Source organism: Aeromonas sp. CD (assembly GCF_033349375.1).
Taxonomy (GTDB): domain Bacteria; phylum Pseudomonadota; class Gammaproteobacteria; order Enterobacterales; family Aeromonadaceae; genus Aeromonas; species Aeromonas hydrophila.
On the sequence record NZ_CP137631.1, the window covers coordinates 2,417,279 to 2,532,621 of the forward strand.

General features: G+C 61.6%; 96 protein-coding genes and 1 other annotated feature (1 of these 97 cut by a window edge). Of the genes, 35 read left to right on the forward strand and 61 right to left on the reverse strand.

The genetic code is table 11. From position 1 onward, the window contains the following. The first annotated feature begins 85 nt into the window (after positions 1-85). Genes R2E40_RS11320 through R2E40_RS11330 form a run of 3 tightly spaced genes read left to right on the forward strand, consistent with a single transcriptional unit; the run spans position 86 to position 2,765 of the window. On the forward strand, positions 86-1,270 hold the full coding sequence (locus tag R2E40_RS11320) for a patatin-like phospholipase family protein (RefSeq protein WP_024945220.1): 1,185 nt from the start codon (positions 86-88) through the stop codon (positions 1,268-1,270). A gap of 1 nt (position 1,271) precedes the next feature. Next, the gene (locus R2E40_RS11325; RefSeq protein ID WP_318165509.1) at positions 1,272-1,922 is read left to right on the forward strand and encodes a TetR/AcrR family transcriptional regulator; all 651 of its coding nucleotides are present in this window, start codon (positions 1,272-1,274) and stop codon (positions 1,920-1,922) included. 42 nt (positions 1,923-1,964) lie between these two features. Continuing rightward, a complete protein-coding gene (locus tag R2E40_RS11330; RefSeq protein WP_318165510.1) occupies positions 1,965-2,765 on the forward strand; it encodes a hypothetical protein in 801 nt (266 codons plus the stop codon). 100 nt (positions 2,766-2,865) lie between these two features. On the opposite strand, the gene R2E40_RS11335 is transcribed toward R2E40_RS11330, so the two are convergent. Then, positions 2,866-4,290 carry a wax ester/triacylglycerol synthase family O-acyltransferase gene (locus R2E40_RS11335; protein ID WP_318165511.1) on the reverse strand — a complete coding sequence of 475 codons (1,425 nt, stop codon included), beginning with the start codon at positions 4,288-4,290 and terminating at the stop codon, positions 2,866-2,868. Between the two features lie 280 nt (positions 4,291-4,570). Next, a complete protein-coding gene (locus R2E40_RS11340; protein WP_011706122.1) occupies positions 4,571-4,948 on the reverse strand; it encodes a polyhydroxyalkanoic acid system family protein in 378 nt (125 codons plus the stop codon). Between the two features lie 199 nt (positions 4,949-5,147). Between R2E40_RS11340 and R2E40_RS11345 the strand changes: the two genes are divergently transcribed. Then, the gene (locus R2E40_RS11345; protein WP_318165512.1) at positions 5,148-5,891 is read left to right on the forward strand and encodes an FFLEELY motif protein; all 744 of its coding nucleotides are present in this window, start codon (positions 5,148-5,150) and stop codon (positions 5,889-5,891) included. Between the two features lie 84 nt (positions 5,892-5,975). Here R2E40_RS11345 and R2E40_RS11350 read toward each other — a convergent pair whose 3' ends face one another. The 3 genes from R2E40_RS11350 to prpB form a co-directional block, all read right to left on the reverse strand. Continuing rightward, positions 5,976-7,421, reverse strand: a complete 1,446-nt coding sequence (locus tag R2E40_RS11350) for a bifunctional 2-methylcitrate dehydratase/aconitate hydratase (protein ID WP_318165513.1) — start codon at positions 7,419-7,421, stop codon at positions 5,976-5,978. 129 nt (positions 7,422-7,550) lie between these two features. Continuing rightward, the gene (prpC, locus tag R2E40_RS11355) at positions 7,551-8,678 is read right to left on the reverse strand and encodes a 2-methylcitrate synthase (RefSeq protein WP_318165514.1); all 1,128 of its coding nucleotides are present in this window, start codon (positions 8,676-8,678) and stop codon (positions 7,551-7,553) included. 11 nt (positions 8,679-8,689) lie between these two features. Then, positions 8,690-9,577 (reverse strand): methylisocitrate lyase, encoded by an 888-nt coding sequence (gene prpB, locus R2E40_RS11360; protein WP_024945212.1) that lies wholly within the window; start codon positions 9,575-9,577, stop codon positions 8,690-8,692. Between the two features lie 148 nt (positions 9,578-9,725). Here prpB and R2E40_RS11365 point away from each other — a divergent pair, with 148 nt between their 5' ends. The 4 genes from R2E40_RS11365 to rsmF all read left to right on the forward strand — a co-directional run bounded on the left by R2E40_RS11365 (position 9,726) and on the right by rsmF (position 15,131). Then, complete coding sequence (locus R2E40_RS11365) at positions 9,726-10,358, forward strand: paraquat-inducible protein A (RefSeq protein ID WP_016350706.1); 633 nt, start codon at positions 9,726-9,728, stop codon at positions 10,356-10,358. Beyond that, a complete protein-coding gene (locus R2E40_RS11370) occupies positions 10,336-10,944 on the forward strand; it encodes a paraquat-inducible protein A (RefSeq protein ID WP_016350707.1) in 609 nt (202 codons plus the stop codon). The genes R2E40_RS11365 and R2E40_RS11370 overlap by 23 nt, the downstream gene beginning before the upstream one ends. 76 nt (positions 10,945-11,020) lie before the next feature. Next, complete coding sequence (locus tag R2E40_RS11375) at positions 11,021-13,573, forward strand: MlaD family protein (RefSeq protein WP_318165515.1); 2,553 nt, start codon at positions 11,021-11,023, stop codon at positions 13,571-13,573. Positions 13,574-13,703: 130 nt separating this feature from the next. Then, entirely contained in the window at positions 13,704-15,131 is a 1,428-nt protein-coding gene (gene rsmF / locus R2E40_RS11380; RefSeq protein ID WP_318165551.1) for a 16S rRNA (cytosine(1407)-C(5))-methyltransferase RsmF, read from the forward strand. 220 nt (positions 15,132-15,351) lie between these two features. On the opposite strand, the gene R2E40_RS11385 is transcribed toward rsmF, so the two are convergent. The 18 genes from R2E40_RS11385 to R2E40_RS11470 form a co-directional block, all read right to left on the reverse strand. After that, complete coding sequence (locus R2E40_RS11385; RefSeq protein ID WP_118881230.1) at positions 15,352-15,621, reverse strand: RepB family protein; 270 nt, start codon at positions 15,619-15,621, stop codon at positions 15,352-15,354. 177 nt (positions 15,622-15,798) lie between these two features. Further along, positions 15,799-16,740 (reverse strand): site-specific integrase, encoded by a 942-nt coding sequence (locus R2E40_RS11390; RefSeq protein WP_412055141.1) that lies wholly within the window; start codon positions 16,738-16,740, stop codon positions 15,799-15,801. Between the two features lie 344 nt (positions 16,741-17,084). Further along, entirely contained in the window at positions 17,085-17,864 is a 780-nt protein-coding gene (locus tag R2E40_RS11395; protein ID WP_318165517.1) for a YchF/TatD family DNA exonuclease, read from the reverse strand. A 21-nt stretch (positions 17,865-17,885) separates the two neighbouring features. Continuing rightward, a complete protein-coding gene (gene holB, locus R2E40_RS11400) occupies positions 17,886-18,833 on the reverse strand; it encodes a DNA polymerase III subunit delta' (protein WP_318165518.1) in 948 nt (315 codons plus the stop codon). Continuing rightward, positions 18,818-19,459, reverse strand: coding sequence for a dTMP kinase (tmk, locus tag R2E40_RS11405; RefSeq protein WP_318165519.1), 642 nt, complete (start codon positions 19,457-19,459; stop codon positions 18,818-18,820). The genes holB and tmk overlap by 16 nt, the downstream gene beginning before the upstream one ends. Continuing rightward, a complete protein-coding gene (gene mltG, locus R2E40_RS11410) occupies positions 19,459-20,460 on the reverse strand; it encodes an endolytic transglycosylase MltG (protein ID WP_318165520.1) in 1,002 nt (333 codons plus the stop codon). The genes tmk and mltG overlap by 1 nt, the downstream gene beginning before the upstream one ends. Continuing rightward, entirely contained in the window at positions 20,450-21,304 is an 855-nt protein-coding gene (gene pabC / locus R2E40_RS11415; protein WP_318165521.1) for an aminodeoxychorismate lyase, read from the reverse strand. Before pabC ends, mltG begins: the two co-directional genes overlap by 11 nt. Positions 21,305-21,323: 19 nt before the next feature. Then, positions 21,324-22,565: a beta-ketoacyl-ACP synthase II gene (fabF, locus tag R2E40_RS11420; protein WP_017408413.1), complete on the reverse strand. Its 1,242-nt coding sequence runs from the start codon at positions 22,563-22,565 to the stop codon at positions 21,324-21,326. 82 nt (positions 22,566-22,647) lie between these two features. Further along, positions 22,648-22,884, reverse strand: a complete 237-nt coding sequence (gene acpP, locus R2E40_RS11425) for an acyl carrier protein (RefSeq protein WP_005300909.1) — start codon at positions 22,882-22,884, stop codon at positions 22,648-22,650. Positions 22,885-23,041: 157 nt separating this feature from the next. After that, positions 23,042-23,776, reverse strand: a complete 735-nt coding sequence (gene fabG / locus R2E40_RS11430; RefSeq protein ID WP_005300916.1) for a 3-oxoacyl-ACP reductase FabG — start codon at positions 23,774-23,776, stop codon at positions 23,042-23,044. A 13-nt stretch (positions 23,777-23,789) separates the two neighbouring features. Then, the gene (gene fabD / locus R2E40_RS11435) at positions 23,790-24,725 is read right to left on the reverse strand and encodes an ACP S-malonyltransferase (RefSeq protein ID WP_024944762.1); all 936 of its coding nucleotides are present in this window, start codon (positions 24,723-24,725) and stop codon (positions 23,790-23,792) included. A 67-nt stretch (positions 24,726-24,792) separates the two neighbouring features. Beyond that, positions 24,793-25,752 carry a beta-ketoacyl-ACP synthase III gene (locus R2E40_RS11440; protein WP_017408410.1) on the reverse strand — a complete coding sequence of 320 codons (960 nt, stop codon included), beginning with the start codon at positions 25,750-25,752 and terminating at the stop codon, positions 24,793-24,795. A 7-nt stretch (positions 25,753-25,759) separates the two neighbouring features. Next, positions 25,760-26,779, reverse strand: coding sequence for a phosphate acyltransferase PlsX (gene plsX / locus R2E40_RS11445; RefSeq protein ID WP_029303012.1), 1,020 nt, complete (start codon positions 26,777-26,779; stop codon positions 25,760-25,762). Positions 26,780-26,788: 9 nt separating this feature from the next. Next, entirely contained in the window at positions 26,789-26,956 is a 168-nt protein-coding gene (gene rpmF, locus R2E40_RS11450) for a 50S ribosomal protein L32 (protein ID WP_005300935.1), read from the reverse strand. Between the two features lie 19 nt (positions 26,957-26,975). Then, positions 26,976-27,497 (reverse strand): 23S rRNA accumulation protein YceD, encoded by a 522-nt coding sequence (yceD, locus tag R2E40_RS11455; protein ID WP_011706102.1) that lies wholly within the window; start codon positions 27,495-27,497, stop codon positions 26,976-26,978. 248 nt (positions 27,498-27,745) lie between these two features. Continuing rightward, positions 27,746-28,411, reverse strand: coding sequence for an START domain-containing protein (locus R2E40_RS11460; protein WP_042064435.1), 666 nt, complete (start codon positions 28,409-28,411; stop codon positions 27,746-27,748). A 69-nt stretch (positions 28,412-28,480) separates the two neighbouring features. Beyond that, the gene (gene yidZ, locus R2E40_RS11465) at positions 28,481-29,455 is read right to left on the reverse strand and encodes an HTH-type transcriptional regulator YidZ (RefSeq protein WP_017764484.1); all 975 of its coding nucleotides are present in this window, start codon (positions 29,453-29,455) and stop codon (positions 28,481-28,483) included. A gap of 2 nt (positions 29,456-29,457) precedes the next feature. Then, on the reverse strand, positions 29,458-30,651 hold the full coding sequence (locus R2E40_RS11470) for an MdtL family multidrug efflux MFS transporter (protein WP_318163387.1): 1,194 nt from the start codon (positions 30,649-30,651) through the stop codon (positions 29,458-29,460). Positions 30,652-30,838: 187 nt separating this feature from the next. Between R2E40_RS11470 and R2E40_RS11475 the strand changes: the two genes are divergently transcribed. Beyond that, a complete protein-coding gene (locus tag R2E40_RS11475) occupies positions 30,839-31,420 on the forward strand; it encodes a nucleoside triphosphate pyrophosphatase (protein ID WP_318163388.1) in 582 nt (193 codons plus the stop codon). 77 nt (positions 31,421-31,497) lie between these two features. Here the strand turns inward: R2E40_RS11475 and R2E40_RS11480 are convergent, their stop codons facing one another. Next, a complete protein-coding gene (locus R2E40_RS11480) occupies positions 31,498-32,145 on the reverse strand; it encodes an HAD-IA family hydrolase (protein WP_318163389.1) in 648 nt (215 codons plus the stop codon). Next, a complete protein-coding gene (gene rluC, locus R2E40_RS11485; RefSeq protein ID WP_202904270.1) occupies positions 32,145-33,089 on the reverse strand; it encodes a 23S rRNA pseudouridine(955/2504/2580) synthase RluC in 945 nt (314 codons plus the stop codon). The genes R2E40_RS11480 and rluC overlap by 1 nt, the downstream gene beginning before the upstream one ends. Positions 33,090-33,500: 411 nt before the next feature. Here rluC and rne point away from each other — a divergent pair, with 411 nt between their 5' ends. Beyond that, positions 33,501-36,635 carry a ribonuclease E gene (rne, locus tag R2E40_RS11490; protein WP_318163390.1) on the forward strand — a complete coding sequence of 1,045 codons (3,135 nt, stop codon included), beginning with the start codon at positions 33,501-33,503 and terminating at the stop codon, positions 36,633-36,635. Between the two features lie 823 nt (positions 36,636-37,458). Here the strand turns inward: rne and R2E40_RS11495 are convergent. The 4 genes from R2E40_RS11495 to apbC form a co-directional block, all read right to left on the reverse strand. Next, positions 37,459-38,928, reverse strand: a complete 1,470-nt coding sequence (locus R2E40_RS11495; protein WP_318163391.1) for an inorganic phosphate transporter — start codon at positions 38,926-38,928, stop codon at positions 37,459-37,461. A gap of 407 nt (positions 38,929-39,335) precedes the next feature. Next, positions 39,336-39,917 (reverse strand): dCTP deaminase, encoded by a 582-nt coding sequence (dcd, locus tag R2E40_RS11500; protein WP_011706092.1) that lies wholly within the window; start codon positions 39,915-39,917, stop codon positions 39,336-39,338. 62 nt (positions 39,918-39,979) lie between these two features. After that, positions 39,980-40,624 carry a uridine kinase gene (gene udk, locus R2E40_RS11505; protein ID WP_011706091.1) on the reverse strand — a complete coding sequence of 215 codons (645 nt, stop codon included), beginning with the start codon at positions 40,622-40,624 and terminating at the stop codon, positions 39,980-39,982. Between the two features lie 109 nt (positions 40,625-40,733). Continuing rightward, positions 40,734-41,816: an iron-sulfur cluster carrier protein ApbC gene (gene apbC, locus R2E40_RS11510; protein ID WP_045526590.1), complete on the reverse strand. Its 1,083-nt coding sequence runs from the start codon at positions 41,814-41,816 to the stop codon at positions 40,734-40,736. A gap of 186 nt (positions 41,817-42,002) precedes the next feature. On the opposite strand from apbC, the gene metG reads away from it, so the two are divergent. Beyond that, a complete protein-coding gene (gene metG / locus R2E40_RS11515; protein ID WP_318163392.1) occupies positions 42,003-44,036 on the forward strand; it encodes a methionine--tRNA ligase in 2,034 nt (677 codons plus the stop codon). Positions 44,037-44,241: 205 nt separating this feature from the next. Next, positions 44,242-44,877, forward strand: coding sequence for a glutathione S-transferase family protein (locus R2E40_RS11520; RefSeq protein WP_029303002.1), 636 nt, complete (start codon positions 44,242-44,244; stop codon positions 44,875-44,877). An 84-nt stretch (positions 44,878-44,961) separates the two neighbouring features. Here R2E40_RS11520 and R2E40_RS11525 read toward each other — a convergent pair whose 3' ends face one another. Further along, positions 44,962-45,234: an acylphosphatase gene (locus R2E40_RS11525; protein ID WP_016350729.1), complete on the reverse strand. Its 273-nt coding sequence runs from the start codon at positions 45,232-45,234 to the stop codon at positions 44,962-44,964. Positions 45,235-45,319: 85 nt separating this feature from the next. Here R2E40_RS11525 and R2E40_RS11530 point away from each other — a divergent pair, with 85 nt between their 5' ends. Next, a complete protein-coding gene (locus R2E40_RS11530; protein WP_077097029.1) occupies positions 45,320-46,750 on the forward strand; it encodes a methyl-accepting chemotaxis protein in 1,431 nt (476 codons plus the stop codon). A gap of 105 nt (positions 46,751-46,855) precedes the next feature. After that, a complete protein-coding gene (locus R2E40_RS11535; RefSeq protein WP_029300865.1) occupies positions 46,856-48,049 on the forward strand; it encodes a class I SAM-dependent methyltransferase in 1,194 nt (397 codons plus the stop codon). A 485-nt stretch (positions 48,050-48,534) separates the two neighbouring features. Here R2E40_RS11535 and R2E40_RS11540 read toward each other — a convergent pair whose 3' ends face one another. Further along, complete coding sequence (locus R2E40_RS11540) at positions 48,535-49,179, reverse strand: glutathione S-transferase family protein (RefSeq protein WP_318163393.1); 645 nt, start codon at positions 49,177-49,179, stop codon at positions 48,535-48,537. 260 nt (positions 49,180-49,439) lie between these two features. On the opposite strand from R2E40_RS11540, the gene R2E40_RS11545 reads away from it, so the two are divergent. From R2E40_RS11545 to R2E40_RS11560, 4 genes are all read left to right on the forward strand, one after another. Continuing rightward, positions 49,440-50,624: an acyltransferase gene (locus R2E40_RS11545; protein WP_318163394.1), complete on the forward strand. Its 1,185-nt coding sequence runs from the start codon at positions 49,440-49,442 to the stop codon at positions 50,622-50,624. 383 nt (positions 50,625-51,007) lie between these two features. Next, positions 51,008-52,045: a selenide, water dikinase SelD gene (gene selD / locus R2E40_RS11550; protein ID WP_016350735.1), complete on the forward strand. Its 1,038-nt coding sequence runs from the start codon at positions 51,008-51,010 to the stop codon at positions 52,043-52,045. Beyond that, on the forward strand, positions 52,042-53,142 hold the full coding sequence (mnmH, locus tag R2E40_RS11555; RefSeq protein WP_318163395.1) for a tRNA 2-selenouridine(34) synthase MnmH: 1,101 nt from the start codon (positions 52,042-52,044) through the stop codon (positions 53,140-53,142). The genes selD and mnmH overlap by 4 nt, the downstream gene beginning before the upstream one ends. A 27-nt stretch (positions 53,143-53,169) precedes the next feature. After that, positions 53,170-53,814 (forward strand): MBL fold metallo-hydrolase, encoded by a 645-nt coding sequence (locus tag R2E40_RS11560; RefSeq protein WP_011706079.1) that lies wholly within the window; start codon positions 53,170-53,172, stop codon positions 53,812-53,814. Here R2E40_RS11560 and R2E40_RS11565 read toward each other — a convergent pair. The 8 genes from R2E40_RS11565 to R2E40_RS11600 all read right to left on the reverse strand — a co-directional run bounded on the left by R2E40_RS11565 (position 53,804) and on the right by R2E40_RS11600 (position 65,583). Beyond that, the gene (locus tag R2E40_RS11565; protein ID WP_011706078.1) at positions 53,804-54,805 is read right to left on the reverse strand and encodes an HD domain-containing phosphohydrolase; all 1,002 of its coding nucleotides are present in this window, start codon (positions 54,803-54,805) and stop codon (positions 53,804-53,806) included. The genes R2E40_RS11560 and R2E40_RS11565 overlap by 11 nt on opposite strands. Next, a complete protein-coding gene (locus tag R2E40_RS11570; RefSeq protein ID WP_318163396.1) occupies positions 54,802-57,972 on the reverse strand; it encodes a response regulator in 3,171 nt (1,056 codons plus the stop codon). Before R2E40_RS11570 ends, R2E40_RS11565 begins: the two co-directional genes overlap by 4 nt. Positions 57,973-58,177: 205 nt before the next feature. Beyond that, a complete protein-coding gene (rplY, locus tag R2E40_RS11575; protein WP_024945378.1) occupies positions 58,178-58,465 on the reverse strand; it encodes a 50S ribosomal protein L25 in 288 nt (95 codons plus the stop codon). 106 nt (positions 58,466-58,571) lie between these two features. Then, complete coding sequence (locus R2E40_RS11580; RefSeq protein WP_318163397.1) at positions 58,572-59,435, reverse strand: hypothetical protein; 864 nt, start codon at positions 59,433-59,435, stop codon at positions 58,572-58,574. Between the two features lie 66 nt (positions 59,436-59,501). Next, positions 59,502-63,401, reverse strand: coding sequence for an ATP-dependent RNA helicase HrpA (hrpA, locus tag R2E40_RS11585; protein ID WP_318163398.1), 3,900 nt, complete (start codon positions 63,399-63,401; stop codon positions 59,502-59,504). A gap of 222 nt (positions 63,402-63,623) precedes the next feature. Beyond that, on the reverse strand, positions 63,624-64,046 hold the full coding sequence (locus tag R2E40_RS11590; RefSeq protein WP_318163399.1) for a CBS domain-containing protein: 423 nt from the start codon (positions 64,044-64,046) through the stop codon (positions 63,624-63,626). Positions 64,047-64,130: 84 nt separating this feature from the next. After that, positions 64,131-65,201, reverse strand: a complete 1,071-nt coding sequence (locus R2E40_RS11595; protein WP_244089577.1) for a helix-turn-helix transcriptional regulator — start codon at positions 65,199-65,201, stop codon at positions 64,131-64,133. Between the two features lie 166 nt (positions 65,202-65,367). Beyond that, entirely contained in the window at positions 65,368-65,583 is a 216-nt protein-coding gene (locus tag R2E40_RS11600) for a hypothetical protein (protein ID WP_318163400.1), read from the reverse strand. 228 nt (positions 65,584-65,811) lie between these two features. On the opposite strand from R2E40_RS11600, the gene R2E40_RS11605 reads away from it, so the two are divergent. Then, positions 65,812-67,134, forward strand: coding sequence for a YjiH family protein (locus R2E40_RS11605; RefSeq protein WP_253627798.1), 1,323 nt, complete (start codon positions 65,812-65,814; stop codon positions 67,132-67,134). Between the two features lie 301 nt (positions 67,135-67,435). Here R2E40_RS11605 and R2E40_RS11610 read toward each other — a convergent pair whose 3' ends face one another. The 4 genes from R2E40_RS11610 to R2E40_RS11625 all read right to left on the reverse strand — a co-directional run bounded on the left by R2E40_RS11610 (position 67,436) and on the right by R2E40_RS11625 (position 71,666). Then, positions 67,436-67,765 carry a YbaB/EbfC family nucleoid-associated protein gene (locus R2E40_RS11610; RefSeq protein WP_011706069.1) on the reverse strand — a complete coding sequence of 110 codons (330 nt, stop codon included), beginning with the start codon at positions 67,763-67,765 and terminating at the stop codon, positions 67,436-67,438. A gap of 115 nt (positions 67,766-67,880) precedes the next feature. Continuing rightward, the gene (gene dnaX / locus R2E40_RS11615; protein ID WP_318163401.1) at positions 67,881-70,430 is read right to left on the reverse strand and encodes a DNA polymerase III subunit gamma/tau; all 2,550 of its coding nucleotides are present in this window, start codon (positions 70,428-70,430) and stop codon (positions 67,881-67,883) included. Positions 70,431-70,611: 181 nt separating this feature from the next. Next, positions 70,612-71,157, reverse strand: coding sequence for an adenine phosphoribosyltransferase (apt, locus tag R2E40_RS11620; protein ID WP_016350746.1), 546 nt, complete (start codon positions 71,155-71,157; stop codon positions 70,612-70,614). Positions 71,158-71,288: 131 nt separating this feature from the next. Continuing rightward, a complete protein-coding gene (locus R2E40_RS11625) occupies positions 71,289-71,666 on the reverse strand; it encodes a YbaN family protein (protein WP_011706066.1) in 378 nt (125 codons plus the stop codon). A 178-nt stretch (positions 71,667-71,844) separates the two neighbouring features. Between R2E40_RS11625 and dusC the strand changes: the two genes are divergently transcribed. From dusC to R2E40_RS11640, 3 genes are all read left to right on the forward strand, one after another. Next, positions 71,845-72,789, forward strand: a complete 945-nt coding sequence (dusC, locus tag R2E40_RS11630; RefSeq protein WP_318163402.1) for a tRNA dihydrouridine(16) synthase DusC — start codon at positions 71,845-71,847, stop codon at positions 72,787-72,789. Between the two features lie 97 nt (positions 72,790-72,886). After that, positions 72,887-73,255 (forward strand): TraR/DksA family transcriptional regulator, encoded by a 369-nt coding sequence (locus R2E40_RS11635; RefSeq protein WP_011706064.1) that lies wholly within the window; start codon positions 72,887-72,889, stop codon positions 73,253-73,255. Positions 73,256-73,349: 94 nt separating this feature from the next. Then, the gene (locus R2E40_RS11640; RefSeq protein ID WP_318163403.1) at positions 73,350-74,108 is read left to right on the forward strand and encodes a substrate-binding periplasmic protein; all 759 of its coding nucleotides are present in this window, start codon (positions 73,350-73,352) and stop codon (positions 74,106-74,108) included. Between the two features lie 46 nt (positions 74,109-74,154). Here R2E40_RS11640 and rnd read toward each other — a convergent pair whose 3' ends face one another. From rnd to R2E40_RS11675, 7 genes are all read right to left on the reverse strand, one after another. After that, on the reverse strand, positions 74,155-75,267 hold the full coding sequence (gene rnd, locus R2E40_RS11645) for a ribonuclease D (RefSeq protein ID WP_252377214.1): 1,113 nt from the start codon (positions 75,265-75,267) through the stop codon (positions 74,155-74,157). Between the two features lie 96 nt (positions 75,268-75,363). Next, positions 75,364-77,040, reverse strand: coding sequence for a long-chain-fatty-acid--CoA ligase FadD (fadD, locus tag R2E40_RS11650; protein WP_080708418.1), 1,677 nt, complete (start codon positions 77,038-77,040; stop codon positions 75,364-75,366). A 198-nt stretch (positions 77,041-77,238) separates the two neighbouring features. Further along, entirely contained in the window at positions 77,239-78,105 is an 867-nt protein-coding gene (locus R2E40_RS11655) for an alpha/beta hydrolase (protein WP_318163404.1), read from the reverse strand. Positions 78,106-78,113: 8 nt separating this feature from the next. Then, the gene (locus R2E40_RS11660; protein ID WP_042067362.1) at positions 78,114-78,629 is read right to left on the reverse strand and encodes a Slp family lipoprotein; all 516 of its coding nucleotides are present in this window, start codon (positions 78,627-78,629) and stop codon (positions 78,114-78,116) included. A gap of 94 nt (positions 78,630-78,723) precedes the next feature. Next, complete coding sequence (gene tsaB / locus R2E40_RS11665; protein WP_041218112.1) at positions 78,724-79,425, reverse strand: tRNA (adenosine(37)-N6)-threonylcarbamoyltransferase complex dimerization subunit type 1 TsaB; 702 nt, start codon at positions 79,423-79,425, stop codon at positions 78,724-78,726. A 109-nt stretch (positions 79,426-79,534) separates the two neighbouring features. Continuing rightward, the gene (locus R2E40_RS11670) at positions 79,535-81,457 is read right to left on the reverse strand and encodes an ATP-dependent DNA helicase (RefSeq protein WP_318163405.1); all 1,923 of its coding nucleotides are present in this window, start codon (positions 81,455-81,457) and stop codon (positions 79,535-79,537) included. Positions 81,458-81,524: 67 nt separating this feature from the next. Then, on the reverse strand, positions 81,525-81,767 hold the full coding sequence (locus R2E40_RS11675; protein ID WP_011706055.1) for a hypothetical protein: 243 nt from the start codon (positions 81,765-81,767) through the stop codon (positions 81,525-81,527). Between the two features lie 186 nt (positions 81,768-81,953). After that, positions 81,954-82,078 (forward strand) — a sequence feature (His leader region). Positions 82,079-82,106: 28 nt separating this feature from the next. On the opposite strand from R2E40_RS11675, the gene hisG reads away from it, so the two are divergent. The 11 genes from hisG (at position 82,107) to hisIE (ending at position 96,936) form a co-directional block, all read left to right on the forward strand. Next, positions 82,107-83,003 (forward strand): ATP phosphoribosyltransferase, encoded by an 897-nt coding sequence (hisG, locus tag R2E40_RS11680; protein WP_318163406.1) that lies wholly within the window; start codon positions 82,107-82,109, stop codon positions 83,001-83,003. Positions 83,004-83,015: 12 nt separating this feature from the next. Further along, on the forward strand, positions 83,016-84,341 hold the full coding sequence (gene hisD, locus R2E40_RS11685; protein ID WP_318163407.1) for a histidinol dehydrogenase: 1,326 nt from the start codon (positions 83,016-83,018) through the stop codon (positions 84,339-84,341). Further along, positions 84,338-85,408, forward strand: coding sequence for a histidinol-phosphate transaminase (hisC, locus tag R2E40_RS11690; protein ID WP_318163408.1), 1,071 nt, complete (start codon positions 84,338-84,340; stop codon positions 85,406-85,408). The genes hisD and hisC overlap by 4 nt, the downstream gene beginning before the upstream one ends. Before the next feature lie 15 nt (positions 85,409-85,423). Beyond that, on the forward strand, positions 85,424-86,575 hold the full coding sequence (gene hisB / locus R2E40_RS11695; protein WP_318163409.1) for a bifunctional histidinol-phosphatase/imidazoleglycerol-phosphate dehydratase HisB: 1,152 nt from the start codon (positions 85,424-85,426) through the stop codon (positions 86,573-86,575). Then, positions 86,575-87,216, forward strand: coding sequence for an imidazole glycerol phosphate synthase subunit HisH (gene hisH / locus R2E40_RS11700; RefSeq protein ID WP_270826181.1), 642 nt, complete (start codon positions 86,575-86,577; stop codon positions 87,214-87,216). The genes hisB and hisH overlap by 1 nt, the downstream gene beginning before the upstream one ends. A 5-nt stretch (positions 87,217-87,221) precedes the next feature. Then, entirely contained in the window at positions 87,222-87,965 is a 744-nt protein-coding gene (gene hisA / locus R2E40_RS11705) for a 1-(5-phosphoribosyl)-5-[(5-phosphoribosylamino)methylideneamino]imidazole-4-carboxamide isomerase (RefSeq protein ID WP_102988714.1), read from the forward strand. Positions 87,966-88,130: 165 nt separating this feature from the next. Continuing rightward, positions 88,131-89,240, forward strand: coding sequence for a two-component system response regulator (locus R2E40_RS11710; RefSeq protein ID WP_016350784.1), 1,110 nt, complete (start codon positions 88,131-88,133; stop codon positions 89,238-89,240). Continuing rightward, complete coding sequence (locus R2E40_RS11715; RefSeq protein WP_318163410.1) at positions 89,233-91,386, forward strand: PAS domain S-box protein; 2,154 nt, start codon at positions 89,233-89,235, stop codon at positions 91,384-91,386. Before R2E40_RS11710 ends, R2E40_RS11715 begins: the two co-directional genes overlap by 8 nt. Further along, positions 91,383-95,354, forward strand: coding sequence for a PAS domain S-box protein (locus R2E40_RS11720; protein WP_318163411.1), 3,972 nt, complete (start codon positions 91,383-91,385; stop codon positions 95,352-95,354). The genes R2E40_RS11715 and R2E40_RS11720 overlap by 4 nt, the downstream gene beginning before the upstream one ends. Before the next feature lie 180 nt (positions 95,355-95,534). Continuing rightward, positions 95,535-96,308 carry an imidazole glycerol phosphate synthase subunit HisF gene (gene hisF / locus R2E40_RS11725; protein ID WP_024945358.1) on the forward strand — a complete coding sequence of 258 codons (774 nt, stop codon included), beginning with the start codon at positions 95,535-95,537 and terminating at the stop codon, positions 96,306-96,308. After that, positions 96,301-96,936, forward strand: a complete 636-nt coding sequence (gene hisIE / locus R2E40_RS11730; protein WP_318163412.1) for a bifunctional phosphoribosyl-AMP cyclohydrolase/phosphoribosyl-ATP diphosphatase HisIE — start codon at positions 96,301-96,303, stop codon at positions 96,934-96,936. Before hisF ends, hisIE begins: the two co-directional genes overlap by 8 nt. Positions 96,937-97,026: 90 nt before the next feature. Here the strand turns inward: hisIE and R2E40_RS11735 are convergent, their stop codons facing one another. The 3 genes from R2E40_RS11735 to R2E40_RS11745 form a co-directional block, all read right to left on the reverse strand. Continuing rightward, complete coding sequence (locus R2E40_RS11735) at positions 97,027-97,347, reverse strand: hypothetical protein (RefSeq protein WP_318163413.1); 321 nt, start codon at positions 97,345-97,347, stop codon at positions 97,027-97,029. Between the two features lie 66 nt (positions 97,348-97,413). Continuing rightward, complete coding sequence (locus R2E40_RS11740; protein WP_318163414.1) at positions 97,414-98,112, reverse strand: YafY family protein; 699 nt, start codon at positions 98,110-98,112, stop codon at positions 97,414-97,416. A gap of 192 nt (positions 98,113-98,304) precedes the next feature. Beyond that, the gene (locus tag R2E40_RS11745; RefSeq protein ID WP_318163415.1) at positions 98,305-99,927 is read right to left on the reverse strand and encodes an acyl-CoA synthetase; all 1,623 of its coding nucleotides are present in this window, start codon (positions 99,925-99,927) and stop codon (positions 98,305-98,307) included. Positions 99,928-100,562: 635 nt separating this feature from the next. Between R2E40_RS11745 and R2E40_RS11750 the strand changes: the two genes are divergently transcribed. Further along, on the forward strand, positions 100,563-102,089 hold the full coding sequence (locus R2E40_RS11750) for a YfcC family protein (RefSeq protein WP_318163416.1): 1,527 nt from the start codon (positions 100,563-100,565) through the stop codon (positions 102,087-102,089). A 60-nt stretch (positions 102,090-102,149) separates the two neighbouring features. On the opposite strand, the gene R2E40_RS11755 is transcribed toward R2E40_RS11750, so the two are convergent. Next, a complete protein-coding gene (locus tag R2E40_RS11755) occupies positions 102,150-102,338 on the reverse strand; it encodes a hypothetical protein (RefSeq protein WP_017764436.1) in 189 nt (62 codons plus the stop codon). A 504-nt stretch (positions 102,339-102,842) separates the two neighbouring features. Here R2E40_RS11755 and R2E40_RS11760 point away from each other — a divergent pair. Beyond that, on the forward strand, positions 102,843-103,388 hold the full coding sequence (locus R2E40_RS11760; RefSeq protein ID WP_318163417.1) for a glycine zipper 2TM domain-containing protein: 546 nt from the start codon (positions 102,843-102,845) through the stop codon (positions 103,386-103,388). Positions 103,389-103,524: 136 nt separating this feature from the next. Here R2E40_RS11760 and R2E40_RS11765 read toward each other — a convergent pair whose 3' ends face one another. The 7 genes from R2E40_RS11765 to R2E40_RS11795 all read right to left on the reverse strand — a co-directional run. Further along, positions 103,525-106,743, reverse strand: a complete 3,219-nt coding sequence (locus tag R2E40_RS11765; protein WP_318163418.1) for an ExeM/NucH family extracellular endonuclease — start codon at positions 106,741-106,743, stop codon at positions 103,525-103,527. Between the two features lie 530 nt (positions 106,744-107,273). Continuing rightward, positions 107,274-107,759: a xanthine dehydrogenase iron sulfur-binding subunit XdhC gene (gene xdhC / locus R2E40_RS11770; protein ID WP_042067384.1), complete on the reverse strand. Its 486-nt coding sequence runs from the start codon at positions 107,757-107,759 to the stop codon at positions 107,274-107,276. Continuing rightward, positions 107,756-108,634 carry a xanthine dehydrogenase FAD-binding subunit XdhB gene (xdhB, locus tag R2E40_RS11775; protein ID WP_042067385.1) on the reverse strand — a complete coding sequence of 293 codons (879 nt, stop codon included), beginning with the start codon at positions 108,632-108,634 and terminating at the stop codon, positions 107,756-107,758. Before xdhB ends, xdhC begins: the two co-directional genes overlap by 4 nt. After that, positions 108,627-110,945, reverse strand: coding sequence for a xanthine dehydrogenase molybdenum-binding subunit XdhA (gene xdhA, locus R2E40_RS11780; protein WP_042067386.1), 2,319 nt, complete (start codon positions 110,943-110,945; stop codon positions 108,627-108,629). Before xdhA ends, xdhB begins: the two co-directional genes overlap by 8 nt. A gap of 330 nt (positions 110,946-111,275) precedes the next feature. Continuing rightward, entirely contained in the window at positions 111,276-112,649 is a 1,374-nt protein-coding gene (locus tag R2E40_RS11785; RefSeq protein WP_044800039.1) for an NCS2 family permease, read from the reverse strand. A gap of 284 nt (positions 112,650-112,933) precedes the next feature. Continuing rightward, the gene (guaD, locus tag R2E40_RS11790; RefSeq protein ID WP_318163419.1) at positions 112,934-114,250 is read right to left on the reverse strand and encodes a guanine deaminase; all 1,317 of its coding nucleotides are present in this window, start codon (positions 114,248-114,250) and stop codon (positions 112,934-112,936) included. Between the two features lie 24 nt (positions 114,251-114,274). Continuing rightward, on the reverse strand, positions 114,275-115,343 hold the 3' portion of the coding sequence (locus R2E40_RS11795) for a nucleobase:cation symporter-2 family protein (RefSeq protein WP_042067390.1). 449 nt of this gene lie beyond the right edge of the window; 1,069 of the gene's 1,518 nt are visible here — the last part of the coding sequence; its start codon lies beyond the right edge, outside the window; the stop codon is at positions 114,275-114,277.

Sequence of the window (115,343 nt, forward strand, 5' to 3'; positions counted from 1 at the left end):
ACTGACCGGCTTGTTCTGATTGCGTAATGATCCACCGGCCCATGCCCTCTGCTGGGCCGGTTTTGCATGAGAAGGGAGGCAAATCATGAGCACGATTGCGGTTGCCCTCGCCGGAGGGGGACCTCTGGGGGGGATCTACGAGATCGGAGCCTGCGCCGCCCTGGCCGACAGCATCAAGGGGCTGCGTTTCGAGCAGGCCGATATCTATGTGGGGGTGAGCTCGGGGGCGGTGATCGCCTCGGCGCTGGCCAACGGCATCTCGCCGGACAAGCTGGTGCGGATCCTGTTAAGCGATGACACCGGCGAGTTCTTCGACCCCTCCACCCTGCTGCGTCCCGCCTTCGGGGAATATTTTGACCGGCTCACCTCGCTGCCGCCGCTGGTGCTGACCTGTCTGGCCGACTATCTCTCCTCTCCCTGGAACAAGAGCCTGCTCGGCTCGTTGCAGGGGTTGTCCCGAGCGATCCCGACCGGCATGTTCGACAGCCGCGGGGTGGATCGGATCCTCACCCAGTTTTTCTCCCGCCCCGGTCGCAGCAACGACTTTCGTGAGCTTGCCAGCCGGCTGTTCGTCATCGCCACCGAGCTCGATACCGGCCGCGCGGTGGCCTTCGGCAGCCCTGGGCTGGACCAGGTGCCCATCTCCGCCGCGGTGCAGGCCTCGGCCGCCCTGCCCGGCTTGTTCCCGCCCTCGCTCATCGATGGCCGCTACTACGTGGACGGGGCGCTGATCAAGACGCTGCACGCCTCGGTGGCGCTGCAGGAGGGGGCCGACCTGGTGTTTTGCATCAATCCGCTGGTGCCCTTTGATGCGGGACTGGCCAGCGAACACCCCGCCAAGCTGGTGGACCGCGGTCTGCCGGTGGTGCTGGCCCAGACGTTTCGCGCCATCATCCACTCGCGCATGCACGTGGGAATGGATCGCTACAAGCACCAATATCCGGAGGCGGATGCCCTGCTGTTCGAACCCTCGTCGGCCGACGGCGAGATGTTCTTTACCAATGTGTTCAGTTACCGGGATCGGCGCCATCTGTGCGAGCACGCCTTCCAGCATACCCGCCAGGATCTGTGGCAGCGACGGGCCGAGCTTGGCCCCATCCTCGCCAGACATGGGCTGGAACTGGATCTGGGCGCGCTGGCCGATGAACAGCGTTCCCTGCTGACCCCGGGCACCGGCTCGGTGGCGGCGCTGGATGCCTCTTTGACCCAGCTGCAGCACTGGCTGACCCGCCGCTATGGCGGCAAGGGTCGCCGGCAATCGAAGGAGTAGCATGGACTGCAAACCCAAGCGGCGCACGCGGGATCGCATCCTGGCCACCGCCCTCGCCCAGTTCAACCTGCTGGGCGAGCCGACCGTCACCACCTCCGCCATCGCGGCCGAGCTGGAGATGAGTCAGGGCAACCTCTATTACCACTTTCACAACAAGGAGGAGATCGTCAACGCCCTGTTTGGCGAGTTCGAACAGGATATGGCCCACCTGCTCGATACCATTACCCCGCCGTTGAACGAGGCGGAGGACATCTGGTTCTTCTTGCACCTGATGTTCGAACTCATCTGGAAGTACCGTTTTTTCTACTACGACATCAGCACCCTGATGAGCGGCAACCACAAGGTGGAGCTGCGCTTCTCGGCCCTGCTGCGGCGCAAGGAGCAGACCGCCGCCGCCATCTGTCACAGCCTCTGGCGCAGCGGCCTGCTGCAAGGCGACGAGACGCAGGTGACGGCGCTGGCCGCCAACATCGCGCTGGTCGGAACCTTCTGGATCTCCTACCAGCGGGCGCTGCATCCGCGGGCCGATGCCGACATCGCGCTCGGGGTGTTTCAGGTGATGCAGCTGGTGGCCCCCCGGCTGCGCGCCGATGCCCGCGCCGATCTGGATGCCATCGCCACCCATTATCAGCCCGCCACCACGGCGAGCTGACAGCATCGTGTATTTGATTGTGTTTTTAACAGGGAGAATCATATGACCACTTCACAGCCCAAATTGTCCGATTTCACCCCCTTCCCCTGGCCGGATGCGGCCTATGACTATGCCGGGGAGCGCCTTGCGCAGCATTGGGAGCGGCTACACCAGGGGGATGCCGAACCCTGGCCCGAAGATGAACAAGTGCAGGAAGCCTGGCGCGCTTATCACGCCGGTGATTTCGCCCGCGCCGTCACTCTGGGGCTGGGCGCCGGCGAGGAGGGCCTCAACGTGGCGAACAAGGCGCTGGTGATCCACGCCAGCTACCTGCTGGATGACAAGTATGCCAAGCGCGAAGCGTTCGAGCTGGCCGCCAGCAACGCCGAGAAGCTGCAAAAGCGCCAGCCTGGCAACGTCAACGCCTGGTACTTCCACGCCCTGGCGCTGGGTCGTTACAGCCAGGTGATCTCGGTCTCCAAGGCGCTCTCCATCGGCATCGGTGACAAGATCAAGAGCAGCCTGGAGCAGGCGCTGACCCTTGAACCTGACCACGCAGAGGCTCATATCGCCTTCGGTGCCTGGCATGCGGAGATCATCGACAAGCTGGGCGCCATGATCGGTGGCATCACCTACGGCGCCAAGAAGGATGAGTCCGAGCGTCACTTCAAGGCGGCGCTGGCCATCATCCCCCACTCCGCCATCGCCCGCATGGAGTACGCCAACGCCATGGTGATGATGCACGGCAAGAGCAAGATGGCGGCCGCCGAGTCGCTCTACGGCGAGGCCGCCGCGTGCGAGCCGCTGGATGCCATGGAGCGGCTCGACGTGGAAGCCGCCCGCGAGGAGCTGGCGGACGAGTAAGGTGCCATTGCCACAATGAAAGAGGCCAACCCCCTGGGTTGGCCTCTTCTCTTTTAGACTTCTTTTCTTGCCGGCTCCTCGTCTTGCAGGAGTGGCGCGGTCAGCCGTGCAGCAGTTGATCCAGCATGTCGGGATCGTAGATCAGGTCAGGTTCCATCAACACCAGCAGCAGCAACTGCTCAAACTCCACGGCGAAGCGCTCGACGATGAGATCCGGGTCCGGCACCCGCTTCTTGTCGGTGATGAGGCCAAGCTGCACCTTGTTGTCATAGGAGAGAATGGAGACGCCGACCGCGATGTCGCCGGCCTGGGGCACCCAGAACAGCGGCTGACGCAGGCGGGCGCCGGCCAGATAGAGGGTCTGCTGCGGGCCCGGCACGTTGGTGATGACCGCGCTGGCCTTGGCCGAGAGGATGTCGATGGCCTGCTGCTGCACCGCCTTGGGCGCCATGCCCATCACTTCCAGCAAGTTGAGCACCACCGCCGGCTGCAGGGAGGACTTGAGCGCCTGCATCCGATCCCGCACCGCATAGAGCCGTTGCAGCGGGTGCTCGATGTTGAGGGGCAGATCCAGCGCCACCAGCCCAAAGCGATTGCCCAGCGCCCCCTTGTCGTCCGGGGCGCGCATGTTGACCGGTACCAGCGCCCGGATGTCGATGTCGGTCTGGTCGCCCTGCTCCAGCAGGTAGTGGCGAAAGGCGCCGGCGGTGGCGGCGATCAGCAGATCGTTGACCGAGCAGCCGAGCACTCGCCCCACCGCCTTCACGTCCGGCAACGGGATCTGTTCTGACCAGGCTACCCGCTTGGTGCTGCCGGTCTCCCCTTTGAGCCGGGTATTGGCGTCGTCGGAGAGGGTGGCGATGGTGTAAAGCTCGGCGGTCACGTCCCGACTGGTCTTGAGGTAGTCCATCGCCTTGGTGGGATGGGTCAGCACCTCGACGTACTTGGACCAGAGGGCGCCGGTCAGCTTGAGGCCGGCCCGCAACAGGCGACTGCCCTGCTGATCGTGCTCCTCGTCGCCGTCGTCATTGGCCACCGGCTCGGGTTGTGGCCTGGGGGGCGCCACCGGGCTCTCGTCCATCATGGTCAGCATGGCCCGCACCAGGGAGAAGCCGTCCCCCATGGCGTGGTGAAAACGCACCACCAGCGCCTGGCCGCCCAGAGAAGTATCCATCAGGTGCATCTCCCACAGCGGGCGCTGGTGGTTGAGCGGAGTGGAGGCAAAATCGGCCACCAGCCGCTCCAACTCCGCCTTGCCGGCCTTGCCTGGCAGGATCACCCGCTTGAGGTGCAGGTCGAGGTCAAAGTCGGGATCGGTGCGCCAGTAGTATTCGCCCCCTTCCAGGCAGGCCTTCTGCCCGAAGCGCGGCTGTACCCGAACTGTGTGCAGCAGGCTCTCCCGCAAGATGGCTTCATCCAGCTGACCGTCGAACATCAGCACGCCGACGATCTGCATCAAGTTGTTGGGCCGGTCCATCCGCAGCCAGGCGGTATCGACACAGGAGATGAGTTCACACACAGACATGTATTATCCCTATCGTTTCGCGTTATTTGTCCCCTGCCGTTTCATGAATTGGCTTGATCAGGAATGAATGAACAAATAGCACTTATATGTTGGTGAAACTGCACGGCGATTAATTCAAGATGATGTTTCATGACAAAAATGGAGGCAATTTTCATGCCTCTTAAAATAAAAAACAAAGTGTGTTTGGCCCTTTTAATAATAAATGTCAGGCCGGGTAACGATAGTGGAATCGGTTATTTCATGATTGTTTATTGCGCTGGATCAGTATTTATTAGCCCCATCAGCGCCGAGTTGGGCAAGGCAGGCGCTGATCGACGTATTCGAGGATCTCCTGCTCCAGCACGCTGCGCACCGGCAACAGCATCAGGCCGAGGCGTACCTCCAGCGACAGGGTTTCGTCGGTGAGGAACAAAGAGCCGTTGACCCCGGCGCCACGAAACAGCAAGCGGGTCTCCTCCTCGTCTTCCCACTCGCAGTCGAGTTCGTACTCCTCGCTCATGTCCTGGGCGATGGCTTCGGCGGCCAGTCTGGCACCGGCGAGGCCCAGCGGGTGTTGGCGGCTGACCTGGATGGTCGACAGGCTGCTGCCGGCAAGGGGATCATATAGAAACATGCTAACTCTCTGAGCGATGACAACATTTATTGATATTAAACACATGAATCAAACAAGTGAAAGCCATTTGCAACATTTTTGGGACTCACTTAACAAAGCCTGTTGAGTAAAAGCTCCATTGATTCCGCCTGGGCTGCCGCCGCGTTACACTGGGCCGGCAACACGTGACGAGCCTCGGCAAGGCGCCGCCTGTCGTCATGTCTATCCGTGACAGGCCATTGGAAACAGGTCAAGAGAGCAGCAGATGACCCAACAGCAACAACCATTCGATGACCCGCAACCGGATGAAGAGAGTACCCTGGCGCGACTCTATCGCCAGCTCAACCGGGTAGCCGCGCTGCGCGAGCAGATGCGCACCCATCCGCAGGATCAGCAAGACAGGGACGCATTGCGCCAATGGCAGGCCGATCGGCTGGGGCGCACCCACCGCGATCTGCTGGAGAGCAAGCGCTATGGGCCGGCCGCGCAGTTCTTCCTGACCGATCTCTACGGGCCGGGAGATTGCGCCCGCCGGGACGCGGACGTGATGCGGGTGATGCCGACCGCCGAGCGGTTGTTGCCGGAATCCGGTCTCAAGGTGCTGGCGCAGGCCATTGAACTCGATGCCCTCTCCGAGGAGCTCGACTACCTGATGGTGGTGGCGCTGCGTCGCAGCGGCCGCATGGCGCGACTGAACGCCAAGGCCTATGCCCTCGCCTATCAGGAGGTCGGGGAAGAAGCGCGTCGCCGTCATCAGTTGCAATTGGTCAACGAACTGGGGATGACCCTGGATCGGCTGGCCAGAAAGCCGCTGCTCGGGGCGACCTTGAAGCTGATCTCCGGGCCGGCTCATCTGGCGGGACTGGGCGAGCTCTTTACCTTTGTCGAACGGGGTTACCGGGTGTGTCGCCACATGGGGCGGGCCAACGAGTTTCTCGAGACCATCGCCAACCGCGAGACGGCCATCATGCAGGCACTGCTGGCGGGCGACGACACAGTACTGGATTGACCCAGGGAGCCATGCGGGCAGACATGACAAAGCGGGCCGAGTGGCCCGCTTTTTGTTTATTGCTGTGTGCCGATAGGCGAGCGGTCAGATCACCAGCAGATCCATGAAGGCGTGCACCGGGGTGGCGGCCAGTTGCTTGCCATCCTGGCAGAGGGCCAGGATCGCCTCGGACCGTTTGGCCGGGAAGCGGGTGGCCAGGTTGTGGCGGAACTTCTCTACCAGCAGCGGGATCCCCTCTTCGCGGCGGCGACGATGACCGACCGGGTACTCCACCTCCACCTTGGCGGTGTGGGTGCCGTCCTTGAAGAAGACCTGGATGGCGTTGGCAATGGAGCGCTTGTCCGCTTCCAGATACTCGCGGCTGTAGCGCTTGTCCTCCTGCACCACCATCTTGGCTCGCAGCCCATCGATGCGGGGATCGGCGGACACGGCGTCCTCGTAATCCTCGGCGATGAGGCGCCCGAAGATGAGCGGCACCGCCACCATGTACTGCAGGCAGTGATCCCTATCGGCCGGGTTGTTGAGGGCGCCGACCTTGCTGATGATGCGAATGGCCGACTCATGGGTGGTGAGCTCGATGCGGTCAATCTCGTCAAGGCGTCCCTTCACCTGCTCGTGCAGCTTCATGGCGCACTCCACCGCGGTCTGGGCGTGGAACTCGGCGGGATAGGAGATCTTGAACAGCACGTTCTCCATCACATAGCTGCCGTACCCCTGATGCAGGGCGAACTGGTTGCCCTTGAACAGCACGTCATAGAAGCCCCACTTGGGGGCGCTCAGCACGCCGGGATAACCCATCTCGCCGCTCATGGTGATAAGGGCGAGGCGCACCGCCCGGGAGGTGGCATCCCCCGCCGCCCAGCTCTTGCGAGAACCCGCATTGGGCGCATGACGGTAGGTACGCAGGCTCTGGCCATCGACCCAGGCCTGGGAGACCGCATCGATCACCTGATCGCGGCTGCCACCCAGCATGTGGGTCACCACGGCGGTACTGGCAACCTTCACCAGCACCACGTGATCGAGACCGACCCGGTTGAAGGAGTTTTCGAGCGCCAGCACCCCCTGAATCTCATGGGCCTTCACCATGGCCGTCAGCACATCGTTCATGGTGAGCGGCGCCTTGCCTTCGGCCACCCGGGTACGGGAGAGCCAGTCGGCGGTGGCGAGGATGCCACCCAGGTTGTCGGAGGGGTGACCCCACTCGGCGGCCAGCCAGGTGTCGTTGTAATCGAGCCAGCGGATGATGGCACCGATATCCCAGGCCGCCTTGACCGGGTCGAGGCAGAGCTGGGTGCCGGGTACCCGGGCCCCGCAGGGCACGACGGTGCCCGGTACGATGGGACCAAGGTGCTTGGTGCACTCGGGAAAACGCAGGGCCAGCAGGCCACAGCCCAGGGTATCCATCAGGCAGTAACGGGCGGTATCGAGGGCGGCCTGGCTGGTGATGGGGTGATTGCAGACGTAATCGGCAATATCGACCAGCACCTGATCAGGGTCTGGTCTGTGGTTGACGTCGACGTTGGCGGACATCGTGACTTCCTTATCGTTGTTGTGAATGAAACAGGGTGATGAAACGGCGCCCTGCCCGCTCGTCTGCGTGCATCGACCCCGGTGCTGCCGGGGTCGGGTGAGGCAAGGGAGTGACAGGGCCGCCCATGTTTATCGCTGCTGCAGCGAGACGAAATGACGGGGCGCCGGGCCGACATAATCGGCGCTCGGGCGGATGATCCGGTTGTGTTCGCGCTGCTCCATCACGTGGGCGCACCAGCCGGTGACCCGCGAACAGACGAAGATGGGGGTGAACAGCTTGGTCGGGATCCCCATGTAGTGATAGGCGCTGGCGTGGAAGAAGTCGGCGTTGGGGAAGAGCTCTTTTTCTTCCCACATCACCTTCTCCGCCTCGCAGGAGACGCGGTAGAGCCGGTCATCGCCCACTGCCTCGGCCAGCTTGGCCGACCACCCCTTGATGATGACGTTGCGCGGATCCGAGGTGCGATAGACGGCGTGGCCAAAGCCCATGATCTTCTCCTTGGTCGCCAGCTTGGCCAGCAGCTCGCGCCGCGCCTGGGCCTCATCCTGCCAGGGTTCGATCATCGCCATGGCGGCCTCGTTGGCGCCGCCGTGCAGCGGGCCGCGCAGGGTGCCGATGGCCGCGGTGACGCAGGAGAACATGTCAGAGAGCGTCGAGGCGCAGACCCGCGCCGCGAAGGTGGAGGCGTTGAACTCATGCTCGGCGTAGAGAATGAGGGAGACGTGCATCACCCGGCGCTCCAGTTCGCTCGGCGCCTTCTGGTGCAGCAGCGCCAGGAAGTGGCCACCGATGCACTCCTCGTCGGTGTCGAGGGCGATGCGTACCCCGTCGTGGCTGAACTTGTACCAATAGAGGAGAATGCCCGGGAAGGCGGCCAGCAGCCGATCCGCCACCTCGTGCTCGTGCTCGAAGCCATCTTCCGGCTCCAGATCGCCGAGCATGGAGCAGCCGGTGCGCAGCACATCCATGGGATGGGCGTCGGCGGGAATGCGCTCGAGCACCTCCAGCAGGGCGGCAGGCAGGGTACGCAGGCCGCGCAGCGTCCGCTTGTAATCCTCGAGCTGCTGCTCGTCCGGCAGCTCGCCCTTGAGCAGCAGGTAGGCGACCTCTTCGAACTGGGCACCGTCGGCCAGCTCCTGGATGTCATAGCCGCGATAGGTAAGCCCGGTGCCGCTCTTGCCCACGGTGCAAATGCTGGTCTCCCCTGCGCTCTGGCCACGCAGGCCGGCGCCACCCAACGGTTTTTGCTGTCCCATTGCCTTTCCTCCTAGTCCCTGGATGTAAACAGACGGTCCAGCGTCTGCTCGTAGTGGTGATAACCGAGGAAGTCGTAGAGCGACTCCCGGGTCTGCATGGTGTCGACGACGGCCCGCTGATGGCCATCCTGGCGAAGGTGCTGATAGACGTTGAGGGCCGCCTGATTGGCCGCCCGGCTGGCACTCAAGGGATAGAGCACCATGTCGACGCCGTGGGCGGCGAGCGCCTCCTTGTCGAACAGCTCGGTTTTGCCGAATTCGGTCATGTTGGCGAGAATGGGCACCCCGGCCGCCTGCTTGAACAGGTCATACTGACCGAGCTCGGTCACCGCCTCGGCGAAGATCATGTCGGCCCCGGCGGCCACGTAGGCGGCGGCGCGCTCCAGCGCCGGCCCAATCCCCTCCACTGCCAGCGCGTCGGTGCGAGCCATGATGACGAACTCGCCATTCTCGCGGGCATCCACCGCCGCCTTGATGCGATCGCACATCTCCTCCTGCGAGACCACCGCCTTGTTGGGGCGGTGGCCACAGCGCTTCTGGGCCACCTGATCTTCCATGTGCACGGCGGCCACTCCGGCCCGCTCGAAGGCGCGCACGGTGCGGGCGATGTTGAACGCCCCGCCCCAGCCGGTGTCGATGTCGACCAGCAACGGCACACGGGTAGCGGCAGTGATGCGCTCGGCGTCGATCAGTACGTCGTTGAGGGAGGTCATACCGAGATCCGGCAGGCCATAGGAGGCGTTGGCAACGCCGGCGCCTGACAGATAAATGGCCTGAAAGCCGCTGCGCTCCGCCATCAGCGCCATGTAGGCATTGATGGTGCCGACGATCTGCAGGGGGCGTTCGTTGGCGAGGGCGGTGCGAAAACGCAGGCCTGCCGAGGGGGTAAGGCTGGACATCATGACTCCTTTCACTTGTCTGGTGAGACCATCTAATATCACGTTTACGTTAACGTCAATCATACTTTCGTGGCATGCCCCCGCCAGGCAAGACAGGACGCGGGTTTTAGGGTAAATTTCACCAATTCCTTCAACAGGTTGAATCGTAATGTCGGATCTCAATCCCGTGATCGTCTGCCCGGCTTGCGACTTGCTGATCGAACGCAAGTTATTGCCGCTGAGGCGCCACGCCCACTGCCCCCGCTGTCACCAGCATCTGTACGGGCGCTATGCATTTCGCCCTTCCCAATTGATGGCGCTGACTATCACCGGCTTCCTGTTGCTCCCATCCGCCTTCTTCGAACCGCTGATCTACCTGCGCCTGGCTGGCGTCAACTCGGACGCCAACCTGCTCAAGGGCATCATGGTGCTGCTGCTCGAGCACGAGATCTGGGTGGCGGGACTGGTGTTCTGGTGCGCCGTGCTGGCGCCGGTGGGCTTGCTGCTCGGGATCTTTGCGCTGGCCTCGGGCCTCGCCAAACGCTGGCACATACTGGCACCGACCCTGAAGGCGGTGGAGGTGTTTCGTCACTGGGCCATGCTGGAGGTCTACATCGTCAGCCTGCTGGTCGCCCTGTTCAAGCTGATTGACATCGCCGACGTGCGTCTCGGCGGCGGACTGTTGAGCCTGGGGATCCTGATGCTGCTCAACCTGACCCTGCTGATCCTGTTTGACCCTGCCCCCTACTGGGAGCGAGTACCGCTGGAGGAGCCGGACCATGTCCCAGACCAGCGCCCGTGAACTGGGGCTCTGCCGCTGCCACACCTGCGGCCTGCTGGTACGCTATCAGGCGGGCAGCGTCTGCCCTCGTTGTCACAGCCGGCTGCAGGTGCGCATTCCCCACTCCCTGGCCTGGTCCTGGGGCTTGCTGGCGCTGGCCAGCTTCATGCTGCTGCCCGCCAACCTGCTGCCCATCACCCATTTCTACAACAAGGGATTGTTGCAGTCCGACACCATCTTCAGCGGTATCATGATGCTCTATCGCAGCAAGATGTCGGGCATCGCCACCATCGTCCTCACCGCCAGCATCATAGTGCCGGTGGGCAAGATCCTGGGGCTGGGCTGGATCTGCTGGCAGTTGCAGCGAACCAAGCCGGTGCGGCGCAAACGCCAGCTCATCATGTATCGCATCATCGATTTCATCGGCCGCTGGTCCATGCTGGACTTGTTCGTCATCTCGCTGATGGTGGCCCTGGTGGATCGCGGGGTGCTGCTCAACGTGCGGGCCGGCCCCGGCGCCACCGCCTTTGCCGGCGTGGTGGTGCTGACCATGATGTCGGCCCGCATGCTGGATACGCGCCTGCTGTGGGACAAGGCGGCCCGCTAGGGGCGCCCATCACATATGTCTGAAACTGTTTGTTTTATCTGAACTGCTGTTTATCTCAGCCAATTAAGGAGTCGGTATGATCGGGGCTGAACCCGTCATTGAGAAGCGTCGCTGGTTGTCACCCGTCTGGTTGCTGCCCTTTATCGCCCTGTTGCTGGCGGGGGGCTTCATCTACCAGCAGTTTGCCAGCAGTGGCCAGCTGATCCGCATCAACTTCGCCCAGGGCAACGGTATCCTGCCGGGCAAGACCCAGGTGCGCTATCAGGGGGTCGCCATCGGGGTGGTGCAGGAGCTGGAGCTGGCCGAGGATGGCCGCAAGATAGCCGTGCTGGCCAAGATTGACAGCCGGGCCCGCCCGCTCATCCGCAAAGGCTCGGACTTCTGGCTGGTGAGCCCCAAGGCATCGCTAACCGAGATCTCCGGCCTCGATACCCTGGTCTCCGGCAACTACATCAACCTGCAGCCAGGCCGGGACAACAACCCGCTGCAGGAGGAGTTCGACGCACTGGACGGCCCTCCCCCCGGTTATCAGGCCCAGGGGCGGATGCTGCACCTGACTGCCGATTCGCTCGGCTCGGTCGGCATCGGCGCCAAACTCTATTTTCGCGGCATCGAGGTGGGCAGCGTCATCAACACCCGTCTTGGCGAAGAGAACCAGAACGTGATCCTGGATCTGGTGATCGAGCCGCGTTTTGAGCACCTCATCAAGACCGACACCCGCTTCTGGAATATCAGCGGCATCAAGGGCTCCTTCAGCCTGGCCGGGGTCAATGTGGAGGCCGGCAGCCTCACCTCCATTCTGAGCGGCGGCATCGCCTTCGACTCTCCCAAGGACTCCCCGGAGCCGGAGAAAGGCCAGGTCTTTACCCTCTACAAAGGGTTGGCCGAGGCGGCCCGCGGTGAGCGGATCGCCATCCAGGCGGGGGATCTGCCCATCAAGGAGGGGATGCCCATCCTGTTCGAAGGCATCGAGATCGGCCGCATCGACCCCATTCGCCTGACCGACAAGGGCCGGGTGGTGACCGCGCTGATCAACCCGGAGCAGGCGTTTCGGATCACTGGCAACAGCCGTCTGGTGTGGGAGAGCGTCTCCCTCGGCGCCGGTGGCATCAAGCATGCGGATCGCCTGCTGGCGGGCCCGGCCATTCGCCTCGACTATGTGGCGGGCGAGCGGGTCAAGGCCATGACCCTGAGCAGTAAAGAACAACCGGGCGGCATCAAGCTGGTGCTGCAGGCCGACGATCTGGCCGGCCTCAACGAGGGGGCGCCGCTCTGGTACAAGGGCTTGCAGGTGGGCCAGATCAGCCAGCTCACCCTGGATGGCGGCGGTAACGCCAGCGTGGCCCTGGTCGTGCAGAGCCAGTATCAGCATCTGCTCAACCGGGCCCGTTTCTATCGGGCAGCGCCGCTGCAGATCGATGCCGATCTGAGCGGCATCAAGGTGGAAACCAGCCCGGCCAGCGCCTGGATCGGTGGCGGCATCAAGCTGGTGCAGGCCCCCACCGGCGAGCGGGTCAACCGGCTCTATCCCAGCCAGGAACTGGCCCTGCTCGGTACCCGGGATGCCAAGCCCCGTCGCTGGATCTTGAAGGCGGAGCAGGCTGACGGCATCGGCATCGGCTCCCCGGTGCTCTATCTGGGGCTCGAGGCCGGCAAGGTCAACGCGCTGCGCGCCGCCAAGGAGGGGGTGGAGATCGAACTCGAGATCGCCGGTGTCTATGTCCCCCTGCTGGAGCAGCAGCCGCAATTCTGGAAAAAGCCGGCGCTGGATACCCGGGTGCGGGTGGATGGCGTGCAGGTCAAGGTGGGGAACCTCGCCACCCTGCTGCGCGGCGCCATCGAGTTCGATCGGCTCGGCACGGGTCGCAGCAGTCACCAGCTGTTTGACAGCAAGGAGCAGGCGAAGGCCAAGGTACGGACCCTCTCCCTGGTGGCCGATAGCAACCCGGGACTCGGGGTCGGTAGCCCGATCCGCTACCGCGGGGTCGATATCGGCAAGATTGAACAGATTGAGCTGGAGCCGACCCTGGGCCAGGTGCTCTTCAAGGCCGAGCTGGATGGTCAGTATGCCGCGCGCTTCCTGCAGTCTGGCGCCCGCTTCACTCTGGTGCAGGCCAAGCTGGGATTGGGCGGCGTGGCCCACCTCGATACCCTGATCAAGGGCGCCTTTGTGGAGGCGCAGCCCGGTCAGGGCGCGGGCAAGGATCGCTTCCCCCTCAGCCAAAGCGGCCCGGCCGGCCTGGCGCTTACCCTCAAGAGCGCATCGGTCAATGGCTTGAGCGTCGGCAGCCCATTGCTGTTTCGCAAGATGGTGGTGGGCAGCGTGACCAAGGTAGCGCTGGCCCGCGATGGCAGCGAGGTGCTGATCGACGTCAACGTGGAGCAGGAGTACGCCCATCTGGTGCGGGCCAACTCCCGCTTCTGGAATGTCTCCGGGGTCAAGGCGGATATCGGCCTGACCGGTGGCACCATCGAGGTGGAGACGGTGCAGAGCCTGCTCGCCGGCGGCATCGCCTTCAACACCCCGGAGAAAGAGATGGGGCCGACCGTCAAGGCCGGTCACAGCTACCCGCTGCATGCCAAGGCGGAGAAAGAGTGGCAGGAGTGGAGCCCCCGCATCCAGCCCTGATCTCTCCCCTCACCCACGTTCACCCAAGCCCGGCACTGTGCCGGGCTTGTTTTTACCCGCCGCGCTTTCAGAATATTCCTACCCTTGTGATAAGATGTCGCCCCTCTTTTTCGGTCAACGAGACTGCACCGTGCACGACAACACCTATCTTCCCGATCACTTCTTGCGCCATATCGCGGCCATCATGCCGGCGCACCTCTCCATGGATGAGTTCGTGGCCAGTTGTCGACGACCGCTGCGGCGCAGCATCCGGGTCAACACCCTGAAGATCTCGGTGGCGGAGTTTGTGGCGCGGATGCAGCCGCTCGGTTGGCAGCTCGATCCCGTGCCCTGGTGCGACACCGGCTTCTGGCTCAGCCGCGAAGACGAGAGCGTGCCTCTTGGCAACACTGCCGAGCATTTGAGCGGCCTCTTCTACATTCAGGAGGCGAGCTCCATGCTGCCGGTCACCGCCCTGTTTGCCTGCGAGCAGACCCGGCGCGACGGCATGCTGCTGGACGCGGCGGCGGCCCCCGGCTCCAAGACCACCCAGATCGCGGCCTTGATGAACAACCTGGGCATGCTGGTTGCCAACGAGTACTCCAGCAGCCGGCTCAAGGTGCTCAGCGCCAATCTGCAGCGCTGCGGCGTGACCAACGTGGGCATGACTCATTTCGATGCCAAGGTCTTCGGCCAGTGGTTGCCAGAAACCTTCGATGCCATCCTGCTCGATGCCCCCTGCTCCGGCGAGGGCACGGTGCGCAAGGATGAAGATGCCTTGCGCAACTGGAGCATCGAGAGCATCGACGAGATTGCGGCGGTGCAGCAGGGATTGCTGGAGAGTGCCTTTCATGCCCTCAAACCGGGCGGCGTACTGGTCTACTCCACCTGCACCTTGAGCCTGCAGGAGAACCAGGCCGTCTGTCAGTCACTGCTGGACAAGTTCGGCGATGCGTTCAGCTTTGACTCGCTGGCCGATCTCTTCCCCGCTGCAGAACAGGCATGCACACCAGAAGGATACCTGCACGTTTGGCCCCAAATCTTCGACAGTGAAGGCTTTTTCGTTGCCAGATTGCGCAAGCACCACTCCGTGCCCAACACCATGTTCAAACCGGGCAAGCTCGGCAAATTTCCCTTCTCGCCGCTGCCGGCCAAAGAGTCAGAGCCCATGCTGCGCGAGATTGAAGCCGCCTTCGGGGTCGTGCCGCAGGGAAATCTGTTTGGCCGCAGCGAGGAGATCTGGCTCTTCCCTCAACCGTTCGAACAGGTACAGGGCAAGCTGCGCTTCGATCGCATCGGGCTGAAACTGGCGGAGACCTTCAAGAAGGGTTATCGACTGACCCATGAGTGGGCGCTGGCCTATGGTGACGGTGCGAGCAAGGGATTCGTGGAGCTCGGCATAGCTGATGCGCGGGAGTTCATGATGGGGCGGGATGTGTGGCCGGAGCAAACCGCCGGCACTGGCGAGGTGATCGTCCGCTATCAGGGTCATACCCTGGGCATGGGGAAATGGGTGGGCAGCCGGGTCAAGAATGCCCTGCCCCGCGAGCTGGTGCGCGACAACAATCTGTTCGTGTAACGGGTGTCGTCGGAGCAGGAAAACCCACACTCCGGTTGAACTTTTGCGTGGATCTTGAAAAGCCTTGAGCCTTGTCTAAGCTTAAGGCTATCCGAACACCAGTTAGCGCACGGCTCTGCAAGGAGCCAATTCCCCTATGCCAGGTACAAGGAATTCGTACCTGGCTTTTTTTATGTTCGCCGTTCGCATCTAGCAATTAGGCATCATGCCGCCGATGCGTTTACGCGAGCACCTCTGCCGGTTCTGGCACTTCGACATGCGGCGCGGTTTGCTTCTGTTCCAGCTCATGTTGATAAAGCAGATCGATGGCCTGCTCGATGAGAGAGGCCTGGCTGTCTTCGAGTTGCGACCCCAACATGGCCAACCGTTCGGCGTGGCGATTGCTGATCCAGCATTGCAATCGGCTGTGAGTTTCCTGTTTGCGTTTCACGTGCTGGCGCTGGCGCTCGGCGTTGTCTTGCGCACTGCTCACTTTCATTTCCTGGCTCATATCCTTGCAACTTTGATTCTTATCACCTGTTATCTCTCATCGATTCTTCACCATTCGCTGACGAACGTGAGAAGCCTGACTCTCCCCCTCTTGATGGGGTGAGTGCAGTGCGCTGCAAATATATCATTGGCTCAACAAGATATCATTTAACATAAAAAAACGAGTGACGCGGTTATCTTACAGCAAGCCATCCAGGGCGTGATCCGAGAACTTGTGGGCATCGTCGAAATACTCCTGCAAGGTGCGGATGTCCTTGTGACGGGTGACCTCGATGATCTTGTTCATCGGTTTGCCGGCAGTGACCGCCGAGGTGATGAAGCCGCGGCGCAGGCTGTGGCCACTGACCTGGAGATCGTCGATGGCTTGACCGGTACGCCGCTTGATCATCAGATTGATACCCTGCGGACCGAGCGGCTCCTGCATGAGCTGACCCCAGCGATTCATGCGGCGAAACAGGGCGCCCTCGCTGATCCTGCTCTGTTTGAGCCAGCGCGCCAGTGCCGACACCGGACAATATTGTTTGCCGGGCACCAGGGCGATCTCCGTTTCATGCAGTTGATGTTTACTGGGTTTGAGCCGAAGACGGATCCCCTGCCCCACAAAGTCGAGATCATCCACTTCAATTCTTGCTGCCTCCGAGCGTCGCAAGGCGCCGCTGAACATCAGCAACAACAGGGTGTAATCCCGCAGCCCCGCCAGATTGCCGGTGTCGATTTCATCGAGCACACAAGCCAGTGGTTTCAGGGTCAGTGCACCCGTTTTTCGTTTGCGGTTGTCTCCGAGCCGCACTATGCCCCGCATCATCTCCTTTATCTCCGCGTGCTCGGTCGGCATGGGGTGGATCCCCTTCTGCTTGAAAGCATAACGAATACCGGCGAGCCGTCTTACCAGGGTGGCCGGCTTGCGGGGTTCACCGTTACGCAGCTCCCCCATCCCCTCTTCCTTGTCCAGCCAGATCCAGTCAGCTAGGATGCCATCGGCCTGATCCGCCAGGAAGTTCATGATGTCATGATGGGTGGTCTGCAGCGGATCGAGCCCATGCAGCTGACACCAGAACACGAAGATGCGGGTATCGGCCTGATAGGCATTGAGGGTGGAGTCGGCTTTGGCGCTGCGCAGGAAGCGTCTGGCCCGGCTGTTCAACTGAGGATCGAAGACACTCTGTAAAGCCTGTTGAGTTTGGGCATGGATGTGTGGGTAGTTCACTTAACTATATGATTTAATGCGGAGTTTCGTTGGATCTTACAGGATCTTGCAGATCTATCAAGTATCGATAATGAATATTATCGATACTTATGAAGAGTCCTTTTAACCTATTTCAGCCTCCTCATTTATTCCTCAGCTCCCTCTCATCAGTATCCACGATACCAAGTGAGAGATAACGACCTGCCGTGATCGTTTTTGGATGGGTCATCATAGCTGATTGTCATAGTAAAACGCCCCGCTATGCGGGGCGTTGTTTGTTATCGCTTTGCCAGCTTGAACAACTCGAAGAAGTTGTGACTGGTCGCTTGCGCCAATTCGGCCAGCGGTATTTGCCGCAGATCCGCGATGAACTGGGCCACGTCGCGCACGAAAGCCGGCTCGTTCTCCCTGCCCCGGTGCGGAACTGGCGCCAGATAAGGTGAGTCGGTTTCAACCAGCAGCCGCTCCAGCGGCAGCGCCTTGACCACCGCCTGCAGAGCTGCCGCATTCTTGAAAGTGGCAATGCCGGAGATGGAGATATAAAAACCCATCGCCATGGCCGCCTCGGCCATCTCGAGCGACTCGGTGAAGCAGTGCAACACCCCGCCGACCTGCTCGGCCCCCTCTTCGCGCATGATCTGCAGGGTATCCTGCTGGGCATCACGGGTATGGATGATGAGGGGTTTGTTCAGAGCGCGGGCCACCCGGATATGCTCGCGGAAGGAAGCCTGCTGTACTTCCTTGTTCTCCGGCGAATAGAAGTAGTCGAGCCCGGTCTCACCGATGGCCACCACCCTTTCATCTGCCGCCTGGGTCAGCAACAAGGCCGCATCGACCCCAGGCTCCTGATTGAGAGGGTGCACGCCACAGGAGGCAAATACCTGAGGATAAGGGGCGATCGCTTCCAGCATGGTCGGGAACTGTACCTGGGTAACGCTCACGCACAGAAAATATCCCACGTCCTGCTCGGCGGCCTTGGCCAGCACATCGGCCATATTGGTCTGTTTGCTGCCATAGCTCAGGCGATCGAGATGACAATGGGAATCAACGAGTAACATATAAAACCTTTGTAGCGAGATTTATAACCAGCGAGTCAGCCAGTTCATCAGATGGATGGTGGGATTGGAGAGCTGTCCCGGCTGGCAGGCCATCTTCAGCTCGACCAGCTGTTGCTCCGCCTCCAGCAGTTTCTCGCTGGAATGAAGCTCGGCCAGTTGCTGGCTGAGCGCCGTCAGGTCCGGCATCGCCAGCTGATGATGGCCACAACCGGCCTGCGTCTTGAGGGCATCGCACAAGAACAGCTGCAGCCAGTGCAGCCTGACCTGGGTATCGCTCGCCAGCAGACCGCACACGTGGTTGGCCCGGGTCGGCGTCTGGGCCAGCGCGAGAAAACTCTCCAGCAGATCCCGGCGGGCACTGTCTTGCTGCTCTTCGATATAGCGCAGCACCCGCAGCGGCGCCCCCTGGCAGATCCGGACCTGGGCCAGCGTGGCCTGATGACCCTGCTCGGCCAGCCAGCGCACTGTCTCACCCTCGGCAGGCAACTGGCAGACATGTTTGTGACAGCGACTGAGAATGGTCGGCAGCAGGCGGGAAACCTGGGAGGCGATCAGCAGCAGCAAGCTGTCGCCGGCAGGCTCTTCCAGGGTTTTGAGCAGGGCGTTGGCGGCCGACTCCGTCATGCGCTCCGCATCCGGGATAATCACCACCTTGCCACGGCCAAGTTGGGCCGAATTCTGCAAGCGCGAACAGATCTCGCGGATAGCCTCGACCCCGATGGTCTTGCTCTCCGTCGTTAGGCGGCCCAGATCCGGGTGATGGCCCTTCTCAAACAGCTGGCAGGAGTGACATTGACCACAGGGCTCACCCCGATCGGGCCGATGGCAGAGGTGCAAGCGCGCCAATTGTTCCGCAAGCTGCTCCTTGCCAAGACCGGGATCGCCAAGCAGCAACCAGGCGTGACCGAGTCGACCGGCCGCGGCGGTCTGACTCAAGGCATGCCAGTCCGGGATCAACCAGGAATACATGAGGGCTCATCTTTCAGATAGTGGGCCAGTGTAACCTCGATGGCCGCCTTGACCTGCTCCGGCACTTGGCCGGCATCGATCACCTTGATTGACTCATCGGCGGCAGCCAATTCCAGATAGCGCTGGCGGGTACGTTCGAAGAAGCTGAGCTGCTCGAGCTCGATCCGGTCCAGCTCACCGCGGTGGCGGGCCCGCTGCAGGCCGATGGCGGGATCGATGTCGAGATAGAGCGTCAGATCCGGTTTGAAGTCGCCGAGCACGGCCCGTTTGATGGCACCGATGAGATTGGCATCGATGCCGCGGCCACCGCCCTGATAGGCCTGGGACGAGAGATCGTGGCGATCGCCCACCACCCAGATGCCGTCGGCCAGGGCCGGCTTGATGCGGGTTTCGACCAGCTGGACCCGGGAGGCGTACATCAGCAACAGTTCGGCTTCGATGGTGAGGCGCTCGTCGTGCACCTCCTTGACGATGGCCCGCATCCGCTCGGCCAGCGGGGTACCACCCGGCTCACGGGTACACTCGATCCGCGCCACGCCGTGGCCATGCAGATAGTCGGTCACATAACGCACCGCGGAGCTCTTCCCTGCTCCTTCCAGTCCTTCAATCACGATAAATTTAGACATTAGGGTTTCTTCAATATGTATTCGCGGACCGCCCGATTGTGTTCATCGAGGGTCTTGGAGAAGTAGTGGGCACCGCCCCCTTTGGCGACAAAATAGAGGTAGTCGGTCGATTTGGGGTTGAGCGCCGCTTCGATGGAGGCCTTGCCCGGCATGGCGATGGGCGTGGGCGGCAAGCCGTCGATCACATAGGTGTTGTAAGGATTCACGTCGGTCAGGTCGCTGCGGCGGATGTTGCCATCATACCTGTCCTTCACCCCGTAGATGACGGTAGGATCGGTCTGCAGCTTCATACCAAGGCGCAGGCGATTGACGAATACCGAGGCAATCTGGGCCCGCTCTTCCGGCTGACCGGTCTCTTTCTCGATGATCGAGGCCATGATCAGCGCCTCGTAAGGGGTCTTGTAAGGCAGATTGGCCTGGCGCTTATCCCAGCTCTGTTGCAGGAAGGCTCGCATGTCCTGATAGGCGCGGCGCAGGATGGAAATATCGCTGGCATGGGTGGTATAGGCGTAAGTTTCCGGCAGGAACCACCCCTCCAGCTTGCCGTTGTCGATACCAAGCTCCTGGGCCAGATCCGCTTCGCTCTGCTCCACCGTCAGCCGTTCCAGATAAGGTGCACCAGCCAGCTGCTTCAGCCAATCCTCGAAACGGGACCCTTCGACGAAGGTCAGGCTGAAGTGAAACTCCTTGCCGGAGGCGAACAGGGAGAGGGTCTCCTTGAGCGGGGCTCCCTCCTTGATTTCATAGGTACCGGACTTGATAGCAACCAGCTCGGGGTGACCGCGCAGCCAGAGCCGTACCGCCCAGGGACTGCTCTCCCCCTCCCCCAGTTCGGCGATCAGGCGCGCCGCGTGGGCCCCTTTCTCGACGGTAAAGAGGCGAGTCGGCCCCTTGTTGGTGAGCGTCTCCACCTGCTGCCATTTGTAATGTACATAGCCCCCGGCCACGGCGACTGTCAGCGCCGCGCCCGCGAGCAGGGTGTAAAGCCGATTAAACTTCAATGACCAAACGCTCCTGTAAACGGCGGATCAATACCGGACTGGCATATTGGGTCTCCCCGATGCCGGTCACCGGCACTATGCCCATCAGGGTATTGGTCAGCCATACCTCTTCGGCCTGCCACAGTGACTCCAGCGGAGCCTCCACGACACGCAGTTCAATGCTCATCTGTTTTAGCATCGCCATCACCTGGCGCCGCATGATGCCGTCTATGCCGCAGTGGGTAAGATCCGGCGTAAACACCGTTCTGCCACGGCGCCAAAACAGATTGGCACTGACCCCTTCTACCAGAAATCCCCGGCTGTTCAAGACTATACCTTCGACTCCCGAACGCGCCGCAAGTTCGCTTTTCAGCAGCACCTGCTCCAGCCGATTGAGGGTCTTGAGGCCCGCCAGCATGGGAGCATCGCCCAGCCGTTGCTGGCATACCAGCAGGGGAATGCCGGTTTGCTGCCACACCGGGTAGTGAGCCGGGTAAGCAGCCAGCGACAGGATCCGGGTCGGTGAATGGCAAGCAGTGCCATCATACCCCCGGCCACCGCTGCCTCGGGTCAGCATCACCTTGATCACCGCCAGCGTCTGGTCGCGAGCCATCTCGGCGACCTCGTCACCAAGCTGTTGCCAGTCCAGCTCGGCAAGGCCGAGTCTGGCGCTCGCTTGCTGCAGCCGTGCCAGGTGAGCCGGCCACCAGACGGGGCGACCATCCTTGACCAGCAAGGTGGTGAAATGGCCATCGCCATAAGCTAGGCCACGATCCATGGCGGAAACGCTGTCTGTCGGTATTCCATTGATCAGCAAAAGGATCCCTCCGATAAAAAAGGCCCGATACTGTCGTATCGGGCCCATACTATCCGCCCAGGGCGAATTATACGCGTTTGAAGATCAGTGAGCCATTGGTGCCACCAAAACCGAAGGAATTGGAGAGGGCATATTCGAAGTTGCCAGCCTTGGCAACATGAGGCACCAGATCCAGATCGCACTCATCATCCGGGTTGTCCAGGTTGATGGTGGGCGGCGCCATCTGATCGCGCAGCGCCAGTACCGTGATGATCGCCTCGATGGCGCCGGCGGCACCCAGCAGGTGACCGGTCATCGACTTGGTGGAGCTGATCATCAGGGATTTGGCATGCTCGCCAAACACCGCTTTCATGCCGCGCAGTTCGGCCACGTCACCCAGGGGGGTGGACGTGCCGTGGGCGTTGATGTAGCCCACCTGCTCGGGGGCGATGCCGGCATCCTTGATGGCATTTTGCATGGCGCGAGCGCCACCGTTGCCATCAGCGGGAGGCGCCGTCATGTGGTAGGCATCGCCACTCATGCCAAAACCGACCAGCTCGGCGTAGATCTTGGCGCCGCGGGCCTTGGCGTGTTCGTACTCTTCCAGCACCAGCACCCCGGCGCCATCACCCAGCACGAAACCGTCGCGATCTTTATCCCACGGACGGCTGGCCTTGGTGGGCTCGTCGTTGCGGTTGGAGAGCGCCTTGGCCGCCGCAAAACCGCCCATCCCCATCGGGGTGGAGGCTTTCTCGGCGCCGCCGGCCACCATCACGTCCGCATCACCGTAGGCGATCATCCGGCCGGCCATGCCGATGGCATGGGTACCCGTGGTGCAGGCGGTGGTCACGGCGATGTTCGGCCCTTGCAGACCCTTCATGATGGAGAGATGACCGGACACCATATTGATGATGGTGGACGGTACGAAGAAGGGGCTCAGCTTGCGGGGGCCGCCGTTGACCAGGCTGCTGTGGTTCTGTTCAATCAGACCCAGGCCGCCGATACCGGAACCGATCGCCACACCGACGCGCTCGGCATTTGCCTCGTTGATGACGAGACCGGCATCATCCAGCGCCTGTATGCCTGCGGCGATACCGTACTGAATGAAGAGATCCATCTTGCGAGCTTCTTTGCGGTTGATACCGTACTGCTCGGGATCGAAATCCTTGACCTGGCCTGCGAAACGGGTCGCAAACTCGCTGGCATCAAAGTGTTCGATGGGAGAAATGCCGCTCTGCCCGTTGAGCAGGGCTTGCCAGCTGGATTCGGCAGTGTTGCCTACCGGGGAAAGCATCCCCAAGCCGGTCACCACGACTCTGCGTTTTGACACTGAGGTAGTCTCCGAGAGGTGTTTTGAAAAGGGGTAAACATAAAAGAAGCGGCCCTTGGGCCGCTTCTTTCAGAACAGGAACTTATTCCTGATTAGCGGTGATGTAGTCGATAGCCGCTTGAACAGTGGTGATCTTCTCGGCTTCTTCATCAGGAATTTCGGTATCGAATTCTTCTTCCAGCGCCATTACCAGTTCAACGGTATCCAAAGAGTCAGCGCCCAGGTCGTCGACGAAGGAGGCAGCGTTCTTAACGTCTTCTTCTTTAACACCCAGTTGTTCGATGATGATTTTCTTTACGCGTTCTTCGATGTTGCTCATGACCTGAATTTTCCTTTAAAAATACGCTATTGCGTCTGGTTGGGGTAGTTTATTCAATTGACGTGAGTTTGCAAGTGGCTTGCCGCTGGTCAAACCACGAAATTCGCCAAACTTCGGCGTACTATCGCAAATTTGAACAGATCTCACGACAAATTGATTACACCATGTACATCCCGCCATTAACATGCAGGGTTTCGCCAGTGATGTAGGCGGCATCATCCGATGCCAAGAATACCACAGCAGCGGCAATTTCTTTTGGATCGCCCAGACGAGCGGCAGGCACCTGGCTCATGATGCCGGCACGCTGCTCTTCATTGAGCGCCTTGGTCATATCGGTCTCGATGAAACCGGGGGCAACCGCGTTCACGGTAATACCGCGGGAGGCCACTTCACGGGCCAGCGACTTGGTAAAACCAACCAGGCCCGCCTTGGCGGCAGCATAGTTGACCTGACCGGCATTGCCCATGGTGCCCACCACGGAGCCGATGCTGATGATGCGGCCATTACGCTTCTTCATCATGGCGCGCAACACCGGTTTGCTCAATCGATACAGGGAAGTGAGGTTGGTGTCGATGATCTCGTTCCACTCATCGTCCTTCATCCGCATCAGCAGGTTGTCACGGGTGATACCGGCGTTGTTGATCAGGATGTCGATGTCGCCAAAACGCGCCTTGATGGCGGCGAAGACGGCTTCGATGGATTCCTGGCTGGTCACGTTCAGTGCCATGCCGCAACCCTGTTCACCCAGATAGGCGCTGATCGCCTCGGCGCCGCTCTCGCTGGTCGCCGTGCCGACTACCTTGGCGCCACGGGCCGCAAAAGTTTCGGCAATTGCACGGCCGATGCCACGACTGGCACCGGTCACCAACACAACCTTATCGGTAAAGCTCATTACTTGCTCCTGTTTACTTGATCTGGGCCAGCGCCTGCTCGAAAGAGGCGGCATCGTTGGCATGAATACCTTCCACGCGCTTGTCGATGCGCTTGGCGAGCCCGGTCAATACCTTGCCCGGTCCCATCTCGATCTCGAGGGTAACCCCCTCATTGGCCATCCGCTCGACAGTCTCGGTCCAACGAACCGGGCTGAACAGCTGACGCACCAGAGCCTGTTTGATGGCGGCCGGATCCTGTTCACAGGATACGTCGACATTATTGATGACAGCGATGGCAGGAACCTTGATCTCGATCCCGTCCAGCGCAGCTGCCAATTTTTCTGCGGCAGGTTTCATCAGGGCGCAGTGAGAAGGCACGGAGACCGGCAGCGGCAGTGCACGCTTGGCGCCGGACTCTTTCATCAGCACGTTGGCACGCTCGACGGCCTCTTTGTGGCCGGCGATGACCACCTGGCCCGGAGAGTTGAAGTTGACCGGGGAGACCACCTGTCCTTGCGCCGCTTTTTCGCAGTTGGCGGCGATGGCGTCATTGTCCAGCCCGATGATGGCGGCCATGGCGCCGGTGCCTTCCGGCACGGCTTCCTGCATGGCCAGACCACGCAGCTCGACCAGTTTGACCGCATCGGTAAAGGCCAGTGCACCGCTGCACACCAGGGCGGAGTACTCACCCAGGCTGTGGCCAGCCATCACGGCGGGGGTTGCCCCACCCTGCTGTTGCCACAGGCGCCACAGCGCGACAGAGGCTGTCAGCAAAGCGGGCTGGGTGCGCCAGGTCTTGTTCAGATCGTCGGCCGGACCATCCATCACCAGGGCAAACAGGTCATAACCCAGCACCTGGCTCGCCTCGGCGAAGGTCTCCTTGATCACGGCATGTTGTTCGGCCAGCTCGGCCAGCATGCCGACGGTTTGGGAGCCCTGTCCCGGGAAGGCAATGGCAAATTGGGTCATCATTGATTCCTTTAGATAAGACAAAAATGAGAGCGGCAGGATGAGAAATTACTCATCCCGACCACGATCAGAGGCGAACCAGCGCCGAACCCCAGGCAAAACCACCGCCGAAGGCCTCCAGCAATACCAGCTGGCCCGGTTTGATCCGGCCGTCACGTACCCCTTCATCGAAGGCGATGGGCACGGAGGCGGCAGAGGTGTTGCCGTGCTTGTCGAGGGTCAGCACCACCTTGTCCAGCCCCATGCCAAGCTTCTTGGCGGTGGCGCTGATGATGCGGAAGTTGGCCTGATGAGGCACCAGCCAGTCCAGCTCGCTCGGCGCGATGCCGGCGGCGGCCAGGGTTTCGGTGACGATCTCGCTCAAACGGGTGACCGCCACCTTGAACACATCATTGCCCTTCATGTACATGTAGGCTTCAAGTTCGGCCCCCGGCATACCGCGGCGCGGCTGCGGCAGCTTGAGCAGATCGCCGTAACGGCCATCCGCATGCAGATGGGTGGAGAGAATGCCCGGCGTTTCGCTGGCGCCGATCACCACGGCCCCTGCCCCGTCACCAAAGAGGATGATGGTGCCGCGATCTTCCGGATCGCACATGCGCGACAGCACATCGGCCCCGACCACCAGTACGTGGCGGGCGGCACCGGATTTGACGAACTGATCGGCGATGGAGAGCGCGTAGGTGAAGCCGGCACAGGCGGCGGCCACATCAAAAGCCGGGATCCCTTGCACCCCGAGCAGGCCCTGCAATTCACAGGCGGCGGCCGGAAAGGCGTTCTCGGCACTGGTGGTGGCCAGCACTATCATGTCGAGATCGGCGGCGGTCAGGCCCGCTGCGTCCAGGGCGCGCAGAGCGGCCTGGTGAGACAGGGTGGCGACGGTTTCATCGGCACCGGCAATGCGACGTTCACGGATCCCGGTACGCTCCACAATCCACTCGTCGCTGGTTTCCACCATCTGTTCGAGATCGGCATTGGTACGTACCGAGTTCGGCAGATAACTGCCAGTACCCAAAATTTTGCTATGCATAGAGTTCTTATAGATCCCTGTCGGAAAAGACAGATTCAAGGCGATCTGCTATTTGCAATGGAAGTTGATGCTTGGCCTCTTGCGCGGCCAGCAGGATCGCGTTACACAGGGCGCGCCGTTCGGCCCGCCCGTGGCTTTTTACCACAATGCCGCGCAATCCTAACAGACTTGCACCGTTATACTGGTCGGGGTTCAGGTAAGAAAAACGCCGTTTGAACATAAATCCGGCGATACGACCAAGAAAACTGCGTTTTTTGCGGGGATATCCGGCCAGTTGGGCCATCATCCGCACGACCCCTTCCGCCGTCTTGAGGGCCACGTTGCCGACAAAACCGTCGCAGACGATCACGTCGCACTCGCCGCTGAAGATCCGGTCCCCTTCGACAAAACCGACGAAGTTGAGCGCCTGGCACTGGCGCAGCAACTCGGCACTGTGGCGCACCAGATCGTTGCCCTTGATCTCTTCCTCCCCCACGTTGAGCAGGGCCACCCTGGGAGTGGCAATGCCCTCCACCTTTTCAGCCACCACGGCGCCCATCACCGCAAATTGCAGCAGGGTATCGGCATCGCAGCTGACGTTGGCGCCAAGATCCAGCATCACGGTACGTTTGCCGGAAAGAGTGGGCAGTGCCTTGATGAGGGCGGGTCGGTCGACCCCGGGCAGGGATTTGAGCACGCACTTGGCCATGGCCATCAGCGCACCGGTATTGCCGGCGCTGACGCAGGCATCGGCCTCGCCAGCTTTCACCAGATTGAGGACGACCCGCATGGAGGAGTCTTTCAGGGTGCGCAGCGCCACGATCGGTTTGTCGCCCATGCCAACCACCTGGGATGCATGCACGAAACGAACGCGGGGATGATTCAGCAAGCCATGTTGCTGCAAAAGAGGGGTGGTCTGGTGTTGGTCACCAACCAGGATCAGTTTTAACTGGGGTAAAAGAGACAGTGCCTGCACGGCGGCAGGCACTGTTTCCGAGGGGCCAATATCTCCCCCCATGATGTCTAGCGCGACAGTTTGCGTAGACAAAGGCAATCCTTAAGCGATTACCTTTTTACCGCGGTAGAAACCATCGGCAGTCACGTGGTGACGACGATGAATTTCGCCACTGGTCTGATCAACAGTCAGGGCAGCGGTGGTCAGCGCATCGTGGGAACGACGCATGCCACGCTTAGCACGGGTTTTACGGTTCTGTTGTACGGCCATTGTAGGCTAACTCCTAAATTCACTTACGTTTAAGCTCTTCAAGAACTGCAAAGGGATTCGGCCGCTCATCAGCAGGTTCGATTTCACCCCAGGTCATCTCCATGTTACCGCGCGGGCAAGCATCCATGGGATGCATGGCCACCTGCGGCAACGAGAGGATGAGTTCATCCTCCAGGATTTGATGAAGATCCATCTCGCCGTTTTCGTCCAACTCAATGGGCTCATAAGCTTCCGGCAGTTCTTCCTCGTTTGTTCTCTCGAACAGCGGAGTGTAGATAAATTCAGCTTCACAGAGATGCTCGAATGTTTCTCCACAACGCTGGCAAACCAGGTCAACCTTGGCATGGGCAGTGCCTTTCATAACGGTCAACTTCTGGACATCTTTGCCAAAGTGCAGCGATACATCGATATCACTCTGCAAGCCTGCGGTTGATTCCTCCAGCCTGGGCATCTGCGACTTTTCCACTATCCCGACATAATCGAGCAGCTTCGAGGCACTACGGACTGGATCAACCTTTACGGGCAACTTCACCTTTTGCATAGGGCGCGAATATTATAGGTCCAACAACTGATAGTCAAAGGAAAAAGTCCTTACCGCCGATGATTTTAACCTCACAACCCCCGCACATGGCGGAACTTGCGCTCACCGGTGGCTGATTATGCCATAAACCAACGGATCCGACACCGGATCCTGGCCGCATTTGCGTTGACAGCGGGGATCCGGCGCACTCCTTAACAGCAGCATTTCACAGCGCAGGTGACTCAACCACTCCCCTGCCCCGACAGGGTTCATGGATGGCTGCCGCACAGCACGACTTGGCGCCCCTGCCGCATATGGACGCAAGGGCAAGGTTCGGGCGGGATGGCCTCCATCAGGCGGCGGATGGCCCGAAAACTGTCCAGCGCGGCCTGGGCGGCGATGGGGTTGATGAGCCAGGCTGGCAGGTTATCACCCGGGTTGGTATAGGTTTCGAGGCGTATCAGGGTGGTGCCGTTGAGTTGCGGCACCGCCTCCCAGCGTCCTTCACTTGCCCGGATCCGCACCCGACCGGGGTAAGGCGGCAGAGCATCTGGGGCGGCCCATACCGTCAGCACCAGGCCACAATTGGGTTGACGTTGCAGGCGGGAGTGGGTGATAAGCTCCCGCTCCTGCACTGGCCAGGGCGCAGAGAGCCGGGTATACACCAGATCTTCATCGGGCGCCGGTTTGGCCAGCACCCTCACCTCCAGGCTCTGGGGCAGCCACTCCTGATGACGGGCGGTATCACGCAGCACGGCCAGCAGCGCCGAGGGCGGAGCGGCCACGTTCATCTCCAGGCGCAAAGCCAGAAAAGCGCCGGGCGGATGAGCCCGGCTCCAGAGCAATATGCCCGCCTCCCCCGCCTGCAGGTGCCAGCCCTGTGCCCAGGCCGGCACGCAGAGCAACCATAACAGCCATATCCCGACTCTCATCATCCATGACCCCGCCTTGCCCATTCCTATGCTTATAGCCGTTTTTCTGGCCCTGCGAGGTGCTGACCAGGGTTAACCCGCGCCCGTTGCCCCGATATGCTGGTGGTAAAGCCGTTTGATCTCGTCGCGCAGCCACAGCACCTTGGTGTTGTGGTTGTTGCGCTTGTGCCAGAGCAGGATGAAGGCGATGTCGAGTTGCCGGTAGAGGGCTTCATCCAGCGGCAGCGGCAAGGAGATCAGATTGTCATGGTGCTGGCGGGCATAGCTGGCGCAATAGGAGGGCACCACCGCGATCAGTTCGTGGTCTGACTGGGCTGCGATGTGCAGCGCCTGCTCGAAGCTGGAGACCCGGATCGGCACCTGCCGGCTGAGCCCCTCATCATCCAGCAGGCTGTCGAGCGCCCAGGCATCGCTCGCCTCCCACACCACGCTGACATGGGGGTAGGCCAGGAAGTTGTCGAGGTTCCAGGTGCGGGCCAGCAGCGGGTGATCCTTGCGCAAAAACACCATGGGCCTGTCTTCAAACAACACCTCGTGATCGATGTAATAGGGCAACCGGTTGACCCTGGCCAGCGAGCTGGGGTGGGTTTCCCTCGCACAGAAGCCGAGATCGGCATCGCCATTGATGATGTCGTTGAGGGAGTGATGGTCCCAGTTCATGATCCGGATGGTCGATTTGCGATAGGTTTCATAAATCACCATGGGTAGATCATTGAGAAAGCTGATGTAAAAGGGCGACTCCAGCACCAGCCTGAAGGCGGCCCCCGCCGGAATGGCATTGCCGCAGAGGGAGGCGATGTTTCCCGATAGCTGGAACCACTCCTTGAGCTCTTCCTCCAGGGTGAGCGACAGATTGGTGGGCTCCAACCCCCGCTGAGTACGAAGGAACAGCGGGTCGTCGAACCAGTCGCGCAGCCGCGCCAGCGCCTTGCTGACGGTGGGCGCCGTGACATTGAGTTTCTTGGCAGCCTTGGTGACACTGCGCTCTTGCAGCAACAGCCGAAATACCACCAACAAATTGAGATCGAGGTCGATCAAGGGACGCATGCTCAGGGATTCTCCACGACCGGGGCGCCGTGGGCGGGGCTGTCGAAGGCCGGTCCCAGGGCGCGAAAGAGCAGATAGAGTAACACGGCGCCGAGCAGGGCACAGGCAAGCAGCGTGCTGGGTGCAAAGCCAAGCCACCCCATCAGCCAGATATAGGCAGCGCTCACGGTTATCTGGGCAAGACAGAGAGTGGCGCTGGCGAGCGCTATCTGATGACGGCAACTGGCCAGCGCCTCGCCCATGGCGATGCCGAAGCTCGCGGAAAAACCGATGCAGGTGAAGGCAAAGCCCGCCAGCAGCAGCCACAGGCCCCAGGAGCTCTCAAGATGAGAGGCCAGGATCAGCAGCAGCGCCAACCCCAATCCACAGTGGGCCAGTGCGAGCAGGCTGTGCTTGTGGAGTCGACGCAGCAACCAAGGTGAGAAGAAGGAGGTGATCATGCTGATCATCGCCATGATCATCATGATGCGAGCATACTCTGCGGTTGCCAGCCCCCTCTGGGTCATCAGGATCATGGGTGAAGTGCTGACATAGGTCAGAATGCAGGTCATGCCGGCACTGCTCAACCCACACATCCAGAGGAACTGCGGCACTCGCAAGCAGGCAAAGCGGGCTGCTGACGTACTCGAGGATGGTTCAGGGTGCAGCGGCAGGCTCTCTTTCAGCCCCAGCAGGTTGATCAGCAGCACCACGCCGCCAAGCAGCGCCATGGCCTGAAAGATGGCAGGCCATGGGAAGCCGGTCAGGATGAGATAGCCGAGCAGCGGCGCCAGCACGGGGATCACGCAGATGACCCCATTGATGGCCGACAGCACGGCCGCCAACCGGGCCGGTGGCAACACGTCTCGCAGCACGGTAAAGGTCATGATGTAGAGCGCGCCGGCTCCTGCCCCCTGACCCACCCGTGCCAGCAGAAACTGCGCAGTGTCGTCGGCGCTGCCGGCCAGTAGCGACGCCAGCATAAACAAGCCGGCCCCGCTCAGGATCATCGGCCTGCGGCCGTGGCGATCCGCCAGCAGGCCGGCCAGCGGGACGGTCGCCGCCATGCCGAGCAGATAGAGGGAAAACGCGGTGTGCAGCTGAGCCTCGCTGGCCTGAAGGCTGGCGCCTATGTTGGGCAACGCCACCAGATAGAGATCGATCCCCACCGGGTAGAGCGTGATCATCAAAAAACAGCAGAGCATGTAACGGCCCATGGTGACTCCTCAGCGAATGGGTAGCATCGACGGGGCACTATAGCGTCAGGCCGGATGAATAAGCCGATAGCGGTGTTTTCCAATCTCGACATGTGAAAAAAAGAGAGTGGCGGCGACATTTGCCCTCGCCGCACGGGGGCGATACCATCGACGCCTGCCCGTTTCTGAACCTGGATACCTGATTGCCATGTCGCCTCCCCTGATCCTCGCCTCCACCTCCCGTTACCGCAAAGCCCTGCTGGAAAAGCTGGGCCTCCCCTTTGAGTGCGCCGCGCCGAATGTTGATGAATCGGTGCTGCCCGTTGAGGATGCACAAACGCTGGTGGCTCGCCTTGCCCATGCCAAGGCCCGTGCCATCGCCGACCAGCATGATCAGGGGCTGATCATCGGCTCGGATCAGGTGTGCGTCTGTGATGGTCAGATCCTGGGCAAGCCGGGAACGGTCGAGCGAGCGGTGGCCCAGCTGATGGCGGCCCAGGGGCGCAGCGTCACCTTTTATACCGGCCTGTGCGTGCTGGACGCCGCGTCTGGCCGCGCCGAGCAGCTGATAGAACCCTTCACCGTTCATTTTCGCCAGCTGGATGAGGCGGCCATCCGCCGCTATGTAGAAGCTGAACAGCCCCTCGACTGTGCCGGTAGCTTCAAGTGTGAAGGCATGGGGATCGTGCTGTTCAAGGCCCTGGAAGGGCGCGATCCCAATGCACTGATCGGCCTGCCGTTGATCGGCCTGATCGAGCTGCTGGCCCGCCACGGTATCGCCCTGCCCTGATGGGCACGATATGCCAACCACGAAAAACGGGAGCCAAGGCTCCCGTTTTTCGTTTATTCATCGGTTATATCGCAAGGCTAGCTCAGCAATCGCTGAAGCTCCGCCATGGTATCGACCACCGCCAGTGGATGGTGGGCCAGCAAGCGTGCACGGTCGTGCACGCCCCAGCTCACCCCGATCCGCGGCATGGCCAGCGCCTCGGCCATCGCCATGTCGTGGATGGAATCACCGATCATCACCGCCTGGTGCGGGGTAATGCCCAGCTCATCCAGAATTTGCGTCAGCATCAGGGGATCGGGCTTGGAGTTGGCCTCGTCCGCCCCGCGCGTGGCGGCAAACAGCGGCCGCAACCCTGTTTCATCCAGTACCCGGTCCAATCCACGCCGTGACTTGCCGGTAGCGACCGCCAGGGCCACCCCTTGTGCATGCCAATGCAGTAACAGTTCCCTCGCACCGGCGAACAACGGGCTGGGTGTGCTGTCATGGACGTAATGGTGGCGATAACGGGCGATCAGGGCGTTGGCTCGTTCACTCCCCTGCTCCAGAGAAAACAGCCGGGGGATACCGACCTCCAGGCTGAGACCGATGATCTGGTGCGTCTCGACGGCGGTGGGCACGGGCTCACCACAGTCGCCAGCCGCATGCGCCACACAGGCAACAATCCGGCCCACCGAATCCATCAGGGTACCGTCCCAGTCGAAGATGGCGAGCCGGATGGTCTGCATCAGCGGGCCAACTTGTTCAGGAAGTCGTCGAGTTCGGGGGCCAGCGGTGCTTCCACCTGCATCTCGTGGCCATCGGCCGGATGGATGAAGCTCAGCTTCCAGGCATGCAAAAACAGTCGTTTCAGCCCCTGGCTGCGCATTTTATCGTCAAATGCGGCTTCTCCATACTTGTCATCACAGGCGATGGGGTGACCCGCATGCTGGGTATGCACCCGGATCTGGTGGGTACGACCGGTGATCGGGCTGCACTCCACCAGGGTGGCCTCGGCAAACTGACGGGCAATCCGGAAACGCGTCTCAGAGGGCTTGCCATCGCTGCTGACCCGCACTACCCGCTCACCGGATTGCAGGTCATTTTTACGCAGCGGTGCATTGACCACCTTGACGTGAGGCTGCCACTGGCCACGCACCAGCGCCAGGTACTGCTTGCGCATGGTCTTGACCCGCAGCTGCTCATGCAGGCTGCGCAGGGCGCTGCGCTTCTTGGCAACCAGCAGTACACCGGAGGTGTCGCGATCGAGCCGATGCACCAGTTCGAGGAAACGGGCTTCCGGGCGCAGGGCGCGCAGCCCTTCAATCACGCCAAAGCTCAGGCCGCTGCCGCCGTGTACCGCCATGCCGGACGGCTTGTTCAGCACGATCATGGCGTCATCTTCAAACAGGATCTGGCTCTCCAGACGCTGGATGCTGCCGAGATTGGCCGAGGGCAGTTCGTTCTTTTCGGCAACCCGCACGGGGGGGACCCGTACCTCGTCGCCAGTGCAGAGTTTGTATTCCGGTTTGATGCGCTTTTTGTTGACGCGCACTTCCCCTTTGCGAAGGATGCGATAGATCAGGCTCTTGGGGACGCCCTTTAGCTGAGTCTTGAGAAAATTGTCGATGCGCTGCCCTTCATGCTCAGCTTCGATGGTGAGCAGCTGCACTTGTTGATGTATCTGTGTCATGGCGCGGATTTTAACACTGCCGGCGGCCCTTGGCTGCATGCTTTGTTGAAAAATGGCGCCTTGCTATAAAAGTGGTTTAAATGGGATAATAAACAAGGTTTTGTCATTGTGTTCAAGCCTTGTACTAAGTGGCCAAAATTTATGCCACCCAATCCCGAAACACCGTGTATACAAGAACATGACGGTTCCCGGGTGCGAGGTACAGCGCATGGAGAACGCAAACAGAACCGCTAATTTGTCTCCACACCGGTATCCTTTTCATGCCTTCTCGAGAAGGCATGACCAGAGTGCCCTTAGTTTGCGCCTCATGCATACCCCAACCGGGAGGTTGCCCCAGTATGCTGAAGACCCGAGGCCGGCGCCGGCAGGATCCTGTGGAGGAAATCAAAATGACAAAATAACGAGAACTCAATGAAAAGAATGCTAATCAACGCGACTCAGGAAGAAGAGTTGCGCGTAGCGCTGGTTGACGGACAACAGCTCTACGATCTGGATATTGAAAGTCCGGGACACGAGCAGAAAAAAGCGAACATTTACAAGGGCAAAATCACCCGCGTAGAACCCAGTCTTGAAGCTGCTTTTGTCGACTATGGCGCCGAGCGCCACGGTTTCCTGCCGTTAAAGGAAATCGCCCGTAATTACTTCCCCTCCGGTTACTCCTATCAGGGTCGTCCCAACATCAAAGAAGTGGTCCGCGAAGGCCAGGAAGTGATCGTCCAGATCGACAAGGAAGAGCGTGGCACCAAGGGTGCAGCCCTCACCACCTTTATCAGTCTGGCCGGCAGCTACCTGGTACTGATGCCGAACAATCCTCGCGCCGGTGGTATCTCCCGCCGTATCGAAGGTGATGAACGGACTGAACTGAAAGAAGCCCTGAGCGGCCTGACCGTGCCGGACGGCATGGGCCTCATCGTGCGTACCGCCGGTGTGGGTAAATCCCCGGAAGAGCTGGAATGGGATCTGAACGTTCTGCTCAACCACTGGGATTCCATCCACAAGGCGTCACAGAGCCGCTCTGCACCGGTGCTGATCCATCAGGAAAGCAACGTCATCGTGCGTGCCATCCGTGACTATCTGCGTCGCGATGTCGGCGAGATCCTGATCGACAACCCGGTCATCTTCGAGCGTGCCAAGGCGCATATCGAGCTGGTTCGTCCCGATTTCCTCAATCGCGTGAAGCTGTACAAGGGTGAAGTTGCCCTGTTCAACCACTTCCAGATCGAGAGCCAGATCGAGTCGGCCTTCCAGCGTGAAGTGCGTCTGCCCTCCGGCGGCAGCATCGTCATCGATCCGACCGAAGCACTGACCTCCATCGATATCAACTCCTCCCGCGCCACCAAGGGCGGCGATATCGAAGAGACTGCACTGCAAACCAACCTAGAAGCGGCCGACGAAATTGCCCGTCAATTGCGTCTGCGCGACCTGGGTGGCCTGATCGTCATCGACTTCATCGACATGACCCCGGTTCGTCATCAGCGCGAAGTGGAAAACCGTCTGCGTGAAGCGGTGCATCAGGATCGTGCTCGCATCCAGCTGGGCCGGATCTCCCGTTTCGGTCTGCTGGAGATGTCTCGCCAGCGTCTGCGCCCCTCCCTCAACGAGTCCAGCAGCCATATCTGCCCTCGTTGCCAGGGTCAGGGTGTGATCCGTGACAACGAATCACTGGCGCTGTCCATTCTGCGTCTCATCGAAGAAGAGGCCATGAAGGACAACACCGAGCAGGTTCACGGTCAGGTGCCGGTCGATGTTGCCGCCTATCTGCTCAACGAGAAGCGTGCCTCCATCGCCAGCCTGGAACAGCGCAATGATGTGCGTGTCTACATCATTCCAAACCAGCATCTGGAAACCCCGCACTACGAAGTGACCCGCATCCGTCAGAACGAAATCCCGGAAGCGGCCAGCTACGAGCTGAAAACCGAGATTGCCAAGCCGGTCTACCAGCCGAAACAGGCTCAGGTGATCGAGCGCGAACAACCGCTGCTGCAAGGTTTTGTCCAGGCGCCCCAGCCGGCTCCCGCCGCACCGGCCCCGGTCGTGGCTCCCGCCGCACCAGCCGCCCCCGAAGCCGGTCTGTTTGGCAAACTGTTCAAGGCCATCTCCGGCTTGTTCGGTTCCGACACCGCCCCTGCCGACGTGAAGGCTCCTGCCGACAAACCGGCAGCCCAGCGCGAAGCACGCAAGGATGAGGGGCATCGTCATCAACGCGATGAAACCCGCAGCCGTGGTCAGCGTGGTCGTCGTGATGACAACCGTGGTAACCGCAGCCCTGCCGATACCGCAGAGAAGCGGGAAGCGGGTGCCAACCGTGAAGGTGGTGAAAGCCGCAACCGTCGTCCCCGCAAAGAGCGTGAGCCGCGTCAGGAGCGTGAAGCCCGTGGCGAAGTGCGTGAACAGCGCATGGAACGTGAACCTCGCGAGGCTCGTGAGCCGCGTCAGGAACGCGAACCCCGCGCACCGCGCCCTGCTCGTGAGCCCCGTGCTCCGCGTGAACCTCGTGCCGAAGTGGTCGTTGAAGCGGTAGAAACCGTCGATACCACCACCATGGTCAACGACGAGCCGCGTCTGGAAAAAGAGCAGAAAGTGGCTGAGCGCCGCGAACGCCGTCAACTGCGCAAGCAGATCCGGGTCGATGCCCCGGCCAGCGACGTTGCCGCCCTGCCCGCCGATGCTCCGGTTGTTGCCGAAGAGGCCTCCGATGCAGTAGAGCAGCACGATGAGCAGGCCGAAGGCCAGCGTCGTTCCCGCCGTACGCCGCGCAATCAGCGTATCGAAGGCCAGCGTCGCAAGCGCATCAATGAAGATGCCCGCAGCCAGCGTGAAGATGAAGAGCAGTCTGCCGAAGGCGCTACCCCTACCCTGACTGCAGCTGCCCAGGCAGATGCCGCCCAAGTGAAAGTGGAAGAACCGGCTGTTCCTGTCATCACCATTCCCAGTGCTGAAGCGGTTGCCGCCGCCCTGCAGGCCTCTGCTGCGCTGACCGAGCATGTCGTGCCTGAAGCCGTTGTGGCCGAGGCTCACGAGCAGGCTGAAGTCGTGGCTGCAGAGCCAGTGGTAACCGAAGCGGTAGTTGCTGAAGAAGCCCAGGTAGCGGTTGTCAACGAGCCAGTGGTTGCAGAAGTTGCTGCCCCGGTCGCAGTGGAAGCCATTGCTGTCGAGGCTCCGGCCATCGAGACTGCCGTGGTTGAAGCTGCACCTGCTGCACCGGCAGTTGAAGAAGCGGCTCCGGTAGTGGTTGTAGCCGAGGTTGCCCCTCTGGTAGTTGAACAGCCAGCTCCGGTCGCTGAGCCTGTCATCGCTGACGAGGCTCCGGTAGCCACTGCCGTAGCAGCCCCTGTGGCCAAGCAAGTCAAACGTGGTGGTGGCCTGCTGGCCGGTGCCCGCAAGGCCTCTGCGCCGATGGCCACACCGGCTGCGGCCCCTGCCCTGCCAGTACGTGAGCCGGTTGCTCATGCTCCGCTGGTTCGCAGCGAAGTGGCAAGCTCAGGTCGCCATGGCGGCAGTACCGCTGCCGTCAACGTTGCAACCAGCCCGGCCGGTCGTCCTTGATGACTCGCTAGTCTGACAAAATGAGCCACACATTGTGTGGCTCTTTTTTTATGTGCGGCATAGCACCGTCAGCTCGTCTCGATTACCCGTCCCTTTACTGCGCCACGACCTCTACCTACCTATTAGCACTTAGTACCCCAAGTCTTCCTCATCATATTGAATAACCACAGCCATTGGCTCGCTGCGGCTCAATCCACACTCCTTGTTTTGTCTTCCTGCTGCCGCGACTGCATGGCTCCTGGTTTAGGCTGGCTGGATAAGATAAGAGCCGGCACAGATACAAATATCGCGTAGTGTGTATACATCCTTGACGACATTGATGCGCATGGACTGCATGGCCAAGCCTGCCATCCATCTCGAAATCGGTTTGAAGTGCGTATGCTCTCTATCAACCGGCATCGGTTGCCCATTCGACCTTCCATCCTCTCGGCAGTCCAGACGTACTGCCGACCAATGCAGGCTTCCACAGCCGCCAACACAAGTAATCCCATCTGCTAATTTAGGCAGTCATGTGTCATGGGATAACAGGCGCCGACCTTAGACGAGCTAACTCCATGGCTCTCGCTGCACTCTAGGCAAGCGGTATACCGCAAAAGACGCCCAATCTGCCAACCCTCCTATCTTGAATGCCTGTTGATGGGTGGGGATGAGCTTAGTGGGTGAGAGAAGTAATTGATTGAATGGAATAATTAGTTTGATGGCATATCAAGGATGGTCAGGCTGGAAACCCGGCAGGTAGGAGCCTGACATCACACGCACGTTTTTAAGGCCATGAAAAAAGGGCCGCAAGGGCCCTTTCTCAACATGCTTTTTGTATCTGCAATCAGCTAAACAGATGATGGCTGATCAGGAACAGACCACCAGAGAGCAGCATGGTCAGCGGCAGGGTCAGCATCCAGGCCATCAGGATGGTCTTGATGGTCTGGCTCTGCAGGCCCGACTTGTTGGCCACCATGGTTCCCGCTACCGCAGAGGAGAGGATGTGAGTGGTCGACACTGGCATCCCGGTCAAACTGGCCACGCCGATGGAGGCGGCAGCGGTGATCTGGGCGGCAATCCCCTGGCTGTAGGTCATGCCGGAGGAACCAATCTTCTCGCCTACGGTGTAGACGATACGACGCCAGCCCACCATGGTGCCACAGCCCAGCGCCAGCGCGATGGAGACGATGACCCAGGTCGGTGCATATTCGGCAGTGGCCGTCAGATCCTTGCGCCATTTGGCAAGGTCAGTCAGCTCTTTGGCCGGCAGCGGCAGCTTGGACACCTTGCGAGCGGTATCGTCGATACACAGCAGCAGACGGCGCACTTCACGGCGGTCGGTCAGGTCCATCTCTTCATAGGTCCGCACCTGGGCAAGACGATTGTCCAGCGTGGCCATGGCCTGCAGGGCACCATCGGCAGCACAGTGGGTCATCAACTCTTCCTGGGCCTGGGCAGGCACACTGAAGTTCACTACCTTGGAAACCTGCTCATGGTTGCGCTGATAGATCTCCATGATGCGCTGATTGGCATCCTGGGTACGATCCAGGTCATAGGAGCGGCTGTTCATGTCCAGTGCGAAATAGGCAGGAGCCATGCAGATCAGCACCAGCATAACCAGACCGATACCCTTCTGGCCATCGTTGGAACCGTGCACAAAGCTCACGCCCATGGCAGACGCCACCAGAGTGAGACGCGCCCAGAACGGCGGATGCTTCTTGCCATCCACCAGCAGACGCTCTTCCGGGGTCTTGTGGATTTTGCTGCCCTGCCAGACACGTTTCATGGCAAACAGCAGCAGCGCAGCGATGATGAAACCGACGGTGGGGGAGATGATGAGGGAAAGCATGATGTCGATGGCTTTCGCGACGTTGATGCCTTCCTGCAGCGGTTGATGGCTGATCCAGGCATAGGCGCCGCCTACCCCCAGAATGGAGCCGATCAGCGTATGTGAGCTGGACGCCGGGATCCCGAAGAACCAGGTACCCAGATTCCACACGATGGCGGAAAACAGCAGGGAGAACACCATGATCAGACCCTGAGTGGAGTCCATCCCCAGCAGCAGATCGATGGGCAGCAGGTGGACAATGGCATAAGCCACTCCCAAACCACCCATCATGACCCCGGCAAAGTTGAACAGACCGGAGGCCACTACTGCCATGTGTGCCGGCATCGCCTTGGTATAGATAACCGTTGCTACCGCGTTGGCGGTATCGTGAAAGCCGTTGATGAATTCATAGGCCAACACAAAAAAAACGGCCAATACCAAACCGATTGACCACCACAAACCCAAACCACTAAACATTTCAAACATAAAAAACGAACCTGTTTATGAGTTGCGGCGGATTATGCCAGAAGGCTGGTAACGCCATACCCGTTGTTGAAATATTTCAGTAAGAAAAAAAAAGAGCATTCCGTCAGTAAATAGCTTAGAGCCAGTCACCATACGGCTTGTCATGGATTAATTAAACAGACCTTGCCTGATAAAAACAGTTCCCGAATGGGAACAATTCATCATCAGTATGCCGCAAAAACCACTCTCACCGACCTCGGCTCCGTCAATTTTCGACCGACCGTATCGCCCTGTTTGTACAAATGGCAGGCAAGATCACTCCCTCGCCCTGCCCTCTTCGCCACATCCACCTGCCGAAGCAAATGGAGAAGGGCGCCACCGGCGCCCTCTTTTAACACATTGCCGTCGGCTCGACTGTCGATCCGCTCTCAGTCCTGATTGATGCGGCTGGCAACCGCACCCTGCTGGCTCTTGTACTTGGCGTTTTCCCGTTTGTTGTAGGGACGCGCCGCCACACCGGAGAGCATCTCGAAGTTCAGCGCACCGATCTTCATCTTGGGGCGCAGCGCCAGCGGCAGCTTGCCGCCGTTGTAGAACTCCAGCACGATGCGGCCGGACCAGCCCGGATCGATGCGGTGTGCGGTCACGTGTACCATCAACCCGAGGCGGGCCAGGGACGAGCGGCCATCCAGCCAGCCCACGATATCAGCAGGCAGGGTGACCGATTCATAGGTCACCGCCAGGGCCAGCTGACCCGGGTGCAGATAGAAGGCTTCGCCATCCGGCACATGGATCTCATCGCTCATCACCCGATCGATGGCGTCGGCCATTTCGCTGCTGGGGCCGCTCAGATCGATATAGGGGGCGGTATGATCGCGAAACACCCGAAACTCGTTGCCCAGCAGCACGTCGACGCTGACGCCGCTGATCCGTTCAATACCGGGTCTGGGCTCAATGACGATCTTGCCTTCATCCAGATGACGTTCGATATCGGTATCACAAAGACGCATTGGGCGACTCTCCTGACAAATTGTTCATTTAAAAAGCCGGGCATCACCCGGCTTGATTTCTCTCAACCAATCAACATGTGGCGGATACGCGCCTTGAGCATGTCGATGGCGATGCGGTTCTTGCCGCCACGGGGGACGATCACGTCCGCGTACTGCTTGGAAGGCTCGATAAACTGCAGGAACATGGGGCGTACCGTCTTCTGGTACTGCTTGAGCACAGAATCCATGGTCCGGCCACGCTCCTGCACGTCACGCACCAGACGGCGCAGCAGGCAGATGTCGAGCGGCGTATCCATGAAGATGGAGGCATCCATCAGATCCCGCAAGCGGCTGTCGGTGAGCAGCAGGATCCCTTCCAGAATGATCACCCGACGCGGTGCGAACGGGGTCACTTCACTCATGCGGGTATGTTCGGTATAGGAGTATTGGGGAATATTGACCGCATCACCTTGCACCAGCTGGCTCAGGTGCTGGACCAGCAGATCGTGATCCAGCGCGTTGGGGTGGTCATAGTTGGTTTTGACCCGCTCTTCCATGGTCAGGTGGGTCTGATCGCGGTAGTAGCAATCTTCGGTGATCACGCCAATTTGACCGGCTCCCAGCTCGGCCACCAGCTCTTCATAGATGGTTTGGGCTATAAGACTCTTGCCGGAAGCGGATGCACCAGCAATACCGATGATCACACACGAATGTTGAGTATCAGACATTGAAAATACCTAAAGAGAAGAGCAGTGGGGATGGTTTAAACCGATCCATTATATAAAAAAGGGTGAGCCATGCCCACCCTCAAATCCACCCCAGGCGGTCGACCGCCGATTATTCATCCAGCGCCATGGCATAGAGGGGGGTCGCAATCGGTTTACCGCTGAAATAGAGCTCAGCCCCCACCCGACGAGCCAGTTTCAGATAGGCCTCAGCCAGCTCCCCGGTCGGGGCGCCGAACACGGTTGGGCAACCATCGTCCATGTGCTGACGGATGTCGATGTGCAGCGGCAGCTGGCCAAGCAGCGCCACCTGGTACTGCTCAGCCATCTTCTGGCCACCACCAGTACCGAACAGCGGCTCATGATGGCCACAGGCACTGCAGACGTGGTAACTCATGTTCTCGATGATGCCGAGCACCGGCACGCTGACCTTGTTGAACATGGCCAGTCCCTTGCGGGCATCCGCCAGCGCCACGTCCTGCGGCGTGGTGACGATCACCGCCGCCGTGGTCGGCACCTGCTGGGCCAGGGTGAGCTGGATGTCGCCGGTACCCGGCGGCATGTCCACCACCAGATAGTCCACTTCACCCCAGCGGGTCTCGTGGAGGATCTGGGCCAGCGCCTTGCTCGCCATGGGCCCACGCCAGATGGTGGCATCCTGCTCGGCCACCAGATAGCCGATGCTGTTGCTCTTGAGGCCGCAGGCCATCACCGGCTCCATCAGCTTGCCGTCATGGCTGACGGGGCGCTCCTTCAAGGTCCCGGTCATGGTCGGAATGGAGGGGCCATAGATGTCCGCATCCAGAATGGCGACCCGCGCCCCCTCCTTTTGCAGCGCCAGCGCCAGGTTGACGGAAGTGGTGGACTTGCCCACCCCGCCCTTGCCGGAGGCGACCACGATGATGTTGCGAATGCCCTGCACCGCCGCCAGCCCTTGCGCTCGCGGCAGGCTGGCGACCTCGATTTCGCCCACCCAGTCGATACGGGTAGCGCCGGTGGCGCTGCGCAGCCTGGCATCGAACTCCTGCTTGATCTGCTCAAACAGGGAGTGGCCTGCAAAGGGCAGCACCAGCTTGATGGTCAGCGTCGAGCCCTGTTTGTCGATGCTGCGCACGAAGCCGGCAGCCACCAGATCCTTGCCCCAGCCAGTTGGCTTAAATTCGGCGAGGATCTGTTTTACTGAATCAATCACCATTAACTCCTCATTATCTTGTCTTTATCTTGAGGTGAACGGTTACCGCACACAAATCAGTGGCTTGCCTGCTGGTCGACCAGCGTGTGCCGGCAGGGCGGACGAGCCACAACCCTAGGCAGGCTACCCCCAATTCGGGTAACATGCACGGCACTCTATCATCCCAACAAGCACATCAAGAACGACTATATGGCAACTGATCCTCGTACAATGCTGGTAACCTGCGCCCTTCCCTATGCCAATGGCTCCATACATCTTGGCCACATGCTGGAACACATCCAGGCCGATATCTGGGTTCGTTATCAGCGAATGCGCGGTCACCAGGTGCACTTTGTCTGTGCCGACGATGCCCACGGCACCCCGATCATGCTCAAGGCCCAACAGCTGGGGATCACCCCGGAAGAGATGATCGCGGCCGTCTCCAAGGAGCACCAGGCCGACTTCGCCGGGTTCAACATCAGTTTTGACAACTATCACTCCACCCACAGCGACGAGAACCGCGAGCTGGCGGAGCTGATCTACGGCCGTCTGCAGGCCGGCAGCAAGATCAAGAGCCGCACCATCTCCCAGCTGTTCGATCCGGAAAAGTCCATGTTCCTGCCGGACCGCTTCGTCAAGGGCACCTGCCCCAAGTGCAAGTCCCCGGAGCAATATGGCGACAACTGCGACAGCTGCGGCGCCACCTACAGCCCGACCGAGCTGATTGATCCGAAATCCGCCGTCTCCGGTGCCACTCCGGTGATGAAGGACTCCGAGCACTTCTTCTTCGACCTGCCGCAGTTTGAAAAATGGCTGGCAGAGTGGGTGCGCGGCTCCGGCGCCATCCAGGAAGAGATGGCCAACAAGATGCAGGAGTGGTTCGAAAGCGGCCTGCAGCAGTGGGACATCACCCGTGACGCCCCCTACTTCGGGTTCGAAATTCCCGGCGCGCCGGGCAAGTACTTCTACGTCTGGCTGGATGCCCCCATCGGTTACATGGCGTCGTTCAAGAACCTGTGCAACAAGCGCGGCGACATCGATTTCGACAGCTACTGGAAAGCGGACTCCGAGGCCGAGCTCTATCACTTCATCGGCAAGGACATCGCCTACTTCCACTGCCTATTCTGGCCGTCCATGCTGGAAGGCGCCGGTTTCCGCAAGCCGACCAAGGTCAACGTACACGGCTACGTGACCGTCAACGGCGCCAAGATGTCCAAGTCCAAGGGCACCTTCATCAAGGCTTCCACCTATCTCAATCACCTGGATCCGGAGTGCCTGCGTTACTACTACGCCGCCAAGCTCAACAGCCGCATCGACGATCTGGACTTGAACCTCGATGACTTCGTCGCCCGCGTCAACGCCGACGTGGTCAACAAGCTGGTCAACCTCGCTTCCCGCAACGCCGGTTTCATCGCCAAGCGTTTCGACGGCAAGCTGGCCGCCACCTGCGCCGAGCCCGAGCTCTACGCCGAGTTCGCCAACGCCCGCACTGCCATCGCCGAGGCCTACGAGAGCCGCGAGTTCAGCCGCGCCATCCGCGAGATCATGGCGCTGGCCGACAAGGCCAACCGCTACGTGGATGACAAGGCCCCCTGGGTCATCGCCAAGCAGGAAGGCGCTGACGCCGAGCTGCAGGCGGTCTGTTCCGTCGGCATCAACCTGTTCCGGGTGCTGATGGCCTACCTCAAGCCGGTGATGCCGCTGCTGGCCGAGCGTGCCGAAGCCTTCCTGGGGGAAACCCTCAGCTGGGACGGTGTCGCCCAGCCGCTAACCAACCATCAGCTGGCCCCGTTCAAGGCACTGTTCTCCCGCATCGAGCCGGCCAAAATCGAAGCCATGATCGACGCGTCCAAGGAAGATCTGGCCAAAGAGCAGGCACCGAAAGCGAGCGGCCCGCTGGTAGACGATCCCATCAGCGAGACCATCAGCTACGACGACTTCGCCAAGATTGACCTGCGCGTAGCGCTGATCAAGAAGGCTGAAGCCGTACCGGAAGCGGACAAATTGCTCAAGCTGCAGCTGGATATCGGCGGTGAGACCCGTCAGGTGTTTGCCGGCATCAAGTCCGCCTACAACCCGGAAGATCTGGAAGGCAAGCTGACCGTGATGGTGGCCAACCTGGCCCCGCGCAAGATGCGCTTCGGCATGTCCGAAGGCATGGTGCTGGCGGCAGGCCCGGGCGGCAAGGATCTCTGGATCCTGGAGCCGCAGGAAGGCGCCCAGCCCGGCATGCGCGTCAAGTAAGCGCGGCCCGGTCATCAAACAACGAGGGAGGCCTGGGGCCTCCCTTTTATTTGCCCTCTTCGCCCCCTTCCCTCTCTCCTCTCCCCACTGAACGCCCTGGGTGGTGCGCGCTTCACCCTTTCGGTGCTTGTTGCACCTGGGTAATTTGCCTAGACTGGCGATTCACTTCGGGCCCATGGCCCCCTTCATCAGGCAAGGAGCAAGCATGATCACCTTATATGGCACCCCCGTCAGCCGGGCCCTGCGCGTATCCTGGTTACTGGAAGAGCTGGACGTGGCATGGCAGTTCCAGTTTCTCGACTTCGCCAAGGGCGAGAACCGCAGCGACTGGTTTTTGACCCTCAACCCGAGCGGCAAGATGCCTGTGCTCAAGGACGGGGAGTTTGTGCTGACCGAATCTGCCGCCATCATGCAGTACCTGGCCGAGGTATATGGCCCGAACTGGCTGCCAGCCAGAGGGACCCAGGCCTCGGCGCTGCACGCCCAGTGGGTCAGTTTCATCACCTGCGAGCTGGAACAGCCGCTGTGGACCATCGGCAAGCACCGCTTCGCCCTGCCCGAGGCCCAACGCCTGCCGGCCATCTTCCCCACCGCCAAGTGGGAGTTCGACAAGGCGGCGGCCATCGCCGAATCCTGGGTACCCGAGCAGGGTTACCTGCTGGGGGAACAGATCACCATCGCCGATCTGCTGCTGGCCCATACCCTGATGTGGGCCACCCGCTTCGAGCAGACCATACCCCCCAAGCTGGCGGCCTATCGGGATCGTCTGGCCAAACGCCCCGCCCTGCAGGCGGTGCTGGCCAAGACCCAGGCCATCGCCGATGCCGCCCAGGCCGGCTGACCCAAGAGCGCCATCGACGCAAACGGGAGCCTGTGTGGCTCCCGTTTTTCATGGCTGTTCGGCGTCATTGGCATGGCAAGGCGCTCAATTGGTATGAAAGCCGCTCCCCTTGGGCGGTGGCGCCGCTTCATACTCCATCCGGGTCACCTCGGCGGTGCGCGGCCCGCGCTCCAGCCAGCCCAGCATCATTTGCACGCTCTGCTCCGGCCCGCAGATGAGGATCTCCACCGAGCCATCTTCCAGGTTGTAGGCGTGGCCCCGCAGCCCCAGTTGCAGCGCCCGCTCCCGGGTGAAGTAACGAAATCCCACCCCCTGAACCAGGCCCCACACTCGCACGACAAACGATTGCTCTCCCATTTCTCACACCTTCCCCTTAAGAAATTTCCCCCCAAGGCGATAATGAGCGCGACACTCTCATCCCCTTGCAGGACGCAATACCATTATGAAAGAAGTAAAGTTTCGGTGGGTTGACCGTTATCTCATTCACCTCACGATCAGCGAAAAATTTCTCATCACCTTCTGGTGCCCGCTGCTGTTCATCGCCTTTCTCAGCTGGTATCTGCTGGCCGACGGTCACCAGCAACAGATGCAGCTGCGCCTGGATCAGCTCAAGCAGCGGGTCGAACTGAGCGCTCAGCTCTCAAGCCAGCACGCCGGTCTCACCCTGCCGGCCGAGCTCACCCTGAGCCCGACCGGCAGCACAGGGTTAACCCGGCAGGGCGACATCTATCGATACGGTGCCAGCGCCGGTCAGGCCGGGATCGTCACCGGCACCCTGGATGCCTCCCGCTACTCCATGTGGGATGGTCAAGGCACCACGCTCACCATCATCGCCGTGCTGGCTGCCCTGCTGGCGCTGGTCACCCACTACCTGATGACCTTTGTTTCCGGTGCGCTCTACTCCACCAACAAGGCATTGCAGACCGTGGCGGATGGCGATCTCACCTTCCGCCTCAACTTCTTCCCGGTTCGCGACGAGTTCTCCATTCTGGCGGGCAGCATCGACAGGTTTACCGACCGCCAGCACAAGATAGTGCAGCTGGTGGAAGAGTCCGCCGAGGCGCTCACCCTGGCCGCCGACGAGTTTCGCGATCACGCCAGCGAGGGCGAGAGCATGGCCCGCTCCCAGCGCCAGCACATGGATTCCCTGGCCGCCGCCATGGAGCAGATGTCCGCCGCTATCCGCGAAGTGGCCCGCAACGCCAACGACACCCTGCAGCAGACCCGCCAGTCGAGCGAAGAGGCGGCCAACGGCGCCGCCCGGGTATCGCGCACCATCGCCGCCATCCGCACCCTGGCCGACGAGATCGGCAACGCCTCCGGCGCGGTGGAACGGCTGACCCACAATGCCAATCGCATCAACGAAGTGGTCAACGTCATCAATGCCATCTCCCAGCAGACCAACCTGCTGGCCCTCAATGCCGCCATCGAGGCGGCCCGCGCCGGCGAGCAGGGCCGCGGCTTCGCGGTGGTGGCCGACGAGGTACGCACCCTCGCCAGCCGCACCCAGCAGGCCACGGTGGAGATCCAGCAGATGATCGAAGAGCTGCAGGCCGGCACCGGCGCCCTGAACGACATCATGGAGAAAACCGTAGGTCGCGCCGCCAGCAGCCAGGCCTTGATCAGCGAAGTGGGGCTCGACATCGACAAACTCAGCAACCACAGCGATGCGGTGCTGGAGATGAGCACCCAGATCGCCACCTCCAGCGAACAGCAGAGTTCGGTGGCCGAGGAGATCACCCGCAATCTGGATCAGGTGCGCCACGAAGCGGGCCAGGTGGAAGAGTCCGCCAGCGCCTCGGTGGCCGGCACCGCCGGCCTCAAGGCCACCGCCACCGAGCTTGCACAGGCACTGAAGGGGCTAAAAATCTGATTAGCAAGCTCCCAGAGCCTGACGCTATCTGCCAAGGTTGTTTGAGTTTTGCCAGCGGGCCACATAGAATGTGGCCCCTTTTCTTTTGACCATCTGGCAACCCCCATGAGCGCTTCCATCTATCTCGTCAAAGGCCGCGAAAAATCCCTGCTGCGTCGCCATCCCTGGATCTTCTCCAAGGGGATCGAGCGGGTACAGGGCAACCCCATCGATGGCGATACCGTCGAGATCTACACCCAGGATGGCAAGTGGCTCGCCCGCGGTGCCTGGTCCGGCAGCTCCCAGATCCGCGCCAGGGTCTGGACCTTCGACAAAGATGAAACCGTCGATCTCGACTTCTTCATCCGTCGCCTCAAATATGCCCAGGAGTCCCGCGACGGGCTCATCAAGCGTCAGGGCCTCACCGGCTATCGCCTCTGCGCCGCCGAATCCGACGGCCTGCCGGGTCTGACCATCGACCGCTACGCCGATTTTCTGGTGTGCCAAATTCTCTCTGCCGGTGCAGAGTTCCAGCGCGAGCTGATCACCCAAGCACTGCGTACCCTCTACCCCGAGTGCAGCATCTATGAGCGCTCCGACGTGGCGGTACGCAAGAAGGAAGGGCTGAAAGAGCGTACCGGCGTCATCTATGGCGAAACCCCGACCGAGCCGGTGGTGATCGAGGAGAACGGCGGCGTCAAAATCCTGGTGGACATCCGCAACGGCCACAAGACCGGTTTCTATCTGGATCAGCGGGACAACCGCCAGGCTGCCGCCAAGTACACCGAAGGCAAGCGGGTGCTCAACTGCTTCTGCTACACCGGTGGTTTTGGCGTCTACGCCCTCAAGGGCGGCGCCAAGGAAGTGGTCAACGTCGATCTCTCCCAAAATGCGCTGGACATCGCCCGCCAGAACGCCGAACTGAACGGGCTGGATACCAGCAACACCCAGTTCGTCCGTCACGACGTGTTCAAGCTGCTGCGTGAATACCGCGAGAAGGGCGAGAAGTTCGATGTCATCGTGCTGGATCCGCCCAAGTTTGCCGAGAGCAAGGCCCAGCTGCTGGGTGCCTGCCGCGGCTACAAGGACATCAACATGCTGGCATTCCAGCTGCTGGCGCCGGGTGGCGTGCTCTTGACCTACTCCTGCTCCGGCCTGATGGAGCAGAGCCTGTTCCAGAAGATCGTCGCCGATGCGGCGCTCGATGCCGGTCGCGACGCCCAGATCCTGGAGCTCCTGTCCCAGGCGTCCGATCACCCCATTGGCACCGCCTATCCGGAAGGCTTCTACCTCAAGGGGCTGGTGGTGCGCGCCCGCTAAGCCGAGCAGACCAGCGCTGCCCCCCTTGTCCCCGGTTCCAGATCCGGGCGAGGATTGGGTCCGGCAAGCCATCAAAAAGCCCGCGATCAAAGCGGGCTTTTTTTTTTATGCAGCCGCCAAAGAGATAACCGCCCCCCGACTTTGCCACCAGCAGCGATGGGTGCTCCTGTCTCTCCTCTTCAACTGACTGCAGCCATCCTCAATCTGGAATTGCCTCATCGTTAGCCCGCTTCTCATCTCTCTTTCACCCCTGGCATGGCATACACAGCCCACCAGCAGGGACATTCCCGTCATTTTTTATGCAAGAACATGAAATATTATGCATAAGCATTAAAAATCCCTCGGAAAAATATCGACCATAAACGCATACTCACTCACCTGAGTGCATAATGCTGTCTTTTCCCTGTGGTTGATCCCGCCATGCCCCTGTCTGCCTCGCACATTGCCCGGGGCGGCAATGCCCCGCCCGGCACAAATCATCCCGCTCAATCACACGCCGGCGCGCCCAGCGGGAAGTAATGTCGAAATGGCCTGGCCTCCTCCACTACCCGCACGATGGAGGGATGGATAAGCAGCCGGGCGCGATAGGCACGCAGGCGGCCATAACCAGCCGGGATCTCATGAGCCCAGTCGGCGTAGAAGAGCGAGGGGGCGGCGGCGCAATCGGCCAGCGTGAAGCCAGCGCCGGCAATCCAGTGGCGCCCTTCCAGCCGCTGATCGAGCCAGGGGTAGATCTGATCGAGCAGCTCGCGGGCCTCCGCTACGCCATAACGGTCGCGATCCGCGACCGGGCGCAGCGCATCCAGCACCACTTTTTGCATCGGCGTCATCACATAGTTATCGAAGACGCGATCCAGCATATGCACCTCCAGACCCGCATCGCCAGGCGGGATCAGGCTGACGGGGCCCGGGTGGTGCGCCTGCAGATGGGCGACGATGGTACTACTCTCGAGGATGCAGCGACCGTCATCCAGCAGCACGGGAAAGCGCTTGAGTGGCCAGAGGGCGGCAAGTTCGGCGTTGGCCGCCGGCTCTTCGAGATTCCGGTACTCGAACGGGGTGGCATTTTCGTAGAGGGCGATCAGCACCTTCTGGCTGTAGGATGAGAAAGGATGGGCATAGAGTTTCATCGGGACGCGCCTTGTTCTCTGATGGATGACTTCCCTAGTCTAGATCCCCTCTTCACCTTCGCTGCAGCGCTTATTCCTTGCTGATTTTTGGATGATAAATGCGCATCCATGACGAAAATCACACCCGTATGGCTCTCTTTTAGGTAGGGTGATCCCGCCTGTGGCCGCCAAGCCTGGGCAGCCGACTCATCAGGGTTGATGAGCGGCATCACAACAAAAATCGATGTCAGGCCAAGCTGAACATCATCAAGGATCCCGTCATGAATCAATCATTGCCGCTGTTGACGCCGCTGCGGGGCATCGCTGCCCTGATGGTGGTGCTGTTCCACGCCCGCTTGCTGCTCTTTCCCCAGTGGATGGAGTCGATCGCCGGCCACACCCAACTCATCGAGAACGGCTACCTCTGGGTCGATCTGTTCTTTATTTTGAGTGGGCTGGTGCTGGCCCACGTCTACGGGGAGGCCTTCGCTCGCACGCCCCGCACCATAAGTTATGGCCGCTTCCTCTGGCTGCGGCTGACCCGGGTTTATCCCCTCTACCTGGTGACTCTGCTGCTGCTGGTGGGCTGGGAGCTCTACAAGGCCCATCATGGGATTGGCTTCTACGCCGGCCCCCTGTTCAAGATGTGGGAGTGGGAAGGAATGCCTCCTTTTGGCTCGCCCTTTACCCCGGCCGAGGCGTTGCCAAGCAGCCTGTTGCTGCTGCAGGTGGTGACCGATCACGGATTGACCTGGAACTTCGCCGCCTGGTCGCTGAGCGTGGAGTGGATCAGCTATCTGCTGTTTCCGCTGCTCATTCCCCTCGCCGTCACCCGCAGCCGCTGGAGCAACCTCGCCCCCTTGCTGGCCCTGACGGTGCTGGCCTTTATCGTGCACAGCCGGGGTACCCTGGATGTCACCAGCGGGGCACTGGCCATCGGGCGCGGGGTGAGTGAATTCGTGCTCGGCCTCTGGCTGCTGCCGAAGGTCAAGGCTGCCCGCCAGTGGCCCATGATGCAGCAAGATCTGCCGCTGCTGCTCGCCTTTTTGCTCCCCTTCGCGCTGATGCAGTTCACCATGACGCCGCAGCTGACCCTGCTGCTGATCAGTGCCTACGTGCTGCTGATCTGGATTGCCACCTGCCAGGGCGATCGCCAGAGCCCGCTGCTGCGCCTCCTGGATAACCGCTTCACCAACTGGCTGGGGGATCTCTCCTACTCCATCTACCTGCTGCACGCGCTGGTGCTGCTCACCGGCTGCGAGCTTGTCCACTATCTGGCGCCAGGGCTCACCGAATGGTGGTATGCCCAGACCAACCCGCTGCTGGGTGTGTTGGCCACCTTGTTGATGCTGGCGGTGCTGATCGGACTCTCGGCGCTGAGCTACACCCTGCTGGAGCGGCCGCTGCAACGGCGCCTGCGCCGGCTCGGCAAGGCTCGCCAGCCGGTGATGGAGCAAGCCGGCTAAGTTCCCCACCAAAGATGGCCCCGATGGCAGCATGGCTTGCCTTCGGGGTTAGATTGGGGAGAACCTTGTCAGCGTCATGCCGAGGGCGGCCCCTTTCCTCTAAACCCGCCAATTCCCTGCGCTTTGTGTGAATTCCAGTTCGAACCAGAGCGGCCATTTGTGGCATAATGGCCCGTCCTGTGGCCCTTGGCGGGGCTGCGCCGGCGCATCTGTCGCCTCTCCTCCCCCGTCCTGCCAGACTGCCTTGCACGGCTGCCTGACATCGCTGCGCTCAAAGCCAGCCAAGGCCACCCGAATTTCGCGCGCATACGCGCACATTTGACGGCTCCACAGAGCCGCTGCACTTATTTGTACACGCAAGTTTGCACACACAAGGGGAAAGTATGTCTTCCATTCGTCTGACCCAATACAGCCACGGCGCTGGCTGCGGCTGCAAAATCTCTCCCAAGGTGCTCGACACCATTCTCAAGAGCCAGATCCCGGGCTTTGACGACCCGACGCTGGTGGTCGGCAACAGCAGCAAGGATGACGCGGCCGTGGTCGATATCGGCAACGGTCAGGGTATCGTCTCCACCACCGACTTCTTCATGCCCATCGTCGATGATCCCTTCACCTTCGGCCGCATCGCCGCCACCAACGCCATCAGCGACATCTACGCCATGGGCGGCAAACCCATCGTCGCCATCGCCATCCTCGGCTGGCCCATCAACACCCTGGCGCCGGAAGTGGCCCAGCAGGTGATCGACGGCGGCCGTCAGGTGTGCCACGAAGCAGGTATTTCTCTGGCCGGCGGCCACAGCATCGATGCCCCCGAGCCTATCTTCGGCCTCGCGGTGACCGGTATCGTGCCGCTCAACGCCATCAAGCAGAACGACACCGCCAAGGTGGGTGATACCCTCTATCTGACCAAACCCCTCGGCATCGGCATCCTCACCACCGCCCAGAAGAAGGGCAAGCTCAAACCCGAGCACGAGCAACTGGCCCCCAACGCCATGTGCACCCTCAACAAGATTGGCCAGCGCTTTGCCGAGCTACCCGGTGTGCATGCCATGACCGACGTGACCGGCTTTGGTCTGGCGGGTCATCTGCTGGAGATGTGCGAAGGGTCCGGCGTCAGTGCCCGTCTGGATTTCAAGGCGCTGCCGCTGCTGGACGAGGTGGATTACTACCTGAGTGAGGGCTGCGTACCGGGCGGTACCCTGCGCAACTTCGACTCCTATGGTGACAAGCTGGACGCCATGGATGATCGCACCCGCAACATCCTGTGCGACCCGCAGACCAGCGGCGGCCTGCTGGTAGCCGTCGGTAAAGAAAGTGAAGCCGAGCTCCTTGCCATTGCCGCACAGGCAGGGCTGACCCTCTCCCCCATCGGCCAGCTGCAGGCCCGCACCGGTAACCAGTTCATCGAGGTTGTCCAATGAGTGCACTGCCACTGGCCACGGATTACGCCCGGATTTTTCTGGATGACGTTCCGCTCATCGACCTGCGCGCCCCCATCGAGTTCAAGGAGGGGGCCTTCCCCTGCTCGACCAATCTGCCATTGATGACGGATGATGAGCGGGCCCAGGTCGGTACCTGCTTCAAGCAGCAGGGGCAGGCGGCCGCCATCGCACTGGGCCATCAATTGGTCGGTGGCACGGTGCGGGCCGAACGCCTCGAGGGCTGGCTGGCCCAGCTGCGCCGGCAGCCGGATGCCGTACTCTACTGTTTTCGCGGCGGCCTGCGCTCGCAAACGGTGCAGCAGTGGCTGCATGAGGTGGGAGTCACTCGTCCACGGGTGGCCGGTGGTTACAAGGATCTGCGCCGCTTCCTCATCGACACGCTCGATGGGGCGGCGGCAGAGTGCCAGTGGACCGTGCTGACCGGCATGACCGGCTCCGGCAAGACCCACATGCTGGCCGAGGTGGCCCAGGCGCTGGATCTGGAGGGCCATGCCCATCACAGGGGGTCGTCGTTTGGCCAGCTGCCCGGCGGCCAGCCCAGCAACATCAACTTTGAAAACAACCTGGCCATCGAGCTGCTCAAGCGCCGCCAGCAGGGTGAGCAGGCGTTCGTGGTGGAAGACGAGAGCCGTCTCATCGGCCGCTGCTGCCTGCCCAATCCACTGTTCGATGCCATGAGCCAGGCGCCGCTGGTGGTGGTCGAGGTGCCGCAAGAAGAGCGCGCCGAACAGATCCGCCAGGACTATGTGCACGATCTCTGGCTGCGCTATCAGGCGATGTTTGGCGCCGAAACAGGCTGGCCGCTGTTTGCCGCCTACCTGACCGATGCACTGGCCAGACTCAAGCGCCGGCTTGGCGATCAGGCCCATCGCGAGCTGGACGCTCTGATGCAGAGCGCGCTCGCCGAGCAAGCCAGCAGCGGTGATACCTCGCTGCACCTGGCCTGGATCACCCTGTTGCTGACCCGCTATTACGATCCCATGTATCTTTACCAGCTTGGCAACAAGCGCGAGCGCATCATCTTCCAGGGTGACAAGCAGGCTTGCCTCGACTTCTTTGCCAAGCAGCGCGCCTGAATTAGCGGCCCATCAAGAGGACCCCATATGTTGAAATTCGAGGTGATCCCGGTCACCCAGTTTGCCCAGAACTGCTCCCTCATCTGGTGTGACGAGACCCATCAGGCCGCCCTCATCGATCCGGGCGGCGAAGCGGACAAGCTGCTGGCCGCCATCGCCAAACGCGGGCTGACCCTGACCCATATCCTGCTGACTCACGGTCATCTGGACCACGTGGGAGCCGCTGCCGAGCTGCGGGAGAAAACCGGGGTGGCCATCACCGGTCCCCACAAAGAGGATGCGTTCTGGCTCGACATGCTGCCCCAGCAGAGCCAGATGTTTGGCTTCGCTCATACCCCCGCGTTCACGCCGGATCACTGGCTTGAGCAAGGTGACAAGGTAAAGGTGGGTCAATGCGAGCTGGAGGTGTACTTCTGCCCTGGCCACACCCCGGGTCATGTGGTGCTGCTCTCTCAAACCGAGCGGCTTGCCTGGGTGGGCGACGTACTGTTTGCCGGCAGCATAGGTCGGACCGACTTCCCCCGTGGCGATCACGGGACGCTCATCAAGTCGATCACCGAGACCCTGCTGCCCCTTGGCGATGACATCGTCTTCATCCCCGGCCACGGTCCCAGCTCGACGTTCGGCCGCGAGCAGGCAAGCAATCCCTACCTGACACAACCTATCTGGTGATCCCCCGCTCCTCGCGGGTGTCCCACTGGGCCTTGAGGCGCAAGATCTCCGGCATGATCTCGAGAAAACAGGCGAGCAGCCGGGGATCAAAGTGCTGGCCGGCACCGTCACGCATCGTCGCCAGCACCTGCTCCAACGGCCAAGGCTCCTTGTAAGGGCGACGCACGCTCAAGGCGTCAAACACATCGGCGATGGCCACGATCCGCGACGCTTCGGGGATCCCTTCGCCGGTTTCTCCTGCAGGATAACCCGAGCCGTCCCACTTTTCGTGGTGATGCAGGGCAATCTCCGCCGCCATGCGGAAGATGAGCCCGTCTGAGCGCTTCAAGATTTCGTAACCGATACGCGGGTGGGTACGCATGATGGCCCACTCCTCTTCGGTAAGGGGGCCAGGCTTCTTGAGGATATGATCGGGGATCCCAATCTTGCCCATGTCGTGCATGGGGGCCGCCAGCTCCAGCAACTCGGACTGATCCGCACTCCAGCCTGCCGCGTCGGCCAGGGCTCGGGCATAGGCGGCCATGCGCCAGATATGTACCCCGGTGTCGGTGTCGTTGTAGTGACCCGCCTCGCTCAACATCACGATGGCGGTGCGGTAGCTGCGCTCGAGCTGATCGAGGCGCACCAGCGAGAGGTGAGTACGCACCCTGGCGCGCACCGTGCTTGGGCAGACCGGCTTGTAAATGTAATCCACCCCACCCGCTTCGAACCCCTGGCTCTCGCTGTCCGGGTTGTCGCTCGCCGTGATGAACAGCACCGGGATCCCGGCGTGGGCCGGATCGGCCTTGAGCCGGCGGCACACCTCGTAGCCGTCCATGTCAGGCATGCGCACGTCAAGCAGGATCAGGGCCGGTTCGTGGCGCGCCACGGCGGCCAGCCCCTCCTCGCCGCCTTTGGCGAAAAACAGGCTGTACTCCTCCTTGAGGATTTGTCGCAACAGCCCGAGGTTGCTCGGCTCGTCGTCGATGATCAACACGCGCGGTCGATTCATGATCCAGGTGCCTCCCGCTCTTCCAGATACCCCTCCAGCTTGCAGGTCGCGAGCTGGATATCGAACAGCTCCAGGGCCGCACTGATCTCGCTCACCAGCTCAGCAGGCAAGTAACTCTTGGCCTGGCCCAGCGCCGGTTCAATCAGTTCCAGATCCTCGCTCATCAGGGCCTCACGCAGGGCGTGCAGGCACACCTCCTGCGCCTCACCCTGCGCCAGCGGGGAGCTGACAGCCCCCGGCTCGCGCCCGGCATAGAGGTCGATGGCCTGCTGCGCCCGTTCCAGCGCCTCCAGGAAGGGGGCCATCAGCTGACTGGTGTCGCCCCCCTGTTCGATAGCCTCGTTCAATTCTGCACTGATGCGCGCCACATCGGTGAGCGACAGGCTGCCCGCCACTCCCTTGAGCTTGTGGGTCAGGCTCGCGGCCGCATCAGTCTCGTGCTGGGCGATATAGTCCGGCAGCACGGTGCCGACCGTCATGTAGTCATCGCGGAATCGGCGCAGGTATTTGAGATAGACGGAGGCTTCACCCCAGTTGCGAAGCCCGGTATCGATGTCAATACCGGCCACCGGCTCCACAGCAGGTGGCGCGTCGTTGATCGTGAGCGGCACCACACTGTCGGGCAGGTAACGCAGCAGGGTCACGATGAGCTGCTCCACGTCGAGCGGCTTGGCGATGAAATCGTTCATGCCGCAGGCCAGTGCCGCCTCGCGTTGATCCTTGAACACCCCGGCGGTGAGTGCCAGCACGGGCGTCTCCTTGTGTCCTGGCAACTGGCGCAGGCGACGGGTCGCCTCGTAGCCATCCATCACCGGCATCTGCACGTCCATGAGCACCAAATCGATACGCTGCGCCGGGTCGGCAAGACAGGCCAAGGCCCGCTCTCCGTCGATGGCGGTGATCACCTCGGCCCCCTCCCGCTGCAGCAGGCGGGTTGCCACCTCCAGGTTGATGTCGCTGTCATCGACCAGCAGTATGTGAACATCAGGCAGGCGCAGACGACGCTGGCCGCTCTCCAGCAGATCCACATGCTCGCGTTTCTCATGGATGAGGCGTGCCACCGCGTTGTAGAGGCTGGAGCCGGTGACCGGCTTGTGCAGCACCAGATCCACCTGCTCCGAGCCGGGGCGACGCATCAACTCTTCCTGGGAATAGGCTGTTGCCATGATGATGATGGGTGAGCGATCCTGCTGCTCGAAGGCTTGGCGAATGGCCACGCAGGTCTCGAGACCGTCCATGCCCGGCATGATCCAGTCGAGCAGGATCACATCGAAACGCTCTCCCTGCCGCAGCAGATGGTGCAAGGCCTGCTCGCCCGACTCTACCACCCGTGACTGCCAGCCGAGGGAGCCCACCGTCATCGACAGGGTGTCGCGGGTCACCTGATTGTCGTCGGCGATAAGCAGCGAGACGTGCTGCAACCGCTCGTGGAAGGCCTCGGGCCGCTCTACCTGCTCCAGCCGGACGCGGAACCAGAACTCGCTCCCCTTGCCCAGTTCGCTGGTGACACCGATGTCGCCCCCCATCAGGTTCACCAGACGGCGACTGATGGTCAGGCCGAGCCCGGTTCCCCCAAAACGGCGGCTGGTGGAGGAGTCGGCCTGGGAGAAGGCATTGAAGATGTTGGCTTGCTGCTCGGGCGGAATGCCGATCCCGGTGTCACGCACCCGAAACAGCAAGGTGGCCATGCCGTCTTGCTCCGCTTCCAGCTCGACCTTGACTTCCACCTCCCCGCGCTCGGTGAACTTGATGGCGTTGCCGGTCAAGTTGAGCAATACCTGCTCGAGGCGCAGGGCGTCCCCCACCAGGTGGGCAGCCTGCTCGGGGGCGCTGCTCACCACCAGCTCGAGGTGCTTGTTGCCAACGCAGGTGGACATGATGGCCGCCACATGATCGAGCACCTCTTCCAGGCTGAATGGCACCTGCTCGAGCTCGAGCCGACCCGATTCAATCTTGGAGAAATCGAGGATATCGTTGATAATCCCGAGCAGAGCCTGCCCGGCCTGATGGATCTTGCGCACCAAGGCACGCTGGCCATCGTCGAGCCCCCCCTGTTCAAGTAGGTAGGCCAACCCCATGATGGCGTTCATGGGGGTGCGGATCTCGTGGCTCATGTTGGCGATGAAGTCCCCTTTGACCCGGGCGAGTCTGTCCGCCTCCTGCTGCGCCAGCTGTTCCCGATGCCGGCTGAGCACCAGCGAGGCCACTGCGGCGCCGAACAGTAACAGCAAGATGGCGCAAGTGGCCGAGATGATCCCCCAGATATGAGTGCGAATGGCCAGCAGCTCGCTGCGTGGCACCATGGAGGCCGCCTTCCAGGCCAGCTGATCGTGATTCAGTGCCGGGTACAGCGTGGTCCAGCTCCACAGACCGTCGGCGAGTTCAACCTGGCCGCTCGAAGCCCCCAAGAATGCCTGCCAGGCCTGGGGAGAATACTGCTTCAAGGTAAGGTCCGGACGCTCGAGCATGAAGCCCCACTCTTGCGCCGGATCCGGGCTGCGCAGCCAATAGCCATCCTGATTGAGCAGCATGGTGTGATCGGCGGCCTTGCCACTGCTGTTGGCGAATACCTTGAGCATACGGCCGGCCTGCACGTTGATGAGCAGCAAGCCCAGATCGCGATCCCCCAGGCGCAGGCGCTTGGCAATACGGATCATGGGATTGAAGGGGCGATCGATCACCCCCTGCTCGACGTTGAGATCGAGCGGCGAGACGTAGATCCGCTCCCAGGGCAGCGCCATGGCATCGCGGAAATAGTAACGATCCTTTTTGTTTTGCAGCTGGTCATCGGGCACACGCTGCAGATGCTGACCCTGACGATTGAAGCGCACCAACTCCATGCCATCGGGCGCCAGCCAGCGTACCTGGGCATAGTCAGGATTGCGGTTCATCAGCACGGTAAACTGGGCGGCAATGTTGTCACGTTCGTTGCGACCCGCCGCCTCCAGCAGGATGGGTTCTTCAGACATGCTGCGCACATGGCGCAACGGCACCGCCAGTTCGTCGTCGAGACGACCGCTGGCGAGCGACAGGAAGGTGCTCTCATCGCTACGTACACGGTAGAGCTCGCGCTCGATCAGTGCGTCACCCAGCAGATACCCACCCACCAAAACCAGTACCAGAATGGGTGTGAACAGCAGGAAATATCCCCGTATGATTCCCTTCATCACGGTCAACATTACCCCGTATTTGGACTTGTTCGAATACTTTGTAGATGCCAGAGCATCACAGTTGGTGTGTTGCTGTCAATCATGCCTACAAGTAAAGACTAACAGTACTATTTGAGTATTTTATTTTTATCGGGGAAAAATGCTGTAAAAACAAAGAGGCCACCCGTTTGGGTGGCCTCTTTACTGGAACGTTCGTTGTCGATTAGACGCGAACGAAGTCCAGGTGAACCAGCTTGTAACGTACCGGGTGACGCTGGATAGCCTTCACTTTCACGTTAACTTCTTCGCCGTTGATAACCAGAGTCAGTACAGACTCGTAGAATTCCGGCTTTTCTTGGGCCAGGATGAATTTCTTGTGGTCAACGGTGATGGACTGGGCTTCTTTGCCTGCACCGTAAACGATGGCAGGAACTTGGTCAGCATGACGCAGGCGGCGGCTCGCACCTTTCCCCAGGTCAGAACGGACTTCAGCTTGGAATACGAAAGACATAATGTTTATCTCATATAGATGAATGTATGGTGTTGACTGCGACCGGTCAGCACCTCGCAAAACGAGGGCGCATACTATCACGGGCCCCGAACAGTGACAAGAGACCTTAACGCCCCTGCTCCAACCGGGCAAAGCGCTGCTGCCGCTGGGCCGGGCTCAGGGCATCGAAGCGGGCCAGGGTCTGCGGCGCCGGACAATACAGGGTGTCTCCGGCCTTGACCCGAATGCCGTTACCCATCAGCGCCCGATTGTCATCGACGATGGCCAGCAGATAGCTGTAGGTATCCCCCGCCGCCCCCGTCACGGTACCGCTCTGGGCCAACATGGCGGCGATGCGCCAGAGCGTCTCCCCCGCTGCGACCTGATGACATACCCGTTTGCCGCCCGCCGCTGGCGCCGCCAGCGTGAGGGTACTGCCGGTCGGCTCGCTCGCCAGTGAAACCAGCGCGGGATCCTGCACCTCACCTGCTTGCGCAAGCAGCGTCGCAGGCGCTTGCCAGTCTGCAGTTCGCAGATTGAGACCGGCCAGCAGGGGATCGGTATCCTCTGCGCCATTGCGGGGCTGACCCTGTCGTTGCGGCGCGGCAAACTCGGCCATGAAGGGTACGCCAAGGGTGGCCACCTCTTGCTGCTGATGATGCTGATAAGGGGGGATAGCAACGGGTGCCAGCCCGTAGGCCGCCTCGTCAATGCGCCTTAATCTGGCCAGATAGGCCTTGGAGAGCTCGGCCTCCCCTTCGAACAGATCGAACGGTGGCACCAGCCTGGCCGGAAACAGCACCTGCCAGCGCCCCTTCTTCTTCTTGAGTTCCAGGGTGGGAAATTGATTGCCCCGCCAGGCCACGAACATGGCGGGCGGGGTGCGTTGCAGCGGGTAGTATTCCGGGTTCAGTTGCACCCAGGTTTGCTCGGCAATGGGTTGATAGCCACTGATGTTGACCATCGCCATCCCTAACCAGATTCCAAGCATCCTTGCTCCTCCGTCAGCGTCCAACCGGCCGGTAATACGGCACCGGTCCCTCTCCTTTACAGCAGATTAGCACTGAGCGATAGCGTTCAGCACCCGTTTATCGGAAACCGGGAAGGGGGTCCCCAGATTCTGGGCAAAAAATGATACCCGCAGCTCCTCGATCATCCAGCGAATATTGGCCACCTCGGTGGGAATAAGCTGGGATTTGGGGATCTTGGCCAGCAGCCCCTTGTACTCAGACTCCACGCTGTGCACCTTGAGCATATAAACCCGATCCCGGTTGGGATCGATGGCGAGCTTCTCCAGACGACGCTCGATGGCCCGCAGGTAGCGCAGCAAGTCAGGCAGCCGCTGCCAGCCGGTCTCGGTGACAAAGCCCTTGTGGATGAGGTTGCCGAGCTGCTGCTGGATATCGGACATGGCAAAGGCGGTGTCGAGCTGCATCTTGCCCTTGAGCCGTTTCTTGATCTCATGGGACAGCGTCAGCACGGCTTCCACCTGCTTGGCCACTTCCACCACCGCATCGTTGAGCTCGGCGCGGACATACTCCTTGAGCGCCTCGAAACCGGCCTCGTCCCAGGCCATGCCGCCGTGCTGCTCAATCAGCTTGTCACAGCCGCAGGCGATGCAGTCATCGATAAGCTCGGCCACCTTGCCAAACGGGTTGAAATAGAGCCCCAGCTTGGCCTTGTTGGGCAACTTATCCTGCAGGTACTTGATGGGAGATGGTACGTTGAGCAGCACCAGCCGACGCTGACCCGCCCACATCAGCTGCTGCTGCACCACCGGGCTCTCCACCAGCTGGATGGCGACCGAGTCCTTCTGATCCACCAGGGCCGGATAGGCCTTCACCTCAAACCCGCCCCGCTTCTGACTGTACTCCTGGGGCAGCTCGCCAAAGCTCCACAGGGTGAGGCCGGACTGCTCGATATCATCGTCCGCCACCTGCGACAGGGTCTCCTGCACCTTGCCGCGCAGCGACTCTTTCAATGCCTCCAGATCTTTGCCTTCCGCTACCTTCTTGTGTTTGTCGTCCACCACCCGGAAGGTGAGTTTCAGGTGATCGGGCACCGCAGCCCAGTCCCAGGATTCACGGGGCACGGTCACACCGGTCATGCGGCGCAGCTGGCGCTCCATCTCGTCCAGCAGCGGCCCCTGCTCGGGGTTGATGCTGGCGAGCAGCGCATCGGCATAGTTGGGCGCCGGCACGAAGTTCTTGCGCATCGGCTTTGGCATCGACTTGATGAGGGCCACCAACAGCTCATGACGCAGCCCCGGGATCAGCCACTCGAACCCCTTCACCTCCACCTGGTTCAGCAGCGGCAGCGGAATATGCAGGGTCACGCCATCCGCCGCCTCCCCCGGCTCGAATTGATAGGTCAGCTTGAGCTTGAGACGCCCCTGCTGCCAGAAGTTGGGGTAGTCGAGATCGCTGATGTGGGCCGCATCCCCCTTCATCAACATCTCTTTCTCGAAGTTGAGCAGCTCGGCGTCCTGCTTTTGCGCCTCTTTCCACCACTTGTCGAAATGGCGGGCGGAGATAATTTCCTCCGGCAAGCGGGCATCGTAGAAGCGGAACAAGTCCTCATCATCCACCAGGATGTCGCGCCGACGGGACTTGTGCTCCAGCGCCTCCACCTCGGCCAGCAGCTTGCGGTTATCGCTGAAGAAACGGTGGCGAGTCTCGAAATCCCCCTCCACCAGGGCGCGGCGGATAAACAGCTCACGGCACAGCGCCGGATCGATGCGGCTGAAGTTGATGAGGCGCTCGTTGACCAGGGTCAAGCCATAGAGGGTCACCTTCTCCTTGGCCATCACGGCGCCGTTTTTCTTCGACCAGTGGGGATCGCTGTGGTGCAGCTTGATGAGGTGGCCTGCCAGCGGCTCCACCCACTCGGGTTCAATCTTGGCGTTGATGCGGGCGTAGAGGCGTGAGGTCTCCACCAGCTCGGCGGCCATCACCCACTTGGGCGGCTTCTTGAACAGACCCGAGGCCGGGAAGAGGTGGAAGCGGCCATTGCGGGCCCCGAGGAATTCGGGCTTTTCCAGATCCTTGTTGCCGATATGGCTCAAGAGACCGGTCAGCAGGGCGCAGTGCACCGTCTTGAAATCCGCCGGTTCATGGTTGGCTTTAAAACCCAGCTCTTTGACCGTCTGGCGCAGCTGGAAATGGATGTCCTGCCACTCGCGCACCCGCAGGTAGGAGAGGAACTCCTTCTGGCACATGCGGCGGAACGGGTTGCTGCCAAGGGCATCCTGCTGCTCTTTCAGATAGTTCCAGAGGTTAACGAAGGCGAGAAAGTCGGAATCCTTGTCCTCAAAACGTCTGTGCTGCTCGTCGGCGGCCTGCTTCTTCTCCATGGGCCGCTCGCGGGGATCCTGAATGCTGAGGGCCGCGGTGACCACCATCACCTCGCTCAGGCAGCCGGTCTGCGCCGCGCTGATCACCATCTTCGCCAGACGCGGATCAAGGGGGATGCGCGAGAGCTGGCGACCGGTCTCGGTCAGCTGCAGTTTGGCTTCGCGATCGCCGGTGGCGGGCAGCTCGCGCACCGCCTCCAGCTCTTTCAATAGGGTCAGGCCATCCTTGATATGGCGCGACTCAGGCGGCTCGACGAAGGGGAACGCCTCCATGTTGCCAAGGCCGAGCGCCAGCATCTGCAGGATGACGGAGGCCAGGTTGGTGCGCAGGATCTCGGGATCGGTGAAGGCCGGGCGACCGTTGAAATCCTCCTCGGAGTAGAGACGGATACAGATACCGTCCGCCACCCGGCCGCAACGACCTTTACGCTGGTTGGCGCTGGCCTGGGAGACCGGCTCGATGGGCAGGCGCTGCACCTTGGTGCGCCAGGAGTAGCGGCTGATACGGGCGGTACCCGGATCGATGACGTAGCGAATGCCCGGCACCGTCAGCGAGGTCTCCGCCACGTTGGTGGCCAGCACGATGCGCCGTCCGGCGTGTTGCTGGAACACCTTGTTCTGCTCGGCGTTGGAGAGACGGGCGTAGAGTGGCAGCACCTCGGTGTCGCGCAGGTTGAGCTTGCGCAGGGCATCGGCGGTATCGCGGATCTCCCGCTCACCGTTCATGAAGATGAGGATGTCCCCCAGCCCTTCGCGGGCCAGCTCTTCCACCGCATCGAAGATCCCCTGCAGTTCATCTCGCTCCTCCAGCCCTTCACTTTTATCACTGGTGAGTGGGCGGTAGCGCACCTCTACCGGGTAGGTGCGACCTGATACCTCGATCACCGGCGCCTTGTTGAAATGGCGGGAGAAGCGCTGCGGGTCTATGGTGGCCGAGGTGATGATCACCTTGAGATCGGGGCGCTTGGGCAACAGCTGCTTGAGGTAGCCCAGAATGAAGTCGATGTTGAGGCTGCGCTCGTGCGCCTCATCGATGATGATGGTGTCGTACTGGGTGAGCATCCGGTCGTTCTGGATCTCCGCCAGCAGAATACCGTCGGTCATCAGCTTGATGTGGGTCTGCTCGCTCACCTGATCGGTAAAGCGCACCTTGTAGCCCACGTAGTGACCGAGCTCGGATTCCATCTCTTCGGCAATACGGGCCGCCACGGTACGGGCCGCCAGACGACGCGGCTGGGTGTGGCCGATGAAGCCCTTCACTCCGCGCCCGAGCGCCAGACAGATCTTGGGGATCTGGGTGGTTTTGCCCGAGCCGGTTTCGCCGGCGATGATCACCACTTGGTGCTCTTCAATGGCTTTGGCGATCTCCGCCTGCTTCTGGCTGACCGGCAGGTTGTCCGGATAGGTCACCTTGGGCACTTCGGCCAAACGGGATTGGTAGCGCGCCTGTGCCGCATCCAGATCGGCGGCGATGGTCTCGAGTACGGCAGCCTGTTTGCCCTCGGGCAACTTCTTGGCTCCGTGCAGACGGCTGGAGAGACGGCGGGCGTCGAGATTCATGCAGGCAGGGAGACGGCGGCGCAGCGCCTCGATAGAGAGAGACAAGGTACGAATTCCTTAAAAGAGTGCCCGACAAGGGGCCATATCGATAGCTTCGAGCGATCCTAAAGAGCGAGGCCGGAGGGTGCAAGCCTTAAAGCGGCGTCGAGGGGGATGAAAGAGACGTTATCCGGGCATCAGCCCTTCATGGCGGCGTTCACTATCACAATAAGAAAGAGCAGGCCGACGCCTGCTCTTGGGCTAACACCAGAGCCCCACCAACCTGACTCAGGCGCGCGCCTTGTGGACGAAGCAGGTTCCCAGCTGGGTATGGATGGCCTGCATCACGTCGTGGCGGCTGATGACCCCGAGCAGATGTCCCTCTTCCACCACCGGATAAATCTTGGGTTTTTGCCCCATCATCATCTCGGCCAGCTCCAGGATGCTGGTATCGGGGCCGACGGCCAGCACCTCCTTGCGCATCACGTCTCGTACCTGGGCCACCTGTTCACAGTGATAGGCCTCTTTCAACATGACGGCGATGCAGTCCTGCTCGGAGACCCAGCCAACCAAGTGACCCCGCCCATCCACCACGGGGCCGCCAAGCTGACGGCTGTTGAGAAATTTTTCCACCGCCGCCTGCACCATCATCTCCGCGCTAAAGGTGATGGGCCGAGTCTGCATGTAATCCTTTGCCTTGAGTGATTCCATCGTGCATTCCCCCAACTAGCCTCCCGGCCGGGAGGCGCGAGCCGGGCACTATGTCCGGCTCACTCCAAGCATAGCTTGCATGGATCAGGAGATGGATTGCAGCAACAGCAAGAGCTCGTTCTGGCTGTGGCAGTCGGTCTTCTTGAAGACCCCTTTCAGGGTCGAGCGCACGGTTTCCACCTTGACGCCGCGCAGCTCGGCGATGTCGTTGCTGCTGTAGCCCTTGCTCATCAGCACCAGCAACTCTTTCTCGCCGATGGTGAGCGGATAGAGGCTGGCCAGCGCCTCGATGTCGGGGTTGAAGGAGTGTTCGGGATCCCGCAGCACCACTTCCACATATCGCTCGAAGCGGTTGAGACCACTCATCAGGGTGCACTGGATCAGCAACGGTCGCAGATTGGGCTGACGGGGAATGGACATATAAGCGCTGGCACCGGGCAGCAGATAGGCAAAGCCATTCAATATCTCTTTGAACTGGCGTTGCTGCTCCTTATTTTGCAGCGAGAAAATACCATTACCTGCCCGCAACTCCACGTTTTCGTCGGCAATACGATTGAAGGCCACGTTGGAATAATGAATATGCCCTTTGTCATCCACGATGGCGCTGGGTTTATTGTGGTTTTTTACCAGCTGTTGCAGCTGATAGTTCTGGGTTTCCAGGGCCAGCAGGTTCCAATAATGTTGGCTCCAGGCCGCAAGACCAGAATAAACTTCGCCAAGGGAAGAAATTTCCTGGGCGCTGAAATCATCCTGGGTGGCCGCCCGGTAGGTACACAGGCTGCTAAGTCCCCGCCCCTTCACCCGGCAGACACCACCGGCAGCAAACTGGGCGCCGAAGCTGGCCAGCAGACCCGCCGAGTTGGACAGCGTGTTGGCACTGACGATCCCCTGACAGCCCTTGTCCAGATAGTGATTGAACCACACATCCTGGCGATGGTGCTGGACATAAAACTGCTGCTGGGCCTCGCTCAAGCCGCTCGCGAAGAGCTTGATGCCATCGCTCTTGTCATCATCGCGCAACAGGAACAGCGACGAGCTGCCCGACACGTCGGAGCGGAACTGATCCACCACCAACTTAATGTCAGAATCATTAATACCGCACTCATATAACTGGCTTATATAGGGCGATACCCTTTCTTTTACTAATGCCTTCACACCCGAACTCCTAATTCTTATTTTTATTGAAGTGGCATCTTACTCTGCAATGAGAAACGCGAAAAGTAGTCAAATGAACAAAGGTTTTATAACTGATCCATAAATAGTAATGATGAAAGTACATAAGGATGAGCGAAAGCGAAAATCTGCAATCCAAGTTAATGTTTTATATGATTTTTGTCGCTATAGGTTTTTTTATCACCATCAGAATTCCCGTCACGGCGAGATCTGTATCCCACGACAAATCTTCCATTTTTTCCCCTTTGGCCCCGATGGCTGGCCCGGTTCCAATAAAGGTCTCGCCCCCCGCTCCCCTGACCAAGTTATTCTTGGTCTGGCGATGCCCATACGACAGCGCCATATCGTGACTGACAGTACGCATCCCTTTACGGTCCATCTACCCGGCCAGGCTGCTTATCCCACGAACCACCCTTTACCTCCGCTCGCCATCGACGTGACCATCCGCTCGCCTTCTCACGCCGGACTCAAGGCGAATATGTTTCATATTGGTTGATTTTGCGTTTAATTTATGAGCCAAAAACGATATTGTATATACAATTAGCTCAGTCAGATGTCGGGCAGGAGTAACACCCCAAGGAGAAATAACAGTATGAAACAGGACAATGTACTCATAGCCCCCATAAAATCAGGTGCCGGCATCAAGCTGTTGCTGACCAGCCTGCTTGGCATCGCCATCTTTTTCATCCCGTTCGAGCTGGCGGGACGCAGCACCATACTGGTGGATCATCTGGCTGGCTTGCTGATGGCACAGCGGCCATTGGCGGTGGGATTGATCCTGCTGCTGATCGCTTATGGGGCCGTGACTCCGCTGCTGGATGGCCGCTGGCGCGCGCGCCCCATCGACCGGCTCCTGAGTCTGTTCAAGCTGCTCGGTCTTGGGCTGGCAGTGATGCATGTCACCGAGCTGGGACCGGCCTGGCTGACGACCCCGGATCGCCTGCCCTTTCTGTTCGACAAGCTGGCCATGTCGGTCGGCCTCATAGTCCCCATAGGTGCCATGGCCCTCACCTTCCTGCTCGGCTTCGGCCTGTTGGAACTGATCGGGGTACTGATGCAGCCCGTGATGCGCCCACTATGGCGCACACCGGGACACTCCGCCATCGATGCGGTGGCCTCGTTCGTCGGCAGCTATTCGGTTGGTCTGCTCATCACCAACCGGGTCTTCCTCGCGGGCAAATACACGGTGCGGGAAGCCGTCATCATAGCCACCGGGTTTTCCACCGTGTCGGCCGCTTTCATGATCATTGTGGCCAAGACCCTCAACCTGATGGAACACTGGAACTTCTATTTCTGGTCCACCCTGGTGATCACCTTTGTCATCACCGCCATTCTGGCGCGCGTGCCCCCCATCTCCAACATGGCCCATCACGGGGAGACCGATGAGCCACTGCCAGCCGGCATGCGCCGCTGGCAAGCCGCACTGGCATCCGGGCTGGCTCAATCCCGTCAGGCGGACCCAGTGCTGCGCCAGTTGCAAGACAACCTCAAAGATGGCCTCAGCATGGCGGCCGCCGTGGTGCCCACCATATTGTCAGTCGGCCTGCTCGGCCTGCTGCTGGCACAGCACACCCCCTTGTTCGATCTGCTGGGCTGGCTGCTGTGGCCCCTGACCTGGTTGCTTGATCTGGGCGAGCCACTGGAGACCGCCAGATCGCTCTCGGCCGGCTTGGCGGAGATGTTCCTGCCCGCCATCCTGCTCAAGGATGCGGATCTGCTGGTGCGCTATGTTACCGCCGTGGTCTCGGTCAGTTCCGTCCTCTTCTTCTCCGCCTCCATTCCTTGCATCCTGGCCACCAGTATCCCGGTGAGCGTGAGCCAGCTGGTGGTGATCTGGTTCCTGCGCACCCTGCTCGGCATCGTGCTGGCAACACTCTGTGGCAAGCTGGCCATGGCGGCAGGCTGGTTGAGTTAAGCGCTGTGGCAGCACTCTGGTGATGAAGCGCAAGCCCATGCACAAACCAGGAAGGCGCCCTCGGGCGCCTTCATTTTTTGCACAGCAACCATGGATCCTGCCGCAACAGGGGCTGGATTGACACGCACGCATAAAAAACGCAGCTGATACAGAGTGCCTGCATCAACTGCGTTCTGGTCATGCTTGATTGGGGCCTGCCATGCCAGATGGGTAATATATGCCCCCCTGCGCCACATCACGGGAACATCAGACCGATCTGGTCCTTAGCCCGCGCCCCTGTCGAAGCATTGGATTGACATCCTTAGAACGGCATCTTGAAGCCGGGGGGCAGTTGCATGCCGCCGGTCAGTTCGCCCATCTTGCTCTTGTTCTGCTCTTCCACGCGACGCACGGCATCGTTGACGGCAGCGGCCACCAGATCTTCCAGCATCTCTTTGTCATCTTCCATCAGGCTCGGGTCGATCTCGATGCGGCGCACGCTGTGGCTGCCGGCCATGGTGACCTTGACCATGCCAGCGCCGGCTTCACCGACCACTTCCATCTGGGCAAGCTGCTCTTGCATCTTCTGCATGCGCTCTTGCATCTGTTGGGCCTGTTTCATCAGGTTCCCCATTCCACCTTTACCAAACATATGTCGTCTCTCGTCTTGAAATCCGGCATCCAGCGCCGGGCCGTGGGTTTACCCATCCTAAATGGGGACAGCCAAACCATTTTTCAACCGGGCACCTGGCCCGGCATGGTGTTTGTCAGCGACTCAGCGGCTCTATGCTGTCGTGGTGAAGCACGGCGCCAAATCGCTGCTGCAAAAATTGCACATTGGGATCCTGCTCCAGATCCCGAGTAACCTGCTCACGCACCCCGAGATAGAGGCGATGTTCTATCTCCAGCGGCGTCTCCTGCTCAGGCACATTGCCCAGCGTGACCTCCACCAGCACCGGTTGCCCCAGCTCGGGGCTGATGATCTCGGCCAGATCGGCGCGCGCCCTGTCGCTGATCAGATGGCGCTGCTCCGGTTTGAGGGTCAACAGTACCTTGTCCCCCTGCTGGCTCATGACCGAGTTGATGGCCAGCTGACGCAGCCGGCCACCGACACCGGTACGGGCAATCAGCTCGGCCCAGGGATCGCCACATCTGTTCAGCAGGGAGGACGGGATCAATCTGGCCGCCACTTCTCCCGCTTGCGGCTGGTTGTCACCCTCCAGCTCGTCCCAGTCGATGGTTTCCATCACCGAGGCCGCAGGCGCCGGCTCGCAGGCAATGACCTCGCGAGGGGCCGCCACGGGAGCCGCAACAGGCGCAGCGCTAGCCTGCCGAGGCGCACTACCGTCCAGATCCCAAGGCGGTAGATCGTCTGACTGAGGACGTGCAACGGCCGCGGCGGCAGGCGCCGGCGACAAAGCCTCGGCAGCCCGCTCCGGCAGAGGGGCGCTGGCGAACGCATCGCTGAAGCCTTGGCTCAAATACTCTTCGTAGTCGCTGCCGCTCTCATCATAAGCATCGAGCGGCGGCAAGTCGTCATACCCCGTCTGCGGGGCTGGCCGGGCAGACGCCTGCCCTTGCCCATTAACCCGCACCGGTTGCGGCTCGAAAGCCGGGGCTGGCGTGGCGGCGGCTGGTTGCATCACCGTTGCTGGTCTGGCGGCAGCCACCGGTTTGGCAGGAGCAGTGCGCGCAGCGCTGGTCGCCGCCGACGGTTCGCTACGCAAGCGACTGCGCAGCAGATTGCGCTTGCCAAGCAGGCTTTGCATGCTGGAGACCGTCGAGGGGACGGCCTCTGCGTCGGCCACAACCTCGGCCTGCGGGATTGATTCGGGCTCTGGCTCGGCCATGACAGGCACTGAAGGGGGAGCCACTGACGGCTCTGCCGGCAGGTCGCCGGACGCGGCCGGCAACGTCGCCGCCTCATAACCCATCTGCTCGGCCTCGCGCAGCAACTCATCCTGCTCGGCAAACAGCGGATCCAGATCGGCGCCGTTATCCTGTCTCTCCAAAGCTGGTTCGACAGCGGCTGGCTCGGCCATCACAGCAGGGGCCATGGGCGCTGCAGGCGCGGCGGCTGCAACCGCTGACGGAGCCAGTGGCGCTGCGCTGGCAGCCGGGGCCGGCTCAGCCCCCTGGGGCTTTCCCGGCGCCGCTGCGCCACTTCTCGCCTCTGTCAATCCTCCCATGGCGGGGGGCAGCGCCGTCAGGCTGGCGGGGTGCAGTACTTCACGCCGGGGCGAGAAGGCAAGCATTCGCAGGCAGGTCATCTCCAGCGCGGTGCGGCCATCGGGAGCCCAGGGCAAGTCTTTACGGCCGCCCAGCACGATCTGATAGCAGAGCTGCACCTCTTCCGGGCTCATGGCCTGGGCCAGTTGCAGCAGGGCATCGGCGTCCGCCCCCTGCTCCTGCACGGTGGCGGGCAGCAGCTGCGCCATGGCGATACGATGGAGCAGCCCTTCCAGCTCGGCGTGCAGCTGATCAAAATCGGGGCCCAGGGTGGCGATTTCGGTGATCTTGGCCATGGTGGCCGGCGCATCCTGGCGCAGCACGGCCTCCAGCAACTGGTGCAGATGGCGATGATCGAGCGTGCCCAGCATGGCCAGCACGCTGTCGAGGCGCACGCTGCCATTGCCGTGAGCCAGCGCCTGATCGGTCAGGCTCAGGGCATCGCGCATGCTGCCGTCGGCCGCCTTGGCCAGTGCCAACAGGGCGCGCGGTTCAAAGGGTTGGCCCTCCTGATCCAGCACCCATTCGAGCTGCTTGGCGATCTGGGTCTGATCCAGACTCTTCAGATGAAACTGCAGGCAGCGCGAGAGGATGGTGATCGGCAGCTTCTGCGGATCCGTGGTGGCCAGCAGGAACTTCACATAGGGGGGTGGCTCTTCCAGGGTTTTCAGCAGCGCGTTGAAGCTGTGGCGCGACAACATGTGCACTTCATCGATGAGGTAGACCTTGAAGCGGCCACGGGCCGGCCGGTACTGCACGTTGTCGAGCAGTTCGCGGGTATCTTCCACCTTGGTGCGCGACGCCGCATCGATCTCCAGCAGGTCGACGAAGTTGCCCTGATCGATCTCGCGGCAGGTGTCGCACACCCCGCACGGGTGGCTGCTGATCCCCTGCTCGCAGTTGAGGCTCTTGGCCAGGATGCGGGCGATGGTGGTCTTGCCGACCCCGCGGGTGCCGCTCAGCAGATAGGCGTGATGCAGCCGTCCCTGATCCAGGGCGTTGGTCAAGGCGGTCAGCACATGATGCTGGCCTACCACTTGTTCAAACGTATGGGGGCGCCATTTACGCGCCAGAACCTGATAGCTCATAGATCTCGATGCAGGGATGACAAGGCATTGAGGCTGGATGCTAACACAAATGCGGGGCGGGCTGTATCGGCTATCGGCCAGGGAGGGAGGGATCGCTTGAATTTCAAACCGATGCCCGTACGGGCACCGGTCTGGACGCAGGCAAGGCTGACGAGACCTGCCTGCTTGGTCAGACTGGGGCTTATTCGCCCGGCAGTTCGACCAGAGAAACCACCTTGACGCCGGCGGCAGTCAGGCGGGCATCACCACCGAGGGACGGCAGGGAGATGATGAAGGCGGCATCAACCACTTCACCGCCGGCGCGGCGAATGAGCTTGACGGTGGCATCGACGGTGCCGCCGGTGGCCAGCAGATCGTCCACGACCAGCACCTTGTCACCGGGCACGATGGCGTCGGTGTGCAGTTGCAGGGTGTCGGTGCCGTATTCGAGGGCATAGGACTCTTCGATGACGGCGCGAGGCAGCTTGCCCGGCTTGCGAACCGGCACGAAGCCCAGGCCCATGGCGTAGGCAACCGGCGCGCCGAAGATGAAACCGCGCGCTTCGGTACCGACAATCTTGGTGATCCCTTGATCACGATAGTGATTGGCCAGCAGATCAATGGTGGCTTTGAAGGCGTCGGCATTCTCGATCAGGCTGGTGATGTCGCGAAACAGGATGCCCGGCTTCGGATAGTCGGGGATGGTCTTGATGCTCGCTTCGATAAATTTCAGGGTTTCCGGATTCATGGTTTGACCGTTTGTTTTTCGACGCAGATGGTCGTTTCTCTCAGCTTCCCGCCAGCGGGAAATAAAAAGGCCCGTCACGCAAAAATGACAGGCCGACTCCATAGCATTATTGCCGCAATAGCTTAGGGACTTCACTTCTCCATTGCAACTGGCTCCAGCACCGGCAGACGCATTAACCAGGTGAGCAGGATCACCATTATGGCAATGAGCAGCAGCCTGACCCACAGCAGGGGGACCACCGCCAGCGACACCGAGAAGGAGAGCAGAATGAAGAGGATGGCGCGCCGCCGCGCATGGCGGCGAATGCCGCGATACTGCTGCCAGTCGGCAATGGGCGGCCCGAACCAGGGATGGGCCAGCAGCCAGCGGTGAAAACGAGGAGACGAGCGGGCAAACAGGGCCGCAGCAAGCAACATGAAGGGCGTGGTCGGCAACAGGGGCAGCACGATGCCGATGATGCCGGTCACGAATGCCAGCCAGCCCAACCCCATCAAACACCAACGTTTCATAGCCACTCCTCCTCCATCCAGCTCTGCTTAGCCTAACAGAGTTGACCCGAAAGCCGACAGCCTGGCCCACGGGGACGGCTGCCGATTGGGTTCATCGAGTGGGCAGATGGCTGACAACGCCGGCCATTACCACTACAATCTGCGCTCTTTTTTCTCTGTTTGCCCTTCGGAACCGGTTATGCGCGTTATTTTGGCCCCCATGCAGGGGGTGCTGGATCACTTGATGCGGGAGGTGCTCACCTCCGTCAACGATTACGACCTCTGCGTCAGCGAATTCATCCGGGTGGTCGATCAGCTGCTGCCGGCCAAGGTGTTCCATCGCCTCTGCCCCGAGCTCAAACAGGACGGCAAGACCCGGGCCGGCACCCCGGTGCGGGTACAACTGCTGGGCCAGCACCCCGAATGGCTGGCCGAAAACGCGCTGCGGGCCATCGAACTCGGCTCCCCTGGCGTCGATCTCAACTTCGGCTGCCCTGCCCCCACGGTCAACAAGAGCAAGGGGGGCGCCGTGCTGCTCAAAGAGCCCGACACCATCTATCGCATCGTCAAGGCGGTGCGCGAAGCGGTGCCTGCCCATCTGCCGGTGAGCGCCAAGATCCGCCTCGGCTACGATGACAAGGAACTCTATCTGGAGAACGCCCATGCCGTTTATCAAGGCGGTGCCAACGAGCTGGCCGTGCACGCCCGCACCAAACGCGAAGGCTACAAGGCGCCGGCCCACTGGGAGTATGTGGACGCCATTCGCCGTGTCCTGCCCATTCCCGTCACCGCCAACGGCGAGATCTGGGATCATGCGGATGCCCTCGCCTGCGCCCAAGTCTCCGGCTGCGATACCCTGATGGTGGGCCGCGGTGCCATCTCCCTGCCCAATCTGGCCAACGTGATGAAAACCGGCTGTGCCCACATGAGCTGGGCCGAGGTGCTGCAGCTGATGGTGAGCTACACCGAGCAGGACTTGGCGAGCGAGAAGGCGGACTACTACCCGAGCCGGATCAAGCAGTGGTTCAGCTATCTCAAGCGGGAGTATCCCGAGGCGGATCGGCTGTTTGGGGAAATCCGGGAACTCAAGGAGACCCATCCCATCCGGGATGCCTTGCTGCAGGCGTCGAAAACTGTGATCTAACCGTCCTTTACTTGACGCATATCATCTTGATAATCCTGTCGCTTCCCTATACTGCCCCAGATTCGTAATTCGTCTGTTGGGGGCTAGTGTGTGTGAAATGACGCAAGCTCAGTTGGCCGTGTGGCGTGATCGCCTGCTGACTGACTGGGCGCAAGTAAGAGAAGAGCTGATCGGTCAGCTCAAAGCCTGTCGGCGTGACGAGTGGGCAGAAAAGGTGGATCACTGCGAGCGGGATCAACTGGTTGATCTGACCAGCCGTCTCGACCTGCCCAAGGTGGAGCAGAGCGTGGCCCGCCTCAAGCGCATCGATGCCGCCCTCTGTCAGATGGATCTGGGCCTCTATGGCCTCTGTTCCGACTGCGAGGAGCCGCTGGCCATCGAACAGCTGGAACAGGACCCGACCCTGCAACGTTGCCCGCGCTGCGAAGCCCGCTATCGCAAGGGATTCCACGCCCACGAACTCTGAGGGATGCACGTCCGTGCATCCTCTCCTGCGGGCTGGTCAGCCCGACATTTCTATTCAATAATCAACAACAGCCTCGCTGAACAGGGACATCTCCGTGTACAGAGTCTTGTTGTTATGGTGTTTGTGCTGCTCCGCCTGGGCGCAAGAGTCGCTGCTGGTAGGCTGGTCAAGCTGGCACCCGTTCAGCTTTCGCGACGAACAGCAGCAACTGCAGGGGCTGGATATCGACCTGCTAGAAGCCATCTTCAATCGGGCCGGGTTTAACGCCAACTACAGCGAGATGCCCTGGGCCCGCGTGCTGCGCGAGCTGGAGTTTGGCACCATTCAACTGACCATGTCCGCCAACCAGACCGCCGAGCGCGACCTGTATGCCCGCTTTACCCTGCCCTATCGCAATGAAGAGACAGTGCTGCTCATCCGCCGTCAGGACAAGGGACGCTGGCAGGAGATAACCCAGCTCTCCGACTTGCTCTCCCGGCCGGACTTCACCATCGGCCTGCTGCGTGATTTTGATTACGGCACCGATTTTCGCACTTTCATGCAGTTACCCCAGATGCAGCAGCGACTGCTGGTGAGGCTGAAAATGGAACCGCTGATAAAACTGCTGCTGGCTGGCCGGATCCAGGGGGTTGTCATGGACCCCATGGGGTTGCAGGAGATGAACCTAGCCGGCATCCCCCTCGATCAATTGACCACCCTGCTCGACATCCAGCAGACCCCGGTCCACCTGATGTTGAGTCGCCGCACCACCACGCCGCAGCAGTTGCAACGGCTTGATGAGGCGATCCGGGCCCTGCTGCAAAGCCCGGAGTACGGGCAGATCCTCGCTCGCTACCGCTATCCACTACAGTAATGCCTGCAAGAAAAGGGGCCCCGAGGGCCCCTTTTCTATCTTGTGATCACTGTGCCAGCAAGTGGCCAACCAGTTCATGGCGCCAGCCTTGCAGCAGCATCGGCTTGTCGGCCCGGGCCCGCTCTTCGTCGCTCATGCGCCAGCTCCAGGTGAAGTACTGGTGAATGATCTTCTTGCTGGCCACCAGCTCAGGCGGAATGTTGCTGGCCTTGGCCTTCTCTTCCACCATCCCCTTGATGCGCTTGAGCTCGGCCTTGTACTGGGGGTAGTCCACCAGCCGGCGAATGGGCTCGGGCCAGCTGTCGGGATCGCTCTGCTGGGCCGCTGCCACGATGTCGAGCATCCGTTTGCCGTGGATCTTGATCTCGATGGGGGCCAACCCCAGCTCGTTCAGATCGCGCAGAGAGGTAGGTCTGCGCTCCGCCACCTTGAACAGATGCAGCTCCTTGACCACGAAGTTGAGGGCCAGATCCCGGCGCACCGCCTCTTGCTGACGCCAGGCGGCCAGCTCACGCAGGATCGCCAGCTCGCGGCGCCCCAGTTGCCAGGCATTGACGATGTCGAGATAGGCCTGGCGGGGATCGCTGGTCTGGGTCTTGCGGGCAGAGTGGTTCTGGCACTCCTGCTCGAACCAGGCGAACTTGCCGCTCTCATGCAGCTTGGCCATCACTTTCTCGTAGAGCGGCAGCAGATAAAACACGTCGGCCGCCGCGTACTCGAGCTGGCGAGGTGTGAGCGGGCGCGCCAGCCAGTCGGTGCGAGCCTGATCCTTCTCCAGCTCCACCCCGAGAAACTCGTTGACCAGGGCGCCAAAACCGACCGATACCCCGTAACCCAGGAAGGCGGCGGCCAGCTGAGTGTCGTGCATCTGGTTGGGCAGATGGCCCGCCTGATGCTGGATAAGCTCCAGATCTTCACCGGAGGCGTGCAAGATGGCGATCTGCCCTGCCCGGCCGAGTCGTTGCCAGAGGGAGGAGAGATCCAGCGTCAGCGGATCCAGCAGTGCCAGATGCTCACCGTCATAGATCTGGAACAGGCCCAGCTGGGGATAGTAGGTGCGGGTGCGAACGAATTCAGTATCGATGGCCAGGGGAACGTCGGCCAGGGAGGCGAGATACTGATCCAGTTCGGCTTGCTGTGAAATGAGTTGATAGTGCATCTGTGCCTGCGCGTTGATCAGGGCCAAAAGAAAAAACCGTGGGCTGACCCACGGTTTTGCATAACGACGGCAGGCTGCTTGGCAGCGCCACGCCGGTTACTGCTTGGCAATCTCCTCGTCGCGCAGCACGCGGCGCAGGATCTTGCCCACATTGGTCTTGGGAAGTTCGTCACGAAATTCTACCAGTTTCGGCACCTTATAGGCAGTCAGATGTTTGCGGCAGTGAGCAATAATCTCGTCTTCCTGCAGCTTTGCATCTTTCTTGACCACGAAGATCTTCACCAGCTCGCCGGAAACCTTGTGCGGCACGCCGACGGCAGCCACTTCCAGCACTTTCGGGTGCAGCGCCACCACGTCTTCAATTTCGTTCGGATAGACGTTGAAGCCGGAGACCAGGATCATGTCCTTCTTGCGATCGACGATCTTGAAGAAGCCCTGCTCGTCGCACACCGCGATGTCGCCGGTACAGAGCCAGCCATCCTGCATCACCTCGGCGGTGGCTTCCGGCCGCTGCCAGTAACCGCTCATCACCTGCGGGCCGCGCACCTGCATCTCGCCGGGTTTGCCAAGCTCGTGGATCACCTGACCTGCATCATCCACCAGACGAATGTCGGTGGAGCAGACCGGCAGGCCGATGGAGCCGTTGTAGTCGAGCAGATCATAGGGGCAGACGCTCACCAGCGGCGAACACTCGGTCAGGCCGTAGCCTTCCAGCAGCGGCGTATCGGTCAGCCCTTTCCACTGTTCGGCTACCGCCCGCTGCACCGCCATGCCACCACCTATGGTCAGCTTCAGGCGGGAGAAGTCCATCGACTGGAACTCGCCGTTGTTGACCAGCGCATTGAACAGGGTGTTGACCCCGGTGATGCAGGTAAAGGGGTACTTTCTGATCTCTTTGACAAAGCCCGGGATGTCGCGCGGGTTGCTGATGAGCAGGTTGTAACCGCCGATGCGCATGAACAGCAGGCAGTTCACGGTCAATGCAAACACATGATAGAGCGGCAGCGCGGTGACCACGAACTCCTTGCCCCGTTCCAGCATGGGGCCGTATACCCCGAGGCACTGCTCGACGTTGGCGATGAGATTGCGGTGAGTCAGCATGGCCCCCTTGGAGAGGCCGGTGGTACCGCCGGTGTACTGCAGGAAGGCCAGATCGTCGTTGTTGATCTCGGGCTTGATGTACTGCAGATAGCGGCCCTTGGCCAGCGCCTGGCGCATGGTGCTGGCGTGGGGCAGATTGTATTTGGGTACCAGCTTCTTGACGTATTTCACCACGAAGTTGACCAGGGTACCCTTGGCCAGGCCCAGGTTGTCCCCCATGCGGGTCAGGATCACATGCTTGACCGGGGTGTCGTAGACCACTTTTTCCAGGGTATGGGCAAAGTTGGAAACGATGACGATGGCCTTGGCACCGGAGTCCTTGAGCTGATGTTCCAGCTCGCGCGGGGTGTAGAGCGGGTTGACGTTGACCACTATCATGCCGGCACGCAGGATGCCGAACACCGCGATGGGGTACTGCAGCAGGTTGGGCATCATCACGGCGACCCTGTCACCCTGACTGAGCTTGAGCTCGTTTTGCAGGTAGGCGGCAAAGGCGCGGGACTGCTCTTCGAGGCGACGGTAGGTAATGGTCTGCCCCATGTTGACGAAGGCAGGCTGGTCGGCGAATTCGGTCACCGACTCTTCAAACATTTCGACCAGGGAGCTGTATTGGTCTGGATTGATCTCGGCGGGCACCCCTTCTGGATAACGCTTCAGCCAGACTTTTTCCACGAACTTCTCCTGCATAACTAGCACCTGTGCGCTCACTGTGTTGCCTCCGTCCCTGTTCACATCCATTTCAAGCAGTTGTTTTAAGCTCATACTCTAATGCCGCCCATATTTACATAGGGCAACATCAATTAACAGCAAATTAACAACGGAAAAATGTGAGGGAGAAGACAAACCTGGAATTATTGAAAGCCGTCGATTCTACCGAATTTGACAAAATTTTTCGATACAAACCGCGGTCTCTGCCGAATTTTCCATATGAAAATGGTGGTTTCCCGCCAAAACGACCCGCTCTATCTGGGCAAACGCGGCATGACGCTGTTGCCACTGTGCCTGCAGGCTGGCAAAACCCTCTGCGCCGGCGATAAACAGTACAGGACAGGCAATGGCCCGGATCAGCGCCTGGGCCTGCCCTTCGCTCATGCGCATGGGGGAGAGATCTCTAAGACGAGGATCGCTGCGCCAGTGCCAGCGCCCTGCCCGCCCTTCCAGCTGTCGCTCGCAGATGAGGCGGGCCGAATTCGGGCCAATATCGGCCACCTTGCTGCGCGCCGCCACCGCTTCATCGATGGACGCAAAGCCCTGGGAGGCTCGCTCGCGGGTACGACTGCGATTCAGGATGGCGCGGCGCAGCTGCTCCGGCACCGCTTCATCCGGCTGGCTGAGAGGCCCGAGCCCCTCCAGCAGGATGAGTCGCTCCACCTGCTCGGGAAAGACCCCGGCATAGGCGGAGGCGATCAAGGCCCCGAGGGAGTGGCCAAGCAGCGTGAATGCCGTCCAGCCCGCCGCCTGGGCGATCTGGTAGAGATCGTCCAGCCAGTCGACGAAGACATAGGGCGTGCTCTTGTGATCCGAGTGACCGTGCCCCGGCAGATCGATGCAGACCAGCTGAAAGTGGGTCAGATAGGGGGCAAGGGGCACAAAGCTCGCACTGTTGTCGAGCCAACCGTGCAGCGCAACCAGCAAGGGTTTGCTGGTCTGCTCACCCGACGCGGGCTGGCTCTCAAGCAAGGCCACCCGGCGGCCATCGGCCAGGGTCAGGAAGCGCTCCTGCAGCACGTTGTTCACTCCCGGTCCTAGCGGCGCAGCGGCCGTCTCGGCCAGTAGGGATCATAGAAGGGGTCGTAGAAGTAGGGATCCACATAGCGAACCTCTACCTCCTTGACCGGCGGCCACAGCTTGCTGCCCGTCACCTTGAGCACCGAGAAGCGGTATTTGTGCTCGCCTATCTGGCTGTCGAGCGGCTTGTCGATGGTGCCGAGCACCGTCAGGCTGCGCCCCTTGGCATAGAGGGTCGGGTCGACAAAACCCTGCATGATGGCCAGAAAACGGCCCGGGCTTTGCTCGGTCTGCTCCGGCACCCCGTTGGACTTGAGCGGCAGATAGACCACCTCGATGACGCTCTGATCCGCCTTGTTGTGTACCGCCGAGATGACCCCGCTCCAGCGGGCCGGTTTGCCCTCCAGGCCGGCAAGGGCCGGCTGATAGGCCACCAGCTGGTTGGCGGGCTCATAGGCCAACTCTTTCGGAACCGAGCTGCAGGCACCGAGCAAGAGCCCTGCGGCCCCGATCACCATTGCACGCTTCAACATGTCACGCTCCTCTGGCCGGATGAAACCGGCTGTCAACCACCCGCAATGGGGCATGTTCCGATCGGCGTGAGCGACATGCCTGCCACTCCCGCCCTTATTCGCGACCCGGCAGCTTCTTCCAGGTCACCTTGTCACGCAAATAGACCGGGGTCGCCTGCTCCACCGCCACCGCCTCACCAGCCAGCCAGGCGCTGCGCGCCAGCGGCAGCATGTCCAGCGCCGCCGGGAAACGTACCTGACTCGCTACCAGCTCGTCGGCAAGACCACTCAAAATCTCGCCATAGGTCTCAAAACCGGTGCCGACGCAGGTCACTCGACCCGCCAGCTTGCCACGGACGTCAACCAGTGCCGCGGGATCGCTCACCACCTCGTCGCCCACCAGTTGCATGCGGCCGTCGATCAGCTCATAACGGCCGAAATAGACCTCGTTCATCCGCGCATCGATGGCGGTCAGCACCTGCTCGGCGCCATCCAGACGATGGGCACCTTGCGCCATGGCGGCCAGGGTGGAGATGCCGATCAGCGGCACGCCTGCCCCAAAGGCCAGGCCCTGCGCCACACCGATGCCAATGCGCACCCCGGTAAAGGAGCCGGGACCACGGCCAAAGGCGATGGCATCGAGCTCATCCAAGGTTATCCCGGCGTCGTCCAACACAGCCTGAACCATGGGCAGGATCTTGCGGGTGTGATCCCGCGGCGCCTCCTCCCAGCGGGAGAACACCTGCTCCCCCACCAGCAAGGCGGCGGAGCAGGCTTCGGTGGCGGTATCAACGGCCAGGATCTTCAACTCGTTCATGCTTTCCAATCTCTATAAAATCAGTCAATTACATAATCTGCAAGCAGACAGTGCCAGCAGTTTTTCAAAATGTTGCAAGGCTTGGCCGGCCGCGCCAGCGCAAACACGATCACCGCCCGGCGAGCGCCTGCTGCTCGAAGAAATTCCCCAGCATCGCCAGCTCCCGGGTACGTGGAATGGCGGGCAAACTCTTGATGAAGGTGGCGCCGTAGGGCTTGTTGACCATGCGGGGATCACAGATGACCAGTACTCCGTGATCACCGCGATCACGGATGAGCCGCCCCACCCCCTGTTTCAAGGCGATCACCGCCTTGGGTAGCTGAATATCGGCGAAAGGATCGCCGCCCCTGAGCTTGCAGTCATCCACTCGCGCTTTAAGCTGCGGATCATCGGGGCTGGCAAACGGCAGCTTGTCGATGATAACACAGGAGAGCGCGGCCCCCCGCACGTCGATCCCCTCCCAGAAGCTGCTGGTCGCCACAAGCACGGCGCGGCCATTCTCGACAAACTCCTTGAGCAGTCGCTGCTTGTTGTCCTCTCCCTGCAGCAGGACGGTGCGCCCAATCTCCCGGCGCAGCACCTCGGCCACCTGGCGCATCACCTGATGGCTGGTACAGAGAAAGAAACAGCCCCCGGGCGTCTTGTTGATGAGCGGGATCATCAGATTGGCCAGCTGCTCGCCGCGGCCAAAGGCATTGGGTTCGGGCAGAAAGCGCGGCACGCACAACCGCGCCTGCTCGCCATAGTCGAACGGGCTGTCGAGAATAAGCTCGGCGCTGCCGGCCAGCCCCAGCTCGGCTTTGAAGTGATCAAAGCGCATGTCCACCGTCAGAGTGGCCGAGGTAAAGACCCAGGCTACCTCTGGGCGCAGCACCTCGGCGCCAAAGCGCTCGGCCACCGACAGCGGGGTCAGGTTGAGGGTAAAGTGCAGCCGCGAGCAGTCATACCAGTAGGAGAAGCCGGTCTGGTTGATGGCCAATACCTCCCCCAAGCGGGTGCGCAGCTCGCTGATCCGCTCGAAACAGTGGTCAAGCTGCTCGCCGCGCCCCAGCGCCAGTTTCAGCACTTCATAACAGAGTCCGAGGGCATCGTTGAGGCGGGCCAGCGCCTGGCCCCAGAGCGGCTGGCGCAGCATGTCACGGGTATTGCCGCGCCCACCGTCTACCCCGAAGGCAAGCCGCAGATCCTGGCTGGCGATGGCGAGCCGGTCGGCCGCCTTGCCGAGCTGGGCCATGTCGTGGGCCTCGGCCCGATAGGCGAGCTGGATATCCTGTGCCAAATCCAGAATGGTGCGGCTGCCCACCGATTTACCGAAGTAGTTGGTGGCGATCTCGGGCAGCTGGTGCGCTTCGTCAAACACGTAGACCTGCGCTTCGGGCACCAGCTCGCCGAAACCGGTGTCTTTGACCGCCATGTCGGCGAAGAAGAGATGGTGGTTGATCACCACCACCTGGGCATCCATGGCACGGCGGCGGACCACCACCAGATGGCAGTCGTCGTAATAGGGGCAGTCGCGACCGAGGCAGTTTTCATTGGTGCTGGTGACGTGTGCGAGGATCTCGGCGTTCTCCTGCAGCCCCGGAATATCCCCCACGTCGCCGTTGTCGGTGGCGGTGGACCAGGACTTCACCTTGACCAGGTCATTGAGCACTTCCGGTTTTTGCAGGTGGGATTCGCTGAGCAGCCGGTTCATCCGCTCGATGCACAGATAGTTGCTGCGCCCCTTGAGCAGGGCCACCGGCGGGGTATAGGAGAGCGCCCCCGTGATGGTAGGGAGATCCCGGTAGAAAAGCTGCTCCTGCAGGTTCTTGGAGCCGGTGCTGATCACCACCCGTTTGCCAGATTCCAGCGCCGGCACCAGGTAGGCGTAGGTTTTGCCGGTACCGGTGCCCGCCTCCACCAGCAAGCGACCATGCTCCTTGATGGCACGCGCCACCGCCTCGGCCATCTCCAGTTGCGGGGCACGGGCTTTGAAGCCGTCGATATGGCTGGCCAGAGGGCCGTCTGGCTTGAACAGGGTCTGGATGGTCAAAAGGGCGTCCCGCAGCAAAAGGGGGCATTATGCCAAAAGTGTGGCAAAAGCGGGACTGATTCTGCGCCTAGACGAAGAGATCGATCTGGTGATCGGGATCCGGCTTGTGATCGTCCTCTTCAGGTGCTGGCTGATCACGCTTGGCCGATGGATAAGGCTGCTGGCGCTGCTGGGAGTCACCGTTGTCGGTGCTGGTCTTGCGCAGCTGATGCTTCTGGCTGATCTGGGTCACTTCCCGCTTGATGTCGTCACTGCTCGGGGCGGCCGGTGCCCGGGGCAGAATGGGGAATAACAGGTCCTGACTGGGCATGATGTCGCCTCCTCTGGCTCACCTTGTCTAGTTATCGACCAGAAAACCGTTTTCTCAACTTTAATCGACCAAATCACATTTTCCGGTTGCTTTTTCCGTCAAGGCAGGTAGTTTAAATCGGGCGTCAACTACGACATCTTATTTGTAAAGGATTAATTACATGCAGTTCACCAGCCTGAAGACTCATCACCACCATCATCATCCCGAATAGTCTTTCAGGAGGTTGACTGCTGGAAGACACTTAACTGGTGACTTCCAAAAGGACCGCAAGATTCATAAGCCCTCGGAAGCACTGACTTCCGAGGGCTTTTTCGTTTTTGACTAGAAGGAAATCGAGCAATGGAAACACAACGTCTGCGCATCGCCATGCAAAAATCTGGTCGTCTGAGCCAGGACTCCCAGGCCCTGTTCAAGAGCTGCGGCCTCAAGATCAACCTGCGCGAACAGCGCCTCATCGCCCATGTCGAGAACATGCCCATCGACATCCTGCGGGTACGCGATGACGACATCCCGGGGCTGGTGATGGAAGGGGTGGTCGACCTTGGCATCATCGGTGAAAACGTGCTGGAAGAGGTGCAGCTCATCCGCGCCTCCCAGGGCCAGCCCTTTGCGGTCAAGACCCTCAAGCAACTCGACTTCGGCGGCTGCCGCCTCTCCCTGGCAGTGCCGGACGACGTCACCTACACCGGGCCACAGAGCCTCGCCGGCAAGCGCATCGCCACCTCCTACCCGGGGCTGCTCAAGCGTTTCTTCGATGAAAAGGGGCTCGGCTTCAAGAGCGTGATGCTGGGCGGTTCGGTGGAAGTAGCCCCCCGTGCGGGCCTGGCCGATGCCATCTGCGATCTGGTCTCCACCGGCGCCACCCTGGAGGCCAACGGCCTCAAAGAGGTAGAAGTGATCTACCGCTCCAAGGCAGTACTGGTGCAGGCACCCAACTCCTTGTCCGATACCAAGCAGAAGATCATCGACACCCTGCTGCCCCGCATTCAGGGGATGCAGCAGGCGCGCGAGAGCAAGTACATCATGCTGCACGCGCCCAAGGACAAGCTCGATGCCATCACCGATCTGCTGCCGGGCGCCGAGCGTCCCACCATCATGCAGCTGGCGGGCGAGACCAACCAGGTGGCGCTGCACGTTGTCTCCAGCGAGACCCTGTTCTGGGAAACCATGGAACAGCTCAAGGCCCTCGGCGCCAGCTCCATTCTGGTGCTGCCCATCGAAAAAATGATGGAATAAGGAAGGGACATCATGCAGACCCTGATCTGGAAGACCCTCTCATCCGTCCAGCAAGCCGACGTGCTGACCAGGCCGGCCTTGAGTGACGAAGCCGACATCGGCGCCGCGGTGCGGGAGATCATCGCTGCGGTGCGCAGCCGGGGCGATGAGGCCCTGCGCGAGCTGAGCCAGCGCTTCGAGCGCGCCCCGCGCCAGCAACTGCAAGTGAGCGATGCCGAAATCGAGGCCGCCTGCGCCCGCTTAGATGACGATATCAAGGGCGCCATCGAGGCGGCCATCGCCAACATTCGCACCTTTCACGCTGCGCAAGTGCAACCTGTAGTGCGGGTGGAAACCCAGCCCGGGGTGGTGTGCGAGCTGCGCACCCAGCCCATCAGCCGGGTCGGCCTCTACGTGCCGGGGGGCAGTGCGCCGCTCCCCTCCACCGTGATGATGCTGGCCATTCCGGCAGCGATCGCCGGTTGCCGTGAAGTGGTGCTCTGCACCCCGTCCCCGGCCAGCGACGAGATCCTGTTTGCCGCCCGCGCCTGCGGAGTCGAGAAGGTGTTCGCCATCGGCGGCGCCCAGGCCATCGCCGCCATGGCTTATGGCACACAGAGCATCCCCAAGGTGGACAAAATCTTCGGCCCAGGCAACGCCTATGTGACCGAAGCCAAGGGCCAGGTGTCGCGCGACTGGCGCGGCGCCGCCATCGACATGCCGGCCGGCCCCTCCGAGGTACTGGTGATCGCCGATGAGAGCGCCAACCCCGCCTTCGTGGCGGCGGATCTGCTCTCCCAGGCCGAGCACGGCCCCGACAGCCAGGTGGTGCTGGTGACCACCTCGCCGCTGCTGGCCGACGCCATCAACGGCGAGATCAAGCGCCAGCTGACCAAGCTGACTCGGCGCGATATCGCCGCGCAGGCGCTCGGCAGCAGTCTGGTGATCCTCTGCGACGATCTGGCAGAAGCCTGCACCATCTCCAACGCCTACGCGCCGGAGCACCTGATCGTGCAGACCCGCGCTCCCCGTGATCTACTGGATCAGCTTGAGAATGCCGGCTCCATCTTCCTGGGAGCATGGACGCCGGAATCGGTCGGCGATTACGCCAGCGGTACCAACCACACTCTGCCCACCTACGGTTATGCCCGCACCTGCTCGAGCCTGGGCCTCGCCGATTATCAGCGCCGCTACACGGTGCAGGAGCTGAGCGAGCGCGGCATTCAGGGCCTTGGTCCCATAGTCGAGCGCATCGCCCAGGCCGAGGGGCTTGATGGCCACAAAAATGCCGTCACCCTCAGGTTGAACGCCCTGGCCGCCGCGTCCCAACAAACAGCACAGCAGAAGGATTTGTCATGAGCATTGCCAACCTGGCGCGCCGCGTGGTGCGGGCCCTCACCCCCTATCAATCCGCTCGCCGCATCGGCGGCAAGGGCAACGTCTGGCTCAACGCCAACGAGGCGCCACTGGCCTATCCCTTCACCATCGAGGGCAACCGTCTCAACCGCTACCCCGAGTGCCAGCCGGCCGAGGTGGTGAATGGCTATGCCGCCTACGCCGGGGTCAACCCCGATCAGGTGCTGGTGAGCCGTGGCGCCGACGAGGCTATCGAGCTCTTGATCCGCACCTTCTGCGAAGCGGGTGAAGATCAGATCCTGATCTGCCCGCCCACTTACGGCATGTACGCCATCAGCGCCGAAACCTGTGGCGTCGGCATCGTCGAGCAGCCGCTCACCGCCAGCCGCCAGCCAGACTGGCCCGCCATTGCGGATCGCCTCTCCGACGTGAAACTGGTGTTCCTCTGCTCCCCCAACAACCCCACCGGGGATCTAGTGGGCCGCGACGGTCTCATCGCCCTGCTGGAAAAAGCCCGGGATCGCGCCATCGTGGTGGTGGACGAAGCCTATATCGAGTTCTGCCCCGAGGCGTCCGTAGTGGACCTACTGGCCCGCTTCCCCAATCTGGTGGTGACCCGCACCCTCTCCAAGGCCTTTGCCCTGGCGGGGATCCGCTGCGGCTTTACTCTGGCAAGCCCCGAGGTGATCGCCATGCTGGCCAAGGTGATCGCCCCCTATCCCATCCCCGAGCCCATCGCCCAGATCGCGGCGCAGGCCCTCTCCCCCATGGGACTGGAGCTGATGCAGGAGCGAGTGGTGGAGCTCAACAAGCAAAAAGCCGCCTTCAAGGCAGAGCTGACAAAGCTTGCCTGCGTGAAGGAAGTGTTCGAGGACAAGGGCAACTTCGTGCTGGTGCGCTTTGTGGATGGCGCCGCCGTCTTTGCTGCCATGAAGGCCGCCGGCATCATCTTGCGGGATTTCTCCAGCAAGCCGGGCCTGGACAACAGCATTCGCGTCACCATCGGCTATCAGGGCGAGATGGACGCCGTGCTGGCGGTATTGCGTGACCTGCCCTCTCCCTCTTTTTAAGACAAGGATGTAGCGATGAAGACCCCGTTTTTGTTTATCGACCGCGACGGCACCCTGATTGAAGAGCCGGTGACCGACAAGCAGGTCGACAGCCTCGCCAAGCTGCGCTTCGAGCCCATGGTGATCCCGGTGTTGCGCGAATTGCAGGCCGCCGGCTACGTGCTGGTGATGGTGACCAACCAGGACGGGCTGGGCACAGCCAGCCTGCCGCTGGAGAACTTTCAGCCGCCCCACGACCTGATGATGCACCTGTTTGAATCGCAAGGGGTGAACTGGGAGCAGGTGCTGATCTGCCCGCACTTCCCCACCGACGGCTGCAGCTGCCGCAAGCCCCACCTCGGGCTGGTGAAGGAGTATCTCGCCTCCGGTCGCATCGACTTTGCCAACTCCTTCGTGATTGGTGACAGACAGACCGATCTGCAACTGGCCGACAACATGGGCATTCGCGGGATCCGCTACCACCCGCAGGATCACGACTGGCTCGCCATCCGTGATCAGCTGCTGTCCAAGGGGCGCGTGGCCGAGGTGGAGCGTTACACCAAGGAGACCCGCATTCAGGTTGCGGTGGATCTCGACAAGAGCGGCGGTAACCAGATTGCCACCGGCATCGGTTTCTTTGATCACATGCTGGATCAGATAGCAACCCATGCAGGTTTTCGGCTCAAGCTCAAAGTGAGCGGCGATCTGCACATCGACGATCACCACACGGTGGAAGACGTCGGGCTGGCGCTGGGTCAGGCGCTGCGCCAGGCCCTTGGCAACAAACGCGGCATCGGTCGCTTCGGCTTCGTGCTGGCGATGGACGAGGTGCAGGCGGTGATCGACGGTCGCCCCCGCCTGGTTGACGGCGCCAATGACAGAGCCCAGGCCCCCTCGCTGACCGAGCTGGACGTGGCCACCGCGCTCGACTTGAGCGGCCGCCCCTACTTCGTGTTCGACTGCCCAAGCGGTTTTGGCCGCGACAGCGTGGGCGAGATGGCCACCGAGATGGTGCCCCACTTCTTCCGCTCCCTCTCGGACGCCATGGCCATCACCCTGCAGATGAAGGTGGGCAGCGGCAACACCCACCACCAGGTGGAGGCGCTGTTCAAAGGCTTTGGCCGCGCCCTGCGTCAGGCCATTCGAGTGGAAGGGAGCGAGCTTCCCTCCAGCAAGGGAGTGCTGTGATGGATATAAGCAAACAGAAGCTGGTCATTATCGACACCGGCTGTGCCAATCTGGCCTCGGTCAGGATGGCGTTCGAGCGCCTCGGCGTGCAGCCGCGGGTCTCCCGTGAGGCTGCCGACATCGAGCGGGCGGACAAGCTGATCCTGCCCGGCGTCGGCACCGCGGTGGCCGCCATGAAAAACCTCAACGAGCGCGGGCTGGTGCCGCTCATTCGCGCCGCCAAACAGCCGCTGCTCGGTTTTTGCCTCGGCATGCAGATGCTGGCGGAGGCCTCCGAAGAGAGCATGAGTGCCGATGGCAGTGAAGGCGATCTCATCGACTGCCTTGGCATAGTACCGGGCAAGATCCGGCTGATGGAGGTCGGAAATCTGCGCCTGCCCCACATGGGCTGGAACCAGATTGAACACGACGAGACCCATCATCTGCTCAAGGGAATTCCGAGCGGCAGCTACTTCTACTTCGTGCACTCCTATGCGCTGGAGGTGACCGAAGCGACGCTGGCGACCTGTGACTACGGCAAGCCTTTCACCGCCATCGTGGGCGGGGTTGCAGAGCACAGCAATTTCTTTGGCGCCCAATTCCACCCGGAGCGCTCCGGCGCGGCCGGTGCCCGCCTACTGCAAAACTTTTTGGAGCTGTAACAAGGATGATTATTCCAGCCATTGATCTGATTAACGGCCAAGTCGTGAGGCTCTATCAGGGCGACTACGGCCAGAAGACTGCCTACAGCGACAGCCCGCAGGCCCGCTTCGACGAATATGTCTCCCAGGGGGCGGTGCAACTGCACCTGGTGGACCTTGATGGTGCCAAGGATGCCAAGGCGCGCCAGCTCCCCCTCATCGCCCAGCTGCTGTCGGCCACCGAAGCGCCGGTGCAGGTGGGGGGCGGCGTGCGCAGCGAGCAGGATGTGGCAGACCTCTTGGCCGCTGGCGCCAGCCGGGTAGTGATCGGCTCCACCGCCGTCAAATCGCCGGGCCTGGTGGCCAGCTGGATGGAAAAATACGGCCCCGAGCGTATCGTGCTGGCGCTGGACGTCAACATTGATGCCCAGGGCAATCGCCATATCGCGGTGGCCGGCTGGCAGGAGAACAGCGGGGTGACCATCGAGGCGCTGATCGAGCGCTTTCTGCCCGCCGGTCTCAAGCACGTGCTCTGCACCGACATCAGCCGTGACGGCACCCTCTCAGGCACCAACGTCGAGCTCTACCGGGATCTCTGCGCCCGCTATCCGAGCGTCGGCTTTCAGGCCTCTGGCGGCATTGGCGGCATCGAAGACATCGAGGCGCTCAAGGGTTCAGGGGTCAAGGGGATCATCCTCGGCCGCGCCCTGCTGGAGGGCAAGTTCTCGGTAGGGGATGCCATCGCCTGCTGGGGAAATGGCAGCCTGTAAGCAAGCCGCAGCATTGTCATCAGGACGTCGATTGAGAGAGAGGCTCCCTGCCGGGCCGTCCGGCCGGCAGCCTCTTCATCAAGGGGTAAATCGAGGTAAGTCCTTATTACTTGGTAACAATTGACTCTATACTCGAATTCACTGAGACAACGTCACGGAGGACCTATGTTTACATCTCACTCCGCCACCATCCTGATTGTCGATGACTCACCCGAAAATCTGATGGTGCTGACCGACCTGCTCTCTCCCACCTATCGGGTGCTCGCCGCCCAGAGCGGGGAGAAGTGTCTGCGGATCGCCACTGGCAAGACAATCCCGGATCTCATCCTGCTGGATGTGATGATGCCTGGCATGGACGGCTATGAGGTGCTCAAACAGCTGCGTATTACCCCTGCAACCAGTCGTATTCCAGTGGTGCTGCTCACCGCCCTCGCCGACCCCCAGAGCGAGGAGTACGGGCTGTCGCTGGGAGCCGCCGACTACATTACCAAACCCATCAAACCGGCCATCGTCCAGGCGCGGGTACGCACCCAGCTGGAGGCCAAACAGGCCCGCGACGGCCTTCAGAATCAGAACGCGGCGCTGGAGGCCGAGGTGGCACGCCGGATGACCGAGAACGACCTCATCCAGCAAGTCTCCATCCGGGCGCTCGCCCATCTGGCGGAGATCCGCGACCCCGAGACCGGCAATCACATCTTGCGTACCCAGGGCTATGTCAGGCAACTGGCCTGTGCGCTGGCCAGCCACCCCCGTTTTACCGACACCCTGACCCCCCGCTACATCGATCTGCTGAGCCGCTCGGCGCCGCTGCACGACATCGGCAAGGTGGGCATTCCGGATCAGATCCTGCTCAAGCCGGACAAGCTGACCCCGGCGGAGTGGCAGATCATGCGCACCCACGCCAAGCTCGGCAGCGACGCCATCGAAGAGGCCGAGCGGGACATCGAGCAGCCGCTGGTGTTTCTCACCCTGGCCAAGGAGATAGCCCACTGGCACCACGAGAAATGGGATGGCAGCGGTTATCCCGACGGCCTGCAAGGAGACGCCATCCCGCTCTCGGCACGCCTGATGGCACTGGCGGACGTGTTCGACGCGCTGATCAATGTGCGGGTTTACAAGGCGGCCATGCCCTATGAGGAGGCGCGCGCCCTGATCCTCTCCGGCAGCGGCCAGCATTTCGACCCGGATGTGGTGACGGCGTTTGACAACCACTTCGAGCAGTTCGTCGCCATCGCCGAGCGCTATCAGGATGACAATGAGGCCAGACATGGCTGAGCAGCCTTCGTTGACCCGAGCCCATGTGCTCAACGTCGTGCTCACCTATGCCGCGGTGGCAAGCCTGTGGATCCTGCTCTCCGACAAGGCGGTGGAGTGGCTGTTCAGCACCCCGGCCCAGTTCGCGCTGGCCAGCACCATCAAGGGGTGGCTGTTCATCCTCATCACCGCCACCATGCTTTATACCATGTTGCGCCGGCGCATCGACCAACCGACGGTGACCACCACCCCTTCCCGGCGCCAGCTGCTGCCGTTCGTGCTGCTCAACGGCCTGATCCTGGCCCTGACCGCCATGGCCATCGCCCAGAACATCAACCTGACCCAGGACAAGGAGGCCGCCCGGCTCGAAACCATTGCCGATCTCAAGAGCAAGCGCATCACCGAATGGCTCAGCGCCCGGGAATTTGACGCCCACATTCTGTTTGAAAACCCGCTATATGCGGCCCTCTATCGCGAAGCCCAGGCCACCCGGGCCGGTCACGTCAACCTGATGACCAAACTGGACGAATTTATCTCCATTCGCCGCTTCAGTGCCGCCAGCGTGCTCTCGCCAGAGGGCAACCTGCTGTGGCACACCCCGGATGCCGGCGGCCTGAGCGCCCAGTTGCGCGCGGCGTTGAAGGACGCAACAAGCGGCAGCATCACCCGGGTCGGCCCCTATCTGGACGAACAGGGTCAAGCCCGCCTTGACTTTATCGCCCCGTTCCCCATGACGGGCGACAAATCGCCTTTCATCGTGCTGCAGATAAGCCGCAGTGACTGGCTCAACAGCATTCTCAAATCCTGGCCGGTGCCGGACAGCAGCGGTGAGGCCCTGCTGTTTCGCCGTAGCGGCGATCAGATCCAGTTTCTCAACGATGTGCGCTATCGCCCCGGTTCAGCCCTCACCCTGCATTTGCCTGTCAGCAGCAAGGAGCTGCTGGCAGCCCAGTACCTGCAGCAGAGCCGCAATGAAGAGGGCAAGGCGCTCTTCTTTGGCAAGGATTACCGCAACACGCCGGTATTTGGCACCGTACAGCCGGTCATGGGCACCGACTGGTATCTGCTGGCCAAGATAGACAGGGCCGAGCTCAACCGGGCTGAGCTCAAAGAGAGTATCTGGATCGGGTTGATCGGCCTGCTGGTACTGTTCATCGCCAACACCGGCATAGTGCTGCTGCGCCAGCACACCCAGCTGCAGATGGCCGAGCAGGTTCGCCAGTCCCAGGCCGGCCGCCTGCAGGCGCTGCAACTGCTCTCCGCCATCGCCGACAGCTCGGAAGATGCCATCTTCGCCAAGGACAGAGAGGGCAAATACATCCTGTTCAACCGGGCCGCCAGCCAGTTCGTCGGCAAATCGGCCAGCGAGATGCTGGGTCAGGACGACATGGCCATCTTTCCCCCCGATCAGGCCCGCATGCTGATGGCGCTGGGTGAACAGGTGATCGCCAACAACCGGGTACAGACCCAGGAGGAGTACCTGACCCTGCCAGGCGGCGAGCGGGTGTTCCTCGCCACCAAGGGGCCGCTGCAAGACAGCGATGGCCAGGTGATAGGCATCTTCGGCATCTCTCGCGACATCACGGATTTCAAGCGGGCCGAAGCGGGCCTGCGTGAGCGGGAGGGGCTGTTTCGCGCCCTGGTGGAACAGTCACTGGCCGGCATCTACATCATCCAGCAGGGCCAGCTCTGTTACATCAACCCAGGATTTGCCCGCCTGTTCGGCTACGCCTCGACCGCCACCCTGCTCAAAATTGGCACCCTGCATGCCCTCGCTAGTCCGAAAGACAGCGCCAGGGTGGCTGAGCAGCTGCAGCGCTGCGAACAGGAAGACAGCGAGATCCACACCCGCTTCACAGCCCTGCACCACGACCACCAGAATATCGAGATGGAGCTCTATGGGCGCCGTGTCGATTATCGCGGCCAGCCCGCCGTGCTTGGCCTGCTGCTCGATGTCACCGAACGGGAACAGGTCGAGCAGGCTCTTACCCGTCAAGCCAGCGAGCTTCGCCAGCAAAACAATGAACTGGAGCGATTCAACAAGGTGATGGTGGACCGGGAGCTGGCCATGCTGGCCCTCAAGCACAAGATCAACGAGCTGTCACTTCAGCTTGGGCAACAGCCCCCCTATCCGCAGGCCCCCACCCCGCCGGAGGAGTCCCTATGACGCGCTGGTCTTCACTGTGGCATCCTCGCCAACCCAGACAGCGCTGGGGGGTCTGCCTGCTGGCCGTGCTGCTGCCTGTGCTGATGCTGCAGATCCGGGTCCAGCTGCCCATCGCCTTTGGCGAGCGGCCGCTGCTGGTACTGTTCATGCTGCCCATCACCGTCTGCGCCCTGCTCGGTGGCCTGCTGCCCGGCCTGCTCTGTACCCTGGTGAGCGGTCTGCTCACTACCTACTTTCTGCTCGCCCCGCTTCATGAGCTGCGCATCGGCGCCGGGCAGGATCTGGTGCAGTGGGGCATTCTGATCGCCAACGGCGTTCTCATCAGCCTGCTCAGCGCGGCCATGCACCGCTCCCGCGCCCGGGAAACCCAGCGCTGGCAGGAGCTCAGCAGCATCCAGTCCCGCCTGCAACAGAGCGAGACCCGCTTCCAGGCTACCTTCGAGCAGGCTGCAGTCGGCATCGCCCTGGTCTCCCCGGACGGCAAGTGGCTGCGGGTCAACCGGCGGTTGTGCGACATGCTGGGCTACCAGGCCGACGAGCTGATGGGCATGACCTTCCAGCAGATCACCCACCCGGACGATCTCTTCATCGATCAGACCTACGTGGCCCAGATGCTGGCAGGCGAACGTCAGCACTACACCCTGGAGAAGCGTTATCTGCGCAAGGGCGGCGAGGTCCTCTGGATCACCCTGACGGTGGCGCTGGTCAAGGATCTCAAGGGAAAACCGGATTACTTCATCTCGGTCATCGAGGATCACCAGCAGCGCAAGGAGACCGAAGAGGCGCTGCGTCGCAACGAGGGGATCCTGCGCGAATCCCAGCACCTGGCCAAGATCGGCAACTGGCGCTGGAACATCGCCGATGACAGCCACTTCTGGTCGCCGGAGATCTACCGCATCTATGGCCGCGATCCCTCCCTGCCCCCGGCCATCTACCCCGAGGTGAGGAAGTACTTTACCCAGGATGGCTGGCGCGCCATCGCCCAGTCGGTCGAGCGCTGTCTGCAGGATGGCCTGCCCTACGAATGCGATGCCGAGGTGATCCACGAACAGGGCGAACCAGTCTGGATCATCGCCCGCGGCGCCGCCCTGCGCGCCAACGACGGCACCATCGTCGAGCTGTATGGCACTGTGCAGGACATCACCGAACGCAAGCTGGCCGAGCAGCAACTGTTGCACAACCAGCAGGTGGCCCTCGATACACAGCGCCGCGCCAGGCTGGCGGCACTCAACCTGATGGACGACGCCATCAGCGCCCGCATCCGCGCCGAAACCACCAGCAGTGCCCTGCGCGAGAGCGAGCAGCGGCTGCTGATGGCCCAGGAAGGTGCCCACGTCGGGATCTGGGAGTGGAACATGCAGGGCGGCCGGCTCTTCTTCTCGCCCGAATGCGCCCGCCTCTATGGCCGCAGCGCCGAACAGCTCAGCGAGTTCAAGCAGTGGCACAGCTGCCTGCACCCGGACGACAAGCCCCGCCTCGACAAGTTGCTGGCCGAGCTGCCGGCAAGCGGCAAACCCATCGAGATCGAATTCCGGATCCTGCTACCAAACGGCGATGTACGCTGGCTCAGCAGCAAGGGCAGCATCTACCGGGATGCCCAGCAGCGCCCGCTGCGCCTGCTCGGCATCCACCTCGACATCACCGAGCGCAAGCAGGCCGAGCAGCAGTTGCGCCAGCTTTCACTGGCCCTGGAGCAGAGCCCGGATGGCGTCTTCATCACAGATACCCAGGCCCGCATCGAATATGTCAACGTCGCCTTCCTAGCCGCCAGCGGCTACCAGCAGAGCGAGGTGATAGGGCAGACCCCTTCCCTGCTGCGCTCCGGCCTCACCCCAAAGGCCACCTATATCGCCCTGTGGGATGCCATCAAGCGCGGCCAGCGCTGGCACGGCGAGTTCATCAACCGGCGCAAGGACGGCTCCCACTATCAGGTGCTTGCCACCGTTTCTCCCATTCGCCAGGAGAACGGGGCCGTCACTCACTACGTGACGGTGCAGGCCGACATCACCGAGCAGAAGCAGCTCGGCGAGGAGCTGGACCAGTACCGCTACCACCTGGAGGAGATGGTCAACGAACGCACCCTGCAGCTGGCTCAGGCCCATCAACGGGCGGAGAGTGCCAACCGCGCCAAGAGTGCCTTCCTGGCCAACATGAGCCACGAGATCCGCACTCCGATGAACGCCATTTTGGGGCTCACCTACCTGCTCAAGCGCGACACGCCGGATCACACCCAGCAGGATCGACTGGAGAAGATCGACAACGCCGCCCAGCACCTGCTCACCATCATCAACGACATCCTGGATCTCTCCAAGATCGACGCAGGCAAGATGGCGCTGGAGCAGAGCGACTTCTCCCTTACCGCCATGCTGGACAACGTCAGCGCCCTGATGAGCGAGCAGGCTCGCGCCAAAGGGCTCACCATCATAGTCGACATCGGTGATACCCCGGCCTGGGTGCATGGCGACATCACCCGCCTGCGTCAGGCACTGCTCAACTACGCGGCCAACGCCATCAAGTTCACCGAGCAGGGTTCGGTCACCTTGCGGGTTCGGGTGGATTACCCGCTTGCCAGCGGCTATCTGCTGCGCTTCGAGGTGGAAGATACCGGCATCGGCATCAGCCCGGAGCAGAACGAAAAGCTGTTCCAGGCTTTCGAACAGGCGGATGTCTCCACCACCCGCAAATATGGCGGCACTGGCCTTGGGCTGGCCATCACCAGCCGGCTTGCCACCCTGATGGGCGGGGAAGTCGGGGTCACCAGCACCCTTGGCAAGGGCAGCTGCTTCTGGTTTACCGCCCGCCTCGCTGTGGGTCAGGGCGAACCGCAGCAACCGGCAGCGCTCGAGCAGACGGTGCAGCAGGCCCTCTTCTTTGCCAACCACGCCAGGGTATTGCTGGTGGAGGACAACGCCATCAACCGCGAGGTGGTGCTGGAGCTGCTCAACAACAGCGGTCTCGTCATCGAGACGGCGGTCAATGGTCAGGAGGCGCTGGAGCGCGTCAGCCAGCACCCGTTCGATCTCATCCTGATGGACATACAGATGCCGCTGATGGATGGCTACAGCGCGACGCGGGCCATCCGCGCCCTGCCGGGCTGGGAGCAGGTTCCCATTCTGGCGCTGACCGCCAGTGCCTTTGAAGAGGACAGAAAGGCCTGCGAATCCGCCGGCATGAACGATTTCATCGCCAAACCGGTGACTCCCGCCAAGCTGTTCGAGGCGCTGCAGCAGTGGCTGCCCCACAGCACGGCCGCCGCCCCCAAATACCAGCGGCGGACGACCGACCTGCTGACTGGCCCCCTCACCCGCCTGCAAAATCTGCCCGGGCTGGATCTGCAACAGGGGCTGGCGGCGCTGCAGGGCAACCAGAGCAAATACGTCGCCCTGCTGCGCCACTTCGCCAGCGAGCACAGTCAGGACATGCAGCAGCTGGAGAGCCATCTACATGCTGGCGACAGGCCGGCCGCCAGCCGGCTGCTCCACACCCTGCGCGGGGTGGCCAGCACCCTTGGGCTGGTGGAACTGGCCGCCCAGAGCCAACAACTGGAGCAGGATCTGGCCAACAACAGCCAGACCCTGGCCGAGCGGATGGCACCGATCGATCGCCTCCTCAGCGAACTGCCGGGTCTGCTGGGGGAGGAAGAACCCCGCCCCGCCGCGAGCGCCGCGCCGCTTGGCAGCCATTGGCAACAACAGCTGCTGCGCCAGATTGAGGAGTTGCTGGTGCAGAGCGACACCGCCGTGATCCCGCTGTTTGAGCAGTACGCGGCCCCCCTGCTGCTCACCTTGGGGACGCCAGGCGAGATCCTGGCTCGCCAGCTGAAAGTGTTTGATTTTGATGGTGCCCTGCTCACCCTTCGTGAGCTGCTGGCAACAGATGGCTCTCAGCTAAGCTTGAGCGGCCAGGCGCCTGCTGGCACCAGCCGGCATCAGGGCGCGAACAAGCTGGATAAAGGGTTGAATCACTGAATAAAGTCGTGCATATAGTGGTACTCCCCCGAGTGAAGACGCCGCCCGTTTCGGGTCTCTTTTTCCCGCTCAGGAACCCGCTGTTAAAGCATGCAAGCCACCTTTTTCACTCGCCGCCGGGCCCCTGGGCCCGTTGGCAACAACGTTAGTTTTAACAGTGCTTTACATGGAGCAACGAGCATGTTGTCAAAGCGTATTATCCCCTGTCTCGACGTCAAAGATGGCGTGGTGGTCAAGGGAGTGCAGTTTCGTAATCACGAGGTGATGGGCGGCATCGTCGAGCTCGCTCGTCGCTACGCCAGCGAAGGGGCCGACGAGCTGGTGTTCTACGACATCACCGCCTCGAGCGATGAGCGGGTGGTGGACAAGAGCTGGGTAAGCCGGGTGGCCGAAGTCATCGACATCCCCTTCTGCGTCGCCGGCGGCATCAAGAGCGTGGAGGATGCCCGCCAGATCCTGGAGTTCGGGGCCGACAAGGTCTCCATCAACTCGCCGGCGCTGGCCGATCCCACCCTCATCACCCGACTGGCCGAGCGCTTCGGCGTGCAGTGCGTGGTGGTGGGCATCGACTCCTATTTTGATGCGCAGAGCGGTCACTATCAGGTCAAGCAGTTTACCGGTGACGAGAGCCGCACCCGCACCACCGCCTGGCATACCCTCGATTGGGTCGAGGAGGTGCAAAAGCGTGGCGCCGGTGAAATCGTGCTGAACGTGATGAATCAGGATGGCATGCGCCAGGGCTATGATCTCGAGCAACTCAAGCTGGTGCGGGCCGTCTGCAAGGTGCCGCTCATTGCCTCCGGCGGCGCCGGTGCCATGGAGCACTTTCGCGATGCCTTCACCCTCGCCGACGTGGACGGGGCGCTGGCCGCCTCCGTATTCCACAAAGGCCTTATCCCCATTCCCGAACTGAAACGCTGGCTGAAAACCGAAGGAGTCGCCATCCGTGAATAATCAAGCAGTAAACAACGAGCAGTCGCTCGCCGAACGCCTGGACTGGGCGAAATGTGACGGCATGATCCCCGCCATCGTCCAGCATGCCGCCAGCGGCGAAGTGCTGATGCAGGGTTTTATGACCCGGGAAGCTTTGGATAAAACCCTGGCAACCGGCCAGGTCACCTTCTTCAGCCGCAGCAAGCAGCGTCTCTGGACCAAGGGGGAGAGCTCGGGCCATGTGCTCCAGCTGGTCGCCATCACCACCGACTGCGATCAGGACTCCCTGCTGATCGCCGCCAACCCCGTCGGCCCCACCTGCCATCTGGGCAATCCCTCCTGCTTTGACGGCCATCCTTTACCGCCGCTTGGCTTCCTGGCCGAGCTCGAGCAGATCCTGGCAGCACGCAAAGGCGCGGATCCGGCCACCAGCTACACCGCCAGCCTCTATGCCAAGGGCACCAAGCGCATCGCCCAGAAGGTGGGTGAAGAGGGTGTGGAAGTAGCGCTCGCGGCCATGGCCAAGGATCGGGAGGAGCTCATCAACGAATCCGCCGATCTGCTCTACCACCTCACCGTGCTGCTGCAAAACGAAGGGCTGGCGTTGAAGGATGTGGTGCAGCGGCTGTATGAGCGCCACAACAAATAATCGTTGAACTCATATCGACAAAACGGGCCATCAGGCCCGTTTTGTTTTACGGCCACCACCGGCACGGAGCCGGCAGGTTGTACGCCTCTTTCAGCCGATGCGGGTCCAGAAACTCATGTTCACCGAGTCATGATCCAGCAGACTCAGGTACTCCCCTGCCACGGCATTGTGCAGCCACTGCTGGCAATAGGTTTCGACCAGTGACTGGCTGGGGGCCATCACCAGGTCAGCATAGAGGCCGTCGGCGCCGCGCAGCAGGCAGTGCACAATGAGCTCGGATTGCTGTACAAGAAACTCGGACTCGACCCTGTGTGCCAAGGCGAGCAGATCCGCCTCCGTCACCCCCTCCTTGAGCCTGAAAGTGGCAAACTCGACGCCCCCTACCCCTTGCATGTTGCCCTTGATGATCATCTTGTTTTCTCCGTTGTGGATGGTCTGGAGAAAACAGCATAACGAAGGGCTACTGACAGCATTGTGTCAGTTCTGAATTGTCGTCTCAGCGCCACTGCGCGCATGGGTGAACTCGTCCGACTGCCGCAGGGCGAGGTAATCGGCTAGGGTCACGCCAAGAGGTGCCCCTTCTCCCGAACGGCACTGTGCCAGGGTATCGATGCGATCCAGCCTGAAATCCCGATAGGCCTGACGCAGCGCACACCAGGCGCCGAGCGTCCAGCATCCGCCCCAGTAAAAGAGTCCGAGGGGATAGATATGGCGGCCCGTCTTGCTGGCTCTGGCATCCTGGTAACCGATTTCCAGCCAGCGGCCGGCGGTGATGGCCTCGTGCAACTGATCCCAGCGGGCGTATACCGGATGCGCCGTGCGATAGTCCGGCACCCGCACCACGGGGTCGCGGTCCGCCTGAATGCCCTGTGCCGGCAGTGCGGCCTCTATCTTGGCGAGCAGGGAGCGGGCCGGATCGGCCATCCCCTTGCCGGTCAGCACCGCCACCAGGTTCACCCCGGTGATGAGGGCCTCCAGCTCGGCTGCGCTCAACTGCAATGGGGCCATCTCGAACCCCTCGCTCAGCCGATAGCCCAGCCCGGCTTCACCATAAACAGGAATGCCAGCCAAAGAGAGGTCATCCATATAGCGGTAGATAGTGCGCTCCGAGACACACAGCCGCATCGCTAGCTCGCGGGCGGTTAAGGGCTGATGGACCCGCAGCAAGTTAGTCAATTGAAACAGTCGATCCGATTTTCTCACGGGTATCCTCAGGCTGGCGGGACATGCCGGCCATGGTAAGCCGGGACGGGCTCGAAAGGCACGTATTGTTGGCTGGCAACCGCTACCGGCGAGGCCTTGCTTCCTGCATCTCGCAAAGCAAAACGGGCCCGCAGGCCCGTTGATAGCGTGGCGCCCTCGCCAGAGTCACCCCAGCTGCTGGCGCAGCATAAATTTCTGCACCTTGCCGGTGGAGGTCTTTGGCAGGGGGGTGAAGATGATGCGCTTGGGGGCTTTGAAGTGGGCCATCTGCTCGCGGCAAAACGCAATGAGTTCGGCCTGGGTGAGTTCGCACCCCTCCTTGAGCTTGACGAAGGCACAGGGCACCTCCCCCCACTTCTCGTCCGGCATGGCGATCACCGCCACCTCATCCACATCGGGATGGCGATAGAGCACGTCCTCCACCTCCAGACTGGAGATGTTCTCCCCGCCGGAGATGATGATGTCCTTGGATCTGTCCTTGATCTCCACGTAACCGTCCGGGTGCCATACCGCCAGATCGCCGCTGCGAAACCACCCCTCCGCCATCGCCTCGGCGCTGGCGGAGGGGTTCTTGAGATAGCCCTTCATCACCACATTGCCGCGCAGCACGATTTCGCCCATGGTCTTGCCATCCCGGGGGACCGGCTCGCCGCTGACCGGATTGATGACCCGCATCTCCCCCTGCAGGGGTGAGGCCACCCCCTGGCGTGCTTTCAGACGCGACAGCGTGGTGGCATCCTGCCCCTGCCAGCTTCTTTGCGGTTCGCACAGCACGCAGGGGCCATAGGTTTCGGTGAGGCCGTAGACGTGGGTCACGGCGATCCCCATCGCCTCCATGCCGGCAATCACGGTGGCGGGGGGCGCCGCCCCTGCCGTCATCGCCTTGATGGGGTGGTCAAGCCCGCGTTTGAGGGCCGGATCGGCGTTGTTGAGCATGTTGAGTACGATGGGCGCGGCGCAAAAATGGGTCACCTTGTGCTCGTGCAGCGCCTCATAGATGGCCGCCGCCTGCACATGGCGCAGGCAGACGCTCACCCCGGCCGTCGCCGCCAGGGTCCAGGGGAAGCACCAGCCGTTGCAGTGAAACATCGGCAGGGTCCAGAGATAGACGCTGTGCTTGGGCAGCTCCCAGGAGAGCACGTTGTTGACCGCATTGAGGTGGGCGCCGCGATGGTGATAGACCACCCCCTTGGGGTTGCCGGTGGTGCCGGAGGTGTAGTTCAGGGAAATTGCCTGCCACTCATCTAGCGGCAACCAGCCTGGCTCATCCCCATTGCCCTCTGCAAGAAACGCCTCATAGTCGAGGTCGCCGACCAGCTCCCCCTCCCGGTAGAGGGGATCGTCGATGGCGATGAGGAGCGGCGAGTGTTCAATCAATGCCAGCGCCTTGCGCACCACGGCGCCGAACTCCCTGTCTACCAGCACCACCTTGCTCTGGGCATGCTGGAAGATAAAGGCCATCGACTCGGCATCGAGCCGGGTGTTGATGGTGTTGAGCACGGCGCCGCTCATGGGCACCCCGAAGTGGGCCTCGAACATGGCCGGGGTATTGGGGGCGACGATGGAGACGGTATCCCCCTCGCCGATGCCGCGGCGGCGAAGGGCCGAGGCCAGCTGGCGACAGCGTCGCTCGGTCTGGGCCCAGCTCTGGCGCAGGGGGCCGTGGATCAGCGCCGGATAGTCGGGGTAGACCCGGGCGGCCCGCCCCAGAAAGCTGATGGGGGTCAGCGCCTCATAATTGGCGGGATTTTTTTCCAGATCGCGCTGATAGATGTTCTGCTCTGTCATCGGGTTCCTTCCTCACAGGTAGCAAAAGCGGTGCGCTCCCGGGAGCGCCGGCAACCATCCTCTGGCGTCCTGCCAGAGGGTGCTCGTATCGGGGATCACAGCCTACCGCGAGGTGATGGTCGCAGGTATTAGCAAAACGTCTTAGAGGCGCTGCGCCGGCGACGATAATCTGACCGAACTGCATGCTGGCGCCTGTTTTTTCAGCGACAAATGTCGACGGCCAATATCCTCGGCATAAAAACCGGAAAATAATGAATATGCTGATGCTTGCATGCAAACTGGCCATATCAGGTTGCAGGCTTGCCGATATCGATGTATTTCTAAACATCGTCATCTGGATATTTATGGCATAAGCAAGCGCATCGGTTTATTGCCAATAAATTAATGACAAATTTCTCATGAAATATATTTTGTGACGGCTTCCATAAAGCAGGCCCGCAGCGCTGTTCATGCTTCCCCTCGGCGGGTTATGGTTTCCTGGTGAAACAATCTACCGGATGTTCAATATCAGGCCAGATTTCTCGCCATACGATGCGCCACAACCAGTGAGTTTGCGCACTCCCGCTGCATGACGAAGGAACCCTATCGACCCGATATTCCGCCGAGCCCGAACCTGCTTTATCAAGGAGCATTTTATGTGTGCCGAGCCGAATACCCAGACCCGCAGACAATTTCCCACCGCGTTTACCATTTTGTTTTTGATCATGTTGTTGGCCATCGGGCTGACCTGGATAATTCCGGCGGGCGCCTATGCCAAGCTCTCTTATAATGCCGCCAGCCATATGCTGACCATCAATACGCCGCAAGGGGAAACCCGGCGAGTGCCCGCCACTCAGGATGAGCTGACCAGGCTCGACATCAATATCGGGGTGGAGCAGTTCGTCAACGGCACCATCCGCAAGCCCATCGCCATCCCCGGCACCTATGAGCGGCTGGCCCAAGCGCCGAAGGGGCTCTCCGACGTGGCAGTGAGCATGGTCAAGGGCACCATAGAGGAGGCCGACATCATCGTCTTCATCCTGGTGCTGGGGGGGCTCATCGGCGTCATCAACAAGACCGGCGCCTTCAGTGCGGGGCTGGTGGCGCTGTCGCGCAAGACCCGCGGCAACGAGTTCCTGTTTGTGGCGCTGGTCTGCTTGGTGATGGCGCTGGGGGGCACCACCTGCGGACTGGAGGAGGAGGCCGTCGCCTTCTATCCCATCCTGGTGCCCATCTTTCTGGCGCTCGGCTATGACGCCATCGTCTGCGTGGGGGCCATCTTCCTTGCCGCCTCCATGGGCACTACCTTCTCCACCATCAACCCCTTTTCGGTGGTGATCGCCTCCAACGCCGCCGGCATCCCCTTTACCGAGGGGCTGAGCGTTCGCGCCGTCGGCTGTCTGGTAGGCACCCTGGTGGTGATCGGTTATCTCTACTGGTACTGCAAGAAGATCAAGGCCAACCCGGCCTTCTCCTACACCTATGAGGACAGAGAGAGCTTCCGGGCTCGCTTCCTGAAAGAGGGATCCCTCGATGAAGAAGTCCCCTTCACCCTGCGCCGCAAGATCATCCTGACCCTGTTCATCCTCGCCTTCCCCCTGATGGTGTGGGGCGTCTCCATGGCTGGCTGGTGGTTCCCGCAGATGGCGGCCTCCTTCCTGGCCGTCGCCATCGTCATTATTTTCATTTCGGGCCTGAAAGAGAAAGAGGCGGTCGAAGCCTTCACCCAAGGGGCATCGGAACTGGTGGCGGTGTCGCTCATCATCGGGCTGGCGCGCGGGGTCAACCTGGTGCTGGATCAGGGGATGATCTCGGACACCATCCTGGCCTATGCCTCCAGTCTGGTGGCCGGCATGCACGGCGCCGTGTTTGCGGTGGCCCAGATGCTGGTGTTCACCCTGCTGGGGCTGGTGGTGCCCTCCTCCTCTGGGCTGGCGGTGCTCTCCATGCCCATCATGGCGCCGCTGGCGGATACCGTGATGATCCCGCGCTATATCGTGGTGTCGGCCTACAACTGGGGACAATACGCCATGCTGTTCCTGGCCCCCACCGGGCTGGTGCTGGTCACCCTGCAGATGCTCGGCATCCAGTTCAACCAGTGGGTCAGGTTCGTGCTGCCCATGGTGGGCTTCGTGCTGGGATTTGGCGCCCTGATGCTGGTGGCGCAGGTGATGCTGATCTAGCGCACATGGCCCCCACCCCGGCGGGGGTCATGCCTTACCCAGGGCGCAGATCTGAGAAAACTAGTGGCGCACCCTATGCTGCTGGCGAAAACAGAAGAGCTTGAGGCTGATGTCGGCAAGGTCGGCGGGCAGCTCCTGCGCCGTCTCACAGAGGGGTTGATAGAGGGAGTCCAGCAGCCGCTGGGCTTGTTCCCGGGTGATGATGCCGGCCTGCACGGCCGGTTGTATCCATCTTGGCAGCATCGACATATGAACCCCCTTGCTGACCGGATGACCGCAGCCGAACTGGCCTGACTGCGGGTGGCGCCTGCCGGCTCACATGGGTGCTGGCCGCCAGAGACGCGCGATTGATCCTCTCTGCCAACAGAGCAAGCATAATGCTTGCCGTGATCTGTTATCGGCCGCCAGCCATCCTGGCAACAGTGATTTATCAAGCGGTTGGCGCGCCCTGACTGGCCCTTGTTGACGACGAGGCCCACCTTGTTTGCCACTGCGCCAGCCGGTGGTGGCAACAGATTGGCGCAAAATGGGAAAATAGGCCCACCTGAATCGCAAAATGCCACTCGCAGATCGCTTTTGCTGCCTTCCTTCCGCCTTTGTCGCCAAAGCCCGACACCTTTTTGACGAGGCTCTTTTCGGTGCAGTCAGGGGCTGTCGTGCCCGTACCGGCTTTGCCTTGTGCCTCCTTGCCCTTGTGCCAAGATGAGCGCAAGCAAGAGACGCATCCCGTGATGCATTTGAGGAGAAGAGAAAATGAACAAATCCATGTTGGCAGGAGTCGGGATCGGTGTGGCCTCTGCGCTGGCCTTGTCAGCCGCCGCCAGCGGATCCCTGTTTTCATCGCAGCCTCAGTTCGCCGAAGTGCTGGCCAGCAAAGCGGTGACCGAGACCATCAAGACCCCCCGTCAGGAGTGTCGCAACGTCACCGTGACCCACCGCAAACCGGTGCAGGACGAGCACAAGATCCTGGGTACCGTGGTCGGCGCGGCGCTGGGCGGCGTGCTTGGCAACCAGTTTGGTGGCGGCAACGGCAAGAAGGTGGCGACCGCGGCGGGCGCCATGGCGGGTGGCTATGCCGGCAACCAGGTACAGGGCAACATGCAGGCCGGTGATACCTACACCACCACCGAGCAGCGTTGCAAGACGGTGCAGGAGAGCAGCACCCGCACCCTGGGCTATGACGTCACCTACCGTCTCGCCGGTCAGGAAGGGGTGATCCGCATGAACAAGGCCCCCGGCGCCACCATCCCGGTCAAGGATGGCAAGCTGGTGATCGACGGCCCCCAGAGCGGCAGCTGATCCCGTCAGCGTGTCCCGCTCAGAGGCCCATCCTGGTGATGGGCCTCGCTGTTTTCGGCGCTCCTGGCCGACAACAGCAAGGTGGCTGACAACAGAAAGGGGCCCGCAGGCCCCTTTTTATATTGAGAAGTCATCCTCAGTGGCGACCGAAGGGCCACCAGGACTTGTCGTTGTCCAGAATGTCGACCCGGGTCTCCTGCAGGTTGCCCGGTTGACCACCCTGCAGCGCCGCCAGGCTCACCTTGAACTGCTCGGTGGGCTCGACAAACCAGTCATCGATGATCAGCACCTTGACCGACTTGCTGCCCCCCTCGCCCGCGGCCCAGCTCACCGATTGACCGAACCAGGGCAGGAAATCCAGTCCCCAGCGCGCCGTGACCCCGTCAAGGGCCACCCGGGCCCGGGCCGGCTTGCTCAGATCGCCGCTGCGCACCAGCGGTATCTCGGCAAACCACTGCCCCTCGTTCACCGTCAAGCTGGCGCGCGCCAGCGAAATGGTGGACAGCGCCAGCTTGTCCTTGATGGTCACCAGGGTCTGATGCTGCTCGCCCAGGGTCGCGCCACTCGGGTCAAACAGCTCCAGGGTAAAGGTCTCGTCCCCCTCGCGCAGGGTGTCGCTCTTCACCGGGATGCTGATGGTCTGGCTGTCGCTCTGCCCGGCGGCCCAGTGCAGGGTGCCGGTGAGCGGCGCCACGTCGTTGGCATCGGCGCTGCCGTAGGCAATGCGGTAACTCACGCTCGCCTCCCCATAGGTGCCGTCACGGCGCGCCACGCTCAAGGCCAGGGTGTTGCCCTCCTCCACGTTCGCAGCGGCGCTCTCCAGCTCGATCACCCCAGCGGGCGGCAACGGATACTGGATGGCCACCAGCACGGGATCGTGATCCGAGGCGCTGAAGGGCCCTTCGGATTTCGCCAGCTGGCCGCTGTACTTGCTGCCGTACTCGAAGAAGTTGCTCTCGGCGGAGTTGATGTGCCAATCCTCGATGCCGATCACCTTGGCCGCGAGGCTCGGGTTTGCCAGGGCGTGATCCAGGTTGCCGAGCTCCCCTTCGTAGCTGTAGGAGTAGGTGTCGGTGCCGTGGAAGCGGGTGTTGAGGTTGACAAGGCCATACCCCTTGCCAAGGGCGCTGCCGCTCTCCTCGAAGGGTTGACCCGCCAACGTGGTGAAGGAGGCGCTCATGATCTGGCGCGCCTGAGCGGCCGGATCATAGTCGGTCAGCACCCGGATGGGATCCTCCATGCCGTAGGCGTTCATGTCGCCGATGAGCAGCAGATCCCCGCTCAACCCCTTGAGCTGTTCCCCCAGCACCTTGGCGGCGGAGACCCGCAGCGCGTTGCAGTGGCCCTGGCCGTCCAGCGGATCGGCGGTGGCGTAGTCGGGGTAATCCTCGAAGCAGGCGGAACCCTTGGACTTGAGGTGGTTGACCACCAGGGTCAGCGGCGCATCCCCTTTGGGCGAGCTGAAGCGCTGCACCAGCGACTCGCGCATCCCCTGGTTGATGGTCACCGGCTTGCCGTTGGCATCCACCGCCTCGGCCTGCTGCACCGGTAGCGCGATGAGGCTGGCGGCCCCCTCCGGGGTCACCTTGGCGGGTCGGTAGATAAGCCCCACCGTGATGGCGTCGGTGCCAATCGGCTTGCCATCCGGCGAGGCAATCCAGCGGTAGTGATCCGCCTCGTCCGGCTGGGCGGCGTTGAGGGCCGCCACCAGGTTGGCGATGGCGGAGTTGTCGCCGTAGCCGTTGTTCTCGATCTCCATCAGCCCCACCACATCGGCGTTGAGGCGGGTGATGGCGCTGACGATCTTGGTGCGCTGCAGCTCGAACTCCGCCACCGTCAAGGCGCCCCGGTTGCTGCCGGTGGGGTTGGCATCACCCCCCACCACAGTGGTGAAGAAGTTGAGCACGTTGAAGCTGGCGACCCGCAGATCCCCCGCCTCGGCCAGTTCCGGCGTTTCCACCCGATCCCAGCCACTGTGATCTATCTGGCTGGCGTCGATGCGGTTGCTGGCCACCAGTCGGAACAGGTTGTAGGAGTAGCCAAGCGCCCCCTCCAGCCCGTTGAGCTTGTCGCCGATGCGCAGGTAACCATCCTCGGCGTTGAAGCCGGGGAACCAGGGCAGCACGCCGTCCGGCGCCTTGGCGTCGGTCTCCACCACCAGCTGGTTCTGCTGGTTGCGCAGGGCCCAGTTGCTCGCCTCCTGGCTCATGGCGGCAAATTTCTGGGTCGACTTGATAAGCGGCGCACCATAGGCCAGCACCAGGTTGTTGCGCTTGCCGTCGTAATCGAAGCTGAAGTTGCGGGTCACCACCAGGCTGGAGCCCGGCACCAGCCGTACCTGCATCCCCTCGTGACGCTCCAGCAGCTGGCTCAGGCTCTCGCCCGCCACCGGCAGCAGATCCACCGCGGCCGGGATGGCCCCCAGCGGCCGGGTCACCACCAGCTCGTCGGCGTTGAGCTGGGTCTGGTTGAAATACTCTTTCACCTTGCCCGAGACGCACACCTCGGCGCCCGGCACGATGGCAGCGTTGGCCTTGGTGCTGTAGACGAAGAGGCCGTCGGAGGTGGCCGGATCGCCGTCCCCCTGCTCATCTTGAATAAAGAAGCCCTTGTAGAGGCCGCTCACCACCTGGGTCACCACGCCGCGGGTGGCATAGGCCTGTTCCGATTCGAACTTGCCGGCCGGCACCAGCGGACTGCTGGTGCCTGGGCCCTGAATGGCGGGCACCGGCACCAGGCTGTCCACCGGGCAGACGAAGGCGGGCGGCTGAGTGCCATCGCAGGAGCCATCGCCGCTGCAACCCAGGCCGCTGGCGTCATCTTTCGGGGCAGCTACATATTCCAGCGCCGGATCGAAGGGGGCGGTTGCATCAGTCCGACCCGTGGTGACAGTGGCCTTGCGGCGCAGGGTCATGTCCAGGGTCGAGACGTTGCCCGACACCCAGGCCGTGCCCGGATCTACACCGACCTGGCCGAAGCTGTCCACTATCTCGCTGCCGCGATAGAGCACCAGGGCGTCGTCACCGTTGAACACCAGGTTGCCGCTGGTGCGGTTGGCCTTGGCCAGGATCTCGCTGCTGGCGGAAGGGTTGGCCAGCACCAGGGTGGCGCCCGGGGCCAGCGTGCCTTGCAGCGCCAGGCTGTTGGTGGGTGATTCGCTGATGGGTTTGCCGTTGGCGTAGAGCGCCAACCGGTATTGGGAGAGATCGACGAGGTCGCTGCCGAGGTTGCTTAGCTCCACCGCCTTGTTGTTGCCCGAGCCTTCCAGGTATTCGCTGATGAGCAGCTGTGCCTGTGCCGGTCCCGCCAGCGCCAGCCCGACGGCCAGCGCTACCAGAGAGTGTCTTCCTGACATGCCAGTTTCCTTTTTCTTTTTGATGTTATGTTTTGCGCCCCGCCAAGCGGGCCGCAGCACCTGATTACAACCCTGATTGCGCATCATGGCGGCCTTCGCCGACCATGGCGCCTACTCTGCCCGTTTTCGCGAAGGGTCGCCGCGAGCTGGCTAACAATTACAGAAAAATGTTGCGACCAGGTGACAAAAAAGGAGGCTTTTTTCAGACCCCTTGCCATTATTTTCCGTTATTTCCCGCCCGCCGGTATTTGCTGTCGCCAATAGGCAAAGGCGGCGCACAAGATGGCGACACAAGTTGACATATCACGTAAAAACAGTCGCTTGCCACCCCACCGGCTGCCGCACTCAGCCGATTGCTTATTATTCAGGCGAACAGGTGGGCGACACCGGATGGGCGCCCCCCATTGCCCGCCCGAAATAACGGGATGCGCGCTTGAGCGGCCGAATGAAAATAACCTCCCGGCCTATTTCAGGCGCTGTCATCTCGCTGCCAAACGGCGGCTTGATGAGCAAGACGAGGGGCAACCCCATCACCCCTTGCAGCACTTTTTCACCGCCCGCACCACGTTCTGATAGCCGGTACAGCGGCACAGATTCCCCGACAGGCCGCGGCGGATCTCCGCCTCGCTCAAGGGACGGCGTTCGGTCTTGTCGAGCAGGGCCGCGCTCGCCATCACGAGCCCTGGGGTGCAAAAGCCGCACTGCACCGCCCCCTCGTCGATAAAGGCCTGCTGCACGTCGGAGAGCTCGTTGCCCTGCCGCTCTCCCTCCACGGTACGAATGGATTTGCCATCGACCCAGACCGCCAGATAGAGGCAGCTGTCGATGGCCGTGCCATCCACCCGCACGGTACAGGCGCCGCACTCACCGACACTGCACCCCTCTTTCACGCTGATGAGCCCCTGCCCGCGCAGGAAGTGGAGCAGCGACATGGTGGGCGACACCGCATAGGAATAGGGTTTGCCGTTGATCTCGCACTGGATCGCAACAGTGGGACAGCTTTGCGGTTGCATCATAGGATCTTGCCTCCGGCACGTTCGACGGCGCAGGTGATCACCCGCTGCGCCAGGGTTTTGATAAGGTGCAGGCGAAACTCCTTCTCTGCCCGCCAGGAAGAGCGCGGCGCCACGTCGGCCACCACCGCCTCGGCAATGGCCGCAAGCGTCGCCCGGGTCAGCGGTTGCCCCTCGGCCGCCGCTTCGGCGTGCGGGGTGCGCACCGGCGTCGGGGCCGCCACGCCATAAGCGAGCCGCAGGCGCTTGAAGTGACCATCCTCAATCTGGCAATAGGCGGCGCAGCCGATGGTGGCGATGTCCATGGCACCCCGCATGGCATACTTGAAGTAGTGGGAGCCCGCCTGCGGGTGCGCGTCCGGGGCAAAGTGAAACGCCACCAGGATCTCCGCCGGTTGCAGCGCAACCTTGCCGGGGCCGGTGTGAAAGCCGGCGATGGGGATGCGGCGCGTGCCATCGGGGCCGGCGATTTCCAGTTCTGCTTCCAGTGCGACGGTGGGCGCCGCCGAGTCGGCACTGGTGGCGCCGTTGCAGATGTTGCCGCCATAGGTAGCGACGTTGCGGATCTGCGGGCCGGCGATGGTGGCGGCCGCTTCGGCCAGCATTGGCAGGCGGCGCTGCACCAGTTCGTTTTCGATGAGCTCGGTAAAGGTGGTGCCAGAGCCGATGCGAATAGCGCCGTCGGCCAGCTCACTCACCCCCTTGAGTTCGGGCAAGTCGTGAATATCGACGATATGGCGATAGGCGGCGTTGAGGTGATGGAGCTGGATCATCACATCGGTGCCACCGGCTAAGAGCCGCGCCTCGGGGTCGGCCTGGCGCAGGGCGACTGCCTCGGCCACGCTGTGGGCCTTGTAGTAACGGGCAATATCAAACATGGCGTTGCTCCTCCCCTGCTCCCTCGCCAATCAGACCCGCCGCGACAAACTCCCGAAACAGGGTCTTGGGGGTGATGGGCAGCTCATTGATGGCGACCCCGGTCGCCATGCGAATGGCGTTACGGATCGCCGGGCCCGGCGAGATGATGGGCGGTTCCCCCAGGGATTTGTGGCCATAGACCGACTGGGGCTCGTAGGTCTGCACGAAGTCGCATTCAAGCTCGGGCAAATCCAGCATGGTGGGGAACTTGTAGTCGAGCAGGTTGGGGTTGCGCACCACGCCGGTCTTGGCGTCGATGATCATCTCCTCGAACAGGGACCAGCCGATCCCCATCCCCATGCCGCCGTGCACCTGCCCCTCCGCCAGCTGCGGGTTGAGGATCTTGCCGGCATCGTGCAGGTTGAGGATGCGGTTGATGGTCACCTTGCAGAGATCGATGTCGACACTGAGATCGACAAAGGTGCAACCAAAGCTCGGCGGGTTGGTGGTGGTCTTGTGGGAGACCTCAGAGGTGATCTGGCCGCCGATGGTGAGGTGGTAATAGGCGTTGACCGACACCTCGGCGACGCTGATGAGCACCTTGTCCGGTGCCCCCGCCAATACCACGTAGCCGTCGATCAGGGTGAGCGACCCCACATCCTGATGGCAGAGCTGGGCCGCCAGCGACAGGATTCTGGCCCGCAACTGCAGCGCCGCCTGATGGATGGCGGGGGCCGCCACATAGCTCTGGCGCGAGGCGAACGAGCCCGGGTCGTAGGCGGTGATGTCGGTATCCTGAGTCGAGATGACCCGGATCTGCTCAAACGGAATGCCCAAGGTCTGGGCCGCCATCTGGGCAAAAACGGTATCCGATCCCTGCCCTATCTCGGTGGCGCCTATCTGCAGATTGACGGTGCCATCCTGATTGAGCAGCATGCGGGCGCCGGCAATTTCGACCCCCACCGGGTAGGTGTTGGAACCGTAACTGAAACAGGCCACCCCGATGCCACGCCGCACCCGACTCGCCGGATCCTGCGCCAGACAGTCGGCCTTGAGCCGTTCCCACTGGAACTGCTCGCCGCCCCGGCGCAGGCACTCGGGCAAGCCGGCGCTGTAGATGGTCTTCTGGTTGACCTGATTGACGTCCCCCTCGCGCGCCACGTTGGCGATGCGCACTTCTAGCGGATCCAGACCCAGCTCGGCGCAGGCATCGTCCAGCATGCATTCGAGGGCAAACACCACCTGGGGCGCGCCATAGCCGCGCATGGCACCGGCGGTGGGCAAATTGCTGTAGAAGGTCTTGGCGTCGTAGCCAAAGGCACTGCGCGGATAGAGGTAGCTTATCTTGTTGGCGCCGGCGCTGGCGATGGAATGGCCGTGGGAGGCATAGCCGCCGGTGTTGGAGAGCACGTCCAGCTGATACCCCTTGAGCACGCCATCCCGGCTGATGCCGAGGGTGCCATCGATGGCAAAGCCGTGGCGGGTGCGGGATGCAAAGAAGCACTCCTCCCGGCTCAGGGTGACCTTGACCGGCACGCCGCCGAGCTGGTAGCTCAGAAACGCCGCCATCGGCTCTTCCAGCACATCCTGCTTGTTGCCAAAACCGCCGCCCATATAGGGTTTGATCACCCGCACGCTCGACCAGGGCAGACCGAGAGATTTGGCCACCCGGCTACGCACAATCTGGGGGATCTGGGTGCTGGTGACGACGATGATGTGGTCCGGCTGATCCATGTAGGCGTAGCAGGTCACCGTCTCCAGATGACAGTGCTGCACCACCGGCGTCTGGTAGTGCCCCTTGAACTGCAAGTCGGCGCCGGCGATGGCCTGCTCCGGCTCTCCCGCCCGGATCTGGCTCTGGCGCAGCAGGTTGCCGGTCGGGTGGATGGGACAGGCCCCCTCGGCCAGGGCGCTGGCCGCATCCGTCATCACCGGCAGCGGCTCGTAGGTCACCTTGACCAGGGCGGCGGCCTTCTCGGCCACCAGGGGATCGCGCGCCACCACGATGGCGACGCCATCGCCAAAGTGGCGCACATGGTCGGTGAGCAGGCGCCGGTCTTTCACGTCCCGCTTGGTCTCATCGAGGGACCAGGCGTGACCGGCGGTGCGAAAGCAGGTGGTGGGCACATCCTCGTGGGTGAACACGGCTTCGACCCCGTGCAGGGCCAGCGCCTCGCTGGCATCGATGGTGAGCACCTTGCCGTGGGCGATATGGCTTCGCACGTATTTGGCGTGGCGCATGCCGAGCATGATGTTGTCATCGGTATAACGGGCACTGCCGGTCACCTTGGCCTCGGCATCCACCCGCTTGAGCGGTAATCCTATGGACATATGCAAGTCCTTTGTCAGGCAGAAAAAATCAGAACCGGTATAAAAAACAGCAAGATATGCGCCCGTTTCCGGCACGTCGGGCCAACCGGGGGGCAAAGGCGGCGAGCAAAGGGAAGAAGTGTGAAGAAGATCCCATCCGGCGCCCATCAGGCGCTCCGTCATGGCCGTGGCCAGCCCCGCAGCAGCAGCCCATGGAGGACTCGGCGGCGCCATTGCCGGGCGGTGTTATCAATCTGGTAAGCCCCGTTATCAAAATGGTATGAGTGCGGTTTGAAGGGCGGGGCCGGCCAAGAGAGGCTGGCCCCGCGATAAAGAAGGACGCGATGCGGACTAGATGGCCCAGCCGCCAGCGTAGAAGAGCACCAGCGCCAGGGCGATGATAACGGTGCCGACGTTAAGCTTGCGCCACTCCTTCGAGCAGATGCGGCCTATCACCAGGGCGCTGAAGCCCAGCATGATGCCGGTGACGATGTTGCAGGTGAGCACGATGAAGACCGCGCACAGCAGGCCGGACATGGCCCCGACGAAGTCATCGAAGTCGAGTCTGGCGACGTTGCTCAGCATCAACAGCCCCACGTACATCAGCGCCGGTGCGGTGGCGTAGGCCGGCACCAGGTAGGAGAGCGGTGAGAGGAACAGCATCAACAGGAACAAGACCCCCACCACAGTAGCGGTAAGGCCGGTCTTGCCCCCTGCCGCCGTGCCCGCCGCCGATTCGATGTAGACGGCGGCAGGCGCAGCCCCCACCAGACCGGAAAAGATGCTACTGATGGAGTCGGCGCTGAGCGCCTTGCCGCTGTTGATGATGTGACCATCCTTGTCCAGCAGGTTGGCCTGCCCCGCCACGGCGCGAATGGTGCCGGTAGCATCAAACACCGCCGTCATCACCAGCGCCAGCACGCTTGGCAGCACCAGCGGCGAGAGCGCCCCCATGATATCCAGGCTGAAGATGAGGGACTTGCCCTGCTCGTCGGCGAGGCTCGGCATGGCGAACAGCCCCTGATACTTGACCGCCGGATCGAAGATGAGGCCGAAAATGGAGATGGCGATGATCACCAGCAGGATCCCGCCCGGCACCTTGAGCTTCTCCAACCCGACGATGACTGCCAGCCCGATGAGGGACATGATGACCGGCATGGAGGTAAAGGCCCCCAGCGCCACCGGCAGCCCCTCCAGCGGGTTCTTGATCACCAGCCCCACCCCGTTGGCGGCGATCAGCAGCAGGAAGAGCCCGATGCCGATGCCGGTGCCGTGGGCGATCCCCATCGGCAGGTTGTCGAGGATCCAGCTGCGCACCCCGGTCACCGAGATGGCGGTAAACAGTACCCCCATCAGAAAGACGGCGCCGAGCGCCACAGGGATGGAGATCTGCTGCCCCAGCACCAGGCTGAAGGCGGTAAAGGCGGTGAGCGAGATGGCGCAGCCGATGGCCATCGGCAGCTTGGCCCAGAGCCCCATCAGCAGCGAACCAAAGCCCGCCACCAGACAGGTGGCCACGAACACGGCGCCGGGGGGAAAACCCGCCTTGCCGAGCATGCTGGGCACCACGATCACCGAATAGACCATGGCCAGAAAGGTGGTGAGCCCCGCCAGCACCTCCTGGCGCACATTGCTGCCCCGCTCGCTGATCATGAAGTAGCGATCGAGCGCGCCGCCGGCGGGCTGTCCCGCCGCCGCCCCCTTGTCCGCAACTGCCCCGTCCATCTCGTTTATCCTGTTTGTCTGGCTCATGGCCGACTCCTTCCTGCATCCCTGAATGTGTCGTGACGAAATGGCGGTCGGTGCCGTGGATCTCTGCTGCCACGGTCGCCGGCATCATGGGGTTGGCAGGCAAGGCAAACGTTTGACTTGCCATCTAAAAAAACCGGGCCATTTCACCTGCTGTGGCGGGGCAAGCGCCCCGCCTGTCGTGCGGCGCAGACGCCACGCTAGCCCCTGCTGCCGTGTTCCCGGGGCGAGCATGCCCGCCCCGCTCCTTTGAAAACGGATCAACCCCGCTCGTGCACCAGTTGACCATCCACGTAGGTGCGGTAGATGGATCTGTCATCCCCCAGGGTCAGCAGCACGAACAGCTTGTCGCGCAAGGTGGTGGAGTTGTCGTAGCGCAGCTGCTGCAGCGGGGTGGCGACCGGGTCGAGCACCACGAAGTCCGCCTCCTTGCCTACCGCAAAGCTGCCGATCTGCTCGTCCAGCCCGAGCGCATGGGCACCGCCCAGGGTGGCTAGGTAGAAAGCCTGATAGGCCGAGAGGCGCTCGCCCTGCAACTGCATCACCTTGTAGGCCTCGTTGAGGGTCTGCAGCATGTTGAAGGTGGTGCCGGCACCGATGTCGGTGCCCATCCCCACCTTCACCTGCTTGTGCCACGCCTTGTGCAGCTTGAAGAGACCGCTGCCCAGATACAGATTCGAGGTGGGACAAAACGCGATGGTGGAGCCGGTCTCTTTCAGGCAATCCCACTCCTGCTCTTCCAAATGGACGCAGTGGGCAAACACGCAGTGGTGGCCGGTGAGGCCGTGCTGGTGATAGACGTCGAGATAGCCCTGATGCTCTGGGAAGAGGGATTTTACCCAGGCTATCTCGTCCTTGTTCTCGCACAGGTGGGTGTGCAGGTAGGTGGTCGGGTGCTCTTCGCGCAGTCGTCTCGCCATCGCCAGCTGCGCCGGGGTCGAGGTGGGGGCAAAGCGCGGCGTGATGGCGTAGAGCAAGCGACCGTTGCCGTGCCAGCGCTCGATGAGCGCCTTGCTCTGTTCATAACTGCTCTCGGCAGTATCCAGCAGATAATCTGGCGCGTTGCGATCCATCATCACCTTGCCCGCGATCATTCGCATGTTGATGCGGCTGGCCGCCTCGAACAGGGCATCCACCGACTCGGGGTGGACGGTGCCAAACACCAGCGCCGTGGTGGTGCCGTTTCGCAGCAGTTGCTTGATGAAGAAGGTGGACATCTCGCGGGCGTACTCGAGATCGTTGTAGCGCCGCTCGGCCGGGAAGGTATGGCGGTTGAGCCACTCCAGCAGCTGCTCGCCATAGGCCCCCACCATCTCGCTTTGCGGGTAGTGGATGTGGGTGTCGACAAAGCCCGGCACTATCATCTTGCCGCGATAATCCCGCACCCGCACCTGGGCCGGAATGCGATCCTTCCCCTCCTCCCACTGGCCGAACCAGTCGATGCAGCCGTTGCGAATGATCAGCAGGCCGTCTTCGATGAGGCGGGCATTGGGCTCTATCTCCTCGGGCTGGCTCACCACCCGGGTGATGTCAAAGAAGCTGCCACGCACCGCCTTGACGGAGTTGTCGTTTTTCATCTCTCAATTCCCTCTTGTTGTTCGTTAGCCGCGATCCACTTGCGGGGCGCGCACCTGGGCCTCGTCTGTCGCCAGTCCCTGTTGGCGGGCAGTGGCCGACGGAGCGGACCGGGTGGCAAAACGGGTGTCGGGCTTGTCGCTCAGCTGGATCAGCTCCACCGCCTCGGCGGCATTGGCGGCCGCCTTGCGTCTGCGGCTCTGGGGCAGTACCTGGTTCATGATGATGGCGGTGATGCCGCCAGCGCAGATGGGGTTCTCAACCAGCATGTAGATCCCCGCCGGCAGCACCTTGAACACGTTCGGGTCGTAGGAGACCCCGAGCCCCAGCCCGAGCGAGGTGGCGACGATCAGGGTCTCGCGCCGATCGAAGCCGTGACTGATGATGATGCGCCCGCCGGCGATGGCGATCATGGAGAACATGATGACCATGGCGCCCCCCATCACAGGTGACGGTATGGTGGTAAAGAAGCGCCCTACCACCGGGAAGAGGCCGAGCAGCACCAGGATGACGGCGATGAACTTGCCCACGTGGCGCGAGGCCACCCCGGTCATCTGGATGACGCCGTTGTTCTGGGCGAAGGTGGTGAGCGGCAGGGAGCCGAGCGCCGAGGCGATCACCGATACCAGGCCGTCCGCCAGCACGCCGCCGGAGAGCCGTTTTTGAAACTCGGGGCCCTGGATCTGCCGGTGGGAGACCATGGCGGTGGCGGTGATGTCCCCCACCGCCTCCAGCACGCTCAACAGATAGATGGTGCCGGCCAGCACGAAGGCGTGCAGATCGAAGGAAAAACCGTACTTGAACGGGATCGGCACAGTGATGAGCGGCAGGTTCTCAAGGGCAGAGAAATCCACCATGCCGAGCATCAGGGCTACCGCATAGCCCACCAGCAGGCCGATGGCGATACCGCTCATGCGAAGCAAGGGGCTCTTGCTGCAGTTGAAGGCGACGATGACGCAGAGCACCAGCAGCCCCAGGCCGATGTTCTCGTATTTGCCGAAGGTGCCGCTGCTCATGGCAGAGAAGCCGCCGCCAAAGTCGATGATCCCCACCTTGATGAGGCTCAGGCCAATCATCAGCACCACCACCCCGCTC

Coding starts and splice junctions, on each gene's coding strand:
- R2E40_RS11320 (WP_024945220.1), top strand. CDS start 86: ATGAGCACGATTGCGGTTGCCCTCGCCGGAGGGGGACCTCTGGGGGGG.
- R2E40_RS11325 (WP_318165509.1), top strand. CDS start 1,272: ATGGACTGCAAACCCAAGCGGCGCACGCGGGATCGCATCCTGGCCACC.
- R2E40_RS11330 (WP_318165510.1), top strand. CDS start 1,965: ATGACCACTTCACAGCCCAAATTGTCCGATTTCACCCCCTTCCCCTGG.
- R2E40_RS11335 (WP_318165511.1), bottom strand. CDS start 4,290: ATGTCTGTGTGTGAACTCATCTCCTGTGTCGATACCGCCTGGCTGCGG.
- R2E40_RS11340 (WP_011706122.1), bottom strand. CDS start 4,948: ATGTGTTTAATATCAATAAATGTTGTCATCGCTCAGAGAGTTAGCATG.
- R2E40_RS11345 (WP_318165512.1), top strand. CDS start 5,148: ATGACCCAACAGCAACAACCATTCGATGACCCGCAACCGGATGAAGAG.
- R2E40_RS11350 (WP_318165513.1), bottom strand. CDS start 7,421: ATGTCCGCCAACGTCGACGTCAACCACAGACCAGACCCTGATCAGGTG.
- prpC (WP_318165514.1), bottom strand. CDS start 8,678: ATGGGACAGCAAAAACCGTTGGGTGGCGCCGGCCTGCGTGGCCAGAGC.
- prpB (WP_024945212.1), bottom strand. CDS start 9,577: ATGTCCAGCCTTACCCCCTCGGCAGGCCTGCGTTTTCGCACCGCCCTC.
- R2E40_RS11365 (WP_016350706.1), top strand. CDS start 9,726: ATGTCGGATCTCAATCCCGTGATCGTCTGCCCGGCTTGCGACTTGCTG.
- R2E40_RS11370 (WP_016350707.1), top strand. CDS start 10,336: ATGTCCCAGACCAGCGCCCGTGAACTGGGGCTCTGCCGCTGCCACACC.
- R2E40_RS11375 (WP_318165515.1), top strand. CDS start 11,021: ATGATCGGGGCTGAACCCGTCATTGAGAAGCGTCGCTGGTTGTCACCC.
- R2E40_RS11385 (WP_118881230.1), bottom strand. CDS start 15,621: ATGAGCCAGGAAATGAAAGTGAGCAGTGCGCAAGACAACGCCGAGCGC.
- R2E40_RS11395 (WP_318165517.1), bottom strand. CDS start 17,864: ATGTTACTCGTTGATTCCCATTGTCATCTCGATCGCCTGAGCTATGGC.
- holB (WP_318165518.1), bottom strand. CDS start 18,833: ATGTATTCCTGGTTGATCCCGGACTGGCATGCCTTGAGTCAGACCGCC.
- tmk (WP_318165519.1), bottom strand. CDS start 19,459: ATGTCTAAATTTATCGTGATTGAAGGACTGGAAGGAGCAGGGAAGAGC.
- pabC (WP_318165521.1), bottom strand. CDS start 21,304: ATGGGCCCGATACGACAGTATCGGGCCTTTTTTATCGGAGGGATCCTT.
- acpP (WP_005300909.1), bottom strand. CDS start 22,884: ATGAGCAACATCGAAGAACGCGTAAAGAAAATCATCATCGAACAACTG.
- fabG (WP_005300916.1), bottom strand. CDS start 23,776: ATGAGCTTTACCGATAAGGTTGTGTTGGTGACCGGTGCCAGTCGTGGC.
- fabD (WP_024944762.1), bottom strand. CDS start 24,725: ATGACCCAATTTGCCATTGCCTTCCCGGGACAGGGCTCCCAAACCGTC.
- R2E40_RS11440 (WP_017408410.1), bottom strand. CDS start 25,752: ATGCATAGCAAAATTTTGGGTACTGGCAGTTATCTGCCGAACTCGGTA.
- rpmF (WP_005300935.1), bottom strand. CDS start 26,956: ATGGCCGTACAACAGAACCGTAAAACCCGTGCTAAGCGTGGCATGCGT.
- yceD (WP_011706102.1), bottom strand. CDS start 27,497: ATGCAAAAGGTGAAGTTGCCCGTAAAGGTTGATCCAGTCCGTAGTGCC.
- R2E40_RS11460 (WP_042064435.1), bottom strand. CDS start 28,411: ATGATGAGAGTCGGGATATGGCTGTTATGGTTGCTCTGCGTGCCGGCC.
- yidZ (WP_017764484.1), bottom strand. CDS start 29,455: ATGCGTCCCTTGATCGACCTCGATCTCAATTTGTTGGTGGTATTTCGG.
- R2E40_RS11470 (WP_318163387.1), bottom strand. CDS start 30,651: ATGGGCCGTTACATGCTCTGCTGTTTTTTGATGATCACGCTCTACCCG.
- R2E40_RS11475 (WP_318163388.1), top strand. CDS start 30,839: ATGTCGCCTCCCCTGATCCTCGCCTCCACCTCCCGTTACCGCAAAGCC.
- R2E40_RS11480 (WP_318163389.1), bottom strand. CDS start 32,145: ATGCAGACCATCCGGCTCGCCATCTTCGACTGGGACGGTACCCTGATG.
- rluC (WP_202904270.1), bottom strand. CDS start 33,089: ATGACACAGATACATCAACAAGTGCAGCTGCTCACCATCGAAGCTGAG.
- rne (WP_318163390.1), top strand. CDS start 33,501: ATGAAAAGAATGCTAATCAACGCGACTCAGGAAGAAGAGTTGCGCGTA.
- R2E40_RS11495 (WP_318163391.1), bottom strand. CDS start 38,928: ATGTTTGAAATGTTTAGTGGTTTGGGTTTGTGGTGGTCAATCGGTTTG.
- dcd (WP_011706092.1), bottom strand. CDS start 39,917: ATGCGTCTTTGTGATACCGATATCGAACGTCATCTGGATGAAGGCAAG.
- udk (WP_011706091.1), bottom strand. CDS start 40,624: ATGTCTGATACTCAACATTCGTGTGTGATCATCGGTATTGCTGGTGCA.
- apbC (WP_045526590.1), bottom strand. CDS start 41,816: ATGGTGATTGATTCAGTAAAACAGATCCTCGCCGAATTTAAGCCAACT.
- metG (WP_318163392.1), top strand. CDS start 42,003: ATGGCAACTGATCCTCGTACAATGCTGGTAACCTGCGCCCTTCCCTAT.
- R2E40_RS11520 (WP_029303002.1), top strand. CDS start 44,242: ATGATCACCTTATATGGCACCCCCGTCAGCCGGGCCCTGCGCGTATCC.
- R2E40_RS11525 (WP_016350729.1), bottom strand. CDS start 45,234: ATGGGAGAGCAATCGTTTGTCGTGCGAGTGTGGGGCCTGGTTCAGGGG.
- R2E40_RS11530 (WP_077097029.1), top strand. CDS start 45,320: ATGAAAGAAGTAAAGTTTCGGTGGGTTGACCGTTATCTCATTCACCTC.
- R2E40_RS11535 (WP_029300865.1), top strand. CDS start 46,856: ATGAGCGCTTCCATCTATCTCGTCAAAGGCCGCGAAAAATCCCTGCTG.
- R2E40_RS11540 (WP_318163393.1), bottom strand. CDS start 49,179: ATGAAACTCTATGCCCATCCTTTCTCATCCTACAGCCAGAAGGTGCTG.
- R2E40_RS11545 (WP_318163394.1), top strand. CDS start 49,440: ATGAATCAATCATTGCCGCTGTTGACGCCGCTGCGGGGCATCGCTGCC.
- selD (WP_016350735.1), top strand. CDS start 51,008: ATGTCTTCCATTCGTCTGACCCAATACAGCCACGGCGCTGGCTGCGGC.
- mnmH (WP_318163395.1), top strand. CDS start 52,042: ATGAGTGCACTGCCACTGGCCACGGATTACGCCCGGATTTTTCTGGAT.
- R2E40_RS11560 (WP_011706079.1), top strand. CDS start 53,170: ATGTTGAAATTCGAGGTGATCCCGGTCACCCAGTTTGCCCAGAACTGC.
- R2E40_RS11565 (WP_011706078.1), bottom strand. CDS start 54,805: ATGAATCGACCGCGCGTGTTGATCATCGACGACGAGCCGAGCAACCTC.
- R2E40_RS11570 (WP_318163396.1), bottom strand. CDS start 57,972: ATGAAGGGAATCATACGGGGATATTTCCTGCTGTTCACACCCATTCTG.
- rplY (WP_024945378.1), bottom strand. CDS start 58,465: ATGTCTTTCGTATTCCAAGCTGAAGTCCGTTCTGACCTGGGGAAAGGT.
- R2E40_RS11580 (WP_318163397.1), bottom strand. CDS start 59,435: ATGCTTGGAATCTGGTTAGGGATGGCGATGGTCAACATCAGTGGCTAT.
- R2E40_RS11590 (WP_318163399.1), bottom strand. CDS start 64,046: ATGGAATCACTCAAGGCAAAGGATTACATGCAGACTCGGCCCATCACC.
- R2E40_RS11600 (WP_318163400.1), bottom strand. CDS start 65,583: ATGCGTACTGTCAGTCACGATATGGCGCTGTCGTATGGGCATCGCCAG.
- R2E40_RS11605 (WP_253627798.1), top strand. CDS start 65,812: ATGAAACAGGACAATGTACTCATAGCCCCCATAAAATCAGGTGCCGGC.
- R2E40_RS11610 (WP_011706069.1), bottom strand. CDS start 67,765: ATGTTTGGTAAAGGTGGAATGGGGAACCTGATGAAACAGGCCCAACAG.
- dnaX (WP_318163401.1), bottom strand. CDS start 70,430: ATGAGCTATCAGGTTCTGGCGCGTAAATGGCGCCCCCATACGTTTGAA.
- apt (WP_016350746.1), bottom strand. CDS start 71,157: ATGAATCCGGAAACCCTGAAATTTATCGAAGCGAGCATCAAGACCATC.
- R2E40_RS11625 (WP_011706066.1), bottom strand. CDS start 71,666: ATGAAACGTTGGTGTTTGATGGGGTTGGGCTGGCTGGCATTCGTGACC.
- dusC (WP_318163402.1), top strand. CDS start 71,845: ATGCGCGTTATTTTGGCCCCCATGCAGGGGGTGCTGGATCACTTGATG.
- R2E40_RS11635 (WP_011706064.1), top strand. CDS start 72,887: ATGACGCAAGCTCAGTTGGCCGTGTGGCGTGATCGCCTGCTGACTGAC.
- rnd (WP_252377214.1), bottom strand. CDS start 75,267: ATGCACTATCAACTCATTTCACAGCAAGCCGAACTGGATCAGTATCTC.
- R2E40_RS11660 (WP_042067362.1), bottom strand. CDS start 78,629: ATGTTGAAGCGTGCAATGGTGATCGGGGCCGCAGGGCTCTTGCTCGGT.
- tsaB (WP_041218112.1), bottom strand. CDS start 79,425: ATGAACGAGTTGAAGATCCTGGCCGTTGATACCGCCACCGAAGCCTGC.
- R2E40_RS11675 (WP_011706055.1), bottom strand. CDS start 81,767: ATGCCCAGTCAGGACCTGTTATTCCCCATTCTGCCCCGGGCACCGGCC.
- hisG (WP_318163406.1), top strand. CDS start 82,107: ATGGAAACACAACGTCTGCGCATCGCCATGCAAAAATCTGGTCGTCTG.
- hisD (WP_318163407.1), top strand. CDS start 83,016: ATGCAGACCCTGATCTGGAAGACCCTCTCATCCGTCCAGCAAGCCGAC.
- hisC (WP_318163408.1), top strand. CDS start 84,338: ATGAGCATTGCCAACCTGGCGCGCCGCGTGGTGCGGGCCCTCACCCCC.
- hisB (WP_318163409.1), top strand. CDS start 85,424: ATGAAGACCCCGTTTTTGTTTATCGACCGCGACGGCACCCTGATTGAA.
- hisH (WP_270826181.1), top strand. CDS start 86,575: ATGGATATAAGCAAACAGAAGCTGGTCATTATCGACACCGGCTGTGCC.
- hisA (WP_102988714.1), top strand. CDS start 87,222: ATGATTATTCCAGCCATTGATCTGATTAACGGCCAAGTCGTGAGGCTC.
- R2E40_RS11710 (WP_016350784.1), top strand. CDS start 88,131: ATGTTTACATCTCACTCCGCCACCATCCTGATTGTCGATGACTCACCC.
- R2E40_RS11715 (WP_318163410.1), top strand. CDS start 89,233: ATGGCTGAGCAGCCTTCGTTGACCCGAGCCCATGTGCTCAACGTCGTG.
- R2E40_RS11720 (WP_318163411.1), top strand. CDS start 91,383: ATGACGCGCTGGTCTTCACTGTGGCATCCTCGCCAACCCAGACAGCGC.
- hisF (WP_024945358.1), top strand. CDS start 95,535: ATGTTGTCAAAGCGTATTATCCCCTGTCTCGACGTCAAAGATGGCGTG.
- R2E40_RS11735 (WP_318163413.1), bottom strand. CDS start 97,347: ATGATCATCAAGGGCAACATGCAAGGGGTAGGGGGCGTCGAGTTTGCC.
- R2E40_RS11745 (WP_318163415.1), bottom strand. CDS start 99,927: ATGACAGAGCAGAACATCTATCAGCGCGATCTGGAAAAAAATCCCGCC.
- R2E40_RS11750 (WP_318163416.1), top strand. CDS start 100,563: ATGTGTGCCGAGCCGAATACCCAGACCCGCAGACAATTTCCCACCGCG.
- R2E40_RS11755 (WP_017764436.1), bottom strand. CDS start 102,338: ATGTCGATGCTGCCAAGATGGATACAACCGGCCGTGCAGGCCGGCATC.
- R2E40_RS11760 (WP_318163417.1), top strand. CDS start 102,843: ATGAACAAATCCATGTTGGCAGGAGTCGGGATCGGTGTGGCCTCTGCG.
- R2E40_RS11765 (WP_318163418.1), bottom strand. CDS start 106,743: ATGTCAGGAAGACACTCTCTGGTAGCGCTGGCCGTCGGGCTGGCGCTG.
- xdhC (WP_042067384.1), bottom strand. CDS start 107,759: ATGATGCAACCGCAAAGCTGTCCCACTGTTGCGATCCAGTGCGAGATC.
- xdhB (WP_042067385.1), bottom strand. CDS start 108,634: ATGTTTGATATTGCCCGTTACTACAAGGCCCACAGCGTGGCCGAGGCA.
- xdhA (WP_042067386.1), bottom strand. CDS start 110,945: ATGTCCATAGGATTACCGCTCAAGCGGGTGGATGCCGAGGCCAAGGTG.
- R2E40_RS11785 (WP_044800039.1), bottom strand. CDS start 112,649: ATGGACGGGGCAGTTGCGGACAAGGGGGCGGCGGCGGGACAGCCCGCC.
- guaD (WP_318163419.1), bottom strand. CDS start 114,250: ATGAAAAACGACAACTCCGTCAAGGCGGTGCGTGGCAGCTTCTTTGAC.